Raw genomic sequence first — 113,497 nt, 5'->3', positions numbered from 1 at the left:
CCGGAGGAATCAATCTGGCCTCCGGTCATTACTCCTTGGTACAACTGCATTTCCATACGCCAAGTGAAGAAATGATCCAGGGGCGCATCTTCCCGATGGACGCACACCTGGTTCATCGCAATGCCGCAGGCGAACTGGCCGTGGTGGCCGTGGTGTTTGAAGAGGGTGCTCACAACCCGAACCTGGAGACTGTCCTGGCAGCCATGCCAAAAAATACAGGTGGCACTGCGAACCTGGAGGCGATTAACGTTGCGCAGTTATTACCTGCAAACCATAACGCCTATTCCTACATGGGCTCCCTCACAACACCTCCCTGTACCGAAGGCGTGCGCTGGAATGTGCTGACCACTCCATTGGAAATTTCCCGCGCGCAACTGGAGGCTTTCCAGGTGCTCTATCCGATGAATTCACGCCCAGTTCAACCCTTGAACGGTCGGAGTGTGCACGTCGGAGGCTAAACAGTCCTGACAGTCAATTCGGGCAGCGGTGCCCATACAGACAAGGTGCCACCCGCCTCGTACAATGCCCGCTGCCCCGCAGGAGACTTCAATGACCCGACTCGCCACCCCACGCAAACCCCGCGCCCGCAGCCAGGCCCGGATCGATTCGATACTCGATGCCGCCCGCACGCTGCTGGCCGCCGAGGGCGTGGCCAGTCTGTCGATCTACAGCGTTGCCGAACGCGCGGAAATCCCGCCCTCCTCGGTCTACCACTTTTTCGCCAGCGTCCCGGCCCTGCTCGAAGCGCTGACCGCCGACGTCCACGCGGCTTTTCGCGCCTGCCTGCAAGCGCCCATCGACCACGATGCGCTCAACGGCTGGCGCGACCTGTCGCGGTTGGTGGAACAACGCATGCTCGACATCTACGACGAAGACGCCGCCGCCCGCCAATTGATCCTCGCGCAGCATGGCCTGACCGAAGTCACCCAGGCCGATCGTCAGCACGACATTGAGCTGGGCGACCTGATGCACAAGCTGTTCGATCATCATTTCGAACTGCCTAAATTGCCGACTGACGTTGATGTGTTTGCGCTGGCCATGGAGCTGGGTGATCGGGTGTATGCGCGGTCGGTGCAGCAGCATGGGCAGATCACGCCGCGCATGGCCGAGGAAGGGATGCGGGTGTTTGATGCGTATTTGGGGCTGTATTTGCCGCCGTATTTGCCGAAGCGTGCTATTCCTGCCTGATTATTTTTCAGCTGCACCGGCCTCATCGCGAGCAGGCTCGCTCCCACAGGGGAATGCATTCCAAATGTGGGAGTGAGCCGGCTCCGGGCGGCGTTCCGACGATGGCCACACAGCTGAGTTCAAGACATGCACAAAAAACCCCGAAGGGCTCACGCCCTCCGGGGTCGGGTGCAGTGCACGCCCTTACAACTTGGCGATCGACACCTCGGTGGATTTCACAAACGCGATCACTTCGCTGCCGACCACCAGCTCCAGCTCTTTCACCGAGCGGGTGGTGATCACCGACGTGACGATGCCGGAAGCGGTTTGCACGTCGATTTCCGACAGCACGTCACCCAGTACGATTTCCTTGATCGAGCCTTTGAACTGGTTACGAACGTTGATGGCTTTGATAGTCATGATGTTGATTCCTGTCGTTGAATGAGGCTTGAGTTATTGAGCCCAGCGCAGTTGCGTAGGCAAGGGTGAAACAGGTTCCGGTTCCGGCGGCTGGCCGGGCAGCGCGAGGACGCGATTGAGGACTTCGGTCTCCAGCGCCGCCAGCCGATGCGAACCCCGAACCCGAGGGCGCGGCAGTTCCACGTGCAGGTCGAGGCCGACTTCGCCCTCTTCGATCAGGATCACCCGATCGGCAATCGCCACCGCTTCACTGACGTCGTGGGTCACCAGCAACACGGTGAAACCGTGCTTCTGCCAGAGCCGTTCGATCAGTTGCTGCATTTCGATCCGGGTCAGGGCATCCAGCGCGCCCAGCGGTTCGTCCAGCAACAGCAGGCGCGGTTGATGAATCAGCGCGCGGGCCAGGGCCACACGTTGCTTCTGCCCGCCGGACAAGGCCGCCGGCCATTCATTGGCGCGGTCCGCCAGACCGACCGACTCCAACGCTTCCAGCGCTTGTGGCCGCCAGTTGCCCGAGAGCCCGAGGCCGACGTTGTCGATGACCTTTTTCCACGGCAGCAGACGGGCTTCCTGGAACATCAGCCGGGTGTCTTCCCGCGCGTCACTCAGCGGAGCAGAACCGGCGAGCAACTCGCCGCCAGTCGGCTTATCGAGGCCGGCGAGCAATCGCAGCAAGGTACTTTTGCCGCAACCACTGCGCCCCACCACGGCGACGAATTGGCCGGCCGGAATGTGCAGATCGATCTCGCGCAGCACCTGCCGCGAACCGAAGGTTTTTTGCAGCTTGCGCACCACCAGCGGAATCCCGCGCAGCAGGCGTGGAGGTTGTTGAGCGGTCATGCGACACCTCCTTTGGCAACTTGATAAGCCGGATGCCAGCGCAGCCACACACGTTCAAGTCCACGGGCCGCGAGGTCGGCCAGTTTGCCCAGCACCGCGTACATCAGGATCGCGAGCACTACCACGTCGGTCTGCAAAAACTCCCGGGCGTTCATTGCCAGGTAGCCAATGCCGGAGCTCGCGGAGATGGTTTCAGCAACGATCAAGGTCAGCCACATGAAGCCCAGCGCAAAACGCACGCCGACCAGAATCGAAGGCAATGCACCCGGTAGAATCACCTGACGGAACAGACTGAAACCGGACAAGCCGTAGCTGCGCGCCATCTCCACCAGTGCCGGGTCGACGTTGCGGATACCGTGATAGGTGTTGAGGTAGATCGGGAACAAGGTGCCCAACGCCACCAGGAAAATCTTCGCCGACTCATCGATGCCGAACCACAGGATCACCAGCGGAATCAGCGCCAGGTGCGGCACGTTGCGGATCATCTGCACCGAACTGTCGAGCAGGCGCTCGCCCCATTTCGACAGGCCGGTAATGAAGCCCAGCGCCAGGCCGATGCCGCCACCGATGGTGAAGCCCAGCGCCGCACGCCAGCCGCTGATGGCCAGGTGCGTCCAGATTTCACCGCTGCGCACCAGGCTCACGCCGGCTTCGATCACGGCAATCGGCGCCGGCAGAATCCGTGTCGACAACCAGCCCGCCGACACCGACAACTGCCACACCGCCAACAGCAAAATCGGCAACGCCCAGGGCGCCAGGTTGTGGATGATTCTCTTCATGGCGCGCCTCAGCTCTGGGACGCTGCTTTGGGAAGAATGTCGTTGGCGACCATCTCGCCAAACGGGCTGACGTAACCGGCGCTTTTCGGCAATTCCGGACGCTCGATGTCCAGATGCGGGAACAGCAACTCGGCGACGCGGTACGACTCTTCCAGGTGTGGATAACCGGAGAAGATGAAGGTGTCGATGCCCAGGTCCGCGTATTCCTTCACGCGGGCGGCCACGGTCGGACCGTCGCCGACCAGTGCAGTACCGGCACCGCCACGCACCAGGCCGACGCCAGCCCACAGGTTAGGGCTGACTTCCAGGTTGTCGCGACTGCCGCCATGCAGCGCCGCCATACGTTGCTGGCCCACGGAATCGAAGCGCGCCAGGGAAGCCTGGGCACGGGCAATGGTGTCGTCGTCCAGGTGCGAGATCAGTCGATCCGCCGCTTGCCAGGCTTCGGCATTGGTTTCACGGACGATCACGTGCAAGCGAATACCGAAGCGCACCGTGCGGCCAAGCTTCGCGGCTTTGGCGCGAACCTGTTCGATCTTCTCGGCCACGGCGGCCGGCGGTTCGCCCCAGGTCAGGACCATTTCCACTTGCTCGGCGGCCAGGTCTTGCGCGGCTTCCGACGAGCCGCCGAAGTACAGCGGCGGACGCGGTTGCTGGATCGGCGGATAGAGCAATTTGGCGCCCTTCACGCTGATGTGCTGACCGTCGTAATCGACCGTTTCGCCTTCCAGCACGCGACGCCAGATGCGGGTGAATTCCACCGAGGCCTGATAGCGCTCTTCGTGGGTCAGGAACAAACCATCGCCGGCCAATTCTTCCGGATCACCGCCGGTCACCAGGTTGAACAGCGCACGACCGCCGGACAGGCGATCCAGTGTCGCGGCCTGACGCGCAGCCACCGTCGGGGAAATGATCCCGGGGCGCAGGGCGACAAGGAATTTCAGACGCTGGGTCACCGGGATCAGCGACGCAGCCACCAGCCACGAGTCTTCGCACGAACGTCCAGTGGGAATCAGCACCCCGCCGAAGCCCAGGCGATCCGCCGCTTGCGCGACTTGTTGCAGATAACCGTGGTCAACGGCGCGAGCGCCTTCGGCGGTGCCAAGGTAATGGCCGTCGCCGTGGGTAGGCAGGAACCAGAAGATATTGAGGCTCATGGAGTGGTCTCCTTGGGGAATCGAATTACTGCGCTTTGGCAACGGCTGCCGGCGGCGTCCAGATCACGTCTTTGATGCTGAGCGGCTTCGGAATCAGCTTGAGCTGGTAGAAGCTGTCGGCGATTTTCTGTTGCGCAGCGACCACTTCCGGGGTCAGGAACAACGCGCCGTAGCCCTGGCGTTTCACCGAGGTCAGGGTGATGTCTTCCGGCAAGCCGAGCAGTGGCGAGACCTGCTTGGTCACGTCTTCAGGATTGGCCTTGGACCATTCGCCGACGGCGCGCACTTCTTCCACGAGGGTCTTGATCACCTCAGGATTTTTCTGTGCGTAAGGCTTGGTCGCCAGGTAGAACTGATGGTTGTCGACGATGCCCTTGCCATCGCGCAGGGTGTGCGCTTGCAGCTGCTGCTCGGCGGCGGCCTGGTACGGGTCCCAGATGACCCAGGCATCGACACTGCCACGCTCGAACGCGGCGCGGGCATCGGCCGGAGGCAGGAAGACGGTCTGGATGTCGGTGTATTTGAGGCCGGCGTCTTCAAGCGCGCGGACCAGCAGGTAGTGAACGTTGGAGCCTTTGTTGAGCACGACTTTCTTGCCCTTGAGGTCCTTCACCGATTTGATCGGCGAGTCCTTCGGCACCAGGATCGCTTCGCTGTGCGGCGCAGGCGGTTCGTAGGCGACGTAGAGCAGATCGGCGCCCGCCGCTTGAGCAAATACCGGAGGCGTTTCGCCGGTGACACCGAAGTCGATGGAGCCTACGTTCAGGCCTTCAAGCAGCTGCGGGCCGCCGGGGAATTCAGTCCATTGCACATCGACGCCTTGGGCGGCGAGGCGTTTTTCCAGGGTGCCTTTGGCTTTGAGCAGCACCAGGGTGCCGTACTTTTGATAGCCGATCCGCAGGGTTTCAGCTTGTGCTTGAGTAATGGCGCCGAAGGTTACAGCCGCAGCAAACAGAGCGACCAGACCACGACGCAAAATGACAGTGCGCATAGCGCTCTCCTTTTTGCAGTTGGGTTTTGGCTGCACCTGCTTAACCGTTGACGGCTGAGTAAGGTGAGTACATCAAGTCAGGGTGAGGCTTAAATGCTCCAGCGAGCACTCAACAAACGATCATTCAGCAGGTTCGGATCGATCGGCTTGGGCCGTCGCGCCATGGCGCTGAAGAACAGCTCCAGCGATTCATTCAGTCGTTGTTCCAGCTCCGGCGCCAGCTGCGCCTGGACGCTGCCTTCGCCGTAAGCGATCTGGCTGTCCACAGCGAAAATCCCGTGGAGCATTTCCTGGGCTTTCAATGCCGACAGCACTGGCTTGAGTGCGTAGTCCACCGCCAGCATGTGAGCGATGCTGCCGCCGGTGGCCATGGGCAAAACCACTTTGTGCGCCAGGGCGCGTTCGGGCAGCAGGTCCAGCACGGTTTTCAGAGCGCCGGAAAACGACGCTTTGTACACCGGGGTGGCGATCAGCAGGCCATCGGCGTTTTCAATCTGTTGCAACAGGTCGATCACCTTGGGGCTGTCGAACCGTGCGTGCAGCAAGTCTTCGGCCGGGAAGTCCCGTACCTGATAACTCACCACTTCCACACCTTGCTCTTGCAACCAGCGTTGAGAGCGCTCCAGCAGCACCCCGGAACGGGAGCGTTGGCTGGGACTGCCACCGAGTGAGACGACCAGCATTCAGACGATTCCTTGAACGGTGCAGGCGATTCGCAGTGGGCGATCTCGCTTCGATGGAGAGACCTTAACAGGTGATTTATATATCTTTAAATCATATTTATTCATTTGGTTATGCATTTAAGAGATATGCAAAAACCTTTCTTCCGGGCAAAAAAACAGGCCGTGAAAACGGCCTGAAATTCCCCTGCTTTATGGATGCTGCTGAATCTGAATTCTGTGGCGCCTGATACTCCGTCATCGCGAGCAGGTCGAATCGTCGCACCGTCGCTCCCACATTGGATCGCGCTTTACCTGTGGGAGCGAGCCTGCTCGCGATGACGATTTCAGCAGCGCCCAAAATGCTGCGGGTTACTTGTTCGGCTGCGGCGTCAGGCGCAGGTACGGTTTCACCGCGCGATAACCCTTTGGAAAGCGCTTCTTGATTTCCTCTGGATCCTGAAGCGACGGCACGATCACCACTTCTTCACCGTCCTGCCAGTTGGCCGGGGTGGCCACCTTGTAGTTGTCGGTGAGTTGCAGCGAGTCGATCACCCGCAGGATTTCATGGAAGTTGCGGCCGGTGCTCGCCGGATAGGTGATGGTCAGGCGAACCTTTTTGTTCGGGTCGATCACGAACAGCGAACGCACGGTCAGGGTGTCGTTGGCGTTCGGGTGAATCAGGTCGTACAGGTCCGATACCTTGCGATCAGCGTCGGCCAGGATCGGGAAGTTGACGATCGTGTTCTGGGTTTCGTTGATGTCCTCGATCCACTTGTGGTGCGAGTCAACCGGGTCTACCGACAACGCGATGGCCTTGACCCCGCGCTGGGTGAATTCATCCTTGAGCTTGGCGGTGAAGCCCAGCTCGGTGGTGCACACCGGGGTGAAATCCGCCGGGTGGGAAAACAGCACGCCCCAGCTATCGCCCAGCCATTCATGGAAACGGATGGTGCCGGCGCTGGAATCCTGTTCGAAGTCGGGTGCGATGTCGCCGAGTCTGATGCTCATGGTGGGCTCCTGATGAGTAGGTGTAGAACTCAACTGTAGCTCGTGTTGGGGAGTTTAGAAAAAGAATAAATAAAGACATTCTTAGGCCTAAATAGAATATTAAAGATCTGTTCACTGGACCTGCAAAGTCATCGCGACGACTATCGCGTCCAAGGTTCGAGAAGGCCTTGAGTCGCTGCAAAAGAGGGAACGTTTCGGGACGGGATTACGGGGGTGACCCCGCCCCGAAAACGCAAAAGCCCCGCCCGGCGTAATGCCGGGCGGGGCTTTTTTTCAGCGGTTACGCGAGCGCTATTACAACAGCGGGATCGAGTAGCTGACGATCAGGCGGTTTTCGTCCTGCGAACGAGTGCTCGGCAGGTCGGTACGCCACATAGCGTTTTTCCACATCAAACCAAGGTTTTTCAGCGGGCCTTCTTGTACAACGTACGCCAGGGTGAAGTCGCGTTCCCACTCGGAACGACCCGAAGCGTTCTCGCGGCCATTGCTGCCCACGGTGTCGATATCGTCACCTTTGAGGTACACAGCGCCAGCGGTCAGGCCTGGTACACCCACTTTAGCGAAGTCATACGAGTAGCGTGCTTGCCAGGTTTTTTCGCCGGCACGGGCGAATTTCTGGATTTGCATGTCAGTGATGATGTAAGCCGACGAGCCGTCACCCTGGTTCAGCCAAGGGAAGTCGCTGCTGCCGTTGCTGACCTGGTAACCGCCACCGAAGGTGTGACCGGCAACGGTGTACAGGAACAGACCGCTGTACAGGTTGTTGTCGACTTTACCGCGACCACTTGGACTGGCGGTGTAGTTGCCGGTGCTGTAGTAGGTAGAGTCGTGACCGTTGGCACCGTCGTCGCTGCTATTGAAGTAGCGCAGGTCGGATTTCAGAACGCCCGGGCCGATTGCCCAGTTGTGAACCAGACCCAGGAAGTGCTGCTTGTAGAAATCTTCCAGGTTGCCGTAGTAGTACTGGGCAGTCAGGTCTTTGGTGATTTTGTAGTCACCGCCACCGTAATAGAATTTGTTGCTGTCGCGGCCAGCCGCAGTGCGACCGTTGGCACCAGCGATCGACAACTCTTCGTTGTTGCTGGAGTTACGACCTTTGGCGTGCTCGATCTGACCACCGACCAGTGTAAGGTCCTTGATATCGCCCGAAGTGATCTGGCCACCCTGGAAGGTTTGTGGCAACAGACGACCGTCGTTGGTCACGATCACTGGCAGTTTTGGCTGCAAGGTACCCAGCTTCAATTCTGTCTGGGAGATCTTGGCTTTGGCAGTCAGGCCCAGGCTGGAGAAGTTATCAACCGCTTCGCCGTTGGACTTGCTTGGGAAAACAGTGCCGCCGTAAGAACCATAGTTGGCCCCGGATGCAGCGGTCGCACCGTTAGTGCCGCCACCGGAATCCAGACGCACGCCCAGCAGGCCGATAGCATCGATACCGAAGCCGACGGTGCCTTGGGTGTAACCGGAGGTGAAACGCAGATCGAAGCCTTGGCCCCATTCTTCGTTTTTGTTCGCACCAGCGCCGTCACGGTTATCGGTGTTGATGTAGAAGTTACGCAGCCCCAAAGTAGCTTTGCTGTCTTCGATGAAACCGGCGGCGCCTGCCTGCTGCGCCAAAACCCCTACGGCCACAGCCAGGGCCAAGGTGGACTTGTTCATTGTTTCGCTCCTCTCGTTTCTAATTTTTTCGGTCCTGAGTCGAATGCCCTGGATCCTGAAATGTGCGGATACCGCCAACCGCAATCCGCGCGCCACTCAACTGATGTGTCTAAGTCAAGGGTCTAAGCGCGGCGAATGGGCCGGCATGGTAAACGTAAATACATTTATTTCATTCTTTTTCATGCCGTGCGGGAATAAAAAGCGGCATTTTAATCGCTACGGGACACTCGATATCGGCCCCGGCGGGATGCACTTTAGGGCTTTATTTTAAAAGCCAAAAAGAATAATAAATTCCTAAGTAATACCTAATTGGCATATGTGAAAAAAACACAAAAAAGCCCCGCCAAACGGCGAGGCTCTTTTGCGAAATCTCTTACAAGAAGCTGTAGGTGTAGTTGAAGATCAGACGGGTCTGGTCTTGGTCAGCGTTGGTGTTGCCACGATAAGCACCGTGACGCACCGTCGTGCCAAACCCTTTAAGTGGACCGGTTTGAATCACATAGTCTACGCGCAAGTCGGTTTCCCGCTCGTTCAGGTCTTCACCCGCGCCGCTGACGGTCTTGATATCCCGGCCATACAAGTAAGCAGCCGAAGCTTTCAAGCCTGGTACACCCAAAGACGCGAAGTCATAGGTGTACTGACCGTACGTGGTGTTTTCACCGGCACGGATAAAGCTGCCCACAGTGGCATCGGTGAACGAGTAGAAGCTGGCGCCGCCACCACCTTCGTTGCGACCGTTGCCATCGACAACGTTGCCCTGGTTCAAGAAGACGAAGCCGCCGTCATCGTTGACACGCTGATGCCCGAGCAGGAACGCGTTGCCGCCCAGGGTGTAGGTGAACGTGGCACTCCAGGTCTTGTTATCGACCTCGCCCTTGTTCTTGGCGAAACCACCGTTGTTGTTGAATTGGTAGCCAGCCTGACCGTTCTTGCCGTCGGAGCTGCTGTCGAAATAACGAAGGTCGGTCTTGAACGACTGGTTGGGTGCGATCGGGTAGACGTGCACCAGGCCGAGGAAGTCCTGCTTGTAGAAGTCTTCCAGGTTCGCGTGGTAGTACTGCAGCATCAGGTCTTTGGTGACTTTCCAGTCCGCACCGGCATAACGGAACTGATTGCTGTCCTGAGTAGCGCCAGCCACAGACAGGCCGGTGCTGTTGCTGGATGCGCGACCAGTCGCGTGCTCCAGCTGACCTACGTTGAAGGTCACGTTGTCGATTTCCTTCGAGGTGATGGTGCCACCTTCAAAGGTTTGCGGCAGTACGCGACTGTCGTTCGCGATCAGGATCGGCATGTTTGGCTGCAGGGCACCACCGTAGTGGGCCTCTGTCTTCGAGAAGCGTGCCTTGACGTTGCCCGCCACGCGGCTCCACGAACTCTCTGCCGAACCGTCGGTATCGCTAGGGCTGAAGGAGTTATTGTCCGGGTGATGGCCCTTGCCGCCGTCCAGATGGATACCGACCAATGCCTGGGCATCGATACCGAAACCTACGACACCTTGGGTGAAGCCCGACTGGTAATCAAATTTGAGGCCTTCAGCGGCTTCGCGCTGACGGTTAGCTGGGGTCTTGGCGCCTTCACGGACATCGGCGTCGAAATAATAGGTACGCGAACTGACGGAAGCCTTGCTGTCTTCGATGAAACCGGCGGCGCCTGCCTGCTGCGCCATAACCCCTAGGGCCACGGCCAGCGCCAAGGTGGACTTGTTCATTGTTAAACTCCTCTCGTCTCTAATTCTTGTATTCCTGGCCCGGAATCAATGTCCCAAGTCCTAAGATGCGCGATTAGCGCCAGAGCGTGACCCACAAGTCAATCGTAACCATGTGTGTCTACGACCATGGTCTAATCCCCGTTTTTTGGTCCGTGCAGGGTCATGATTTCGTCATAAACCTGAAAAGAATGAATGGATTCTTTTCTAATACCGTTTAGGAATTTTGCTCACCGTTTGCTGCCCCGCGGACTAGAGCGGCCAGCTCATAAGCTAATTCCTAAATGGTATTTATTAGGCGTTTTTTAGATCGATTAGGTTTGGAAGCAATTCCGCAACAATTCCTATCGATAAGGCCTACGCCATGACGACCAAGCGCGCACTATCCAACCCAATTGTTACAGTTTGTGTATCGGTATTATTTTCTTTTTCCGCCCATGCCGCGAACCTCACCGTCGGCTATCAAACCGGAATAGACCCCAGCAAAGTCCCCCAGGCGGATGGACTCTACGAGAAAACCATCGGCCAAAAAATTGACTGGCGTCGTTTCAACAGTGGACCGGAAGTAGTAACCGCCATCGCCTCGGGCGACGTACAGATTGGCAACCTCGGTTCAAGCCCACTGGCCGCGGCCGCCTCGCGCAATTTGCCGATCGTCGCGTTTATCGTTTCTGCCCAGATCAACGCCGCCGAAGCGTTGGTGGTACGCAACGGCAGCGGCATCGATAAACCGGAAGATCTGATCGGCAAGACCATCGCCACACCGTTCGTTTCAACCTCTCACTACAGCTTGCTCGGCGCCTTGAAGCACTGGGGCCTCGACGCCTCGAAAGTCAAAGTGGTGAACCTACAACCAGCGGAAATCGCTGCCGCCTGGAAGCGTGGGGACATCGACGGTGCGTTCGTCTGGTCGCCCGCCCTGGGGGAAATTCGCAAGACTGGCAAGACGTTGACTGACGCCGCACAGGTGGGTCAGTGGGGTGCGCCGACTTTTGAAGTGTGGGTAGCGCGCAAGGATTACGCCGAGAAACATCCAGACGTCGTCGCCAAGTTCGCCAAGGTGACGCTGGACTCGTTCGCCGACTATGCGGCACATAAAGACAGCTGGACTGCGGATTCGGTGCCGGTACAGAAAATCGCCAAACTGACCGGTGCCAATGCCGCCGATGTACCGGAACTGCTGGCCGGTTCTGCATTCCCGGACGCCAAGGCGCAACAAACCACCGCGCTGCTGGAGGGCGGCACGGCGAAGGCGATTGGTGAGACGGCGAAGTTCTTGAAGGAACAAGGCAAGGTTGAGACGGTGCTGCCGGACTATTCGCCGTATGTCAGTGCGAAATTCGTCACCGAGTAACACACCGTTCCCCGTAGGAGCGAGGCTTGCCCGCGAAGAGGCCATACCTGCCGACACATATGTTGAATTTGAGGCCGCCTTCGCGGGCAAGCCTCGCTCCCACAGGGTCCGGGTTACAAGGTTTTTTCGAAGATCTTCGAATTACGCTGATAGTTGTACAGCGACGCCCGCGCCGACGGCAGGCGCTCGACGCTGCTCGGCACAAACCCGCGCTCGCGGAACCAGTGAGCCGTACGGGTAGTCAGGACAAACAGCGTCTTCAATCCCTGAGCACGGGCACGGGTTTCAATGCGCTCCAGCAGCTCATCCCCGCGACCGCCATGACGGTATTCCGGGTTCACCGCCAGACACGCCAACTCCCCGGCATCCGAATCGGCAATCTGATACAGCGCCGCGCAAGCGATGATCATGCCTTCGCGCTCGACCACGCTGAACTGCTCGATCTCACGCTCCAGCACTTCGCGGGAACGCCGCACCAGAATCCCCTGCTCTTCCAGCGGGCTGATCAAGTCCAGCAAACCACCAACGTCTTCAATCGCGGCCTCGCGCACGACCTCGAATTGCTCCTGTGCCACCAGCGTACCGCCGCCGTCACGGGTGAACAGTTCGGTCAGCAGCGCGCCGTCTTCGGCGTAACTGACAATATGGCTGCGCGCCACGCCGCCACGGCAGGCTTCAGCCGCCGCATCCAGCAGTTCCGCCTGATAGTTGCTGCCCAGACGCTGCAAATGCGCCGGCACTTGTTGCGGGCGCAGTTCGCGCACCAGACGACCGTTTTCATCGATCAAGCCCAGGTCCGCGCCGAACAGCAACAGTTTATCGGCACCCAGGTCGATGGCCGCGCGGGTGGCGACGTCTTCGCAAGCGAGGTTGAAAATCTCACCGGTCGGCGAGTAGCCCAGCGGCGACAGCAGCACGATGGAGCGCTCGTCCAGCAGGCGATTGATGCCCTTGCGATCAACCCGGCGCACTTCGCCGGTGTGGTGATAGTCGACGCCTTCGAGCACGCCGATCGGCCGTGCGGTCACCAGGTTGCCGCTGGCCACTCGCAGGCGCGAGCCCTGCATCGGCGACGAAGCCATGTCCATGGACAGGCGCGCTTCGATGGCGATACGCAACTGGCCGACCGCATCGATCACACACTCAAGGGTCGCGGCATCGGTGATGCGCATGCCGTGGTGGTAATGCGGGGTCAGGCCGCGTGCCGCGAGACGGGTTTCAATTTGTGGACGGGAACCGTGAACCAGCACCAGTCGCACGCCAAGGCTGTGCAGCAGCACCAGGTCGTGGACGATGTTGCCGAAGTTCGGATGCTCCACGCCGTCGCCGGGCAGCATGACGACGAAGGTGCAATCGCGGTGGGCATTGATGTAAGGCGAAGCGTGACGAAGCCAATTAACGTATTCGGGCATGAACCTGGGCCTGTAATAAATAGCAGCCAAAAAATGGGCGAAACAGAAAACGCACAGCGGGCTGATGGTTATCGTCGGAACAGGCTTGGCGACACGCGCGCTCTCCTCATGAATACGGGTTTAAACATCGGTTATTTACCTGTAGGAGCCAGCTTGCTGGCGATCCATACGGCGCGGTCCATCAGGTGAACCGCGTCATCGTTCATCGCCAGCAAGCTGGCTCCTACAGGTTATGTGGCCTTCAGGCAGTAATGTTCAATCAACTGTCGTAATAGATGCACGGTAGGCTGCAAACGTGACATTTCGAGGTATTCCCCCGGTTGGTGCGCACACGCGATGTCACCCGGGCCCAGCACTAGTGTTTCGCAGCCAAGGCGTTGAAGATAAGGCGCTTCCGTCCCGAACGCCACTGCTTCGGCGCGATGACCGGTGAGCTGCTCCGCGATGCGGACCAATTCAGCGTCTTCGGCCTGCTCGAAGGGCGGCACTTCAGGGAACAGCGGCGCGTAATCGATCTTCACCTGATGGCGCTCGGCAACCGGCTGGAGTTTCTGCAGAATCTCCGCGCGCAGCACCTTGGGGTCCATGCCCGGCAACGGACGCAGGTCGAACTCCAGCGAACACTGACCGCAAATCCGGTTGGGGTTATCCCCGCCATGGATGCAGCCGAAGTTCATGGTCGGTGTTGGCACGCCGAACTGCGGATTGCGGAATTCACGTTGCCACAGCAGGCGCAGGCCGCGCAATTCGCCAATCGCATCATGCATGGCTTCGAGGGCGCTATGGCCCAGGCGCGGATCGGAGGAATGGCCGCTCTGACCGAGAATGTCGATGCGCTCCATCATGATGCCTTTGTGCATGCGGATCGGTTTGAGCCCGGTCGGCTCGCCGATCACTGCCGCTCGGCCCAACGGGCGTCCTGCTTCGGCCAAGGCACGCGCGCCGGACATCGAGCTTTCTTCGTCGCAAGTGGCGAGGATCAGCAACGGTTGTTTGAACGGCTGGTCGAGCAACGGCAGGACGGCTTCGATGGCGAGGGCAAAAAAGCCTTTCATGTCGCAACTGCCCAGCCCGACCCAGCGGCCATCGACTTCGGTCAGCTTCAGCGGATCGGTCTGCCACAACGCGCCATCGAACGGCACCGTGTCACTGTGCCCGGCGAGCACCAGACCGCCGGGGCCGGAACCAAAACTGGCCAGCAGGTTGAATTTGCCAGGGCTGACCTGCTGGATATCGCAGGCAAAACCCAGATCACCGAGCCACGTCGCCAGCAAATCGATCACCGGACGGTTGGTCTGATCGAGGCTGGCCTGAGTGCAACTGACCGATGGTGCGGCAATCAGCGCAGCGAACTGATCTTTCATCGACGGCAACGGCATCGCTGACTCCAACTCCCGAATTGAAGTCCATCATAGAACCATCCGGTGACAGGAATAAACCGTCGCGGCGCGTAGGCCTGAGCAGTGCTGTACACTGCACGACCTTGGCAGCCACACATTCCCCCGGCTGCGCTCCCGATCCTGGATTTTCCGGCCATGCAGAAAGAAACTGAAATCAAACTCCGCGTCAGCCGCGAAACCCTCGCCGCACTGCGCGAGCACCCGCTCCTGAAAAAACGCAACAAAAGTGGCTGGGAACGCCGTGAACTGATGAACCAGTACTTCGACACGCCTGAGCGCGACCTGGCCCGCGCCAAGGTTGCCCTGCGCCTGCGCAAGGACGGCGAAGAAGTCATTCAGACCCTCAAGACCCGTGGCCAGAGCGTCGCCGGTTTGTCCGAGCGTAACGAATACGACTGGAACCTGCCCAAAGCCAAGCTCGACGTGAAAAAACTCGACGGCGAATGCTGGCCTGAAGAGCTGGCCGAGCTGGACAAGAAAACCCTGAAGCCGATCTTCACCACCGATTTCGTCCGCGAACGCGCTGAAATCGCCTGGGGCCGTGGCAAGACCAAAGTGGTCATCGAAGCCGCGCTGGACCTGGGCCACGTGGTGGTCGGCAAGCAGAAAGAAGAAATCTGCGAGCTGGAACTGGAACTGCGCGAAGGTGAACCGGCTGCATTGCTGGAGTTGGCCGCCGAACTGGCCGCGACCCTCGCCCTGATGCCGTGTGACATCAGCAAGGCCGAACGCGGTTATCGCTTGTACGACGCCAACAGCTATTCGTTGAGCCTGCCGGCCCCGCAGATCAGCGCCGAAATGCCGCTGGACGACGCGTTCGCCGCGTTGAGCTGGCACTTGCTGAGCAGCAGCCAGCGTCTGGCCGAGCAATATCGCTTCAATGGCCACTGGCGTCTGTTGCAGGACTGGGTCGAAAATCTTGCTGAATTGCGCGCCCTGCTGAGCAGCCTTGGCCAGGCCGCGCCGCGTCAATCGACGCACGACCTGCGTCTCGCCCTGGATGCCTTGCTTGAAGACTGGCGTCCGCTGGTTCAAGCCGGTCTGGACGACGAAGACGTGCGCAAAGCCGCGCCGGAGCAGTTCCTCGAAGAACTCGAAGACCCACGCTGGGGCCTGTTCTCGCTGAACACCTCGCGCTGGCTGCTGGCCCGCACCTGGGCGGCCGATCGTAATGTTCGCGGCAATCGCCAGGGAGCTGCGCAACTGGGTAGCTGGTTGCCGCGCTTGCTCGGTGAAGAAGCGACGTCCCTGCAATTGCAGCGTTACCAGCAGCAGCCGGAAGATCTGGCCGAGCAACTGCCGCGCATCGAGCGCATCCAATCCTGGTTGCACCATGCGCGCAACGTGCTGGAGGTCCCGGAAATGGATCGACTGTACGGCGAGCTGAAACAGTTGGCGTTGCTGGCTAACGAGCCGATCACCGATGAATTGCTGGATGCGCGTAAGCAGCAGGCGATTGCCGTTTATCAGAATCGTGCCTGGAAAATGCTGCTGCGTATGTAAAACCGCCTTCGCGGGCAAGCCTCGCTCCTACAGGTACTGTGCAGATCCTGTAGGAGCGAGGCTTGCCCGCGAAGAGGCCCGTGCATTCACCGCTAAATCTCAGACCGGCAAACTCGTCGTCGACTTGATCTCCGACAACGCCACAATCGAGTTCACCTCCTGAATCCCCGGCACCATCGACAGCTTCTCAAAGAAAAACCGCTCATACGCCTCGATGTCCGCCGTGACAATACGCAACAAGAAATCCACCGATCCCATCAGCACATAACACTCCAGCACTTCGGGAAAACCGCGAATCGCCTCGGTGAACTCAGTGAAGTTCGAACGCCCGTGCGCGTTGAGTTTTACCTCGGCAAAGATCTGCGTGTTGAGCCCGATTTTCTTGCGGTCCAGCAGCGTCACTTGACCACGAATGATCCCCTCCTCCTTCATCCGCTGAATCCGCCGCCAGCACGGCGACTGCGAGAGCCCCACCTGCTCGGCGATCTGCGCGCTGGAGAGCGAAGCGTCCTCTTGCAGCAACGCGAGAATCTTGCGGTCATAGCCATCCAGTTCGCATTGCATAGAAAAACCTATAATCGATGTCTTGTTGAATCGTATGATTCGATAAATCGTTAATTAGCCCCATCATAGATAAGAAATGCCCGGCATCGAATGTAAAAATTCCTCCAGTGATTTTGGAGACCGACCATGCCGTATCTTGAAGCCGTGAACACCTCGCCTACCCGCGCCGATGTCTGGAACGCCAGCAACGCTCAGTGTCGCGTGCACTACCAACTGCTGGCCGAAGCCGAACCGGACTTGCTGTGTCGCGCGCTCAACCTGTTCGCGTTGCAGTTCCTGACGCCGCAACAGGTCAACGTGCAGCGCACGGACGATCTGCTGGCGATCGACATCGTCATGGATGGACTGAGCTGGCACCGCGCTCAAGTGATCGCGGAAAAACTGCGTAACCTGATCAGCGTCTGCTCGGTGGACCTGCAAACGTCTGATTCTGCGTGGGCTGAAGCCGCTCAGGCGACGGGCTGAAAAAACCCGATACGGATTCGTCGGGTAGTGGCCCAACGGTCGGTGGGTCCACGACTATCCTTTGCGAACTGTTGTTCACGAGGAGCCCGCATGTCCGTTCAACTTGCCTTTCAGGACCGCTGGCTGGATCTCAATGATTTGCTGCGCGAGTTGGTCGCCCAGGGCTTTATCAGCCAGGATTCGGCCGAGCACGCACTGAATGCCCGCCGCCGTCACGCCGCCAATGGCCAGATGCACCCGCTGGAGTTCATCGCCAGCCAACAGCTGGATGACCTCAGCCGTCCCGGCAAACACCTCGATCTGGAAAGCCTGACCCTGTGGCTGTCGCAGCAGGCCGGTCAGCCTTATCTGCGCATCGATCCGCTGAAAATCAACGTCGCGGCCGTTACGCCGCTGATGTCCTATGCCTTCGCCCAGCGCCACAAGATTCTCGCGGTGTCCATCGATCGCGACGCCGTGACCGTGGCCAGCGCCCAGCCATACGTCAAGGGTTGGGAAGCCGACCTGACCCATGTGTTGAAGCTGCCGATCAAACGGGTGGTGGCCAACCCGGTGGATATCCAGCGCTTCAGCGTGGAGTTCTTTCGCCTGGCCAAATCGGTCAGCGGCGCAACCAACAACGATCATCAAACCAGCACCCTGGGCAATTTCGAACAACTGCTCAACCTCGGTGCCAGCGATCAGGAGCCGGACGCCAACGATGCGCACATCGTCAATATCGTCGACTGGCTGTTCCAGTACGCTTTCCAGCAACGCGCCAGCGATATCCACATCGAGCCCCGACGCGAGCAAGGCACGGTGCGTTTTCGCATCGACGGCGTGTTGCACAACGTCTATCAATTCCCGCCGCAGGTGACCATGGCGATTGTCAGTCGCCTGAAGAGCCTGGGGCGGATGAACGTCGCGGAAAAACGCAAACCCCAGGACGGCCGGGTCAAAACCAAGACCCCGGATGGCGGCGAAGTCGAACTGCGGCTGTCGACGTTGCCGACGGCGTTCGGCGAAAAAATGGTCATGCGGATTTTCGACCCGGAAGTGCTGCTCAAGGATTTCGATCAGCTTGGGTTTTCCGCCGAAGACCTGCGCCGCTGGCAGGACATGACGAGCCAGCCCAACGGCATCATCCTCGTGACCGGCCCGACCGGTTCGGGCAAGACCACCACGCTTTACACCACGCTGAAAAAACTGGCGACGCCGGAGGTCAACCTCTGCACCATCGAAGACCCGATCGAGATGGTCGAGCCGGCCTTCAACCAGATGCAGGTCCAGCACAACATCGACCTGACCTTCGCTGCCGGCGTGCGCGCACTGATGCGGCAAGACCCGGACATCATCATGATCGGCGAGATCCGGGACCTGGAGACGGCCGAAATGGCGATTCAAGCCGCGCTCACCGGCCACCTGGTGCTATCGACGCTGCACACCAATGACGCGCCCAGCGCCATCAGCCGCCTGCTGGAACTGGGCGTGCCGCATTACCTGATCAAGGCCACGGTGCTCGGCGTCATGGCGCAGCGGCTGGTCCGTACGTTGTGCCCGCACTGCAAGGCCCCGCTGACCCTGAGTGAAGAAGACTGGCAAACCCTGACCAAACCCTGGCAAGCGCCGTTGCCCGGCAATGCGCAACGCGCCATCGGTTGCCTGGAATGCCGCGACACCGGCTATCGCGGCCGCGCCGGGGTGTACGAAATCATGCAACTGACGGATGGCCTCAAAGCGCTGATCAACCCCGACACCGACTTGCTGGCGATACGGCGCCAGGCGTTCAAGGAAGGCATGCGCAGCTTGCGACTGTCGGGCGCACAGAAGGTGGCGGCGGGTTTGACGACGATCGAGGAGGTGCTGCGGGTGACGCCGCAGAGTGAACAAAAGTAGCTGCGACCGTGATGGAACTCGGCAGGGTCATTGGCAATCCAACCCCGCGTAGTTAACCCAGTGGAGTCACCCATCATGCGTTTCAAACTTGCTGTTGCTACCCTCGCCGTGTTGTCCCTTCCAGTCGGTTCGGCGATGGCTGATGACAGCTTTTGGCGTAACGTCCTTACTTCCGGTGCCACCACCGGTTCGTCCTACCTGACCTCCAGGGATCAAAAGCTGATCGTCGCCGCCCAGGACGACGCCGGCAGCTTTGTCGCCAGTGACGGCGCTATTCGCGGCCCCTATCTGGAAGCCGCAATGCAGAAAGTCCGCGCCGACAACCCGGGCCTGCAGGCCACGGATATGGAACTGGCGAATGCGATCCTGGCGAAGAATGCCGTCGCGTCGAAGTAAGATTTACGGCTGAACAAAAATGCCGCTCACATGAGCGGCATTTTTTATGGGCAACACAAAACCCCTGTAGGAGCGAGGCTTGCCCGCGAAAGCGTCATGTCAGTCAACATAAATGTTGGATGTTAAGACGCTTTCGCGGGCAAGCCTCGCTCCTACAGGGCCGTGTGTGTTTCAGCGGTAGTCGTCCACCGGTACACACGCGCAAAACAGGTTCCGGTCGCCGTAGACGTTATCGACACGATTCACCACCGGCCAATATTTATGCGCCTTGGTGTGCGCGTCCGGCGTGACGCCCTGTTCGATGGTGTAGGGCCGCTCCCAAACCCCGGTGATGTCGGCCAAGGTGTGCGGCGCCCGTTTCAGCGGATTGTCTTCCGCCGGCCAATTGCCGTTTTGCACTTCGGTGATTTCCGCGCGGATACTCAGCATCGCCCCGATAAAGCGGTCCAGTTCCGCCTTCGATTCACTTTCGGTCGGCTCGACCATCAAGGTGCCCGGTACCGGAAAGGACATGGTCGGCGCATGAAAGCCGTAGTCCATCAGGCGCTTGGCGACGTCCTCTTCGCTGATGCCGGTCAGCACTTTGAGCGGCCGCAGATCAAGGATGCATTCGTGGGCCACACGCTCGTTACGCCCGGTGTAGAGCACCGGGAACGCCCCCGACAAATGCTGCGCGAGGTAATTCGCGGCGAGGATCGCCACTTCGCTGGCGTCCGCCAATTGCGGCCCCATCATCGCGATGTACATCCAGCTGATCGGCAAAATGCTCGCGCTGCCCCAGGGCGCTGCGCTGACTGCGCCGTTCTCCGGCAGCGGGCCGTCAATCGCCACTACCGGGTGGTTGGCCACGAACGGCGCCAGGTGCGCCCGCACGCCAATCGGCCCCATGCCGGGCCCGCCACCGCCGTGGGGAATGCAGAAGGTCTTGTGCAAATTCATATGGGAAACGTCGGCACCAATGTCCGCCGGCCGCGCCAACCCGACTTGCGCATTGAGGTTGGCGCCATCCATGTACACCTGACCGCCGTGACTGTGGATAACTTCACAGATCTCGCTGATGCCTTCCTCGTACACGCCGTGGGTCGAAGGGTACGTCGCCATCAGGCAGGCGAGTTTGTCGCCCGCCTCAGCAGCCTTGCCTTTCAGATCTTCCAGATCGACGTTGCCCGCCTCGTCACATTCGACGATCACCACGCGCATTCCGGCCATCTGCGCTGAAGCGGGGTTGGTGCCGTGGGCCGAGGACGGGATCAGACAGATATCCCGCCCGCCTTGATGCCGACTCTCGTGGTATTTGCGAATCGCCAGCAACCCGGCGTACTCGCCCTGGGCACCCGAGTTGGGCTGCATGCAGATCGCATCGAAACCGGTGATCGCGCAGAGCCAGCGCTCCAGCTCTTCGATCATCAGCGTATAACCGGCCGCCTGCTCTTTCGGCACAAAGGGGTGCAAGTTGGCGAATTGCGGCCAAGTGATGGGGATCATTTCGCTGGTGGCGTTGAGCTTCATGGTGCAAGAGCCGAGCGGAATCATCGATTGGTTGAGCGCCAGGTCCTTGTTCTCCAGTTGCTTGAGGTAACGCAGCATTTCGGTTTCGCTGTGATGGGCGCTGAACACTGGATGACGCAAGTAAGGCGAAGTGCGCAGCAGCCCGTCAGGAATGCCGGAAGGCAGGGTTTCAGCGTCCAGTTCGTCGACGTTGAGCCCATGATCGGCACCCAGAAAGACATCGAACAACTTCGCCACGGTGCTTTCGTCAGAGGTTTCGTCGAGGCTGAGGCCCAATTGCCCGCGCCCCAGAATCCGCAGGTTGATCTGCGCGGCCTGCGCGCTTTCGATGATTGCGGTTTGAGTGCCACCGACCTCCAGCGTCAACGTGTCGAAGAAGTGTTTGTTCAGGCGGCTAATGCCGCGACGCTCCAGACCCGCGGCGAGGATGCAGGTCAGCCGGTGAACACGCTGGGCAATCTGCTTCAGCCCCTCCGGACCGTGGTAGACCGCGTAGAAACTGGCGATATTGGCCAGCAGTACTTGGGCGGTGCAGATGTTCGAGTTGGCCTTCTCCCGGCGGATGTGTTGCTCACGGGTTTGCAGGGCCATGCGCAACGCAATGTTGCCGCGCGCGTCTTTCGAGACGCCGATGATTCGCCCCGGAATCGCTCGTTTGTATTCATCGCGACTGGCAAAAAACGCCGCGTGGGGGCCGCCGTAACCCATGGGCACGCCAAACCGCTGGGACGAACCGAACACCACGTCGGCGCCCAATTCTCCCGGCGGCGTCAGCAACAGCAGGCTCAGCAGATCGGTGGCGACGCAGGCCAGGGCTTGCTGGGCGTGCAGGTGATCAATCCACGGACGCAGATCACGAATCTCGCCGTGGGTGTCGGGATACTGCAGCAGCGCGCCGAATACCTGGTGCTGTTTCAGGTTATCCACAGCGTCGATGATCAGCTCGAAACCGAAACCTGCGGCCCGGGTCTGCACCACGGAGATGGTCTGCGGATGACAGTTTTCATCGACGAAGAACAGATTGCTCCTGGACTTGGCGACACGCTTGGCCAGAGCCATGGCTTCCGCCGCCGCCGTGGCCTCGTCCAACAGCGAGGCATTGGCCAGTTCCAGACCCGTGAGGTCGATGGTCAATTGCTGGAAGTTCAGCAGCGCTTCGAGCCGACCTTGGGCAATCTCGGGTTGATAAGGCGTGTAGGCGGTGTACCAACCGGGGTTTTCCAGGACATTGCGCAAAATGACGGTCGGCGTCAGCGTGCCGTGGTAGCCCATGCCGATCAGGCTGGTCCAGACCTGGTTCTGCTCGGCGTAGCCACGCAGCTTGGCCAACGCGGCCTGTTCGTCGAGGGCGGGGGGCAGGTCTAGCGCCCGGTTAAGTCGGATTCCCGGCGGCACCGTCTGCTCGATCAGCTCGACGCGGCTACCAACGCCGAGGCTGTCGAGCATCGCCTGCTGCTCGGCGGCATCGGGCCCGAGGTGACGGCGAAGGAAGGCATTGGGGTCGCGTAACTGACTCAAGGACGGCAACTGGGACATGACGGGCTCTCTCTTGACTGGCGCTCAACGTCGATGCAACACGGTCAAACCAGCATAGCTCCCCTGCGCGCGGCATGGCGCCTTTGGACGCGGCCCGTCCCTGATGCATTCAAAACACGCCAAGTCTCTTCAGACTCTTTCATTCCAGCGATATATGCATCGCCGATAGTTATATATAGTTATTCTTACTCGCCAAAAATAAAACTCTTCATAAGTACCCGCGCAACGGCGCTTGCAAATAGGTGAAAAGCCGACACTTATTAAAACAGTCAAATTCTTAAAAAACCAATCGCGATAGATAGAATCAAACCATAGCCAATAGATCTATAGCACAATAATCCGCATGCTATGTTTGTTGAGGACTGGGCAACGGAACCAAAAAGCCACTACCCAGTTACAAACAACCCAAGCTACGCTTTATTCGAAATGGAGTTCAAAAATGAGCAGCCAACAAATAATTTTGTATATTGAAGAACAGCAACTGATTGCACAAAAAGAAAACAACTACAGTCTTTACCTGGCCAAAAAGGTAAATAATGATTTTACTGTTATCTGGCAATCAAAAGGTGCTGTGGCCACCGTTCGTAATCCTAGCTATCAATACCGCAACACATTCGATATCACGACACCATCCTTCAATGTCAACTTCACGAACGATCCGGTTCAACAAGGCGATGTCACCTTCACTTCCGGCGGAAAAAACCTGCCCATCAGTACCGGCCAGATTACAACACTGGATCAAAACGGTGTTTTTTCACCGGCCCAAAACGGCGGCGTGAAGTCAGATATTCTTATCAACAATAAACTCCAAGGCAATCCCCACCAGATACTGCTGGATTCCGATGGCAATAATATCTGGGTAAATCGCCAGAGCGGCATGAACATCGGCACCGCAACGCTGACACCCAAAGACCAATACCAACTGTGGTTCGGAAACCTTCAAGAAACTGGCTCACTGATTGCCCAAAACCTATCCAATGCCTATGTGGCAACCTTGCAGAATGGAGGCAGCATCACCCTCACCTATAACGACAGTGGCGACTGGGTGACTGGCGAGCCGGCCAACCGCCTCAGCGACAAGGAAGTCGCGGCGCTGCATGCCCGGGTGGGGATCAAAGTAGCGGCATAGTATGGAGGGTGGATCGAGCACCGTTTGCACAATGGACTGAAAGCCTTTCGTTTTACCGTTGACAGTCTTGAACGCGCAGACATGTTCAAAAAACCCTGTAAATCCTGGATCTACAGGGTTTTTTATTGACACTAGCAACGCGGTAGAAATACCGGACCGAATGGAAAACAGCCATGAGCGAACAGCAAATTATTGTTTATATCGAAGAGGCACAACTGATCGCCCAGAAAACCAACAATTACAGCCTCTACCTTGCAAAAATGGTAAATAACAGCTTTACCGCCATATGGTTAGCAAAGCCCGCCAAAGCCACAACAGGCCAGCCCAGCTATCAATACAAAAACACATTCGACATATCCAGCAACTCTTTTATGGTCAATTTTACAAACTCCCCAATACAACAAGGCGATATTACATTTACCTCGGGAGGCAAAAACCTTCCTATCAATACGGGACAAAAAACGACACTCGATGAATATGGCGTATTTAGCCCTGCCACAAATGGCGGTGTCTCTGGAGATATTTTAATCAACAACCAACTACTGGCCAATCCAAGCGAAATATTGCTGGACTCCAAAGGTAACAGTATTTGGGTGAACTGTTCAGGCGGCATGAGCATCGGTGCAACCACCATGACACCAAAAAACCAGTTCCAACTATGGTTCGGCACAGCCCAGGCGGCGGGGTCTTTAATCGCCGGAAATGTATCTAACTCTTACGTCGTCACGGTCAATGACGGAGAGACCAAAACAATCACTTACAACGACAGCGGTGTTTGGGTTCCGGGCGAACCGGCAACACGTCTGACAGACGACCAGATAACGGCGCTTCATGCCAGGGTAAACAAAGCGGTAGCAATGGCGGCATGATTGGTCAGCAAACCGTCACAGCAAGACTTCATCGCACGGCATTGAACGAAAAACGCCGCGTTCTCCAGGCAAGGAAAACGCGGCGCTCTTGTAGCGGATCCGCTTTTGGCGATGTTTACTCGCCGATGGCGGCCTTGTAGCCAGCCGCATCAAGCAGCTTGTCCAGATCGGCGGTGTTGCTTGGCTTGAGCTTGAAGATCCAGGCACCGTACGGGTCGGAGTTGAGCAGTTCCGGATTGGCGCTCAGCTCTTCGTTGATCGCAATCACTTCACCGGCAACCGGGGAGTAGATGTCGGACGCAGCTTTGACCGACTCAACCACGCCGGATTGATCACCAGCTGCAAAGACGTTTCCTACTTCAGTCAGCTCAACGAACACCACATCGCCCAAGGCTTCCTGAGCGTGATCGCTGATGCCCACAGTGACGGTGCCATCGGCTTCCAGACGGGCCCATTCGTGACTTTCGGCAAAACGCAGGTCGGCAGGGATATCGCTCATATTCTGTGTCCTCAAGAAAATTGTCAGCGGTCGTTGCCCGCCAGAAAAGGTTAAATCAAGGTTTTGCCATGGCGTACGAAGGTCGGTTTGACCACTCGGACCGGGTACCACTTGCCACGGATTTCCACTTCTGCGCGGTCGGCAGTCGCCATTGGCACGCGCGCCAGTGCAATCGACTTGCTAAGCGTAGGAGAGAAACTACCACTGGTGATCTCTCCTTCGCCAACATTGGCGATGCGGACCACCTGATGAGCGCGCAAAACCCCACGCTCCTCAAGGACCAGCCCCACCAGTTTGTGTTGTACGCCCCCTGCCCGTTCAGCTTCCAGAGCGCCCCGGCCGATGAACTGGCGAGAGGCCGGCTCCCAGGCAATGCTCCAGGCCATGTTCGAGGCCAGCGGCGAAACATCTTGATGAATGTCCTGACCGTACAGGTTCATGCCGGCTTCGACACGCAGCGTATCCCGTGCGCCAAGGCCAATCGGCGAGATGCCCGCACCCACCAGATCGTTGAAGAAACCCGGTGCCTGACTGGCCGGCAAAATGATTTCCAGACCGTCTTCGCCGGTGTAGCCGGTACGTGCGATGAACCAGTCACCGTCAGGCTGGCCTTCGAACGGCTTGAGCAACTGGATCAGGTTGCCGCGAGACTGGGTGACCAGTTCGGAGATTTTGTGTCGGGCATGGGGGCCTTGAATGGCCAGCATCGCCAGCTCGGAGCGCTCGTTGAGCTGCACATCGAAGCCGTCGAGGTGCGCCTGCATCCACGCCAGGTCCTGATCGCGGGTGGAGGCGTTGACCACCAGGCGATAACCGTCCTCGAGGCGATAGACGATCATGTCGTCGACGATGCCGCCACGTTCATTGAGCATGGTGCTGTACAAGGCACGGCCGGGGCTGTGCAGGCGTTCGACGTCGTTGGCCAGCAAATGCTGGAGCCAGGCCTTGGCCTGCCCGCCGCTGACATCGATCACGGTCATGTGGGATACATCGAAAACCCCGCAATCGCGGCGCACCTGATGGTGTTCCTCGACCTGCGAGCCGTAATGCAGAGGCATATCCCAACCGCCAAAATCGACCATCTTCGCGCCGAGGGCGAGATGAAGGTCATACAGAGGCGTACGCTGTCCCATGGGTTTCTCCTTCCGGGCGTGGCGAAGGTGCGGGCCGGTGCTGCACGGAGTGAACGCCTTGAAATAGAAGGCTTTCAGCCGATTTCAGCAACCGGGTCTGTAGGACGGACCGCACCGAATGCCGCGCATTGTAGCCTCAAGGTGTAGGACTGACACCTAGGTGTTTCGATGCGCTGAACGTCGAATCAATCCGATGACCGGTAACAGCCCGACCAAAACCAGGGTCAGCGCCGGCAATGACGCCCTCGCCCACTCGCCCTCGCTGGTCATTTCGAAGATGCGTACCGCCAGCGTATCCCAGCCAAACGGGCGCATCAGCAGGGTCGCGGGCATTTCCTTGAGCACATCGACGAACACCAGCAACGCAGCGCTCAATGTGCCGGGCAGCAATAACGGCAGATACACTTTGAAAAACAGTCGCGGACCACCGACCCCAAGGCTACGTGCCGCTTCGGGCAAAGATGGCCGTATACGCGCCAGGCTGTTTTCCAGTGGCCCGTAAGCCACCGCGATGAATCGCACCAGATAGGCCAGCAGCAAGGCCGACAGGCTGCCCAAAAGCAATGGCTTGCCGGCACCTCCCAACCATCCCGACAGCGGTATCACCAGCTCGCGATCCAGATAACTGAACGCCAACATGATCGACACCGCCAACACCGAACCCGGCAACGCATAGCCGAGATTGGCCAGGCTGACACCGGAGCGGATCGCCCGGGTCGGCGCCAGGCGCCGGGCAAATGCCAGCACCAGCGCAACGCTGACAGTAATCAGCGCCGCCATGCCGCCCAGATACAAGGTGTGGACGATCAGGCCGGTGTAACGCTCATCCAGGTCGAAACGCCCGCGCTGCCAGAACCACACCACCAATTGCAGCACCGGGATCACGAAGGCGCAGGCAAACACCAGACCGCACCAGCTCATCGCTGCCAGCGCTTTGAAGCCGCGCAGGTGATACAGCGCTTTGACCCGCGGTCGTTCATTGCTCGCGCGGTTGGCCCCGCGCGCGCGGCGCTCGCCGTACAGCACGACCATCACCACCAACAGCAACAGGCTGGCCAGTTGTGCGGCAGTCGAAAGACTGAAGAAGCCGTACCAGGTTTTGTAGATCGCCGTCGTGAATGTGTCGAAGTTGAACACCGACACCGCACCGAAATCCGCCAGGGTTTCCATCAGCGCCAACGCCACGCCCGCACCGATGGCCGGGCGTGCCATCGGCAACGCGACGCGCCAGAACGCCTGCCACGGCGATTGCCCCAGGACTCGCGCCGCTTCCATCAGGCCTTTGCCTTGAGCGAGAAACGCTGTGCGCGCCAGCAGGTAAACGTAGGGATAGAAGACCAGTACCAGAACGAGGATGACGCCGCCGGTCGAGCGGACTCGCGGCAGTCGCAGGCCCGTGCCGAACCATTCGCGCATCAACGTTTGAACGGGACCGGCAAAATCCAGCAGCCCGACGAAGACGAACGCCAACACGTAGGCGGGAATCGCGAACGGCAGCATCAACGCCCAATCCAGCCAGCGCCGACCGGGGAATTCGCAGAGGCTGGTAAGCCAGGCGAGGCTGACACCCAGCAGCGTTACGCCGGCACCGACGCCAAGCACCAGGGTCAGCGTGTTGCCCAGCAGCCGCGGCATCTGCGTGTCCCAGAGGTGGGACCAGATTTGATGATCGATGGTTTGCCAGGAGAGCAACAGAACGCTGAGGGGCAGCAAGACCAGCGCAGCGATGGCGAAGACCAGGGGATACCAGCGGCGTTGGGCGGGGTGGGCCAAGGACAAGCTCTCAAGCGGATGGACGATACACAGAGGCCATTGTAGGAGCGAGCTTGCTCGCGATGAACGTCAAGGCCCCGCGGACCGTCAGGCACCCCGCGTTATCGTTAACATTCATCGCGAGCAGGCTCGCTCCTACAGGGTCAGCGGTGTCTGCACACAGGCGGGGCGCAGTATATCGACAGACTCAGTTCCAGCCAGCCCGATCCATCATGCGAATCGCTTCAGCCTGACGTTTGCCAGCGACTTCCACCGGCAAGGTATCGGCGACGAACTTGCCCCAGGCGGCGACTTCCGCGGACGGCGCCACCGTAGGGTTGGCCGGGAATTCCTGGTTCACATCAGCGAAGATCTTCTGCGCCTCAGGCGTGGTCATCCACTCCACCAGCGCCTTGGCCGCTTCCGGGTGCGGCGCGTGCTTGGTCAGGCCAATGCCCGAAAGATTGACGTGTACGCCTCGATCAGCCTGATTCGGCCAGAACAGCTTCACCGCCAGGTCAGGCTTCTGCTTGTGCAGACGGCCGTAGTAGTAAGTGTTGACGATGCCGACGTCGCACTGGCCAGCGTTGATTGCTTCCAATACCGCGACATCATCGGAGAACACGTCGGTGGACAGGTTGTTGACCCAGCCTTTGAGGATCTTCTCGGTTTTCTCGGCGCCATTCACTTCGATCATGGTGGCGGTCAGTGACTGGTTGTAGACCTTCTTCGCCGTACGCAGGCACAGGCGGCCTTCCCAGTTTTTGTCGGCCAGACCTTCGTAAGTGGTCAACTCCCCCGGTTTCACCCGGTCGGTGGAGTACGCGATGGTCCGCGCCCGCAGGCTCAGGCCGGTCCAGGCATGAGAAGCCGCACGGTATTGCGGCGGGATGTTGGCGTCGATGGTTTTCGAAGTGAAAGGTTGCAGGATGCCCATCTGCTCGGCTTGCCACAGGTTGCCGGCATCGACGGTCAGCAGCAGGTCGGCGGTGGCGTTTTCGCCCTCGGCCTTGATGCGCTGCATCAGCGGCGCTTCCTTGTCGGTGATGAACTTCACCTGTACGCCGGTTTTCGCGGTGTAGGCGTCGAACACCGGTTTGATCAGCTCGTCGATACGCGAGGAGTAAACCACCACCTCGTCAGCGGCCTGGGCGACGGTGCTGCCGATCAGGGTCAGGGCGAGTGCTGTCAGTAGACGCTTCGGTGCCAACATGGGAGCGATCTCTCGATTCGAAAAGTGAGACCAAATGATAAGGACTCACATTTACCTTCTCAATCGAACAGTTTGCGGAGGAGTTACCAGATGTTGCATGGCTAGGGATGTGTAGCGGAAGTGTCGACGCCTTCGCGGGCAAGCCTCGCTCCTACAGGTTTTGTGTTGTACGCCAATGTCGCGATCAACTCGAAACCTGTAGGAGCGAGGCTTGCCCGCGAAGGGGCCATCAGCTCCAGCGAAAGTCAGGCCTTGGCCAGAGCCGGCAAATCCCCGGTCAACCCCAACGCCTCACGCACAAACAACGCCTTGGCCTCCGGCATCTGCTCGACGATCTTCAAACCGGTATTACGCAACCAGCGCACCGGCAGCGGATCTGCCTGGAACAACCGCTCGAAGCCTTCCATCGCGGCCATCAACGCCAGGTTATGCGGCATGCGCCGACGCTCGTAACGGCTCAGCACTTTCGCATCCGCCAACCGCTCACCCCGTTCGGCCGCTTGCAGCAGCACTTCAGCCAGGACCGCGGCATCCAGGAAACCGAGGTTCACCCCCTGCCCGGCCAACGGGTGAATGGTGTGCGCCGCGTCGCCGATCAGCGCCAGACCTTCGGCCACATACCGCTTGGCATGACGTTGGCGCAGCGGCACGCACAGACGTGGGTCGGCGCTCAGCACCGTGCCGAGCCGGCCTTCAAAGGCGCGTTCCAGTTCGAGGCAAAACGCTGTGTCGTCCAGCGCCATCAGCCGTTCGGCTTCGCTCGGCGTGGTCGACCAGACGATCGAACACCAATCCTGCTGACCGTCGCGTTCCAGTGGCAGAAACGCCAAGGGACCGTTGTCGGTGAAGCGCTGCCAGGCCGTCATTTGATGAGGCCTGGTGCTGCGCACACTGGTGACGATCGCGTGGTGCAGATAATCCCACTCCCGCGTGGCCACCCCGGCCAGGCGCCGAACCGCCGAGTTGGCACCATCCGCCGCAATCACCAGCGGCGCACGCAAGGTGCGGCCATCGGCGAGCGTCAGCAGCCAGTCATCGCCGGAGCGGCGCATCTGCTCCAGGCGCGCATTGGCCAGCATCCCGAGGTCGCAGTCGTGCAAACGGTCGAGCAAGGCGTCCTGAACCACGCGGTTCTCAACGATATGCCCGAGCACCTCGGCATGCACGCTGGCGGCGGAAAAGTGGATCTGCCCGGTGCCGCTGCCGTCCCAGACGTGCATGTCTGTGTAGGGGCTGCTGCGCCGGCTGGCAATGCCGTCCCACACGCCGAGGCGTTCAAGAATCCGCTGGCTGGCCGCCGATAACGCGCTCACGCGCGGTTCGAACGGCGCTTGCCCGTCGAAGGGTTTGACGCTCATCGGGCTGCCGTCCAGCAGCAGGACTTCCAGCCCGCTGTCCTGTAACGCCAGCGCCAGGGCGCTGCCGACCATTCCGGCCCCGACAATCAGCAGATCTGCGCGCATGTCCATGCTTTAAGCCTGTCTCGCTTGCGGCTTGAGCCGCACGTAAAGGGTTTTCTGGACCCGCGCCACCAAGGTGCCGGCGCCGTCGTGGATATCGACCTGCAATTGCGGCAGGTATTTTTCGCCGTTCGCCGTTTGCCGGCGGACCTCGTCGAGCAAGGTCTCGTCGACCCTGAAGTTGGCGAACACCGGGCCTTTGCCCGGCGAGATGAAATCGATGTCTGCCGTTTTGTCCCAGACGATGTAATTGCGCCCGAGGTTTTCCATCAGCATCAGCATGTAGAACGGATCGACCATCGAATACAGGCTGCCACCGAACTGCGTGCCGACGTAATTGCGGTTGTACCTGCCCAGGCCCATGGACACCGTGATGTCCCGAAAGTCATCGCTGATGTGCCGCACGCGAACCCCGGCGCCCAGGTACGGCGGGTAGAAGGTCATGATCCAACGCATCAACCGCGCTTTGCCGAACCTGCTCGTCAGCCACTTACGCATCGGGACGCGTACCCAGGCCCATGGCCTGTCGGGCGAACCAGCGCTTGGCCGGCGGCAGCAGATCGAGGCCGAGCAGGCCGATGTTACGGCCCAGCGAAACCAGCGGTTGAGTGCTGCCGAACAACCGCGTGACCTGATCGGAGAAGCCCACGGTCAGGTTCTGATCCATCCGCTGGCGTTCGCGGTAAGCCTGCAAGGTCGCGAAATCGCCGAGCGAGGTCTCGCTCGCCAGCAGCGCATCCGCCAACGCTTGCGCATCACGCAGCGACAGGTTGAAACCCTGGCCGGCAATGGGGTGCAGGCTGTGAGCGGCATTGCCGAGGATCGCCAGATGCGGACGCACCTGCTCTTCGGCTTCGATCAGCGTCAACGGATAAAGATGCCGTGCGCCGACCTGTTTCAACGTGCCGAGGCGGTAACCGAACACGCCCTGCAATTCGCTTAGGAAGCTGCGTTCATCCAGGGCCGCAAGCCGTTGCGCGTCCATGCCCAGACGGGTCCAGACCAATGCGCAACGATTTTCCGGCAACGGCAACAACGCCATCGGACCGTCGTCGGTGAAACGCTCGAACGCCATGCCGTTGTGCGCTTCGCTCGGGGTGATGTTGGCGATCAGCGCGCTCTGGTTGTACGGGCGCTTTTTGATGCCGATCCCCAATTGCTCGCGCAGGCCGGAACGACCGCCATCAGCGAGCACTGCGAGGTCGCACTCCAGCATCGTTTCGTCGCTGAGGGTCAGGCGATAGCCGTCGGTCAGCGGTTCCATGCGCGTGACTTCCGCCGGGCAGCGCCAGGTGACCACGTCCTTGTCCAGACCTTGCCAGAGGCATTGGCCGAGCCAGGCGTTTTCCACCACATACCCCAGCGCCGGCACACCCTCTTCCATCGCCGACAAGCGCGCGGTGGAGAAACGGCCACGGTCGGAAACGTGAATCTGCTTGATCGGCTCGGCACGGCGGGAGATTTCCTGCCACACGCCCAACCGTTGATAAATCTGTTTGGCACCGTAGGACAACGCCGAAGAACGGGCGTCGTAGCTCGGTTGATAGGTGTGGCCGGGGGCAAACGGTTCGATCAGCACGATCTTCCAGCCGCGCGCCTTGGCTCCGGCCTGCAAGGCCAACGCCAGGCTGGCACCGACCAGGCCGCCACCGATAATTGCCAGATTGACTCGACTCATGCTGCTTTTGTCCGCGCTTGCGCCATCAAGGCTTCAATCTCGGCGACCGTTTTCGGTACGCCATTGGTCAGGATTTCACAGCCGGTTTTGGTGACCACGACGTCGTCCTCGATGCGCACGCCAATGCCGCGCCATTTCTTCGCTACGTTCTGGTTGTCCGGGGCGATGTAGATCCCCGGTTCCACGGTCAGCGCCATGCCGACTTCCAGCACGCGCCATTCGCCGCCGACCTTGTACTCGCCGACGTCATGCACATCCATGCCCAGCCAGTGGCCGGCGCGGTGCATGTAAAACGCTTTATAGGCTTCGCTGGCGATCAGTTCGTCGACGTTGCCCTGCAACAGGCCCAACTTCACAAGACCGGTGGTAATCACCCGGACCGTGGCTTCGTGTGCCTGATTCCAGTGTTTGTTCGGGGCGATTTCGGCAAAGGCTGCTTCCTGTGAAGCCAGCACCAACTCGTAGATCGCCTTCTGTTCCGCTGAATACTTGCCGTTGACCGGCCAGGTGCGCGTGATGTCGCTGGCGTAGCAGTCGATCTCGCAACCAGCGTCGATCAGTACCAGATCGCCGTCCTTGAGCACCGCGTCATTCTGCTGGTAATGCAGGATGCAGCTGTTGCGCCCCGCCGCGACGATCGAACCATACGCCGGCATCTTCGCCCCGCCCTTGCGGAACTCGTAATCAAGCTCGGCTTCAAGGCTGTACTCATGCAACCCGGCCCGGCTGGCCTGCATCGCACGAATATGCGCCTGGGCGGAAATCCGCGCGGCTTCGCGCATCACCTTCACTTCTGCCGCCGATTTATACAGGCGCATGTCGTGCAGCAGATGATCCAGCGCAACGTATTCGTTCGGCGGCTGCGCGCCGAGGTGCGCCTTGGAGCGGATCACGTTGATCCATTCCATCAGGTGGCGGTCGAATTCCGGGTTACTGCCCATGGCCGAATACACCCGGTCGCGTCCTTCGATCAGGCCCGGCAGGATGTCGTCGATGTCAGTGATGGGGAAAGCGTCATCGGCACCGAAGTCGCGGATCGCGCCTTCCTGACCGGCGCGCAGGCCGTCCCAGAGTTCTCGCTCGGCGTTGCGCTCACGGCAAAACAGCAGGTATTCGCCATGCTCACGACCCGGCATCAGCACGATAACGGCTTGAGGCTCGGGGAAACCGCTGAGGTACTGGAAGTCGCTGTCCTGGCGGTAAACATGCTCGACGTCGCGGTTGCGGATGGCGACCGCGGCGGCGGGCAGAATCGCGATGCTGTTGGGTTCCATCTGCGCCATCAAGGCCTTGCGGCGACGGCTGTATTCCGATTTCGGGATATGAATCATGGGCAGATGGCTTTTCCTGGCTCGCGATTAATGCAACGACGGTTTGGCGGCAGCCGGCGCGTCTGGCTTGCGGGTTTCGGAGAACAGCAGCAGCGGCGCGACACGCAGGTACTCCATGACTTCCATGTAGTCGCTTTCGCCGTCGTCGGACTCTTCCAGCGCGTCTTGCACCTGGGAAATCGCCGCCAGATCCTGCAACACTTCGGTGGCCTCGGTGCTGAGCATGCTGCTGTCGCGGCAGTTCAGGCCGAAACCGCTGAGGAAGCCCTGGCACCATTGACCCAGTGCAGCGGCACGGTCAGCCAGCGGCGCGTCATCGGTCGGCAGCAGCAGAACGACGGTCACGTCGTCGCCGGTGAGTTCGCCCTTGACCATCTCTTGCAGGCCGATCAAGGCATTGCGAACGTTGTCTTGCGGCTCGCCTTCGAGCAGCTCGGCGGCATCGATCAGCCACTCTTCTGCAGTGAAACCGGCGCCGGCGCAACTGCGGCCGAGCAACAGGCCATGCAGTTCGGCAGGCGAGACGTTGTGACCGCTGGAAGTCAGCAGGGTGGCGAAGGCTTGGTACGGAGAATTCTGAATGGGCATGGGCAGCTAGGCGCCAGACGGCGCTATGTCTAGAATGAAGGCCTTGTATCCTACATCGACTACCCCTGTAGGAGCGAGCTTGCTCGCGATGAACCCGAGAACGCCGCTGGGTGTCAGGGACCCAGCGTTATCGTTGGCGACCATCGCGAGCAAGCCCGCTCCTACGGTTCAACACCCATCAGACATTTCAGTGGACACAATGGAAGACACCGACCTGCAAGCGCTGATGGCCAGACTCGAACTGCTAATTGATCGAGTCGAGCAACTTAAGAGTCAAAATGGACTCCTACTAGCTCAGGAAAAAACCTGGCGCGAGGAACGCGCTCACCTCATTGAAAAGAACGAAATCGCCCGGCGTAAGGTCGAATCGATGATTTCGCGCCTCAAGGCCCTGGAGCAAGACTCATGAGTTCAAGCAATAGCGTCACCGTGCAGATCCTCGACAAAGAATATTCGATCATTTGCCCCCAGGAAGAGCGCAGCAACCTGGTGAGCGCCGCCCGTTACCTGGACGGCAAGATGCGCGAGATCCGCAGCAGCGGCAAAGTCATCGGCGCCGATCGCATCGCCGTGATGGCCGCGCTGAACATCACGCACGACCTTCTGCACAAGGAAGAACGGCCGGATGTACAGGTCAGCGGCTCGACCCGCGAGCAGGTGCGCGACCTGCTGGATCGCGTCGATCTGGTGCTCGCCACCGATCCAGACGTCACCAAGGGCTGATTCGTCCGACCGCTTGGGTTATACTCGCAACACTCCCTGGGGTGCTTGCCAGTTGACCACGTCCCTGAGCCGATTCGCACTACCCTGGAGGCTGCACGTTGGGCTGGTGTGCATGTCCGCTAGACGGAAAGCCTTAAAGCCTACTGCATCTTCCACCTTGAACTTTCGGGTTCAAGGGCTAAGTCAGCAGCGGTTCATCCGGGGAGCCTGATTCCAGTCCGATGCCGGTTTAAACACCGGCATCGGCTTTTTTACGGGTACGCTTTGTGTACCCGCACTGCCGAAGCCCGAATCCATGACCGAACCTGCGCTGCTGCCCCGCCCGCAACTTCGACGCATGCTGCGCAAGGCCCGCCGCGCACTGACAGCCAGTCAGCAGCGCCAGGCCGCTCGCGGGCTGTACAAGCAATTGGCCCAGCAGCCGTTGTTTCGCCGCGCCAAACATATCTCGCTCTATTTACCCACCGACGGTGAAATCGATCCGCGCCTGTTGCTGCGTGCCGCACAACGTCGGGGCAAGGCGACTTACCTGCCGGTGCTCAGCGCCTGGCCACGAACCAAAATGGTGTTCCAGCGGATTCGCCCCGGCGAAAAGCTCCAACCCAATCGCTTCCGTATTCTCGAACCCAGGCACAACCTCGCCCGACAACGCAAAGTCTGGGCGCTTGATCTGGTGTTGTTGCCGCTCGTGGGATTCGACGATGTCGGTGGCCGACTCGGCATGGGCGGTGGGTTCTACGACCGGAGCCTGGCGTATCTGGCGCGGCGGAAAAGCTGGCGCAAGCCGACGCTATTGGGGCTGGCCCATGAATGTCAGAAGGTCGGAAGACTGGCTCAGGCGAGCTGGGATGTGCCGTTGCAAGGAACGGTTACAGACAAGGCGTGGTATTTCGCAGACTAGACGCCACTCGAATCAGCGGCGTCGAAAAGACAGGTTCAGCGCTTGAAGGCTGACGGCTGTTGTTGCTGCGCGATTTCAATCGGCGCATCGGTCTTGTTGCTCCACAAGCTTTGGGCATAGCCAGTGGTCACGACGCCAAGGCCGAACAAAATAACCAAAATCCATAGTAAATCCGGTTTGCGTTTCATCGATTGCCCCCCAAAGGCACATCAATACGATGACAGCAGCGGTTTCCGTTGTAGGTGTAGGCCGTGCAGCAGCGTCAAGCTTAGAAGGCCGGCATTTTGCGACAACGTGAACCGACACGCAAACGCTGGCGTCAACCGACCGTCGGTTTGTCATAAAATCGCCCGACAACTTGTCCACCTGACTCGCAAGGAGCAAAAACCATGGCCTATTGGCTGATGAAATCCGAGCCCGACGAGCTCTCGATCAAAGGTCTGGAGAAGCTCGGCAAAGCGCGCTGGGATGGGGTTCGCAACTATCAGGCGCGTAACTTTTTGCGTGCGATGGCGGTCGGCGACGAGTTCTTCTTCTATCACTCCAGCTGCCCGGAGCCCGGGATTGCCGGGATCGGGAAGATTGTCGAAGCGGCGTATCCGGACCCAACGGCGCTGGAGCCGGAGAGTCATTATTACGACCCGAAGGCCAGCGCCGAGAAAAACGCCTGGAGCGCGATTGATGTCGCGCATGTGGAGACGTTTTCCAGGGTGTTGAAGCTGGATTATTTGAAGCAGCAGACGGCGTTGGCGGAGATGCCGCTGGTGCAGAAGGGTTCGCGGTTGTCGGTGATGCCTGTGACGGCCGAACAGTGGGCGGCGGTGATTGCACTGCGCTGAAATGTATCTGGTGCGCACGCTTTTGTAGGAGCCGGCTTGCCGGCGATGGCGGCTTCAGGGTGTGTACTTTGTAGGAGCCAGGCTTGCTGGCGATGGCGTTTTTTAGGGCGCTATCGCCAGCAAGCTGGCTCCTACAGGATCCAGCATTACTGGATAATCAGGTTGTTGAACAACAAATCCTCAACCACCGGTTTGCCGGTTTCATCGTTCATGATCTGTTGGGTCTGCTTCAACGCTTCCTGACGCAGCTTTTCCTTCCCCTCGATGCTGTTCATCGCCTCGGTGGTTTGCTGGGTGAACAACGCCACCAGTTGATTGCGAATCAACGGTTCATTCGCCTTCACCTGTTTGGCCGCCTCATCACCGGTGACCCGCAATGCTACGTCAGCCTTGAAGACCTTCAACTTCGCCGTGCCATCCAACCCATAGTTGCCCACGAATGGCGGGCTCAGGGTGAGGTAGCTGACTTTCGGGGCTTCACCTTCTTTGGCGGCTTCTTCAGCCACTGCTGCCACAGGCAGAGACAGGGCCAGCAACAACATGATCCACGCTTTCACAATTCGCTCCTTATCCGGTTTGCGGCCTAGCATAACGACCCGCCGCGCAAGCACAAGCTTATGGCTGACTATCAGGGCGGGGCATGCTCGTTGACCCGTCGACTCACACACCTACACTTATCGGCCATCACTCCCAAAGGAATAGCCCTGATGAAAGCCGTGCTGTGCAAAGCCTTCGGTCCTGCCGAATCGCTGGTGCTGGAAGACGTCGCCAGTCCTGTCGCGAAGAAGAATGAAATCCTGCTGGACGTGCACGCCGCCGGGGTGAATTTCCCGGACACGCTGATCATCGAGGGCAAATACCAGTTCAAGCCGCCCTTCCCGTTTTCGCCGGGCGGCGAAGCGGCTGGCGTGGTCAGCGCAGTGGGCGAAAAAGTCAGCCACCTGAAAGTCGGCGATCGGGTCATGGCCCTCACCGGTTGGGGCAGTTTCGCCGAACAGGTCGCGGTGCCAGGCTACAACGTGCTGCCGATCCCGACCTCCATGGACTTCAACACCGCTGCCGCATTCAGCATGACTTACGGCACTTCAATGCACGCGCTCAAGCAACGCGGCAACCTGCAACCGGGTGAAACCCTGCTGGTGCTCGGTGCTTCTGGCGGTGTCGGCCTGGCCGCCGTGGAAATCGGCAAAGCCATGGGCGCCCGCGTGATTGCTGCCGCCAGCAGTGCCGAAAAACTGGCCGTGGCCAAGGCTGCCGGTGCCGATGAACTGATCAACTACACCGAAACCAGCCTCAAGGACGAAATCAAACGCCTGACCGATGGCCAGGGTGCAGACGTGATCTACGACCCGGTGGGCGGCGACCTGTTCGACCAGGCCATCCGCGCCATCGCCTGGAACGGCCGATTGCTGGTGGTCGGTTTTGCCAGCGGCCGCATTCCGGAACTGCCGGTCAACCTCGCACTGCTCAAGGGTGCAGCAGTAGTCGGCGTGTTCTGGGGCTCCTTCGCCCAGCGCCAACCGCAGGACAACGCGGCGAACTTCCAGCAATTGTTTGGCTGGTTCGCCGAGGGCAAGTTGAAGCCGCTGGTGTCGCAGGTGTACCCGCTGAGCAACGCGGCGCAGGCGATCAATGATCTTGGCCAGCGCAAGGCGGTCGGGAAAGTGGTGGTGCAGGTTCGCTGAGTCGCCGCAGGATACAAAAAGGCCAGAACAACTGATGAGGTTGTTCTGGCCTTTTCGATTACATGACCAGCAGAAAGATAGCGATCCATACTTTTCGTCAAAGCAACTCGCGAATTTCCTTCGGAAGAAAATGCACGTACCGGGTCGCTTGATGCGTATTCATTTCCCAAAGTCCCGCCCTACGCCGGCCATCGCTGCGCCATAAAAGGTTGTGAGGTAACAATTCCCACAGCGCCCTTCACTTATACCTGAGCGACATGTTCGTAAAAGAACATGCAATCTCCAACATTTCCGCTGTTTGGTCGATGTGAACCAGTGCTATTTTCGGTAACGAAACTGTAACATTCGCATCCGCAGTCAAAACAAGAAATCTGGAGCTCTTGAATGTTTGCTTTCTTTCGTCCTGCCGCACATCAGGCTCCATTGCCTGAAGAAAAAATAGACAGCGCCTACCGACGGCATCGCTGGCAGATCTTCGCCGGCATATTCATCGGCTATGCGGGTTACTACCTGCTGCGCAAAAACTTCTCCCTGGCCATGCCCTATCTGATCGAAGAGGGCTATACCCGCGGTGAGCTGGGCCTGGCGTTGTCGGCGATTGCTATCGCCTACGGCTTGTCCAAGTTCCTGATGGGCATTGTTTCCGACCGTTCCAACCCACGCTTCTTCCTGCCGTTCGGCTTGCTGGTTTCGGCTGGCGTGATGTTCATTTTCGGTTTTGCGCCCTGGGCCACGTCCAGCGTGACCATCATGTTCATCCTGCTATTTATCAATGGATGGGCGCAGGGCATGGGTTGGCCGCCGAGTGGCCGGACCATGGTCCACTGGTGGTCGCAGAAGGAACGCGGGGGCGTGGTGTCCCTGTGGAACGTGGCGCACAACGTCGGTGGTGGTTTGATCGGCCCGCTGTTCCTGCTCGGCATGGGCCTGTTCAATGACTGGCACGCGGCGTTTTACGTGCCGGCGGCAGTGGCCATGGCCGTGGCGGTGTTTGCCTTCGCCACCATGCGCGACACGCCGCAATCGGTTGGCCTGCCGCCGATCGAGAAGTACAAGAACGACTACCCGGAAGGCTACGACGCCAGTCACGAAGAAGAATTCAGCGCCAAGGAAATCTTCGTCAAATACGTGCTGCGCAACAAAATGCTCTGGTACATCGCCATGGCTAACGTCTTTGTATACCTGCTGCGTTACGGCGTGCTGGACTGGGCACCGACCTACCTCAAGGAAGCCAAAGGTTTCAGCGTGGATAAAACCTCGTGGGCCTATTTCCTTTACGAGTGGGCAGGTATTCCCGGGACGCTTCTGTGCGGCTGGATGTCGGACAAGATCTTCCGTGGCAACCGTGGCCTGACCGGCATGGTGTTCATGGCGTTGGTGACCGTGGCGACGCTGGTTTACTGGCTCAACCCGGCCGGCAACCCGACGGTCGACATGATCGCGCTGATCTCGATTGGTTTCCTGATCTACGGCCCGGTGATGCTGATCGGTTTGCAAGCGCTGGAACTGGCGCCGAAGAAAGCCGCCGGCACGGCAGCGGGCTTCACGGGTCTGTTCGGTTACCTGGGTGGTTCAGTCGCGGCCAGTGCAGCCATGGGCTACACCGTGGACCATTTCGGCTGGGACGGCGGTTTCGTCTTGCTGATCGGCGCGTGCCTGCTGGCAATGGCCTTCCTTGCGCCAACCTTGTGGCACAAGCAGATCGCCAGTCAGACCCGCGAAGCCATCGCCTGATCGACCTTTGATTTGCAGCGCTTGAGCCGCGCCTCCAGATTCCGGTCTGGCATGGCGTGGCTACGCAGGGCGTTGGCGGTCTGCTCGACATAATCGCGAGTGGTGCCGTAACGCCCGCAAGCGTTTTCGAACACGTGGCTCAGCACATGATCCGGCAGGTTGCCGGCATAGCTGGGCAGGTGTCGCTCCAACACGAATCCCAATGCCTGAACCTGATTGCCATCTTCGAGACGGCAGTTCAACCAGTGTGGGCGATAAGAAGGGAATGGCATTTCGCGCTGCCACAAGGCATACAGCGACGCTTCGAGTTGTTCTTCCGGCAAGCGATAAGCGAAGCCGCTGCAAGAGCCGCCACGATCCAGGCCAAACACCAGCCCCGGTACTTCCGGCGTGCCGCGATGTTCGTGGGACCACAGGTACAAACCGCGATGGTAGCCATGCACCCGGCCGCGAACCCGTTCAACCGCCGCGCACTCAGGGCGCCAGATCAGCGAGCCGTAAGCGAACAGCCAGACCGGCCCACCCTTGTGGCGCGCCATGGTCGACTGCATCGAGCTGAGCAATTGTTCGTGCGTCAGCTGCGGCCCCAGATCGAGCCGCGGAGGGTAAGCCAGATTCATAAAAGCAGATTCAATGGCGCTCATGGCGAATAGCGTTCAGCTCCCCGCGGGTGATGAATTACTTAATAGAACGCACCGCTGTAACAATAAGGCACATATGTTTTAAGGCAATTTAAGTGCCACGGCACAGTTCTTAATTAATTGCCTGATTGAGTTATAACCTACCGGTATTTATATAAATTTATAAATACCGATCGGCTATATATGAAGTTATATGTAGGAGCGAGCCTGCTCGCGATGGAGGCAGGGACAACGCGTTCATGATGCTGCAGCGCGTTATCGTTGACCGCCATCGCGAGCAGGCTCGCTCCTACAGGGGAAGCGTCATCCTCTGGGTGCGTACGCAAACACATCGGCACGCATCTGATGAGCATCCATCCCGGCGTTGACCAACGCGTCCAGCGTCCCGTAGACCATCGCCGGTGAGCCGCTGGCGTATACATGCAGCGCTTTCAGATCCGGAAAATCCTCGCACACCGCCTCATGCAACATCCCACAGCGCCCCTTCCAGCCACATTGATCGCTGACGACTTTATGCAGGAACAGATTCGGCAGTTTCTGCCATTCGTCCCAATGCTCGATCTCATAAAAGTCTTCAGGGCGACGCACGCCCCAGTACAGGTGCACCGGATGCTTGAAACCCGACGCCCGGCAATGTTCGATCAGGCTATGGATCTGGCCCATGCCGGTGCCCGCAGCGATCAGCACCAGCGGACCGTCCGGCAACTCCGCCAGATGGGTATCGCCGAAGGGCATTTCGATCCGCACCATCGGATTGCGTTGCAGTTGCTCGATCAGGCTCAGCGCACTGCTTTCGCGCGCCAGTACGTGAATTTGCAGATCACGCCCCGCATGCGGTGCCGAGGCCAGGGAAAATGCGGATTTTTCGCCGTTCTCACGCTCGATCATCAAATACTGACCGGCGTGATAACGCGGTGGCTTGCCGGCCGGCGCGCGAAAACTCACACGCCAGGTATCGCCGCCGACATCCTTGCACTCAATGACCTGACACGAGACGCTGCGCACCGGCAATTCTCCCAGCGCGAGCACGCCATCCCACAGCACAATGCAGTCTTCCAGCGGCTCTGCTATGCAAGTGTAGAACTCGCCATGGTCGCGCACACCACCGGCCTGCTCGACTCGTCCTTCCACCAGCAGCGCGGCGCACACATGGCAATTGCCGTTGCGACAGCTTTGCGGGCATTCATAGCCCAGGCGGCGTGCGCCATCGAGAATCCGCTCGCCGGGCAGTATCTCTAGCACTGCTCCGGAGGGCTGCAAAGTTACACGCATCAATCTATTCCTAACTGATTCCAGATGGCATCGATCCGTTGGGTGACGGCTTCATCCTTGACGATTACCCGGCCCCACTCGCGTGTGGTTTCGCCGGGCCATTTATGCGTGGCATCGAGCCCCATTTTCGAACCCAGGCCGGACACCGGCGAGGCGAAATCGAGGTAGTCGATCGGCGTGTTGTCGATCATCACCGTATCGCGCTTGGGGTCCATGCGCGTGGTGATGGCCCAGATCACGTCGTTCCAGTCCCGTGCGTTGATATCGTCGTCAGTGACGATAACGAACTTGGTGTACATGAACTGTCGCAAAAACGACCAGACACCGAGCATTACCCGCTTGGCATGGCCGGGATACGACTTCTTCATGGTCACGATGGCCATGCGGTACGAGCAGCCTTCAGGCGGCAGGTAGAAGTCGGTGATCTCCGGGAACTGCTTCTGCAGGATCGGCACGAACACTTCGTTCAGCGCGACACCGAGAATCGCCGGCTCATCCGGCGGACGACCGGTGTAGGTGCTGTGGTAGATCGGTTTGATCCGGTGGGTAATGCGCTCGACGGTGAACACCGGGAAGCTGTCGACTTCGTTGTAGTAACCGGTGTGGTCGCCGTACGGACCTTCGTCGGCCATTTCGCCCGGATGGATCACGCCTTCAAGGATGATCTCGGCGGTGGCCGGCACTTGCAGATCGTTGCCGCGGCACTTCACCAGTTCGGTGCGATTACCACGCAGCAAACCGGCGAAAGCGTATTCGGAAAGGCTGTCCGGTACCGGCGTCACAGCGCCGAGGATGGTCGCCGGGTCAGCGCCGAGCGCCACGGACACCGGGAACGGCTGGCCCGGATGCTTCTCGCACCACTCGCGGTAATCCAGCGCGCCGCCACGGTGGCTGAGCCAGCGCATGATGACCTTGTTGCGGCCGATCACTTGCTGACGGTAGATGCCGAGGTTCTGCCGGTCCTTGTTCGGGCCTTTGGTGACGGTCAGGCCCCAGGTGATCAGCGGGCCGACGTCGCCCGGCCAGCAGGTCTGCACCGGCAGCATCGCGAGGTCGACGTCGTCGCCCTCGATGACCACTTCCTGGCACACCGCGTCTTTGACGACTTTGGGCGCCATGGCGATGATCTTGCGGAAGATCGGCAGCTTCGACCAGGCGTCCTTCAAGCCTTTCGGCGGCTCGGGTTCCTTGAGGAACGCCAGCAGCTTGCCGATCTCGCGCAGTTCGCTCACCGCTTCTGCGCCCATGCCCAGCGCAACACGCTCGGGGGTGCCGAACAGATTGCCGAGGACGGGAATGTCGTAGCCCGTCGGGTTCTCGAAAAGCAGGGCCGGACCTTTGGCACGCAAGGTGCGGTCACAGACCTCGGTCATTTCGAGCACCGGGGACACCGGAACCTGGATGCGCTTGAGTTCGCCGCGCTGTTCCAGGCCGCTGATAAAGTCGCGCAAGTCGCGATACTGCATGCGTGAGCCTCGTGTTGGCCGTGGCGTTCGGGGGCTGGCAGTTTAGCGCCGAACCCCTCTGTTCAGAACAACGAAACGCCGTTCATCAAAAATCAGATAGCAAAAAGCCGGGTTTCCCCGGCTTTTGCTGGTCTATCGACTTACTTGCGTTTCATCGACAGGAAGAACTCATCGTTGGTCTTGGTCGTTTTCAGCTTGTCGACCAGGAACTCGATGGCAGCGATCTCGTCCATCGGGTGCAGCAACTTGCGCAGGATCCACATGCGCTGCAACTCGTCGTCGGCTGTCAGCAACTCTTCGCGGCGGGTGCCGGAACGGTTGATGTTGATGGCCGGGAAGACGCGTTTTTCAGCGATACGGCGATCCAGCGGCAGTTCCATGTTGCCCGTGCCTTTGAATTCTTCGTAGATCACTTCGTCCATCTTCGAGCCGGTTTCAACCAGCGCGGTGGCGATGATGGTCAGCGAACCGCCTTCTTCGATGTTCCGCGCGGCACCGAAGAAACGTTTCGGTTTCTCCAGGGCGTGAGCATCGACACCACCGGTGAGTACTTTGCCGGAGCTCGGGATCACGGTGTTGTAGGCGCGAGCCAGACGGGTGATGGAGTCGAGCAGGATCACCACGTCTTTCTTGTGTTCGACCAGGCGCTTGGCCTTCTCGATCACCATTTCGGCAACCTGCACGTGGCGGGTTGGCGGCTCGTCGAACGTCGAGGCAACCACTTCGCCGCGCACGGTGCGCTGCATTTCGGTTACTTCTTCCGGACGTTCGTCGATCAGCAATACGATCAGATGAACTTCAGGGTTGTTACGTGCGATGTTCGCCGCGATGTTCTGCAGCATGATCGTTTTACCGGCTTTCGGCGGTGCAACGATCAGACCGCGCTGGCCTTTACCGATCGGGGCGCACAGGTCGATGACACGACCGGTCAAGTCTTCGGTGGAACCGTTGCCGGCTTCCATCTTCATGCGCACAGTCGGGAACAGCGGGGTCAGGTTCTCGAAGAGAATCTTGTTTTTCGCGTTCTCGGGACGATCGTAGTTGATCGTGTCGACCTTGAGCAGCGCGAAATAACGCTCGCCTTCCTTTGGAGGGCGGATCTTGCCAACGATGGTGTCACCGGTGCGCAAGTTGAAACGGCGGATCTGGCTCGGCGAGACGTAGATATCGTCCGGGCCGGCGAGATAGGAAGCGTCAGCGGAGCGCAGGAAGCCGAAGCCGTCCTGGAGAATCTCCAGCACGCCATCACCGGAGATTTCCTCGCCGCTTTTAGCGTGCTTCTTGAGCAGGGAGAAAATCACGTCCTGCTTGCGCGAACGGGCCATATTTTCTATGCCCATCTGTTCGGCCAATTCGAGCAGTTCGGTAATCGGCTTTTGCTTGAGTTCAGTCAGATTCATATAGGAATGACGTAATCATTTATGGAGGGGGGGAAATTAAGCTTTTGGCTTAATGAGGCCGCGCCGCGGAGAAGGCGACAGGATCGCGTACTTATTCGAAAAGGAGTGCGTCGGCGACGGCTAGCAGGGGGCAGTGGAGAAACCAGTGCGGGGCCGAATGTAACACCTGAGTTTCGGAGCGTCTAGCCCTCAATAACGAAAAAGCCCCGCAATATGCGGGGCCTTTTTTCGGACACTTTACAAACGACGCTTAGATGTTGGCGTCGAGGAAAGCAGCCAGTTGCGACTTCGACAGTGCGCCGACCTTGGTCGCTTCAACGTTGCCGTTCTTGAACAGCATCAGGGTCGGGATACCACGCACGCCATGCTTGGCCGGGGTTTCCTGGTTTTCGTCGATGTTCAGTTTGGCAACGGTCAGCTTGCCTTTGTAGGTTTCAGCAATCTCGTCCAGAACAGGAGCGATCATTTTGCAAGGGCCGCACCACTCAGCCCAGTAGTCGACCAGTACAGCGCCTTCGGCCTTGAGTACGTCGGCCTCGAAGCTAGCGTCGCTAACGTGTTTGATAAGATCGCTGCTCATGGAAGTCTCCAGGTTGTAAGCAAAAAAACGTGGCCCATCATAGCCGCCCTTCCCTCGTTCAGGAAGGTGCAGATGATTGAGTCTCACTATGGTGGTGCATGAGTTTGGGTATAGCTCAAGTCAGGATGTGGCGGGAGCGACGAAGGCAATTCCGGTGCGCAGGGCAGCGTTGCGCACATGTTCGTGCATGGCCTTCTGCGCCGCGCCGGACGAACGCCGGGCCAGTGCACGGAGGATTTTGCGGTGCTCGTGCCAGGTTTCCATGGCCCGTTCGGCCCGGATGAACGGTAGCTTCTGGCTCTCCAGGAAAATGTCCGCGCTGGCCGTCAGGATGCTCAGCATCGCCTGATTACCGCTGGCCAGCAGGATGCGCCGGTGAAACTCGAAGTCCAGGCGCGCCGCCGCCTCGAAGTCACCCACCTTCAGTTCATTGCGCATCGCGGCGACGTTGTCCTCCAAAGCATCGAGTTCATCGGTGCTCAACGTCACGGCGGCCAGCCCGGCGGCAAAACCTTCCAGGGCGTAGCGCAACTGGAAGATATCCAGCGGTGATGCCTGTGCCGCGAACGGCCAGCTCAGCGCCGCATCCTGGCGAGGCAAGTCCACCGGCGCCTGCACGAAAACGCCTTTGCCCGGCTGAATGCTGATCACGCCCAAGGCACTCAGCGACGACAACGCCTCGCGCAACGACGCCCGACTGACCCCCAATTGCACCGCCAGATCCCGCTGCGAAGGCAAGGCATCCCCCGGCCCGAAACCTTGTTCGGCGATCAGTTTGCGGATGGCTTGCAGCGCCACTTCAGGTACAGCTCGGGAAATCGAATTCATGGTTTTCGGACGAACCAGGCGAATGAGCGGCTAGTTTTAAAGCTATTCGCGGCGCCCGGCAAGTCGTGCCCCACCGGGGTTCGGTAATGACCGACGATGCGCTATCAGAGTGCGAAACACAGACCGACTGTTCAGACCAGTAAGACCGAACAACACCAGTAAAACCGTGGCTTGGCACGGCAAAAACCCAATGTTGGCATGGCCCGTGCTCTGTCGATCCGCAGAAATCATTCCTCGCCGATCCGGAGATTTGCCATGACCCTGCGTTACAGCGCCCTCCTCGCTTCCCTGTTCGCCAGCCTGCTGCTGAGCCAGGTGCCCGCCCACGCCGACGGTCTGGAGGATGTGGTCAAACGCGGCGTCCTCAAGGTTGCCGTGCCTCAGGACTTCCCGCCATTCGGCTCGGTCGGCCCGGACATGAAACCCCGCGGCCTCGATATCGACACCGCCAAACTGCTGGCCGACCAACTCAAGGTCAAGCTTGAACTGACGCCAGTCAACAGCACCAACCGTATCCCGTTCCTGACCACCGGCAAGGTCGACCTGGTGATCTCCAGCCTCGGAAAGAACCCCGAGCGCGAGAAAGTCATCGACTTCTCCAGCGCCTACGCGCCGTTCTACCTCGCGGTGTTCGGCCCGCCGGATGCCGCCATCAAAGGCCTGGACGACCTCAAGGGCAAAACCATCAGCGTCACCCGTGGCGCCATCGAAGACATCGAACTGACCAAAGTCGCCCCCGAAGGCGTCACCATCAAGCGCTTTGAAGACAACAACTCGACCATCGCAGCCTACCTCGCCGGGCAGGTTGACCTGATCGCCAGCGGCAACGTGGTGATGGTCGCGATCAGCGAGAAAAGCCCGAAACGCGTGCCCGCGCTGAAAGTGAAGCTCAAGGATTCGCCGGTCTACGTCGGCGTAAACAAGAACGAGCCGGCGTTGCTGGGCAAGGTCAACCAGATCCTCGCCACCGCCAAGACTGACGGCGCGCTGGAAAAAAACTCACAGACCTGGCTGAAAGAGCCGCTGCCGGCCGATCTCTGATCGTCCCTCGGGAGATTTGATATGGCCTATCAGTTCGACTTTCTGCCGGTGGTGCAAAACACCGACCTGCTCGTGCGCGGTGCGCTGTTCACCCTGGAACTGACGGCCATCGGTGCGGTGCTCGGCGTCGGTCTGGGCATTGTCGGCGCGCTGGTGCGGGCGTGGAATATCCGCCCGTTCTCGGCGATCTTCGGGGTTTACGTCGAGTTGATCCGCAACACGCCGTTCCTGGTGCAGTTGTTTTTCATCTTCTTCGGTTTGCCATCGCTGGGCGTGCAGATTTCCGAATGGCAGGCGGCGGTGCTGGCGATGGTGATCAACCTCGGCGCTTATTCGACCGAGATCATCCGCGCCGGCATTCAAGCGATCCCTCGCGGGCAACTGGAAGCCGCAGCGGCGTTGGCGATGACCCGGTTCGAAGCCTTCCGCCATGTGATCCTGCTACCAGCGCTGGGCAAGGTGTGGCCGGCGCTGAGCAGCCAGATCATCATCGTCATGCTCGGCTCGGCGGTCTGTTCGCAGATCGCCACCGAAGAGCTGAGCTTTGCCGCCAACTTCATTCAGTCGCGCAACTTCCGCGCTTTTGAAACCTACGCCCTGACCACGCTGCTTTATCTGTGCATGGCTTTATTGATCCGCCAATTGCTGAACTGGATCGGTCGTCGTTACATAGCAAGGAGCAGCCAATGAGCGATTTCACGTTCTGGGACATCGTGCGCAACTTGCTCACAGGCCTGCAATGGACGCTGGCGCTGTCGCTGGTGGCGTTTATCGGCGGCGGGTTGATCGGCTTGCTGATCATGGTCATGCGCATTTCGAAAAATGCCCTTCCGCGCAACGTTGCACGCACCTACATCGAGCTGTTCCAGGGCACGCCGCTGTTGATGCAGCTGTTCCTGGTGTTTTTCGGGGTGGCGCTGGCCGGGGTGGAAATTTCGGCGTGGATGGCGGCGGCGATTGCCCTGACCCTGTTTACCAGCGCTTACCTGGCGGAGATCTGGCGCGGCTGCGTGGATTCGATCCCCAACGGTCAGTGGGAAGCTTCGTCGAGCCTGGCGCTCAACCCGCTGGAGCAACTGCGCTACGTGATCCTGCCGCAAGCGTTGCGCATCGCCGTGGCGCCGACCGTGGGGTTTTCGGTGCAAGTGGTCAAAGGCACCGCCGTGACCTCGATCATCGGCTTCACCGAACTGACCAAGACCGGCGGGATGCTCGCCAACGCGACCTTCGAACCGTTCATGGTCTACGGCCTCGTCGCCCTCGGCTACTTCCTGCTCTGCTACCCCTTGTCCCTCAGTGCGCGCTACCTGGAAAGGAGACTGCATGCCTCTGCTTAGAATTTCCGCCCTGCATAAATATTACGGCGACCACCATGTACTCAAAGGCATCGACCTCAGCGTCGAGGAAGGCCAGGTGGTGGCGATCATCGGTCGCAGCGGCTCGGGCAAATCGACCTTGTTGCGCACGCTGAACGGCCTGGAGTCGATCAACGACGGCGTGATCGAAGTCGACGGCGAATACCTCGATGCCGCTCGCGCCGATTTACGCAGCCTGCGGCAGAAAGTCGGGATGGTGTTTCAGCAGTTCAACCTGTTCCCGCACCTGACGGTGGGCGAAAACGTGATGCTCGCGCCGCAAGTGGTGCAAAAAGTGCCCAAGGCCAGAGCGGTGGAGTTGGCGCGGGAGATGCTGGAACGGGTCGGGTTGGGCGAGAAGTTTGATGCGTTCCCGGATCGGCTGTCGGGCGGGCAGCAGCAGCGCGTGGCGATTGCCCGGGCGCTGGCGATGTCGCCGAAGGTGTTGCTGTGCGACGAGATCACTTCGGCGCTGGACCCGGAACTGGTCAATGAGGTGCTGAGCGTGGTTCGGCAACTGGCCAAGGAGGGCATGACGCTGATCATGGTCACCCATGAAATGCGCTTTGCCCGGGAGGTTGGGGACAAGTTGGTGTTCATGCATCAGGGGAAGGTGCATGAGGTGGGGGATCCGAAGATTCTGTTCGCGAACCCGCAGACGGCGGAGCTGGCGAATTTTATCGGGACGGTCGAGGCGACAGCCTGAAAGACCTTCAGTGGCTGTTATGTCGCCTTCGCGGGCAAGCCTCGCTCCTACAGATTCAGGCTGTTCGCGGAACATTCACACGCCGCCAACCTGTAGGAGCGAGGCTTGCCCGCGAAGGCGTCTGCGAGATCACTACTCTTTCCTGCTCAGGATCAAGGCTTTGAACGCTACGCGTTGGCGTCAGCGTTTGATCGTGGCACGATGTCGAGGTTATCGACCGAGACCCCCTGACCATGCCGCAATCCCAAGCCAAGAATCTGTCCCTGATCGCCGCAATCGACCTGGGCTCCAACAGCTTTCACATGGTCGTGGCCAAGGCCCAGAACGGCGAAATCCGTATTCTCGAGCGTCTCGGGGAGAAGGTTCAGCTGGCCGCCGGCATCGACGAAGAGCGCCACCTCAACGAAGAATCCATGCAGCGCGGGCTCGATTGCCTGAAGCGTTTTGCCCAACTGATCAGCGGTATGCCGCCGGGCGCCGTGCGGATCGTGGGCACCAACGCCTTGCGCGAAGCTCGAAACCGCGTCGAATTCATCCGCCGCGCCGAAGAAATTCTCGGCCACCCGGTGGAAGTCATCTCCGGTCGTGAAGAAGCGCGCCTGATCTACCTCGGCGTGTCGCACACCCTCGCCGATACGCCGGGCAAACGCCTGGTGGCCGACATTGGCGGCGGCAGTACCGAGTTCATCATCGGCCAGCGCTTCGAGCCGCTGCTGCGCGAAAGCCTGCAAATGGGCTGCGTCAGCTACACCCAGCGTTATTTCAAGGACGGCAAGATCACCCCGGCCCGCTACGCCCAGGCGTACACGGCGGCGCGGCTGGAGATCATGAGCATCGAACACGCCCTGCATCGCCTGACCTGGGATGAAGCCATCGGCTCCTCGGGCACCATCCGTGCGATCGGCCTGGCGCTGAAAGCCGGCGGTCACGGTACGGGCGAGGTCAACGCCCAAGGCCTGGCCTGGCTCAAGCGCAAGCTGATCAAACTCGGTGATGTCGAGAAAATCGACTTCGAAGGCATCAAGCCTGACCGTCGGGCGATTTTCCCGGCGGGCCTGGCGATTCTCGAAGCGATCTTCGACGCCCTCGAACTGCAACGCATGGACCACTGCGAAGGCGCACTGCGCGAAGGCGTGCTCTATGACCTGTTGGGCCGTCACCATCATGAAGACGTCCGTGAGCGCACGCTCAGCTCGCTGATGGAGCGTTACCACGTCGATCTGGAGCAAGCGGCACGGGTCGAGCGCAAGGCACTGCATGCGTTCGATCAGGTGGCGGAGGATTGGGAGCTGGACGACGGCGTCTGGCGCGAACTGCTCGGCTGGGCTGCCAAGGTCCATGAAGTGGGCCTGGACATCGCTCACTATCAGTATCACAAGCACGGCTCGTACCTGATCGAGCACTCGGACCTCGCCGGGTTCTCCCGCGAAGACCAACTGATGCTCGCGCTCCTGGTGCGTGGCCACCGCCGCAATATTCCCCGGGACCGGTTTGCCGATTTTGGCGATGAAGGCATCAAGCTGATTCGCCTGTGCGTGCTGCTGCGCTTTGCGATCCTGTTCCATCACATCCGCGGCACCCAGGAAATGCCTCAAGTGGCGCTGCACGCCAATGGTGACAGCCTGGAGGTGTTGTTCCCGGAAAACTGGCTGGACGACAACCAGCTGACTCAGGCTGACTTTGCGCTGGAAGCTGAATGGCTGACGCGTGTGGGTTTCGTGCTCAACGTCCGATAACCCCCCCGAAAAGCGCTCGCCGTACACGGTTCTGTAGGAGCACGGCTTGCCGGCGAAGGCGATTTCGAGGACGCCTTCGCGGGCAAGCCTCGCTCCTACGGGTCTGCGCGCTCAGGCGACACCTGTAGGAGCCAGCTTGCTGGCGATGGCGATTTCGAGGGCGCTATCGCCGGCAAGCCGGCTCCTACAGTAATAGTGTCAATGCAAACAAAAATGGCGATCCGCAGGGATCGCCATTTTTTTATGCCGCGTGAAGGTTAACGCACCGCCAGAATCGGGCTGCCCAACCGCTCCAGCAACGTGGCCTGGGCACTGCGCGGGTTCTGGTTGCCGGTCGGCGTGTTGCGGATGTAGCGACCGTCCGCCTGCAGGCTCCAGCTGTGAGTGTTATCGGTGAGATAAAGCTCCAGCTCTTTCTTGACCCGCATGATCAGCTTCTTGCCTTCCACCGGGAAGCAAGTCTCGACGCGCTTGTCGAGGTTGCGTTCCATCCAGTCGGCACTGGAGAGGAACATCTGCTCTTCACCGCCATTGAGGAAGTAGAAGACCCGGGTGTGTTCCAGGAAGCGGCCGATGATCGAGCGCACGTGGATGTTGTGCGAAACCCCGGCGATGCCCGGACGCAGGCAGCACATGCCGCGCACCACCAGATCGATGCGCACGCCGGACTGGCTGGCCTTGTACAGCGCGCGGATGATCTTCGGATCGGTCAGCGAGTTGAACTTGGCGATGATGTGCGCCGGTTTGCCGTCGAGGGCGAACTGCGTCTCCCGGGCAATCATGTCGAGCATGCCCTTCTTCAGGGTAAACGGCGCGTGCAACAGCTTCTTCATGCGCAGGGTTTTACCCATGCCGATCAGCTGGCTGAACAATTTGCCGACGTCTTCGCACAAGGCGTCGTCGGAGGTCAGCAGGCTGTAGTCGGTGTACAGACGGGCGTTGGCCGCGTGGTAGTTGCCGGTACCCAAGTGGGCGTAACGCACAATCTCGCCGGCTTCGCGACGCAGGATCAGCATCATCTTGGCGTGGGTCTTGAAGCCGACCACGCCGTAGATCACCACCGCACCGGCCGCTTGCAGACGGCTGGCCAGTTGCAGGTTGGACTCTTCGTCGAACCGCGCGCGCAATTCGATCACCGCGGTGACTTCCTTGCCGTTACGCGCCGCATCCACCAGCGCATCGACGATTTCCGAGTTGGCGCCGGAGCGGTACAACGTCTGACGGACCGCCAATACGTGCGGATCCTTCGCCGCCTGACGCAGCAAATCGACCACAGGCGTAAACGACTCGAACGGGTGCAGCAGCAGAATGTCCTGCTTGCTGATCACGCTGAAAATGTTCTCGCTGTTCTGCAGCAGTTTCGGGATCTGCGGCGTGAACGGCAGGTATTGCAGCTCGCGCTGACTGTCGAGGCCGGTGATGCTGAACAGGCGGGTCAGGTTGACCGGACCGTTGACCTGATACAGCTCGGTCTCGTGCAGGTTGAACTGCTTGAGCAGGTAGTCGGACAGGTGTTTCGGGCACGTGTCGGCCACTTCCAGACGCACCGCGTCACCGTAGCGACGGGAGAACAGCTCGCCGCGCAGGGCGCGGGCCAGGTCTTCCACGTCTTCGGTGTCGACGGCAAGGTCGGCGTTTCGGGTCAGGCGGAACTGGTAGCAGCCCTTGACCTTCATGCCCTGGAACAGGTCATCGGCGTGCGCGTGGATCATCGACGACAGGAAGACGTAGTTGTCACCAGGGCCGCCGACTTCTTCCGGCACCTTGATCACTCGCGGCAGCAGACGCGGGGCCGGGATGATCGCCAGACCGGAGTCGCGACCGAAGGCGTCGATACCTTCGAGCTCGACGATGAAGTTCAGGCTCTTGTTCACCAACAACGGGAACGGGTGCGTCGGGTCGAGGCCGATCGGGGTGATGATCGGCGCGATCTCGTCGCGGAAATAACGGCGGACCCAGGTTTTGAGCTTGGTGGTCCAGTAACGGCGACGGATGAAGCGGACCTGATGTTTCTCCAGTTCCGGCAACAGAATGTCGTTGAGGATGGCGTACTGGCGGTCAACGTAACCGTGCACCAGCTCACTGATCCGGGCCAGGGCCTGGTGCGGTTGCAGACCATCGGCGCCGGCCTGTTCACGGGCGAAGGTGATCTGCTTCTTGAGACCGGCCACACGAATTTCGAAGAACTCATCCAGGTTGCTGGAGAAAATCAGCAGGAACTTCAGCCGTTCCAGCAACGGATAGGACTCGTCCAGCGCCTGCTCCAGCACGCGGATGTTGAACTGCAGTTGCGAGAGCTCGCGATGGATGTACAGGCTGCTGTCATCCAGGCCCGGAATGACAATCGCTGGTGCCGCCGGCGCGGTTTCGACCACTACCGCAGGCGGAGCAGGCTCCAGCTCCGGCGGGGTTTCGGCGATCGGCTCCACCACGGGTTGAGCCTCTTGTACTGCAACTTCAGTGAGTCCTTCGGTATTCATCGAATGTTCCTGGGAGGGCTATTTTTGCTCTCGTAACAATTGAGCAGCACGTACGGCAAAGTAAGTCAGGATGCCATCAGCGCCTGCACGTTTAAAAGCGGTCAGGGATTCGAGGATAACCCCTTCGCTCAACCAGCCATTCTGGATCGCCGCCATGTGCATGGCGTATTCACCGCTGACCTGATAAACAAAAGTCGGCACTTTGAATTCTTCTTTGACCCGGTAAAGGATATCCAGATACGGCATGCCTGGCTTGACCATGACCATGTCTGCGCCTTCTGACAAGTCCGCCGCCACTTCGTGCAGGGCTTCGTTGCTGTTGGCCGGGTCCATCTGATAGGAGGCCTTGTTGGCTTTGCCCAGGTTCAGCGCCGACCCCACCGCATCACGGAACGGGCCGTAATAGGCGCTGGCGTACTTCGCCGAATAGGCCATGATCCGCACGTTGACGTGATCGGCCAGCTCGAGGGCTTCGCGGATCGCCTGAATGCGACCGTCCATCATGTCCGACGGAGCCACCACTTGAGCACCGGCTTCGGCGTGGGACAGGGCCTGCTTGACCAGTGCGTCGACAGTAATGTCGTTCTGCACGTAGCCTTCTTCGTCGAGGATACCGTCCTGACCGTGGGTGGTGAACGGGTCCAGCGCGACGTCGGTGATCACCCCCAGTTCAGGGAACTGCGCACGCAGGGCGCGAGTGGCGCGCTGGGCAATGCCGTTCGGGTTCCACGCTTCGGCGGCGTCCAGCGACTTGAGTTCCGGTGGTGTGACCGGGAACAGCGCTACGGCTGGAATCCCCAGTTCAACCCACTTGGCCGCTTCTTCCAGCAACAGGTCGATGGTCAGGCGTTCAACGCCGGGCATCGAGGCCACCGCTTCGCGACGGTTTTCACCGTCCAGCACAAACACCGGCAGGATCAGGTCATCAACGGTCAGGACGTTTTCACGAACCAGTCGACGCGAGAAATCATCACGGCGGTTACGGCGCAGGCGGGTGGCTGGAAACAAGCGATTGGCGGGGGTAAAACTCACGGCAGACTCCTGAGCCCGCGCTGGCGGGCGAGCGTGACAGTTATAAGCGGCCATTATGACCGTGGTATTACAGTTGTGTGCACCCCCGCGACACGTAGTCGCATTCCATTGTCCTTGTAGGAAATGTTCACGTCGAGACACATTTGGACACTTTCATGAATGTGCACGAAGGGTTAGGCTGCGCGTTCATTTCGCCAGCACCCAGACAATGCTCCAACAATTTCTGCATGACTTCGGCTACTTTGCCCTTTTTCTCGGCACGTTCTTCGAAGGCGAAACCATCCTGGTGCTCGCAGGCTTCCTCGCGTTCCGTGGATACATGGACATCAACATCGTGGTGGTCGTGGCGTTTTTCGGCAGTTATGCCGGCGACCAGCTGTGGTACTTCCTGGGACGCAAGCACGGCCGCAAGTTGCTGGCGCGCAAGCCTCGCTGGCAGATGATGGGCGACCGGGCACTGGAACACATTCGCAGGCACCCGGACATCTGGGTGCTGAGCTTCCGTTTTGTCTACGGTTTGCGCACGGTGATGCCGGTGGCGATCGGCCTGTCGGGTTATCCGCCGGGACGTTATTTGTTGCTGAACGGGATCGGCGCCGCGATCTGGGCGGCCGCACTGGCGGCTGCGGCCTATCACTTCGGCGCGGTGCTCGAAGGCATGCTGGGCAGCGTCAAGAAATATGAGCTGTGGGTGCTCGGCGCCCTGCTGGTGCTGGGCTTCGGCCTGTGGCTGCGTCGCCGCTTCAAGAATGCGCGCCTGGCCAAGCAGGTTTATGCCGAAGAGCAGGCCTTGAAAGCCGAACAGGCCAAGGCCGCCGAGGTCAAGACGCCAAGCGAGTGAAGCGGTTTCTGCAACAGTAGAGACCGATTCCGCTGAGCAGGCTGTAACTCAGCAGGCCGACCCAGCCCACCGCGCTGGCCGGCCACAGCCCGAGCAGCGGCGCCAGCCACACCAGCGGCACGTTCGACGCCAGCCGCAGCAGCTCCAGCTTCAACGCCCACGGGCGATTCTCCAGGGCCACGCCCAACGTAAACAACCCCAGCGCCACGGCGCTCCAGCCGAGCACCAGCGCGGCGGTCGGCAGGTGCGGCTCGAAGTTCATCAAGTAACTGCCCAGCGCGACGTAGACGCAGAACTGCAACAGCACATAAATCTGCTGACGCCCGTCCAGCGGCACTTCGAATTTGCGGAACTGGCTCAAGTCCGGCTTGCTCATCGGGTATTTCGCCGCCACATCCGCTGGCCGCCAACCGGTGCGCATGAACCAGATCCGCAGCTTGTCCCACGTGCTTTCAGCCCGTCGCGCGTCATCCCACAGCTGCGCGTAAAACTGCACGTTCGCCCACAACGGATTCCAGCTCGCCAGTGGCGTGGTCACGCCGAAAATCACCGGCTCGTTGTCGTCTTCTTCCTGGAACGATCCAAACAGACGGTCCCAGATAATGAACACCCCGCCGTAGTTGCGATCCATGTAGAGAGCGTTCTGTGCATGGTGGGCCCGATGGTTGGATGGCGTGACGAAGAACCACTCGAACCACCCGAGCTTGGGAATGTGCCGGGTGTGCACCCAGAATTGATACAGCAGGTTCAGCGCAGCGACGCTGACAAACACCAGCAGCGGCACGCCGAGTACCGCCATCGGCAGGTAGAAAATCCAACTCAACAGGAAACCGGTACTGGTCTGGCGCAACGCCGTGGAGAGGTTGTAGTCCTCGCTCTGGTGATGCACCGAATGTGCGGCCCAGAGGATGTTGCGCTCGTGGCCCATGCGATGCAGCCAGTAGTAGCAGAAGTCGTAGAGAACGAAGGCGAACACCCAGACCCAGACGCTGTCGGCAGAGAGTTCGAACAGCGCCAGATGCTTGAGCGCAAAGGCATAGGTCACCAGCCCCACGCCCTTGGTCAACAGGCCCGTGGTGGTCGACAGCACACCGGTGCTGATGCTGTTGATCGCGTCGGCCACCCGATAGTTGCTGACTCCGCGCCAACGGTCGGCCAGCAGCTCGACGGCAATCAGTACAAAGAAGAACGGCACCGCATACAGAATGAAGTCCATGACGCGCCCTGATCGGAATCTTGAGGACAGATGCTAGGTGTAGCCGCGAATTGAACCTATGGCAACGAGTGACAAATTAGTGGACATTTAACGCCATGAATCTGGAGAAAAGCCCATGAGCAAAAAAATTGCAGTGATCCTTTCCGGCTGTGGCGTCTACGACGGCGCCGAGATCCACGAAAGCGTGATTACCTTGCTGCGACTGGATCAGCGCGGCGCGCAGGTGCAGTGCTTCGCCCCCAACATCGCGCAGTTGCACGTGATCAACCACCTGACCGGCGAAGAAATGCCCGAGTCGCGCAATGTGCTGGTGGAGTCGGCGCGGATCGCCCGGGGCAACATCAAGGATATTCGCGAAGCTGACGTCGAAGAGTTCGATGCGCTGATCGTGCCGGGTGGTTTTGGCGCGGCGAAGAACCTGTCGAACTTCGCCATCGAAGGCGCTGGCTGCACCGTGCAACCCGATGTTCTCGCCCTGACCGAGGCGTTTGCCGAAGCGGGCAAACCGGTCGGGCTGATCTGCATCTCGCCGGCGCTGGCCGCGAAGATTTATGGACCGGGCGTGACCTGCACCATCGGCAATGACGCCGATACCGCCGCCGCGATGAACAAGATGGGCGCCACTCACAAGGATTGCGCAGTGACTGACATCGTTGAAGACAAAGCACGCAAGCTGGTGAGCACCCCGGCGTACATGCTGGCGCAATCGATCAGCGAAGCAGCGTCCGGCATCAACAAACTGGTCGACCGCGTGCTAGAACTGACCCACGAAAACGACGCCTGACACGGATTACTGTAGGAGCTGGCTTGCCAGCGATGAGGCCGTAACATTCAGCGCATCATTTGCTGACTGTTCGATTGCTATCGCTGCGGCGATCCGACAAGCCAGCTCCTACAGGGGTTAACGCAGGGTTCAGGATTTACGGGTCAGCCGCGTCAGGATCCGGTCCAGCGCATTGGCAAACGCCTGCTTCTCGCGCTCGCCAAACGGCGCCGGCCCGCCGCTCATCTGCCCCTGTTCACGCAAGTCGGTGAACAGGTTGCGCACCGCCAACCGATCACCCATGTTCTGCGCGTCGAACTCCTTGCCTCGCGGGTCCAGCGCCGCCACGCCTTTCTTCACCAAGCGGTCCGCCAGCGGCACATCGCTGCAGATCACCAGCTCACCAGGCACCGCGTGTTCCACCAGATAGTCGTCCGCCGCATCCGGCCCGCTCGGCACCACGATCAACTTCACCAGCGCCAGCCCCGGCTTGATCTGCGGCTGCCCGGCCACCAGCACCACCTCGAACTGACGCTTGAGGGCGAACTTCACTACCAGATCCTTCGCTGCCCGGGGGCAAGCGTCGGCATCGATCCACACACGCATAGAGTTTTTCCCCTTTAAAAGCTTCGCGGGCAAGCCTCGCTCCTACAGGTTATACGCGCCCACAAAAAACGCGCGAATCCTGTAGGAGCGAGCGGTGCGGCGACCCGACTTGCCCGCGAATGTGAGCGCAGCGAATGCTGTCAGGAAACCGGCACCCGCCGCTTCTCCGCCACCCTGCTACGCCCATACAGCACGATAATCGCAATGATCGCCACCGCCTGCGCACTCAACGAATACGCATCTGCGTGAATACCCAGCCAGTCGAAGTCAAAGAACGGCACCGGCCGTGTGCCGAAGATCCCGGCTTCCTGCAACGCCTTCACGCCATGACCGGCAAACACCACCGACAGCGCGCACAACAACCCGGCGTTGATACTGAAGAACAGCGACAGCGGCAGTTTCGCCGAGCCCCGCAGGATCACCCATGCCAGGCCAACCAACAACACCAGCGCCGTCGCCCCGCCCGCCAACACCGCGTTATGCCCCGCCGGCCCCGCCTGCAACCACAGGGTTTCGTAGAACAGAATCACTTCGAACAGTTCGCGGTACACCGAGAAAAACGCCAGTGTCGCAAAACCGAAACGGCCACCGCCGCCTACCAGGCTGCTCTTGATGTAATCCTGCCAGGCCGCCGCGTGGCGACGGTCGTGCATCCACACGCCGAGCCAGAGCACCATGACCGCGGCGAACAACGCCGTCGCACCTTCCAGCAATTCACGCTGCGAGCCGCTGACATCAATCACGTACGCCGCCAGTGCCCAGGTCGCCAGACCGGCCAGCAACGCCAGGCCCCAACCAACGTTGACGCTGCGCACCGCCGATTGCTGGCCGGTGTTGCGCAGGAAGGCAAGGATCGCCGCCAGCACCAAAATCGCTTCCAGACCTTCGCGCAGCAGAATCAGCAGCCCGGAGATGTAACTCAAGGACCAACTCAGGCCATCACTGCCCAACAGGCCGGCAGACTCTTTCAACTTGGCTTTGGCCGCCTCCAGACGCTCTTGGGCCTGGGCTATCGGCAAACCGTCCTGCAACGACTGACGGTACGCCATCAGCGATTTTTCGGTGTCCTTGCGCACGTTGGCGTCGACGTTGTCCAGCGAGCTTTCGACCAGTTCGAAACCTTCCAGGTACGCCGCCACCGACAGGTCATAGGCTTGGTCGTGATCGCCGGCACGATAGGCCGCGATACTTTTGTCCAGCGTTGCAGCGGTGTAATCGAGCAATTGCGCCGGGCCACGCTTGACCTGCGGCGGTTGCGCACGCTGCGCACGGAAAGTCGCTGCCGCTTGCGGGCCTTCGGCAGCCAGCACTTCGGCCGGAGTCTGACGGGCCAGGTCGGCGATGTTGTAGGTCTTTTCAGATGCGGCTGCGGCCGGATCGGCACTGAAACCGGCGATGTAGGTCGCCAGGTCCCAGCGCTGACGATCGTCCAGCTGGTCGGCGAAGGCCGGCATGTCAGTGCCTTCGACACCCATCCCCAAGGTGTTGTAGATCGCGTACAGGCTCAGGCGATCCAACCGCGCGGCATCGCGCAGATTGGCTGGCGGCGGCGTCAGGCCGACACCGGCTGGGCCATCACCGGCCCCCGCATCGCCATGACAGACCGAGCAATGCTGGGTGTACATCGACGCACCACGGGCTGGATCCGGTGTAATGATTGGCGCCTGACTGACCTCATAGGCCACCGCCAGCTTCGCACCGAGCTGCCGTGCCTGACGGGAAACGTCCGAGCCGTCCTGCCGCGCAGCAATGGATTTGCGCAGTGTGCTGACACCCTGCTCCAGCACCGCTTTTTCCGGCTTGGCCGGCAGGGCAGCGATCAGGCCTTGCAGCACCTTGCTGAATTCCAGCTGCTCGCGGTATTCAGACTCATTGATGACTTTGCCGGACTCGACCGACTCCGGGTAATCGGCGCCGATGTAATCAAGCAAATGCAGCGCTTGCGGCGCACCTTCTACGGTGTCGGCCAGCAGATTGGAACTGCACAAGGCAAACAGCGGCAATACCAGCCAGGCCAAGAAACGGGACGGGGCAGTCATGAATGAATCTCAATTGGAAATACGAAGTAACACATTGTTCACTTCGAATGAGTTTCGCTCAAGCTTTGTTGTCTGAAACGCCGTCGCAGACCTCGATTGGTGCTTTTTCCAGATGATGGCATCTTTATGTTTAGCAGCAATCAAAAAGCCATTACTGCGCCACCTTCCCTGTCTATAATGACGAGCCTTCAATTGATCGATATGGCACTCAAAGCTCCTCTGCTTATGAGGAATTGGCAGGACGCCCGTCTGCGCCGATAGGTCCAAAAAGCCCGACCAGCAAGCGCGGCTGATCACCATTCACGGAAGAAGTACCTATGGCCTCCCGCGCCCTTGCAGTGATTGCGGTCAGCGCTGTCACGCTCCTCTCCGGCTGTTCGGTGTTTCGCAACTACGACTCGGAGCTCGCACAAACCAACATGCAGCTGGCTTCCGGCAATATCGATGCGGCGCTGACCCTGCTGGAAAAGAACAACTTCGGTGCCGACAAGGACCTCCTCTACTACTTCGAGAAGGGTGAACTGCTGCGCGCCAAGGGCGATCTGTCTGGCAGCCAGAACGCCTGGAACAGCGCCGATGTCGTGGTCGGTCAATGGGAAGAGTCGGTCAAACTCGATGCCGGCAAGTACCTCGCTCAGTTCGGCAGCTTCCTGGTGAACGACAAGGTCCGCCGCTACGAAGGCTACGACTACGAAAAAGTCATGCTGACCACGCAAATGGCCCTGAATCTGCTGGCCGTCAACGACTTCGACGGCGCACGTATCGCGATCAAGAAAACCCACGAACGAGAAGCGGTGATCGCCGACCTGCGCGACAAGGAATACCTCAAGAGCGAAGAGGAAGCCGATAAGGTAGGCATCAAGACCGAGTTAAAAGACTTGTATGGCTATCCCGTCGCCAGCCTCGACGCACCTGAAGTGGTTGGGCTGAAAAACAGCTACCAGAGTGCCTTCAGCCATTACCTGGCCGGCTTCGTCTACGAAGCCCTGGGCGAAAAAGGCCTGGCCGCACCGGGTTACCGCACAGCAGCCGAACTGCGCCCGAACACTCCGCTGCTGGAGCAGGCATTGAAGGATCTGGACCAAAAAAGTGCCGAGGACGAAGACAGCGACATCCTGATCGTCGTGCAAAGCGGGCTGGCGCCGGCCCGGGGCTCGATCCGCTTGCCACTGACTCTGCCGATCAGCAACGGCGTGGTGATCGCTCCGCTGTCCTTCCCGGTCATCAAGCCAGATACCTCCACCGCCCCGCTCACCCAGATTGGCGTGGACGGTCAGCAACTCACCCTGACGCAACTCAACAGCATTACCACCATGTCCCGCCGCGCACTGCGTGACGACATGCCTGGCATCATTGTGCGCACCACTGTTCGTGCGGCTACCCGTGGCGTGGCGCAGGAAAAGATCCAACAAGTCAGCCAGTTGGCGGGCATGGCAGTCGGTTACAGTTCAACCGTGCTCGAAGGTGCCGATACCCGTACGTGGCGCACCCTGCCGGACAACACCCATGTCGTGCGCCTGCGCCTGAAGAAAGGCGAGCACCAGGTCGCGGTTGGAACGACAGTGCTCAAGATCACCGTTGACCAGCGCTATCAAGTCATCAGCCTGCGCGCCGTGGGCAACCAGGTCTTCGCCAGCGGCCTGGCCGTTCACGCGACCCCGAGCGCCAGCCCGACAGCCGTGGCCAGCTTCAAACAACTTTAATTACGGAGTCTTCCCATGCGCTTCAAACTCATCGCTGTCGTCATCCTGGCCTTGTTGGCCGGTTGCGCCACAACAGCCGCCAGCAAGGTCGTGGCCTTGGGCAAGCTAAGGGACATTGAGGTCGACGCCATGCGTGTCGCCCGGGAAAACGGCTTCATTACGGTCAATACACAGCTGAGCAACACCAGCTCCGACAACAAGACCTTCTACTACCGCTTTGCCTGGCTCGACCCTGATGGCTTCCCGGTTGCCGAAGAAGAAACCTGGAAGAGCCAGATGATGTACGGCGAGCAGACCCGCTACATTCAGGCCATAGCGCCCACCCCCAAGGCCGTGGATTTCCGCCTGGAAATCAATACGCCTTAACACCCTATTCGTTCAGCTTCAGAGAGCATTCCCATGTTTGTACGCTTTTCGATTATTGCCGCTATCGCCCTCCTGGCCAGTGGTTGCGCCAGCAACCACCCACCGACCCTGGGCAGCAAGAACACCAGCTATGGCGACACCAAGGCTGTGGAAACCATCACCAACGAGTTCAGCTCCACCGACCTGCAGATCATCGCCGAGTCCATGACCCGCTCTCTCGCCCAGTCCGGCATTCTGCGTGGACGCCCGGTGGTCCAGGTCTACGACGTGAAGAACAAGACCAGCGAATACATCGACACCCGTGAAATCACCACCACCATCAAGACCCAACTGATGAAATCGGGCACGGCACGCTTCTCCAGCGACAACGCCGACATGCAGAACCAGGTTGATCAGATCCAGCTGCAAAACCAGAGCGGTCTGTACAAGAAAGCCACCGTGTCCAAGATCGGCAACATGATCGCCGCCAAATACCGCCTTGAAGGTTCGATCAGCTCGATCGTCAAGCGCAGCAGCGAGTACAAGGACGTCTTCTACAAATTCAGCCTGCAATTGATCGACGTTGAAAGCGGTCTGGCCGAGTGGATGGACGAAAAAGAGATCCGAAAAACTACGGAGCATTAATCAATGCGCGCATGGATTGGGATGATGGCCCTGGCTTGCACGTTCAGCGTGCAGGCGGCCCCGAAAGTCGCAGTAACCGACCTGGCATACGAGGAGCGCGTGGAGCAGTACATCCACACCGTTTCGTCCAAGGACAATTACCGCGAGGGTGAGTACAGCTCCAGCGGTTCTTCGAGCTACGACTCGTTCGAATCCAAAACCAGTTACATCGAGCAAACCGAGCTGCGCAAATTCACCGGCGACATCAAGGGCCAGATGCTGCGCTCCGGAATGTTCCAGCTGGTGCAAGGCAAGCCGCACACCGCCGAATCCAAAGTCGATATCTATGACGTGATCGAGCGGATCAAGGCCGGCAACTTCGAGGGCGCCGACTATGTACTGTTCGGCACCTTGTCGGACGTAGACTTCAACAGTGATGTCAACGAGATACCCAACACCAACAGCTATTCCTCGGTGCTGGCACTGACCCTGGTGGCGGATTTCAGCCTGATCGACACCAAAACCTTCGAAATCACCTCGGCCTTCACGGCGATGGGCGAAGGCCAGGACACCAAGTTGACGAACCATCGGGACGCGAAGATCTCACAGAGTCGCCCACGGTTGGTACGTGAGGTGTCCAAGTCCCTGGGGGAAGATGTGGCTCGTCAGTTGAGCGAACAACTGGGTGGCAGCGGGAATGAGCAGCAAGAGCAGGCGCCGTTGAGCAATAACCTGCCAGAGGATACAGAGCCGGTCATTTTGCGCTGATCCCTTGAACGAAAAAGGCGACCTCAAGGGTCGCCTTTTTTGTGCCTGGCGGTTTTACACCGCCGCTTTGCGCAGCGTCGCCATAAACGCCGCAGCGCCAATGAACAGCCCGGCAAACGTGCGGTTCATGCGTCTTTGCTGCTTGGGCGTGCGCAACATGCGCAGCACTTTGGACGCCAGCCCGGTGTAGCCGGCCATGACGATCAGGTCAACGCAGACCATGGTTACGCCGATGATCAGGTATTGAACCAGTAATGGCGCATGCGGATCGATAAACTGCGGCAACACCGCCAGCATGAACACCAGGGCCTTGGGGTTGCTGATGTTGACCAGGAAACCGCGAAACACCAGGGCCATCGGCTTGCCGATCTGACGCACCGCCGCGTCATCGCTCATGTCGCTGGGCAGTGCGCGCCATTGCTTGATCGCGAGATAAACCAGGTACGCCACGCCAAACCATTTGATCGCATAAAAAGCGCTGGCCGACGCCGTGAGGATCGCGCCGACACCGGCGCCGACAATCGCGATCTGCACCGCCAGGCCCAGTTGCAGGCCCAGGGCATTCCAGTAACCACGCCAGAAACCGTATTGCAGGCCGCTGGACATCGACGCAATGGCGCCGGCACCGGGAGACAGGCTGATCACCCAGCAGGCGGCAAAAAACGCCAGCCATGTTTGAAGCTCCATCGCACACCTCGACTCAGACTCGTAAACAGATGTCTAAGCTAATGCGGCTTTGGGCCGATGACCATCGATTTTTTGCAGGATGTTGCGGTCGCCGACCAGCGTTTGCAGCTTTGAGGGCTTACTTTTCAAACCCGCTGGAAGGGAATACATCCGTACCGCGCCAGCGTCGAACCGAGCGCTGGAAGAACAGGCTGTTAGGCACCTGAACCATCGCACTGCCGGTCCCAAGCTCTTCAGCTTCGATCAACGTGGTGTAAAGCAGATTGATCGCCACCACCCGACCTTTGACGCCAGGCTTGTCAGTGGTGTCCACCAACTCGACCACATCGCCGAGGCGAAACGGGCCGACGGTGAAGATCAGGATCGCGCAGAGCAGATTGGAGAGCACGCTCCACATGGCGAAAAACGCCACCGCCGCTACCGCGACGAAACCGGACAGCGCGGTCCAGAGCACCGTCGCCGACACCCCGAGGCGTTCCAGCACGAAAATCAGCGCGCTGCCCATGATCAGCCAGCGCAGGCCGCCCCGCAGCGGCATCAGCAACTGCGGCGGAAACGGGTAGCGCTCGCCCAGGCGTGTCAGGCACTTCGCGACAAAGCGCTGGGTGAAGTAACCGGCCAACAGAATCAGCAGGATTTGCACGACGAGCCAGATCGGCTCGACCCACACCGCCGGCAGCGGCAGCTTGAACGCCTCCATCAGGACAGCGCCTCCAGCTCCGCCTGCATGCTTTCCAGCAATTCCAGGGCTTCCATCCAGGCTTCTTCCAGTTCGGCTTCACGCACTTTCAGCTTGGCTTGCTCGGCCAGCAGATCACGCAAGTCGTTCTTGCGCGCCGGCTCGTAAATGTCGCTGTCGCCGAGGCTGGTATCGATCTTCGCCAGCTTCTCGTGGAGCTTGCCCAGCTCGGCTTCGAGCTTGTCAGCCTCACGCTTGTGCGGTGCCAGTTGCTGACGCAACGCAGCGGCGGCCTGACGCTGGGCCTTCTTGTCAGTCTTGTCCGGATTGACCGGCGTGGAGCTGACCGGGGCGTTGCGCTGACGGTAGTCGACCAGCCAACGGGCGTAGTCTTCCAGGTCGCCGTCAAACTCCTCGACCTTGCCGTCCGCCACCAGATAGAAATTGTCGGTGGTGCTTTTGAGCAAATGACGATCGTGGGAGACCACCAGTACCGCACCGCTGAATTCCTGCAGGGCCATGGTCAGCGCCAGGCGCATTTCCAGGTCCAGGTGGTTGGTCGGTTCGTCGAGCAGCAACAGGTTCGGCCGTTCCCAGGCGATCAACGCCAGGGCCAGACGCGCCTTCTCGCCACCGGAGAAGTTCAGCACTGGCTCGTCGATGCGCGCGCCGCGGAAGTCGAAACCACCGAGGAAGTCGCGCAACGTCTGCTCACGCTCGGTTGGCGCCAGACGCTGCAAGTGCAGCAACGGGCTGGCCTTCGAGTCGAGGGAATCGAGCTGATGCTGGGCGAAGTAACCGACGACAGTGTTCTCGCCACGGGTCAGCCGACCGGCCAGCGGCGAAAGCTCACCGGCGAGGTTTTTGATCAGGGTCGATTTACCGGCGCCGTTGGGGCCGAGCAAACCGATGCGCGCGCCGGGGGTCAGTTGCAGCTTGACCTTCTCCAGCACGGTTTTGTCGCCGTAGCCCAGACGGGCATCGGACAGATCGATCAGCGGGCTGGAAATCTTCGTCGACTCGCGGAAGACGAAGTCGAACGGCGAATCGACGTGGGCGGCGGACAACTCTTCCATCCGCTCCAGCGCCTTGATCCGGCTCTGGGCCTGGCGGGCCTTGGTGGCCTGGGCCTTGAAGCGGGCGATATAGCTTTCCATGTGCGCACGTTGCGCCTGCTGCTTCTCGTAGGCCTGCTGTTGCTGGGCCAGACGTTCGGCGCGGGCACGTTCGAAAGCGCTGTAACCACCGCGATACAGGGTGATCTTGCGTTGGTCGACGTGGGCCACGTGATCGACCACGGCGTCGAGAAAATCCCGGTCGTGGGAAATCAGCAGCAAGGTGCCGGGATAACTTTTCAGCCATTCTTCGAGCCAGATGATGGCGTCGAGGTCCAAGTGGTTGGTCGGTTCGTCGAGCAGCAGCAAGTCCGAGGGGCACATCAATGCCTGCGCCAGGTTCAGGCGCATCCGCCAGCCACCGGAGAAATCGCCGACCTGGCGATCCATCTGCTCATTGGTGAACCCAAGCCCGGCCAGCAGCTTGCGGGCACGAGCGTCGGCGGTGTAACCGTCGGCGCTGTCGAGTTCCGAGTGCAGGCGGGCCAGAGCGGTGCCGTCATGGGCGGCTTCGGCCGCGGCGAGGTCACGTTGCACCTCGCGCAGGCGCAGGTCGCCATCGAGCACGTAGTCGACCGCCAGGCGTTCGAGCGTCTCGATCTCCTGGCGCATGTGGGCGATGCGCCAGTCGGCCGGCAGGAAGCAATCACCCGAGTCCGGGTGCAGTTCGCCCCGGATCAAGGCGAACAGGCTCGATTTGCCGGCGCCGTTGGCACCGATGAGGCCGGCTTTGTGGCCGGCGTGCAGGGTCAGCTCGGCGTCTTCTAGCAGACGTTGCGGGCCACGCTGTAAAGTCAGGTTCTGAAGTCGAATCATAATGGCGGCGGAGTCTACCAGCTTCGCTCGCAACTGGCGCGAGTAGCACTATGTCCTCTGACCTGTGGAGCTTTTCCCTTGGCACTTACGCCCGTCCCGGCGTTGAAGCCGCGTGCCTGACCCTGCAATCGGCGGGGGTGAATGTGTGCCTGTTGCTGTGCGGGTTGTGGCTGGGCCAGCGGGGAGTCGCCTGCAACGAGCATCGACTGCAGCAGCTTCGCAACGTGGCGCAGCCTTGGGACGCGGATGTTGTTCAACCGCTGCGCGCCTTGCGCATGCGATGGAAAGTCGTCGCGACTGAGGACGCCGAACTGAATGCGTTACGCGAACAAGTAAAAACGCTGGAGCTGGAAGCCGAGCGGCATTTGCTGATGCGGCTGGAGCGAGCGGCGTTGAATTGGCCGCAGTGTGAGGCGACCGATTTATCGGCCTGGCTGGAGGGTGTGGCGGCGGGCGCCGCCCACCTGGACCGCGACGCGCTGCATCAGCTGCGCGTCGCGGCAACCGGCACTTAGGAAGCGCTGGTTGGGGTGGAGCTGGTGCTCGACGGTGCGACAGGCGTTGGCGCCGTGGTGACTGTCGAGGTGGAGGCTGCTGGTGCAGGCGCGGCCGAAGCGGATGGCGCCGGAGTCGCTGGCTTGGCAGCAATTACCGGGGTCGGCTTGGCAACAGCGGCCGGTTTTTTCACGGCTGGTTTGGCTGCTGGCTTGGCAGCTGGTTTTGCAGCCGGCTTGGCAGCGGCAGGTTTGGCTGCTGGTTTCGCTGCGGCAGGTTTTGCCGCGGTGGCTGGCTTGGCAGCGGCGGCAGGTTTTGCAGTCGCAGGTTTTGCAGCAGCAGTCCTGGTAGCGGCCGGTTTGGCAGCAGGTTTCGCAGCAGCAGTTTTAGCCGCTGGTTTTGCAGCTGGCTTGGCAGCGGTTTTAGCGGCGACTGGCTTGGCAGCAGGCTTCGCAGCGGCAGGTTTGGCGGCTGGTTTTGCAGCCGTTTTAACTGCCGGTTTTGCGGCGGGTTTGGCCGCTGCAGTTTTCGCTACGGCCGGTTTTGCAGCAGTGGTTTTTGCAGCCGGTTTTGCGGCAGCTGTTTTGGCAGCGGCTGGCTTGGCAGCAGGTTTGGCAGCAGCAGTTTTAGCGGCTGGTTTTGCAGCCGGTTTAGCAGCGCTGGCAGCGACTGGTTTTTTCGCCGCAGGTTTAGCTGCAGGTTTAGCCGCCGCTTTCACAGGCGCCTTGGCGGCAGGTTTGGCCGGTGCTTTTGCAGCAGCCGGTTTGGCAGCGGCTTTCTTCGCAGGGGCCGCAGCAGGCTTGGCCGCACGCAAGGACAACGCCTTGGCGACAGCCTCTTGAACACGACCGACGCCCTGGGCCAGTTTCAGGCTTTCCTGGGCATCGCGCTTGAGTTGCAGAATGTAGGCGCGGGTGTCGGACTGACGATCCTTGAGGGCATCGAGCACGTCTTCGAGTTGCTGCACGCCGTCCTTCGCCTTGGCTTGTGCCTTGGCTTTGCCGGCCGCCGCAGCGTCCTGCAATTTGGTGCGGGATTTGTGCAATTTCTCTTGTGCTTTTCCGCGCTGTTTTTCCAGTTTGGCGAGCAGTTTTTCAGCATCAGCCAAGGCTTGGGAACAAGCGGTTTCCAAATGCTCGAGCAAGCTGCCCGACAGTTGTTGGAGTAAGTGCAACGGGGTATTTACAGGCTTCTTGGTGGCCGACATGGTTTACCTCCTGGCTGACGTGGGTGCGGCTCATACTAGACCTCTGCTGCTACCGCCGCTAGGGCATGTTGACAGTATCGAAAGCGTCGCGTTGCAACGGATCGAAAATCTTCTGCGCTTACGCAAAACAAGTTCACTGTCGAACGCATTCACACTGGCATAATCTGCCGCATCTCAGGTCGGAGAGTGCCCATGTCGCGCTACCTTTTTTTATCGCTGTGCGTGTTTTTTTCCATCGCCCAAGCCGCCGAAAAAACCAAGGAAAATGAAGCTCACGATCTCGCTTACAGCCTGGGCGCGAGCCTCGGCGAACGCTTGCGCCTGGAGGTTCCCGACCTGCAACTGCAGGCGCTGGTCGAAGGTTTGCAGCAGGCCTATCAAGGCAAACCCCTGGCCCTGAAAGATGAGCAGATCGAACAGATTCTGACCGAGCACGAAGCGCAGGCAGCCTTGCAGCCGACCCCGCCACAGAGCGAAGCCTCTCTCGAAAAAGAGCATCGATTTCTCGCCGAAGAAAAAACCAGACCCGGCGTTCGCGAACTGGCCGATGGAATATTACTGACGGAGCTGACACCCGGCACCGGCGCGAAAGCCGGTCCGAATGGCAAGGTTCAGGTGCTGTACGTCGGTCGTCTTCCCGACGGCACCGTGTTCGATCAGAACACTCAACCGCAATGGTTCAGTCTCGACAGCGTGATCAGCGGATGGCGCAGCGCGCTGCAAAACATGCCGGTCGGTGCGAAGTGGCGATTGGTGATTCCATCGGCCCAAGCCTATGGCGCCGACGGTGCCGGCGACTTGATCGAGCCGTTCACGCCGCTGGTATTCGAAGTCGAATTGCGCGGCGCCACCAGCTAAACAGCGGAAACGAAAAACGGCGCGCAAAGCGCACCGTTTTGAGGTGTGGCAGGAAGGGGTTCAGGCCTGAACCGAATCCTCTTCCTTGTGAGCGGTGTGCAGCACTTCGATCAGGCAGTCTTCCAGTTCGAAGCGTTCGTGCAACAGGCCACCCAGCTCCTTGAATTTCTCTGCTACGCACTTGCCTGCGTCACACAGGTCGTTGAACGCGAGCAGCTTCTCGGTGATGACGTCGATGCGCGGGTAGATGGTCTCGGCGAGTTCCAGACCACGCTTGTCGTTGAAAGCCTTGGCCTCCCCCGTCAGCTGTTCGTAGATCTCGAAGTGCCCGGCAGACACGTAATCGACCAGCACGCCGCAGAATTCCTGCAATGGCTTGCGGTTCTCACCCAGCGCCTCAGGCTTGGCGCCGAGATCATCATAGGCCCGAACCAGTTCGTGACGTTCCTGCAACCAGCGATCGATCAGCAGATGCACTCCACCCCAGCGTTCCTGAGCATTCTGACAACTTTCGAGCATGGCGGTCTCTCTTCCCTTGTGGGTCATGCTGCTCTACACCTGTCGCACACTTGAAGATCAAGAGTCGGCCAGGCAGAGCGTCATTCGAGCAACATAATTCCAATGACACGTGCGGGCCAGATTATGCCCGCGCGACTGTGGCTTCAAGGTACGCAGCAGATAAAGTTCATACAAGTGTTTAATCGCCGACCAGCGCCCGGTGCGACGACGTGCCGCTGAGCGGTCGCTGACAAGCGATCCAGACCACGCGCAGCAACTGGTAGACACTCAGGATCGTCATGGCGATGAAGAAGAGCAGACTCCACTCGGGAAGGCTCAGGTCAAACAGCGTCCAGGAAATCTGTGCGCATTCGGCCGCACCCTTGAACATCTGCTGCACCACATAAACCAAGGGGGTGCTTGCGAACGGGTCCGCCAGGCTGAGCGAGCACGCTGACAGCTGTTGCACCGGATCGCCTTGCAACAACACCTGACGCCACGCTGTCACCGTACCCGCCAGACTGCACAGCAAACCGAGCAGCCAGTACAGGAACGAACCGAAGCGACCGGGGCCATGAACCGAAGCCATCAGGCAGACACCCGTGAGCACCGCCAGGCAAATCCGCTGTAAAAGGCACAGCCCGCAGGGCTTGAGGCCGACTGCATATTCCAGGTAGTAGGAAACGCCCAACGCCAGCGCGCCGGCAATGAAAACCATGAAAAACAAGGAGCGTGAGCAGGCCAACGTCATGGCTTTTCCGTACCAGTAGAGACAAGTGGTTACGGTAGAGGAAAGCGCAGCAGCGTTTCAAGGCAAGCCAGCAAGGACACTTCAACAGAGGTGTAGGGAATTCCCGACAGAAGCGAGAGGATCAGGTGTAGTCCTCTGTAGGACTTTGCCGTCGAGGCTCTACGAATGTAAGAAAACGTCGCTGCAACACCTACTGCGTGGCGAGAGAGCTTGCCCCCCTCGCCACACAATCAGGCATGAACCGGCGCCGGTAGCGGCGCGGCCAGCAAGCGTTCGTCCAGCAAACCAAGGCCTTCCTGAAACAGCTGATTGCTGCGCTCGGTGTCGCCCAGTTGCGCCAGCAGCCGAGCCAGCTCGGCACAGGCTTCCGGGTTGCGCTGCACGCGCAGGCTGCTTTCCAGATAGTCCCGGGCCTTGCCCCACAAACTGTTTTGCAGACACAGACGACCAAGGGTCAGCAACAGGCTCGGGTCAGCCGGATGATCCTTGAGCCAGCCCTCGGCGGTCTGCAATTGACGCGCAGAGTCACTGCCGCGAACCAGCCCGTAAAGGCGTGCCAGATGGCTGTCGTAGTTGCGCTTGAGCGCCGTTCGCAGGACCTCTTCGGCCTCAACCTGCGCGCCCAGTTGCCGAAGTTGCTCGGCATACGCCAATACCAGTTGCGGTTCCTGGCGCTGAGCCGAGGTGAGTTGTTGCCAGGCGCGGTTGAGCGATTGCAAACCCACCGTCCCGTCTTCTTCCTGACGCGCAGCCAGGGACAGGTTTTCGCCCCAGGCCCGGCGCTCAAGTTCGGCCAGCTCGGCCGCCGGCAGGACCTTGTCCTTGCGCAGCTCCGGCAGCAGGCGAATCACCGCTGACCAGTCGCCGCGCTGCTGATGCAAGCGTTGCAACTGGCGCAAGGTCTGTACGTTGTGAGGGTGACGCTCATGCATCGCCTGCAACGTCGACAGGGCGCCGTCAGTGTCGCCACGGTCGGTCTGCAATTGGGCGTGACTCAGGGCAATCGCCAACTCGGCCTGAGGCTGTCGCTCCAGTGCGCGCTCCAGCAGGTTGTCGCTTTCTTCGTAATGACCTTGTTCGTTCGCCGCGCGGGCAGCGCCGAGGTAGTAAAGCAGCGGCTGGCGCTCGGCTTCGGCGGCGCGATGCAGATGACGCTGCGCGCTGGCCCAGCGACCCTCAGCCAAATCCAACTGACCGTGCTCGATCGCCACTTGCACCCGACGACTGCGATTGCGCCGCGACCATGGGTTGACCACGCCACTGGAGGTCGTCACCAATTCGATCAACGCCTTGATGCCCCAGAACACCAGCCACAGCACCGCCACCAGCGCCAGGGTGGCCCACAGGCTCGATTCGAAACGGAAGCTCTTGTAGGCGATCAGCACGTAGCCGGAATGCTCGGCAATCGCCAGCCCCAACGCGGCGGCAACGGCAATGGCCAGAAACACGATCACATAGAGGCGTTTCATGGCGTGGCCTCCTGCGCGGTGCTTGCGGCAGGTTTGGCCATGGGTTTGATCGAGTCCTCGGCGTTGACATTACGTCGCTCGAGATAGCCCTGAACCGCGCTCAGCGTACCGGTCAGGTCCGGCGTGACCACGGTGACCGGCTGCTTGCTCAGTTCGCCAACCTGTTCGAGCATCACTTTGCTCTGCGGGTTGTCCGGGTTGAAATTACCCTTGAGCACGTCCCGCGCCTCGGCCAGCGCCTGGGTGTAGACCGCAGCCTGACCATTGAGCGCCGCCCACTGCGCCTGCTCCAGCGCCAGGCTCAAGGCCAGGCGCACCTGGCTCAGGCTCTGCCCTGCCAGCAGCGGACGGACATTTTTATCGGCATTGAAATCGATACGGATGTAACGCGAGATCTGATCCCACCACTGCGCCCAACGACTGGCGCCGTCGCCATCGGCGGTCAGGCCCAGCAGCGAATCGCCCCGGTCCTTGTACTCGGGAGCCAGCTCGGTGAGGCTGACCACCTGATCGCGCAGCGCACCCAGTCGCAGGAACAGGCCGGTGCGATCCGGCTGTTCGGTACTGCGCAAGGCGACCAGGGTTTTCGCCACTTGCTCGCGAGCGGCAAAGGAACCTGGATCGTTCTGTTCGCGAAGAATTTCGTCGGCGCCCTGCACCAGGGCCTGAGCGCTGTTGATGTCCTGCAACGCCGAAAGACGCAGGCTGGCCAGGCGCAGCAAGTGTTCGGCCTCAGCCAGACGCCAGTCCTTGCGGCTGGCGCCGAGGACGGTTTCCAGGCGTTGATTCAAGCGCTGCTGATCGCCTTGCAGTTGAATCACCAGCCGGCTGCGGGCATCGAGTTCTTCGGCGGCAGGCATTTGCTCAAGGCGTGCGCTAAGGCGCTGTTCGTTGAGCTTCAGGCTTTGCGCCTGATCGTTCAACGCCTGCACCTGACTCAACTGCTCCTGTGTATTGGCTTGCAGGTGACGCACCTGCCAGACACCCCAACCGCCCACCGCCACACCGGCGGCGCCCAGCAACAGCGCGACGATTGCCAGCCCATTGCCTCGGCGCTGCTCTGCAGCAGGTGGCGCACTTTCTACCGGTGCATCTACCGGCGCATCGATCAATGGCCGGGAGTCATCTTTAGGCAAGGCTGTTTCGCTCACGTATCCATCCTTTGCATTAGAGAACGGGTTCGGGATGCTCCCGTAACACCGTCAGCAAAGCCGTGGCACTCGCGCCACGACAATCCACAACTGTTTGGGCCCCGGCGGCACGTGCCAGCTCGGCGACCCTGGGGCTTGGTACAAACAACGGCAACTGCGCCAACTGTGGCCAGGCATCGCCGGCCAATTGATACAGATGCTCAAAACCCTGTCCACTGCTGACCACCAGCCCGTTCAAGCGTTCCGCCTTGATCCGCTCAGGCAGTGTTGCCGGCGGATACTGTGGAAGCTTGCGGCGATACAACTCCAGATAGTCGACACTAGCACCAAGCTCGCGCAAACGCTCAGCGAGTAACTCGCGGCCACCCTCCCCACGCAGGATCAGCACCCGTGGATCAGGCTGCTCGACAGCCTCGCGCAACGACGCAAGCTCCAGCAAGGCTTCGCTGTCATCACCCTCGGCCGGGAAACTCACGTCCAACCCGTGTTCATCAAGGATCTGCGCCGTCGCCGCGCCTACGCTGAACCACTTCAGGCGCGGTGCTTGCGGCCAGTACTGGTCGACCAGGTCCACCGCGATTCTGGCGGCGGGCTTGCTGACCACAATCACGGCGCAATAACGATCCAGATCCTGAATCACCTGGCGCATTGTGGCAGAGGCCGGAATCGGTTCAATTTCCAAAAGCGGCAAACTGCTGCTGAAAATCCCCGCTTCGGCCAACACAGCGCTCAGCGCCGCCGACTCATCCGCCGGACGCGTCAGCAGCAGGCGCCAGCCCGTCACTCGTGACCTGCCTCACCGTAGACCGCTTTCAGAATGTCGTTGGCACCCTGGCTCAGAAGGTCTTCGGCCACTCGCACACCCAGTGCTTCGGCATCGGCGCGCGGTGCACGGGCTTCGGCGCTGAGCAGCAGACCGCCGCTCGGATCGCCCACCAGGCCACGCAACCAGATCTGCTCGCCTTCCAGCACGGCGTAGCAGGCGATCGGCACCTGGCAACCGCCATTCAGATGTTTGTTGAGGGCACGTTCGGCGGTGACACGGGTGGCGGTGTCCTGATGGTGCAGCGGCGCAAGCAAGGCGTGAATTTCGCGGTCGGCGGAGCGGCATTCGATGCCTACGGCACCCTGGCCCCCGGCCGGCAGGCTGTCATCGACGCTGATCGCCGAGGTGATGCGATCCTCGAAGCCCAGTCGAATCAGGCCGGCCGCCGCGAGGATGATGGCGTCGTATTCGCCGGCATCGAGCTTGGCCAGGCGCGTGTTGACGTTACCGCGCAGGAAGCGGATTTCCAGGTCCGGACGACGGGTCAGCAACTGAGCCTGACGGCGCAGGCTGGATGTGCCGACGATGCTGCCTGACGGCAATTCGTCCAGGCTGGCATAGGTATTGGAGACGAAGGCATCGCGCGGGTCTTCTCGCTCGCAGATGCAGAACAGACCGAGGCCTTCCGGGAAGTCCATCGGGACGTCTTTCATGGAATGCACGGCGATGTCGGCTTCATTTTCCAGCAGCGCGGTTTCCAGCTCTTTGACGAACAGGCCCTTGCCGCCGATTTTCGACAGCGGCGAGTCGAGCAGCTTGTCGCCACGACTGACCATGGGCACCAACGTCACGAGCAGCCCCGGATGGGCCTCTTCCAGACGGGCTTTGACGTATTCGGCCTGCCACAGGGCGAGAGCACTTTTGCGGGTGGCGATGCGGATTTCGCGAGAGGACATGGATCAATCCGTACTGAATAGATACGGCAGATAATAACAGCTCAACCAAATCCGCTTTGACTTGAATCAGGAATTGCCTGGCCTCCCTGGCCCCGGACGTCCGGCAATCGGGTGAGAAGTTCGCCTGCGGGTGGCGAATTAAAGCTGTTGCATCATTTTGCGCACACCGGCCACATGGCGTCGGCTGACGATCAGGGCGTCACCGTTCAGGCCTTTGAGGAACAGCTGAAAATGCCCCAGTGGCGTGCGTTGCAGGCGTTCGATGCGTTCGCGGGCGACCAGGGCGTTGCGGTGGATCCGCACGAAACGGTCACCGAATTCATCCTCAAGGGCCTTGAGCGGCTCATCCAGCAGCACTTCGCCGCCTTCATGGCGCAAGGTCACGTATTTGTGATCCGCAATGAAGTAGACCACCTGCCCCAACGGGATCAGTTCAATACCTTTACGGGTACGGGCGCTGATATGGCTGCGCGGGCCGCTGCCGGTTTCGGCGGCGGGACGGGTCAAAGCCGCGAGCTGGACGCGATTGGGGCGTTCGGCTTTTTTCAACGCGTCATGCAATTGTTCTGTACGCACAGGTTTCACCAGATAGCCTACGGCGCTGGCCTGTAAGGCTTCCACGGCAAATTCATCGGGACCTGTGCAAAACACCACGGCGGGCGGGGTTTCGCGTTCGCACAATCGTGCAGCCACTTGCAGGCCATCGAGGCCCGGCATGCGGATATCGAGCAGCACGATATCCGGTTTGTGGCTGTCGATCAGTGCCAACGCTTCTTCGCCGTTCGTGGCGCTCGGCTCCAGGACACTGTATCCCTCGAGTTCGCCGACCATTCGGCTCAGGCGCTCGCGGGCAAGGGGTTCGTCATCAACGATCAGGACATTCATATTGCGCTGGATTCCTGCGTGAGTCTCGCACAAGGATAGCGTAGACAGGTGAAGTGACGTCTGTCACCGCGATCCACGCTAAGACTAGCGCGAGGGCCAAAAAGTGCCGCCCGTCCGACTGCTAAATTTTTATTTGCCGGGCAATTGGCGGTTGGCGAGGCATCGCCGTAGGGTTTGCTGATACACAATATGAACACCCCCTCTTCTTATCGTCCGCTGCAGCGCCAGGAAGTGCGCTGATCCTACTGTCCAACTGTAGACGGTTGCCGGCACGTTATTGCTCAATTGAAAAATATCGTTGCGCAATTTCCACAATGCCTGCCTTGAGTATGGGTCGACGCATGAGAAAAAAACGTGTCGACCAGTGTCAGCGACAGGATTGGCAACCCTGTTATTATCCGCCGCAGCTTTCAACGCCATCTTTCTTCAGCCGATACGAGCGAATTCATGAGCACTGACAAGACCAATCAGTCCTGGGGCGGCCGCTTCAGTGAACCCGTCGACGCCTTCGTCGCCCGCTTCACCGCCTCCGTCACTTTCGACCAGCGCCTGTATCGCCACGACATCATGGGCTCGATCGCCCACGCCACCATGCTGGCCAAGGTCGGTGTGCTGACTGATGCCGAGCGCGACAGCATCACCGATGGCCTGAAGACCATCCAGGGTGAAATCGAGGCCGGCCAGTTCGACTGGCGCATCGACCTCGAAGACGTGCACATGAACATCGAGGCGCGTCTGACCGACCGCATCGGCGTGACCGGTAAAAAGCTGCACACCGGCCGCAGCCGTAACGACCAGGTCGCCACCGACATTCGCCTGTGGCTGCGTGACGAGATCGACCTGATCCTGGGCGAAATCACCCGCCTGCAAAAAGGCTTGCTGGAACAGGCCGAGCGCGAAGCCGGCAGCATCATGCCGGGCTTCACTCACCTGCAAACCGCGCAGCCAGTGACCTTTGGGCACCACATGCTGGCCTGGTTCGAAATGCTCAGCCGCGACTACGAGCGCCTGGTCGACTGCCGCAAGCGCACCAACCGCATGCCGCTGGGCAGTGCCGCGCTGGCGGGCACCACGTACCCGATCGACCGCGAATACACCGCGCAACTGCTGGGCTTCGACGCCGTGGGCGGCAACTCGCTGGACAACGTGTCCGATCGTGACTTCGCCATCGAGTTCTGCTCGGCCGCGAGCATCGCGATGATGCACTTGTCGCGGTTCTCCGAAGAGCTGGTGCTGTGGACCAGCGCCCAGTTCCAGTTCATCGATCTGCCGGACCGTTTCTGCACCGGCAGCTCGATCATGCCGCAAAAGAAAAACCCGGACGTGCCAGAGCTGGTTCGCGGCAAGACCGGTCGCGTATTCGGCGCACTGATGGGCCTGCTGACCCTGATGAAAGGCCAGCCATTGGCCTACAACAAGGACAACCAGGAAGACAAGGAACCGCTGTTCGACGCCGCCGACACCCTGCGCGACTCGCTGCGAGCCTTTGCCGACATGATCCCGGCGATCAAACCCAAGCACGCAATGATGCGCGAAGCGGCGCTGCGCGGTTTCTCCACCGCCACCGACCTGGCCGACTATCTGGTGCGTCGTGGCCTGCCATTCCGTGACTGCCACGAAATCGTTGGCCATGCCGTGAAGTACGGTGTGGAAAGCGGTAAAGACCTGGCGGAAATGAGCCTGGAAGAGCTGCGCAAGTTCAGCGACCAGATCGATCAGGACGTGTTCGCCGTGCTGACCCTCGAAGGTTCGGTGAACGCCCGTGACCACATCGGCGGGACCGCTCCGGCGCAGGTCAAGCAGGCGGTGGCTCGCGGCCAGGCGTTGCTCGCCAGCCGTTAAACGGTCTCTGTAACACCTGAGCTCGATGGCTGAAAGGCCATCGAGCTTTTTTATGCTCAGGCTGTCGCGCGCCCAACGGCTCCCACCCGCTGCAAAAAGGCAGGCGCCTCGGCCAGCCGGTCAGCGGCGACTTTTTGTACATTCGGGTTATCCGCCAGGCGCTCCAGCAACGCTTTGGCGCCGGGCATGTCGTCGAGGAAATCGACGTTGAACAAACGCTTTCCGACGTCAACAGCCAGATCGACGCTGTAAAGAAAGTACAAATCGGCCAGGGTGAACTGTTCGCCCGCCACGTACGGTGCAAACCGCGCCCGGTGTTTCAGGGCGGCAAATCCCTTGATCAGGTCTCGCTCGGATTTGGCCTTCAGCGCCTCGGGGGTCGGCCTGCCACCAAAGAACACCTCGACATAACAGACTCGCGCCGGCAGTTCGATATACAACTCGATCTCCTTGGCCAAGGCTCGAACGCCTGCTCTTTCAAACGGCGTTTGCGGCAGCAGTGAAATGCCCGGTTGAGTCTCTTCGATGAAATCGAGGATCGCGTCCGTTTCGCTCAAGAACCCTTGTTCGGTTTCCAGTACCGGCACTTTCCCGCGTGGGCTGACTGCCAGGATGTCCGGGTTCTGGCATCCATGAAACGGAACCGTTTCAAACGGCACGCCTTTCTCCAGGAGTGCCAGTTTGACCATGTTGAAATAATTGCTGGCCGCAAAGCCATACAGTTTGAGCATCGTCGGGTCTCCTTGACCGTGGAGGTTTCCTGATCGGAAACGATCGATGCTCAAAGTAACCAATACCCGGGGCCGTGGAAGAACCCGGTTATTACCGCGTAAGACGGAAATGCCTGAACGGTCCGTCGGACAAGGGCGACGGCCATATGGGACAAAAGATTGCGAATCTTCTGACACACAATGGCCGCCACTTCTTTATTTCTTGGACGCCACCATCGCCAGGAACGCTGGCATCGCCGCATCCTTGTCCGCCGCAACCCGCTGCACGTTCGGGTTCTGCTCCAGGCGCTCGAGCAATGCCTTGGCCGCTGGCATGTCTGCCAACAGGTCAACACCAAACAGCTTGTGGCCCACCGCACAGGCCAGCGGCACGCTGTACAGGAAGTACAAATCCGCAATGCTCAGGCTGTCGCCTGCAACATAAGGGGCAAACTTGCCGTGCCGTTCAAGCGAGGCAAAACCCAGCAGCAATTCGGTTTTGGTCTTGTCCTTGATGGCGTCGGGTAAAGGCGAGCCGAAAAATGCTTCGCCATAACAGGCACGAGCCGGCAGCTCGATGTACAGCTCGATTTCCTTGGCCAGCGCCAGGACCTGTGCGCGCTCGAAGGGATCGCTCGGCAGCAGCGGCGTGCCTTTCTGGCTCTGCTCGATGTACTCGAGAATCACCGAGGTTTCGTTGACAAACCCTTGCTCGTCGCGCAGCACCGGCACCTTGCCACGCGGGCTGATGGCCAGCGCCTCAGGGCTCTGCCCCGCATAAAACGGCACTTCCTCGAACGGCAGTCCTTTCTCCAGCAGCGCCAGTTTCACCATGTTGTAGTAGTTACTGACGGAAAATCCATAAAGCTTGAGCATCACGAAGCCTCCAGGCCGTGCGGGGGTTGGCAGTGCCTGTTTATAGAACGCCCGGGGGGTTTCTCGCCAGCAGCATCACAGCGCTGAATGCAGGTAAACTGCCCGCCTTACCTTGAGGAGCCTGCCATGAGCGAGCCAACCGACATCGATAGCGACGAAGAAGAATTCACCGAAAATACCCTGATCGAAGCGATCGAAAACCAGATCGAGAGCGACAACCCGCCAGCCGCCAAGGCGACCTTCAACAAGTTGACCCTGGTGGGTTACGAGCGTGAGGAAATCCTCAACCTGATGGCTCACGTTTTAGCGGTAGAAATCGACGCGATCCTCGAAGAAGACCGCGCGTTCAACACCGAATGGTACGAAGCGGCACTGCGTGCCTTGCCGGAATTGCCGCCGGAAAAGAAGTAAACATTGCTCCAATGTAGGAGCGAGGCTTGCCCGCGAAAGCTCCACCGCGGTCCCTCTGAAACACCGCGTTACCGTTCTTCGCGGGCAAGCCTCGCTCCTACAGGTAATCAATACATCGTTCTTTTGAACCCTGACTACACTGGTACGCACCCCGCTGCCGGGGAATGCTTCCCGAAGAGAAAAAACCCTGTCGTGAGCACTGGACATGCCGCGCGAGTGGGATCACCTTAGGGGCGCTGTCGTCCAATTCCTAGAAAGTCTGGAGTCCTTATGTCGCTTACCCCTGAGTTGGTTGCCGAACTGGAAATCCTCGCACTCTTCAACCTGGACAGTTCCCAGGAAGGTTTGAAAATTCATCAGACCGCTGCCCCGAAAGCCATAGCTGCCGCTCAACGCCTGTTCGAAAAAGAACTGATTGACCAACCCGATGGCGGTTATCTGACCAGCCTGGGTCGTGATGCCGCGCAAAGTGTGCAAACCGTTCTCACCATTCTGAGCGTCCAGGAAACAGCCTGACCCACCGTATCGCCCACGGAAACCCCCGCTACGGGATTTCCGCGGGCACTCTTCGATACGAACTGTCGCCCAACGATAGAAATCTGACGCCAAAAAAACAAAATCAGCCTGAATATCCCGGGGCCGAGGCGCTAAACTGCCCCTCATCCTGAGATCCTCCACGTCCGAACCCAGCGAGCCGGTTTGAGCTGACATGACCCGCACCCATGAAATCCGCCCCGATCTGGACGAGGGAATCGACCGCAAGGTTCTCGGTCAGTTGCGCGCACGTTTTCTGAAACTCAACGAGGGCCGCATGGCGCGGGCCATGGAAGGGCTGTCGACCCGTCAGCAAGGGGTGTTGACCCTGCTGCCGCTGTTTTTCCACGTCAATCATCCGCTGTTGCCGGGTTACGTTTCCGGAAGCACCCCCGCCGGGCTGTCGAACTTCGAGCCTGACGCCAACGCCCTGGCCGAAGCCCAGCGCCTGACCCGCTCGTTTTCATACAAGCCGCGCCACGGCAGCAATCCACCGCGACCGATTCACGGCCTGTTCCTGATGGGCAGCCTCGGCACCCTGGCGCAGGCCGATCAAAGCGACATGGACGTGTGGGTCTGTCACGCACCGGACTTGAGCGAAAGCGAACTCAACGAGCTGCGTAAAAAGTGCCAGTTGCTCGAGACCTGGGCTGCGAGCCAGGGTGCCGAGGCGCATTTTTTCCTGATCGACCCGGCCCGCTTCGTGCTCGGCGAGCGGGACAATCAACTGAGTTCGGAAGACTGCGGCACCACCCAGCATTACCTGCTGCTGGACGAGTTCTACCGCACGGCAATCTGGCTGGCCGGCCGCACGCCCATCTGGTGGCTGGTGCCGGTGTACGAAGAGGCCGCGTACGACCGCTACACCCACACGCTGCTGTCCAAACGCTTCATCCGTGCCGACGAAACCCTGGACCTTGGGCACCTGGCGTACATCCCGCCCGGCGAATTCATCGGCGCCGGGCTCTGGCAGTTGTTCAAAGGGATCGAGTCACCCTACAAGTCGGTGCTCAAGCTGTTGCTGACCGAGGTCTACGCCAGCGAACACCCCAGGGTTCAATGCCTGAGCCTGCGCTTCAAACAAGCGGTGTTCGCCAACCAGCTCGACCTCGATGAGCTGGACCCGTACGTCGTGGTTTACCGGCGAATCGAGGAATACCTCACCGCCCGTGGCGAATATGAGCGCCTGGAGTTGGTGCGGCGCGCGCTGTATCTGAAGGTCAATCGTAAACTCACTGGCAGCAGCCGCACCCAGAGCTGGCAGCGCTCGTTGCTTGAACGTCTGGCCCACGAATGGCATTGGGATCAGCGTCAACTGGCGCTGCTTGATAGCCGTAGCCAGTGGAAAGTCCGGCAGGTCAGCTCCGAACGCCGGGCGTTGGTCAACGAACTGAATTACAGCTACCGCTTCCTGACCGAGTTCGCCCGCAGCGAACAGACCGTCAGCCTGATCAACAAGCGCGACCTCAACGTGCTGGGCCGACGCCTGTACGCAGCGTTCGAGCGCAAGGCCGACAAAGTCGAGTTCATCAATCCGGGCATCGCCCCGGACTTGGCCGAGGACACCCTGACGCTGGTGCATGCGCCAGACAAGAAAGAATCGGGGCAAACCCAGTGGGGTTTGTACAACGGCAGCCTGACCGCCCTCGAGTGGGAGCATTTCGCACCGATCAAGCGCAGCCGCCAATTGCTGGAACTGCTGACCTGGTGCCACCGCAACGGCGTGATCGATAGCAGTACGCGTCTGGCGTTGCATCCCGGCGACAGTGACCTGAGCGAATTCGAACTGTTCAACCTGCTCGGCAGCCTGCAACAGAGCATCGCCCTGCCCCTGCCCACGGTCGCCGAAGAACCGCTGCTGCGCGCCAGTGTGCCGAGCGAGGTGCTGATTCTGGTGAACGTCGGCGTCGATCCGCTCAAGCATCACCGCGACCTGAACATTCTGATGACCACCGAGCGCACTGACTCGCTGAGTTACGCCGGAGTCCGCGAGAACCTGGTGCTGACCCTGGATCAGGTCACGCTCAACAGCTGGAACGAGGTGTCGGTCAATCGCTTCGATGGCCCTCACGCCCTGCTCGACTGCCTGCGCGATTACCTCAACAACCTGCCGAACGGCCCACAGCAACCCAAGTTGCGGGTGCGTTGTTTCTGCCACAACCGCGCGCAGTTCATTGCGCAACGGGTCGAGGAAGTGATCGACACCGCGCAGAACCTGCTGCTGAGCAAGCTCAATCACCGCTACCTGATTCAGGTCCAGCAGCATTACCACGTGTTGGAATTGGTGCCGGGGCAGGTCAATCACGTCGCCCTCGCCACCCTGCCGGCGCTGTTCGACTACCTCGGCGAGGAGCTGGCGAGCTACAGCCCGCTGCACCTGGACCCAATGGCGCTGGAAGATCAGGACCTCGCACTGATTCTGCCCATGGGTCAGCCCGAATGCATTCAGGTGTTCTACCGGATTCAGGATGACCAGGCCGATCTGTACGTGCTGGATGAGTTCAATGCCTTGTGGCAGCAGCGCTTGCCCTATCACGACGAACAAAGCCTGCTGGTGCCGTTGCAACGCTTCCTGCAATCGATCCAGTACCGGCGCGATGCCTTGCTGCCGATGGACGCCGCCCAGCCACTGAGCCTCGACACGCTGTATTACCAACTGCTGCCGTCGGGTCCCGGACGAGCGCGCCGGGTCGAAGCCCGACTCGCGCCGCAAACTCCGGTCAACAAGCCGTTCTACGATGTGCAGGCGATCGTCGGCAAGGCCGCACCGGGCAAGGTGCAAGTCACGTTGTATTGCAATCAGCGGGAATTTTCAGAGCTGGAGCATGGCGACCAACTGTTCAGTGTGGTCGCCCGGGAAATCGTCGAGCAGCGCCGTGAAACCGATCGCTATCGCTGCTACATCACCGACCTGGACCTGTCGGGCCTGCTCGGTGATGGTCAGAGCTCAAGCAATTTGTACCTGCGCTACAAGGCCGATCTGGAGCGCGCATTGAATGACGCGCTCGAGCTGGTCTGAGGCAAGTTATTCCGGGAAGGGGCCGCCATTGGCTGGCTGCGATTCGACTTCAAGCAGGGTCAGCTTGAGGGTTTTGCCGCCCGGAGCGGGCCAATCGATGTGCTGGCCAACCTTCAGGCCCAGCAGTGCGCTACCGACAGGCGCCAGAATGGAGATCTTGCCTTCGTCCGCGTTGGCATCCTTGGGGTACACCAACGTCAGGTGATAGTCCTTGCCGCTGCTTTCTTCGCGGCAATGCACTCTGGAATTCATGGTCACGACATCGGCGGGCACTTCATCGTGACCGACCACGGTATCGGCGCGATCCAGTTCGGTTTGCAGCGCGATAACGCCCGGCAGCGTGTCGTCCAGGCTGTCGATCAGGCGTTCCAGACGTTGAACGTCCAGACGAGTAAGGGTGATGGAAGGTGCGGTCATGATAGAGGCAGACTCCTTTCTTCTGCACAGAAAAAGCAAAACCCCGCCAGAAAAAGGCGGGGTTTTCACGAGCCTCGATGGGTTGAGGCGTTTCTGGACACTATCACAGCTCAAAAAATATACAAGCAGGGCGCGATGGACCCTATTTTTCGGTAACGCCGATGAAACCTGTAGGAGCAGAGCTTGCTCGCGAAGGCGGCGTGTCAGCCAACATGGGTATCGACTGATGCGCCGCCTTCGCGAGCAAGCTCTGCTCCTACAGGTCTGTGCATCAAGCCAAGGATTTGCGTTGTATAGCCTGCGCGCAGATGACCCGCCGGCGCTCATCATCGGCCGAGCGCCATTCGCGGATGTCTTCGACATGGCGAAAACACCCCAGGCAGACCTTCTGCTCATCCAGCCGACACACGCCGCTGCACGGCGAAGGCACCGCCGGGCTGACATTGCTGTAAAGCGGCTTGGGCGGTCGAACAGGGGCCGGCTGGGTCACGATCTCACAGACCTTCGAAATCGAATTCAGCGCCGGCCTGTTGCTGGACGATGCGCTCAAGCATCTCGCCGAGCTGCTCTTCGCTCTTGTCGCACATCCAGCGCTCGCTCTCTTCGTCGTAGTCGAAGTGGAAGCCACCCGACACCGCCGCCAGCCACAGCTGACGCAGGGGTTCCTGGCGGCTGAAGATCAACTGAGTGCCGTTTTCGAACTTGACGGTGAGCACACCGGCCGAGCTCTCCAGATCGATATCCAGGTCGCTGTCGTCAAAGATGTCCTCCAGGGTTTGCTGGGTGGCATCGACCAGATCGTGGAAACGCGCTTCGGACAAACTCATTACGGCAACCTCAAAAAGTGTCTGATCAGGCTCAAGCGCCGCAAGATACGGGCGAGCCCCGGTGATTGCAAAGGATAACGACCAAGGGCCGATTTAGGTACACCTGTGGGAGCGGGCTTGCCCGCGAAAGCGGTGGTCCAGTCAACAAAGATGCTGAATGTGCTGCCCCCTTCGCGAGCAAGCCCGCTCCCACAGGGGTTGCGTGATACCGACCGGCATCTGGCAAGCCCCGCCGGACGGGACCCTGGTCGCATAGGCAAGCTGCCGGGTGGCCGGTATACTCCGGCGCAATTAACGCATTTTCAAGGATTTCGCCATGAAGCGCCTGATCTCTTCCTTTGCTGCGCTCGTCGCGGTTGCTTGTTTATTGTCGGCCTGTGGTCAAAAAGGTCCGCTGTACCTGCCTGACGATTCCCAGGACCCTGCCGAGCAGGCCCAGTCCTCGCAAAAGCAGCCGTCGAAAGCACACAAGCACGACGTCTACCAATAAGGGAACGCCATGGACGCTTTTAACTACCGTGACGGCGAGCTGTTCGCGGAAGGGGTTGCCCTGTCCGCCATCGCCGAACGCTTTGGCACCCCGACTTACGTCTACTCCCGTGCCCACATCGAAGCCCAGTACCTGGCGTATGCCGATGCACTGGCCGGCATGCCGCACCTGGTCTGCTTCGCGGTCAAGGCCAACTCCAACCTGGGTGTGCTGAATGTCCTGGCGCGATTGGGCGCCGGTTTTGACATCGTCTCCCGTGGTGAGCTGGAACGCGTACTGGCCGCCGGCGGCAGCGCCGACAAGATCGTGTTCTCCGGTGTCGGCAAGACCCGTGACGACATGCGTCGCGCCCTGGAAGTCGGCGTGCACTGCTTCAACGTCGAGTCCACCGATGAGCTGGAACGCCTGCAAATCGTCGCCGCCGAGCTGGGCGTTCGCGCACCGATCTCGCTGCGTGTGAACCCGGACGTCGATGCCGGCACGCACCCGTACATTTCCACCGGTCTCAAAGAGAACAAGTTCGGCATCGCCATTGCCGACGCCGAAGACGTGTACGTGCGTGCCGCGCAGCTGCCGAACCTGGAAGTGGTCGGCGTCGATTGCCACATCGGTTCGCAACTGACCACCCTGCCGCCGTTCATCGATGCCCTCGACCGCCTGCTGGGCCTGGTCGACCGCCTCGGCGATTGCGGCATCTACCTGCGCCACATCGATCTCGGTGGTGGCTTGGGCGTGCGTTATCGCGATGAAGAGCCACCATTGGCTGCCGACTACATCAAAGCCGTGCGCGAGCGTCTCGACGGTCGTGACCTGGCGCTGGTGTTCGAGCCGGGCCGCTTCATTGTCGCCAACGCCGGCGTGCTGCTGACTCAGGTCGAATACCTCAAGCACACCGAACACAAAGACTTCGCCATCGTCGACGCGGCCATGAACGACCTGATCCGCCCGGCGCTGTACCAGGCCTGGATGGACGTCACCGCCGTGCGCCCTCGCGCCACCGCCGCTCGTGCCTACGACATCGTCGGGCCGATCTGCGAGACCGGCGACTTCCTGGCCAAGGATCGTCAGCTGGCCCTGGAAGAAGGCGACCTGCTGGCTGTGCATTCGGCCGGCGCCTACGGGTTTGTCATGAGTTCCAACTACAACACCCGCGGCCGCGCCGCCGAAGTGTTGGTGGACGGTGATCAGGCATTTGAAGTGCGTCGCCGTGAGACGGTAGCCGAGTTGTTTGCTGGCGAAAGCCTGCTGCCGGAGTAAAACCATGCTGCTGCGTTTTACCAAGATGCACGGCCTGGGCAATGACTTCATGGTCCTCGACCTGGTCAGCCAGCACGCGCACATCCTGCCCAAGCATGCCAAGCAATGGGGCGATCGGCACACCGGCATCGGTTTCGACCAGTTGCTGATCGTCGAAGCGCCGAGCAACCCGGACGTGGATTTCCGCTATCGGATTTTCAACTCCGACGGTTCCGAAGTGGAACAGTGCGGCAACGGTGCGCGCTGTTTCGCCCGCTTCGTACTCGACAAGCGCCTGACCGCAAAACGGCAGATTCGCGTCGAAACCAAAAGTGGCATTATCGAGCTGGATATCCGCAGTGACGGCCAGATCAGCGTCGACATGGGCGCACCGCGCCTGGTGCCGGCCGACATCCCGTTCGTTGCCGACACTCAGGCGCCGAGCTACTCGCTCGACGTCGACGGCACCACGGTGGAACTCGCCGCTGTGTCGATGGGCAATCCGCACGCCGTGCTGCGTGTCAGCGATATCAACAACGCACCGGTGCATGAACTGGGGCCGAAAATCGAACACCACCCGCGCTTCCCGGCGCGGGTCAATGTCGGTTTTCTCCAGGTCATCGACCGGAACCGCGCACAGCTGCGCGTCTGGGAACGTGGCGCCGGGGAAACCCAGGCCTGCGGCACCGGCGCCTGCGCTGCTGCAGTGGCCGCGATCAGCCAGGGGTGGATGGATTCGCCGCTATTGATCGACCTGCCCGGCGGGCGTCTGTCCATTGAATGGGCAGGCCCTGGCCAACCGGTGTTGATGACCGGCCCGGCAGTCCGTGTATATGAAGGACAAGTACGTCTTTGAGTGAGTCAAACCCATGACCGACAAGCCCCAGGTTCCCGCCCTACAGCCCGACGAATCCCCTTCCGAAAGCCTTGAGGCGGCGGCGATTGCCGCGTACCTGGAGGCTCATCCGGATTTCTTCGTCGAGCACGAAGAACTGCTCCCGGCCCTGCGCATTCCGCACCAGCGAGGCGACACCATTTCGCTGGTCGAGCGCCAGATGACCATCCTGCGCGACCGCAATATCGAACTGCGCCATCGCCTGTCGCACTTGATGGACGTGGCCCGCGACAACGACCGTCTCTTCGACAAGACCCGCCGCCTGATCCTCGCGCTGATGGACGCCACCAGCCTGGAAGATGTGGTGATCAGCGTCGAAGACAGTCTGCGTCAGGACTTTCAGGTGCCTTTTGTCAGCCTGATCCTGCTGGGCGACAACCCGATGCCGGTTGGCCGCTGGGTGACCCACGCCGACGCGCAAACGGCCATTGGCGGTTTGCTTTCGGAAGACAAAAGCGTCAGCGGCAGCCTGCGCGAGCATGAACTGGATTTCCTGTTCGGCGAAGAGCAGCGTAAGCAGATCGGCTCAACCGCCGTCGTCGCCATCAGCCATCAAGGCATTCTCGGCGTCCTGGCCATCGCCAGCCGTGATCCGCAGCACTACAAAAGCTCGGTCGGCACGCTGTTCCTTAGCTACATCGCCGAAGTCATGGGCCGCGTGCTGCCACGGGTCAACAGCTCTCTGCGCTCGGTACGCTGATCGTGGAACGGCAACTGGACGCTTACTGCGAACACCTGCGCAGTGAGCGGCAGGTGTCGCCCCACACGCTGTACGCCTACCGCCGCGACCTCGACAAAGTGCTGGGCTTTTGCGTCAAACAAAACATCGGCAGCTGGGCCGCGCTGGATATCCAGCGCCTGCGCAGCCTGATCGCCCGCCTGCATTCCCAGGGTCAATCGTCGCGCAGCCTGGCGCGCCTGCTCTCGGCCGTGCGCGGGCTCTATCATTATCTGAACCGCGAAGGTCTCTGCGATCACGATCCGGCCAATGGCCTGGCGCCGCCGAAAGGCGAGCGGCGATTGCCGAAAACCCTCGACACCGACCGAGCCCTGCAACTGCTTGAAGGTGCGGTAGAGGATGATTTTCTGGCGCGTCGGGATCAGGCGATCCTGGAGCTGTTCTATTCCTCGGGCTTGCGGCTTTCGGAGCTGACCGGGCTCAATCTCGATCAACTGGACCTGGCCGACGGCATGGTTCAGGTGCTCGGTAAAGGTAGCAAGACGCGCCTGTTGCCGGTCGGTAAAAAGGCCCGCGAAGCACTGGAGTTGTGGCTGCCATTGCGCGCCATGACCAACCCGGCGGATGACGCCGTGTTTGTCAGCCAGCAAGGCCGGCGCCTCGGCCCTCGGGCGATTCAGGTGCGGGTCAAGGCCGCCGGTGAGCGTGAACTGGGGCAAAACCTGCATCCGCACATGTTGCGACACTCCTTCGCCAGCCACCTGCTGGAGTCCTCGCAGGACCTGCGCGCGGTGCAGGAATTACTCGGCCACTCGGACATCAAGACCACCCAGATCTACACCCACCTGGACTTCCAGCATCTGGCGACGGTTTACGACAGCGCCCATCCACGGGCCAAACGCATTAAGGGCGATGATTCATGACGATCCAATTGATCACCTTCGACCTCGACGACACCTTGTGGGATACCGCCCCGGTCATTGTCAGCGCCGAAGCCGTATTGCGTGAATGGCTGACCGAACATGCACCGAATCTGGGCGCGGTGCCGGTGGAGCATTTGTGGGGGATTCGCGAGCGCATTCTGGGCAGCGAACCGAGCCTCAAGCATCGAATCAGTGCCTTGCGTCGCCGGGTGCTTTTCCATGCCCTGGAAGAGGCCGGTTACGGCCATGAACAGGCGTCAGACTTGGCCGATCAAAGTTTTGAAGTGTTTCTGCATGCCCGGCATCAGCTGGAAATCTTCCCGGAAGTCGAGCCGACACTGGAGACGCTGGCCAAACACTATGCACTCGGCGTCGTCACCAATGGCAATGCCGATGTACGCCGTTTAGGGCTGGCCGACTACTTCAAGTTTGCGCTGTGCGCCGAAGACATCGGCATCGCCAAACCGGACGCACGCCTGTTTCATGAGGCGCTGAAGCGTGGCGGCGCAACGGCCGCGACAGCGGTGCATATCGGCGACCATCCGGGTGATGACATTGCTGGGGCGCAGCAGGCGGGGTTGCGAGCGATCTGGTTTAACCCGCAGGGCAAATTGTGGGAGGCGCAGAAAGCGCCGGACGCCGAGATTCGCAGCCTGACCGAATTGCCGGCGTTGTTGGCTCGGTGGAATGTCCATCACTGACCTTGAATTCACCACCGACCCTGTGGGAGCGAGCCTGCTCGCGATGAGGCCTTAACATTCCCAATTGATGTTGACTGACACACCGTCATCGCGAGCAGGCTCGCTCCCACAGGGGATCTACACGGGTCTCCAGACTTTTTTACAGGCATGAAAAAGCCCGCAGCGACGGCGGGCTTTTTCAGCAAGCAAGGGCAGACGCTTAGATAGGCCGGCTGCCGTACTTGTTGTCAGGCTTCTTGGGAGGATCGGCGACCACATTGGCCTCCACTTCCTGCACCTTGCCGCCCTTGGCCAGGAACTCTTCCATGGCCTTGGCCAAGGCATCGCGTTCCTTGTTTTTTGCTTCGACGCTCGGCAGCTCATCGACCGATACCGCTGCCTTGGCTTTGCCTTTGGCGGTCGGAACGGGCGCATCACCGCCGTCGTCTTCAGCGACGTCTTCCGCCGCTGCTTCCAGACCTTCTTCGGTTTCGTCGTCGTCGCCTACTTCGAGGTCGTCGTTTTCCAGATCATCGTCGCTCATGTTCTACCTCATGACTTGCGAAAAGCAGATTAGTTATAGCCCAGCTTTGCCCTCTGTCGAAGGCTGCCGGAAAAATTCAATAACCGCTGGTGACCAGCGGCTCATGCCTCTTCACCGTGCACGGTGGCGAGGACTTTACGGGCACCGCCAAAATCACGGTGCTCGCCCAGATAAACGCCTTGCCAGGTCCCTAACGCCAGTCGGCCCGCCGAAATCGGCAAACTGAGCTGACAGCCAAGCACGCTGGCCTTGAAGTGCGCCGGGAGGTCGTCCAGGCCTTCGTCGTTATGCTCATAGCCGTCTGTTCCTTGTGGGATCAGACGATTGAAAAATCGTTCGAAGTCGCGACGTACCGCCGGATCGGCGTTCTCGTTGATGGTCAACGACGCCGAGGTATGCTGCAGCCACAAATGCAACAGACCGACCCGACACGCCTTGAGTTCAGGCAGGCCGGCGAGTAACTCGTCCGTTACCAGATGAAAGCCCCGGGGCCTCGCCCGCAGGGTAATCAGAGTCTGTTGCCACATACAGTTCTCCGCACGTTCGGGGCGCATTCTAGCGCGCTCTGGGAAAAAACAAAGGCCCTAATATTCCTTCAATCATGTAAGCCATTGGCCGCAGAAAAACGCCCGCCGTAAACACCACTAAACGTGTACGAAAAAACCTTTCAGCAGTCCTCACACTGACAAACTCCAGACAAAAAAATGCCCGGCAAGCCGGGCAAGTTTTTTATGCGCGTCTTACAAGTTGTAGCCGCGTTCGTTGTGAAGCGCCAGATCGATACCGACAGCCTCTTCTTCTTCGGTGATACGCAGACCCATGACAGCGTCCAGTACCTTGAGAATGATGTAGGTGACGATTGCGGTGTAGATCACCGTGAAGCCCACGCCTTTGCACTGAATCCAGACTTGTGCGGCGATGTCGGTGACGGTGCCGAAGCCACCCAGCGACGGAGCTGCGAACACACCGGTCAGGATCGCGCCGAGGATACCGCCGATACCGTGCACGCCGAAGGCGTCCAGGGAATCGTCATAACCGAGTTTGCGTTTCAGGGTGGTGGCGCAGAAGAAGCACACCACGCCCGCTGCCAGACCGATCACCAGCGCGCCCATCGGGCCCACGGTGCCAGCGGCCGGGGTGATTGCAACCAGACCGGCGACCACACCCGAGGCGATACCCAGTGCACTTGGCTTGCCGTGGGTGACCCACTCGGCAAACATCCAGCCCAGTGCGGCGGCGGCGGTTGCGATCTGGGTAACCAGCATCGCCATGCCGGCAGTGCCGTTGGCCGCTGCGGCGGAACCGGCGTTGAAGCCGAACCAGCCAACCCACAGCATGGCTGCGCCCATCAGGGTGTAACCGAGGTTGTGCGGGGCCATCGGTGTGGTCGGGAAGCCTTTACGCTTGCCGAGCACGATGCACGCCACCAGACCGGCCACACCGGCGTTGATGTGCACCACGGTGCCGCCAGCGAAGTCGAGCACGCCCCAGTCCCACATCAGGCCGCCGTTGCCGGACCAGACCATGTGCGCGATCGGTGCATAAACCAGAGTGAACCAGATGCCCATGAAGATCAGCATCGCGGAGAACTTCATCCGCTCAGCGAAGGCACCGACGATCAGCGCAGGGGTGATGATGGCGAAAGTCATCTGGAAGGTGATGAACACCGCCTCAGGGAACAACGCCGCAGGACCCGTCAGGCTGGCGGGGGTGACACCGGCGAGGAAAGCCTTGCCCATGCCGCCGAAGAAGGAGTTGAAGTTGACGACGCCCTGTTCCATGCCGGTGGTGTCGAACGCGATGCTGTAGCCATAAATGACCCACAGGACGCTGATCAGACCGGTAATGGCGAAGCACTGCATCATCACGGAAAGAATGTTTTTGGAGCGAACCATGCCGCCGTAGAACAGCGCGAGGCCGGGAATGGTCATGAACAGCACGAGGGCTGTCGAGGTCAGCATCCAGGCGGTATCGCCGGAATTGAGGACTGGGGCCGCCACTTCGTCTGCCGCCATGGCCAGGCTGGGCATTACGAGGGACAACAGGGCTCCTAGCCCTGCGAATTTACGCAGAGTCATATTGTTTTCTCCTGGGGCGTTGGGGTTTGTGGCGGCTTAAATCGCGTCGGTATCGGTTTCGCCGGTACGGATGCGAATCGCCTGTTCCAGATTGACCACGAAGATCTTGCCGTCACCGATCTTGCCGGTGTTGGCTGCCTTGGTTATCGCCTCGATAACCCGATCAAGATCCTTGTCGTCAATGGCGACATCGATCTTCACCTTGGGCAGGAAATCGACCACGTATTCCGCGCCGCGATACAGCTCGGTGTGACCCTTCTGCCGCCCGAAGCCTTTGACTTCGGTAACGGTAATGCCCTGCACGCCGATCTCGGACAGCGATTCGCGCACGTCGTCCAACTTGAACGGCTTGATGATGGCAGTGACTAGCTTCATGAAAACTCTCTCCCGAATTGGTGGACTTGCCCCAGGAAAACAAACCCGGCTCAAGTCTAAGCGCAGTGCCTGGCTTTGTAACGCATCGTCGGCCTTACCTGCCCGTCCGACGCCAGCTAACCGCTCCGCACGAAACTCTTCCCCCGTTTCGCTTGGCGCACTGCATTCGTCACATCGACTGCATCAGTGCATGGGTCACTACCGTCTAAGCAGAAAGCTTGCCATCTCCACAAAACCCTCAGTTTTCAAGCTCTTGGCCGTAGATGTCCACCACATCGCTGCAACACCGGACGCGTTACGCACAACAACGGTGCGGCACCGTCCGTCCGCATGCGCGAAAAGCGTGCATCCCTGCGGTCGGGATTGACTATAGACACTGCGTGATACACTGCCCGCCATTGTTTCCAGGACCTTTCCCATGCTCGCGCCCAAAGATTTCCTCGACGCCTTGACCGGCACAGCCTCCCGCCTCTTCAGCGGCGACACCCCACTGCCGAAAAGCGAAATCGAAAGCCAGTTCAAGGCGTTGCTGCAGAGCGGCTTCAGCAAACTGGACCTGGTGAGCCGGGAAGAGTTTGATAGTCAGATGGTCGTGCTGGCACGCACGCGGGCACGCTTGGAAAGCCTGGAAGCGAAGGTTGCCGAGCTGGAAGCGAAGCTCAATCCGCCAACCGAATAACACGCAAAACCCACTGTAAAAACCCAATCCCCTGTGGGAGCGAGCCTGCTCGCGATTGAAGGTCGGCACGACCTTCAGATTCATCTGTAGGAGCTGCCGCAGGCTGCGATCATTTGATCTTCAGCCCCGCAAAAATCCCGGCAACGTCCTACAACAAAACCACCGCCGTCCGATTGCGCCGCAATGCCCCGGTTCCTAAGCTCGCCCAATGCTGAATGTTCAGCACCGGGTTTGGCGACCTGGAAGCTTAAGGAGCATGACGACCATCGACACAAGTCATGGCGGTTGTGCGTGGGAGGCCTTCGGGTCTGCCGGGTTCCTTTTGCTCCGGTTCGCCAACCCGCGTACAACTGCCACCCAATTGTTTGGCGACGATTGCGGGCAGCCCTTTTAGCAAGAGGAGCTGTATCAATGAATAGCGATGATGCTTATCTGATCCCCCACGTCTTCACCCGCCACAAACTCCACCTCCACGCCCTCCTCCTCCAAAACCAACCTTGGTTCAGCGCCCGCGACCTCGGCCGCTTCCTGCGCCTCTACCTCGACGACCGCGCCGTCCGCAAACTCGATCCCGACCAACGCCAGTCCGCACAAATGCTCATCCACGGCAGAATCGAAAACACCCTGCTGATCAGCGAATCCGGCGTCTACGCACTACTGATCTACCACTACTGCCCCGAACACCGAGCCCTGCGCGAATGGCTGACCCACGACGTAGTGCCTGCCCTGAGAGACGCAGAACAACCCACCTCAACCGAACGCCCCATCCTGAGCCTGCTGAACTGGCCGGAAATGTCACTGAGCTTGCTGCACTGGAATAACCAGCCGTGGATTCGGTTGCAGGATGTTCCGCAACTGTTGCCAAGTAATGAGTCACCAAGACATCCGGCTAATCACCCGTGGTGGAAAAGAGCTTCAAGAATGCTTCACGCGTTTTGAATCCAACTTTCTTCACAAGATCCCGGGTACTCAGCTTCTCAAAGCGTCGAGTGCCGCCCAAGCAACCAAGGCGGCCTGCCATCCGACCTGATTGCCAAGTGTACGCATTCCCCCTGTAGGAGCCGGCTTGCTGGCGATGGCCGTTAACGATGACGCATGCTGTCTGGATCAACGCGGCGCACGTGCGTCCATCGCCAGCAAGCCGGCTCCTACAGGTTCGGCGTGATTTCACGGGATTGCGTGAAGAACCGAAAAAACCACGCTCTTGCGTGGGTTCAATCAATCCAGGTAATCATCAGGCGCAGTGCGGAGCCGCTCAACCTGATCCCGGATCGCAGCCCCACGCTCAATTTCAGCCTTGCGCAAATCGTAAGTTGATTGCAGGTTCAGCCAAAACTCGGGGGTCGTGTCCAGACAAATAGATAACCTCAGAGCCATATCAGCACTGACACCCCGACGTTGCAGCACGATATCGTTTACCGTAGGTGACGACATATTCAACGCTCTGGCCAAAGCGGTAGCCGTAAGGCTCAGAGGTTCAAGAAACTCCTTTTCAAGGACCTCACCGGGATGAATCGGCCGCATTCCATTAGTCCTCATTTCATCTCCCGACAGTTTGATCTGAAGAGATCATAAGCGGCGCCCTCCAGCGCACAACCACGTCCGCCCCTTTTCGCCGAGGTCCTTCATACATTTCGGCCCGGTCCTACAAAACAGCCCCTGCGGCACAGGTTCTTCGGCTAAGAAAAATCATGTAGGAGCGAGCTCGCTCGCGATGAACGCCAGAACGCCGCATTCATTTAGCTAACACGTGCCTTCGTTAACGACCATCGCGAGCAAGCTCGCTCCTACATTAAGCTCGCAACATCCTGCGAAAGTTTCTCTCCTTTCCAGCCAGGCTCAAATCGGCCTCCCCGACTAACCTTCAAAAACCCGCAGGAAGCGGCTTCCCGTAAAGCTCAAGGAACGACCATGTCCCTCTCCATCGTCCACAGTCGCGCCCAAATCGGCGTGGATGCGCCCGCCGTCACCGTCGAAGTCCACCTGGCCAACGGTCTGCCATCGCTGACCATGGTCGGTTTACCCGAAGCAGCGGTGAAGGAAAGCAAGGACCGGGTACGCAGTGCGATCATCAACTCAGGCCTGCAATTCCCGGCGCGGCGTATCACGCTGAATCTCGCCCCCGCTGATTTACCGAAGGACGGCGGACGATTCGATCTGGCGATTGCCCTGGGGATTCTGTCCGCCAGCGTGCAGGTGCCAACGCTGACACTGGATGATGTGGAATGTCTGGGAGAACTGGCGCTATCAGGCGCGGTGCGTGCCGTGCGGGGCGTGTTGCCGGCCGCACTGGCGGCGCGCAAGGCCGGGCGCTCGCTGATGGTGCCGCGAGCGAATGCCGAGGAGGCTTGCCTGGCGTCGGGGTTGAAGGTGATCGCGGTGGATCATTTGCTGGAAGCGGTCGCGCACTTCAATGGGCACACACCGGTCGAGCCTTACGTTTCCAACGGTTTGCTCTATGCCAGCAAACCCTATCCAGACTTGAACGAAGTACAGGGCCAACTTTCAGCCAAGCGCGCATTGCTGATTGCGGCGGCGGGCGCTCATAACCTGCTGTTCAGTGGACCACCGGGCACCGGAAAAACCCTTCTGGCGAGTCGCTTGCCGGGACTGCTTCCCCCCCTGGCCGAACATGAAGCGCTGGAAGTCGCCGCCATTCAATCCGTCACCAGTTGCGTGCCCTTGAGCCACTGGCCGCAAAGGCCCTTCCGCCAACCCCATCACTCCGCCTCCGGCCCGGCGTTGGTGGGCGGCGGTTCGAAGCCGCAACCCGGAGAAATCACCCTCGCCCATCATGGCGTTCTATTCCTCGATGAACTGCCGGAGTTCGACCGCAAGGTGCTGGAGGTTTTGCGAGAGCCGCTGGAGTCCGGCCATATCGTGATTTCCCGCGCCAAGGATCGCGTGAGGTTTCCGGCCCGCTTTCAATTGGTGGCCGCGATGAACCCGTGTCCCTGTGGATATCTTGGCGAACCCAGTGGTAAATGCAGCTGTACACCGGACATGGTCCAGCGCTACCGCAATAAATTGTCGGGACCATTGCTGGACCGTATCGACCTGCACCTGACCGTCGCCCGGGAAGCCACGGCGCTGAATCCTGCACTCAAACCCGGCGATGACACCGCCACCGCCGCGTTGCTGGTCGCCGACGCCAGAGAGCGGCAACACAAACGCCAGGGCTGCGCGAACGCTTTCCTTGATCTGCCGGGCCTGCGCAAACACTGCACGTTATCCACAATCGACGAAACCTGGCTGGAAACAGCGTGTGAACGCCTGACCCTGTCGTTGAGGTCTGCGCATCGACTGCTCAAGGTCGCACGAACCCTCGCAGACCTTGAGCAGGTCGATGGCATCACCCGTGGACATCTGGCTGAAGCGCTGCAATATCGGCCAGCCTCCAGCTGATGGCATCACTCCTTCGTCAGATCCACCAACGGCGTCTGCCGAACCTCGGATTCCCGCCCGTCCTGAATATCACTCACGCGCTTCAGCGCCTGGTCCACAGCGCCCTTGTCCGCCAACAAGCTGTAACTGATCTGAAACTGCTTGTGCTCCTTCGGCGCAATCGTCGGCACCAGCCCCAGCGGCCGCTGATAGCGCCGGTTATAGGAAAAGCTGGTCCCCGGCTCGAGACCGGTGACATAGCCCTGGCCTTGGGTATCGGTGTTTTTCCACAGCGAAAACACGGGCAGCGTTTTAGTGTTAAAGCCGACCGAAACGCCCAGGCTACCTGCCTTGTTATGCAACACCGTCAATGTGTCACCCTTGGCGTCGCCATACGGCACCACGTTGTAAACCGTCTCGTCGTAGTCCTTGGTCGGCGCGCGGTAAGTCTGCCAGTCCGGCAGATCGCCTTTGGCCTTGTCGTTGAACGGCGACACCTGTTTGACCGGCGCAACGAAACGGGCGCCCTGCTCCAGGAATGGCGTGCTGAAGTTACTGTGGTACAGCGCCTGATATTCCTTCGGATAGTCGCCGTTGTTGGTCAGGGTATCGTTGAGTGTGAACGCTGCGCTGCCGGGCTCAGTGACCAGCTCGGTGATCACCGAGAAGTCGACTTTCTTGAAGGCCTGTTCTTTCAGTTCGCCACGCAGGCTGATGGCATAAGGCGGTTTTTCGTCGATATGCAGCGTGACTGTGCTGGCCGGAATGTTGGCAGCACGGCCATGCAGGGTCAGCAGTTCGCCGTTGTCGACGCCGGGGTGGCCGACCCATTCGTAGCCGCAACGGGTGACCAGCTCATTGAAACCTTCGAGCCAGCCGAGTCCGCCGCGACCGTTGAGCTCAATGAAGGACGGATTGACCACGTCCTTGACCGGCGAATCCCAGCCCATGCGCACATTGCCGACCGATGCCTGCAGGACGTTCATGCCACGGGTCGGCACCACCGAGAGTTTCATCGTGCCGTTATCGATGTCGACGATGCTGACACCCTCCTGCCGACCACCGTGCAAGTTACGAAGGGTCACGGAGAAGGGTTTGTCGGTTTTCACACCGAGTTGCTGGCTGGTGATCTGCCAGTTTTGAGCAGCCTTGTCGCTGTCGAGCAGGACGTAATCCCAAGCCATGGCGTGGGAAGCGGACAGAGCGCCAAAGGCAACGACGAATTTGAGCGGAGTCATGGGGAGGCCTTTCTTGGAGTTGTGCATTTTTTATAGCGCTGATGAAACGATTCAGCAAGCTTCAAAAGCTTATACCCAAGCCTTCCCAAGCCAATTTAAATTGACCCCATGCAACCTCCGCACGCTTACGCTAGTCTCATACGGTTTTGGACCTCCGGATGATTGACGGCGACATCATTATGACATTAAGGTCGCCAGCTAATTGCAGGAGCAAGAACAGACACCTTTGTCTGTCATTTTTGCGCAACAGAACATATGGAGTTTGAATGCGCGGGGCACTATTACGCAGCGGTAAGAGCGGGTCATTCACAGCCTTGGGCGAAACAGGTCAACCGGTATACCGGGCGGCCTTGCAATTGCGCGAAGCCATTCGCCGCAAGAACCCCGAAATGGTCGATCATCTGGCCATCCCTCAAAGCGATGAGCTCGGTAACCAGATCGATTGGTACAGCGGCCTCGACGGCGATGTGATCCCGTGGAGCAGTGCGACCGAAGAAGAACGCGTCCCTGCCCGCCGCCAACTTGAAGCGCTGAAAACCGCGCTCGAGGAATTGAGCCAGCGTTTCCTGGGCACTGAATCCGGCGAACAGCAGCAAGGCGACAAAGCCGTGTTCGGCAAGCTGCTCAAGCGCGTGATTCATTTCCCCGATGAGAATTTCGTCTACCTGGTGCAAGGCAAGCCGGTGCTGACCTTTTGGGGTTTCGAGCATGCCGGTACCGGCAATCGCGATCCCCTGCACTGCCTCTATCAGGCTCCGCCCGCGTTTACGCTGCCCCCTGTGGTCGAAGCCGCGCCTGTCGTTGCGCCTGTAGCTGCGCCCGTCGTGCCGGTGGTTGCTCGTCCGTGGTGGCGTCGCTGGTGGTGGCTGTTGCTGCTGCCGTTCCTGCTACTGCTTTTGTGGCTGTTGCTTGGTCTGCGTGGTTGCGTGCCGATTCCGTTGGTGGCGGTAGACCTGCTGCCTGAGGGCATCGTGCCGGTGGAAAAACAGCTGGAAGAACCGCAACTGACCGGCAATGCCACGACGCTGAACGGCGTTCCGGTGACGGGCACCGTTGTAGGCTCTACCACTGGAACCGGCACCGGTACCGCCGTGACCGAAACCCAAGGAGTGGAAGCGCCGGCGGTCGAGGGCAACGAGGCAGATGCAGCGCCGGCCGACCTGGCCAAAGACCCAGCGAAAGACCCGGCAGCCGAATCACCCGCCACCCCGCCCGAAAACAAAACCGCGCCGCCGGATATCACATCGCCCGAGGCCGAAAAATCCGCCGCCGCAAAACCCGGCCCTCCCCTGAGCATTCCACCGGACGCCGCCGACGGTGCCGCCAAGTTCCTCGACGGTCAGTTCCGCGCCGGCGCCGGTATTCAGGACCGCCGGACCGGCAAACCGCTGCGTCTGGAATACCAGCTCAAGGACGGTAAGGGCGAAGTCACCGTACACCAGGCCGACGGCACGAAATGCACCGGGCCGGTGAGCGCTACTATGAAGGGTGGCAGCTTGGCCATCGACAGTCAGGGCCAGGCCGTGTGTGGCGATGGCAGCACTTACGACATGCCCAAGGTCAACTGCCGCAAAGGGGCGACCACAGTCGCAGACTGCACCGGCGGTTACGGCAAAGAACAATTCCCCATGTCCATGCGGCACGTGGCCGAATAAAAACGGAATAACCCGACATGTTGCCTGAAGTCACCCAATTCGAAGACACCGTCACGCTGGTCAGCGACACCGGCATCCAGTTCATGGATTTCGCCCTGCGCCTGGACCCTCGCAAAGAACCGGCGGGCGAGTTCGCGCCGATGATCAGCGGGTTGATCTGCCGCCTGTCATACAACGAAGAGAAAGACTTCTTTTTCTACGAGCCGGAGCCGGAAAAGGTCGAAAAGGCCAAACCGGCGTTCAGCGTCGACATGAAAAGCAGCCTCGAGCTGCTCGACGGTGTCTGGCTGCCGACCCCGTTTTTCCGCTTCATGCCGCCGCACCGCTTCGACGAAGGCCCGACCAACTGGTCGCGCATGCGCCTGGTCAAACTGGCGACGCCCGACATCGACGGCAACACCCACCGCCTGACGATGGCCTTCGACAGCCGCGTGATGCCCAAGCGTGACGGCACCGCTTACCTGGCGCCGAACGAAGAAGACATCAGCTCCGGCGTGTCCTTCAAATTGGCGACCAAGGCCAGCGAAACCCGCTGGTTCCTGGCCCAGCCGTGGGTCAACGAATGGCTGCTGGAAGTATTCAACGAGGGCAATGCCCACCGCTCGCGCGCAGAGCTGGACACCGACATCCGCGCCAACTATCACTTGGCGCACTACCTCAACTTGCTAAGCCTTCTGAGCAAGCCATCGGCGGCGGAGCAGTCGACTGCCCGGCCGAAAGTTGAAATCCCTGAATTGAAGGTGGTTGCCAACGACAGCAATGGCCTGGTCAAACCGATTCCGGTGGACCTGGTGCTGGACGTCGGCAACTCGCGCACCTGCGGCATTCTGATCGAGAACCACGGTCAGGCCGGTTCCGGGTTGAAACAGAACTACGTGCTGGAACTGCGCGACCTGATCACCCCCGAACACACTTACAACCTGCCGTTCGAAAGCCGTGTGGAATTCGCCCAGGCATACTTCGGCAAGGACCACTGCTCGGTCAAAAGCGGCCGGCATGATGCGTTCCAGTGGGCGACGATTGCCCGTGTCGGCAACGAGGCCAGTCGTCTGGCCAGCCGTCGTCGCGGCACCGAAGGCTCGACCGGGCTGTCCAGCCCGAAACGCTACCTGTGGGACGAAAACGCCTACGGCCACGGCTGGCGCTTCAACTGCTCGTACATCAAGACCGACAGCGAGCCGTACGCCACTGCAGCGCCGTTCTCGCACCTGATCAACGAAACCGGCGAAGCGCTTTACAGTCTCGAAGAAGACGATCGTCTGCCGGTGTTCATGCCGCGTTATTCGCGCAGCTCGCTGATGACGTTCATGCTCGCCGAAGTCCTGGCCCAGGCGCTGTCGCAAATCAACAGCCCGGCCCAGCGCTCTCGCCAGGGTCACACCCGTGTGCCGCGCCAGCTCAATAGCATCACCCTGACCGTGCCGCCGGGTATGCCGCAGGCCGAGCGCAGCATCCTCAACGAACGCATGCAGCAAGCCATCGGCCTGGTGTGGAAAAGCCTCGGCTGGCATGCCGGCGAGGAAGATCCGCATCAGGACCAGGCCGTCAGCCCGCGCACGCCGATCCCGAGCATCCGCGTCGAATGGGACGAAGCCTCCTGCGGCCAGTTGGTGTACCTGTACACCGAGGTCAACGAGAACTTCGCCGGTCACCCGGAAGAGTTTTTCGACACCCTCGCCCGGCCGGACAAAACCGACCGTGAACGCATCACCCTGGCGACCATCGACATTGGCGGTGGCACCACCGACCTGGTGATCACCGACTATCGCCTCGACCGCGCCGGCAACACCGGCAGCGGCAGCAACGTGCACATCGTGCCCGAGCAGCGTTTTCGCGATGGCTTCAAAGTGGCCGGCGACGACATTCTGCTGGACGTGATTCAAGACTTCGTCCTGCCGAGCTTCGAAAAAGCCTTGCAGATCTCCGGCGTCAAATCGCCCGTCTCGCTGATGTCGCGGCTGTGTGGCGATGAATCGGTCAGCGCCCAGGACATGATCCTGCGCCAGCAACTGAACCTGCAGGTTTTTGCCCCACTGGGCCTGGCGCTGCTCAAGGCCTACGAGCATTACGACCCGCAAGACCAGCAGGAAGTGAGCACCCAGACGTACCGCCAATTGCTGGGCGACAACGCAATCAGCCAGACCGTGCTCGATTACGTCAATGCCGCCGTGCGTCGTGATGTCGGCAGCCAAAGCGCCTTTGACCTCTACGATTCGTTGATCAGCTTCGACCTGCAAAAGCTCCATGCCGCATTCCTCAACGATCAGATCAACATCACCAAGATCCTCGGTGCGCTGTGTGAAGTGGTCGCGCATTACCCGTGCGACGTCCTGCTGCTGACCGGCCGCCCTTCGCGCCTGCCCGGCATTCAGGCGTTCATCCGCAAGGTGTTGCCGCTGCCACCGGGGCGCATCCTGGCGTTGCAGAACTACCGCACTGGCGGCTGGTACCCGTTCCACAAGAACGGCCTGATCGACGACCCGAAAAGCACCGCTTCGGTCGGCGCGATGCTGTGCCTGTTGTGCGCCAACCACAGTGTGCCGAACTTCTACTTCCGCGCTTCGGCACTCAAACCGTATTCGACGGTCAAAAACATCGGCGTTATCGACCTGAACAACGTGATCAAGGATGCCGACGTGCTGTACCGCGACATTCAGTCCGAAGACTACAAAATCAAGCTGCCGGAAATCGGCACGGGCGACGCCGCCGACACGCCTCAGCTGGAAATGCGCGGCGATCTGCGCCTCGGTTTCCGTCAGTTGGCCGCCGACCGCTGGGCCGCTTCGCCGCTGTACACCTTGCGCTTCACCAAGGCCGGTCGGGAGAAGTTCTCCCGTGCGATCGGTGAAAACGGCAGCGCGCCGCTGCTCAAGGTGCGCTTCGAGGTCAAACCGGCGGACAAGTACACACGCAAGCAGGATCTGGTCAGCGACCGCCTCTCGGTACGCAACATCGAATCCAACTGCAGCAACGTCAACTTCAACCCGCGCAGCGACCTCGAGCTGGAACTCAACACCATGCTCGACGCCGGCCTGAGCGAGACCAAGTACTGGCTCGACAGTGGAAGTGTGAAACGCAAATGAATGACCTGACCCCCGATCAACATCAGCTCTCTACCCGCTGGGCCGCTGTTTATGAAGGTGCCGGTCAGGCGCTGGAATGGATTGGCCAGACCCGTGTCAACGCGCCACGTCTGGACAGCGAAGCCGACAACCTGAACATCCGCCTGCATCGCGCCCGCAACCTGGCTCACAGCCTCGGTCGCGTGGCCTGCACGCCGATGACCATCGGCTTTTTCGGTTTGTCCCAGGCGGGCAAGTCCTACCTGATCTCGGCCCTCGCGGCCGGGCAGAACGGCAAACTGGAAACCGATTTCGGCGGCCAGCGCCTGGACTTCATCAAGCACATCAACCCGGTGGGTGGCGGCAAGGAAGCCACCGGCCTGGTGACGCGCTTCAGCCGGCGGGCCACACCGAGCCAGGACCCGGATTTCCCGGTGGAGCTGACGCTGTTCAAGGAAATCGAGCTGGCGAAGATTCTCGCCAACTCCTGGTTCAAGGATTTCGACCTTGAACGGATTTCCTACGAGATTGACGAAGAACGCATCCAGCGAGTCCTCAAGCCGTTCGAAGGTCGCGAGACCGGGCCGATGCAGCCGGGTGTCAGCGCCGACGATCTGGTGTCGTTGTGGGATTACCTGCGGGACAACTTCCGTAACTCGGTGAAAAAACTCGAGCACCTGTATTGGCCGAAAGCCTTGCAGCTCGCGCCACGCCTGAATTTCCAGGAACGTGCCGAGCTGTTCGCCATTCTTTGGGGTGAGCAAAGCGAGCTGACGCGCGTGTATCAGCAACTGGCCGGCGCGCTGCACAAGCTGGGCCTGCCCGAAACTGTATTCGCGCCGTTGAAGGCTTTGGTGAGTTTCGAAAACGACACTTACAGCCAGCGCGACAGCATCATGAACGTCGACATCCTCGAGCGCTTCGGCAGCCCGCGGGACTTGCCGATCGACGTGCGGCCACGCATCGACGGTCGCCTGCAAAACAGCCAGGGCATTCCTGTCGCGCAACTGGCGGCACTCACGGCGGAAATGACGTTCGGCCTGATCGAAGCCCCGGCCGATGACATCGTCAACCAGGTCGATCTGCTCGACTTCCCCGGCTATCGCGGACGCAAGAAGCTGCACGAGATCGCCAACTCCAACGACCCGGAATCCGCCACCAAGGACAACTCCGTCTCGCAGCTGATTCTGCGCGGCAAGGTCGCGTACCTGTTTGAGCGCTACACCGACAACCAGGAAATGAACGCGCTGGTGGTGTGCACCGGCTCGACCAAACAAAGCGACGTCAACGACGTTGGCCCGGTGCTGACGCGCTGGATCGAAAAAACCCAGGGCGCCGACGCGGCCGCTCGCAGCAAACGCGACACCGGTCTGATCTGGGCATTGACCATGCTCGACCTGCGCATCACCAACTCCCTGAGCCTGACGCCCGATCAGTACGACGAGAGCTGGAACGGCATGGTCAAGCTGACCATGCTGGAGCGCTTCGGCAGCCTGAGCTGGATGAACGACTGGGCCGGCACGCCGTTCCAGAACACCTTCCTGGTGCGTAAACCGCGCATGGACGCGGCATTCATCGTCCAGGACGCCAGCGGCGCCGAAACCGGGATCAACGCCAGTTACCAGGAACGCGTCGATGCGCTGGGCGAAAGCTTTGCGAGCAACGCGCTGGTGTGCAAACACGTCAGCAATCCCGCCAATACCTGGAAAGAAATGCTGCGCAACGATGACGGTGGCATCAGTCACTTCAGCGGCAGTTTCAAGGGCGTGGCCAATATCGAATTCAAACTGCAGCGCATCCGCGAGCAGCTGGACGAATGCCTTGAAGGCCTGACCACGCATGGTCTGAGCACCTGGTATCACGCCGACGGTGACGGCGCCGCCGCTGCCAAGAAAGCCCAGGCGCAGATGATTCTGTCGACCCTGGGCCGTCGTCCGGCGGTACTGGGCGAACTCATCGATCAACTCGACATGCCGAGCGAAGAGGTGCGCGACCTGTACCTCAGCGGCGTGTACGAAACCGATGACGAGCCAGCGGTCAGCGATGAGCCGGTCGCCCTGACACCGAGCCAGAGCCTGTACGGCAACGACGCCGGTTTCGATTTCGATTTCGGCGATGACGCCAGCCCTGACAGCCCACCGGCCAGCAGCAAGCCCCACACGCCGGTCCCGGAACTGCAAAGCAACGAACACCGTTTTGCCAAAGCGGCCTTCAAGGCCTGGGTCGCGCACTTGCGCGAACTGACCACCCGGCAAAGCCTGCTCAACCTGCTGGGGCTGGAAAAGGCCTTGCTCGAAGCGGTGGTCGACGAGCTGATCACTGCCGGTTATCGCCAGGATTTGCCGGGGCAACTGAGCCGCGCCGTCCTCAAGCGTGCCCAGAGCGGTGCGCGTCGCGATCAACTGGTCGAGCGCCAGGTACTGGAAGTACAACGCGTGCTGCGCGATTTCGTGTCCTGGTTCGGCTACCTCCAGAAACCCGTGAGCGAGCGCCCACCTAGCCGGACCGGTGCCAAAGCGCCCTTGTTCTCGTTCTATACCGACATCGGTCCGGGACAAGTACCGGAGCTGCCGCCGCAACCGGCGAACCAAGCGCAACGGTATCTCGGCGACTGGCTTTCGGGCCTGGCCTGTATCACGCAGGACAACGCCGGCCATGGTGCCGGTCGCGAAATCACCCCTGAACAGAACGAACGGCTGGGCCAAGTGCTCACAGCCTTCGCAGCGAGATAAGCAATGCCAATTCGTGTCGACCTGCTCGCCTTAGAGCCCAATGTGCCTGGCCGGGCCTGCCTTACTGTGAAGAAATGGCAGGGTGGCGAAGAACAGCTGGAATTCTCCATTCAGCGTAACCAGGACGGTTTCTACCTCCAGGACCAACAGGCCTGGAGCAACAACCCGTTCTGGTTCAAGGTTTCGCGCTTCACTGTCGCCGCCAGTGGCGAAGCTCTTGAAGCCCAGGTCGGCCCGGAAGTGGTCGACCCGCTGCTGGAAGGCAGCGCCAACTCGCAATTCCAGATCGAACTGCGCGAGCAGAGCCTGGGGCATGCCGACAAAGGCGTGGTCCGGCCAGGCGTCGGGCTGTTGCCATCCACGGCGGGTGGCCAGACGCGCTCGACGTATGGCGGCGCAGATTTGACCGCGCCGGCGGCACCGGCACCTGAGATCCCGGAAATCCCGGAACTGCCGGAATTGATCTTGCCCACCGCCGAGCCAGAAATCGAACTGGAATCGGTGCCCAACGAACGCGAATACACGCCTGCTCCGCCACCGGTGAAGAAGAGCAACAAAGGCCTGCTCGGCCTCGCGCTTGTGCTGGTATTGCTGCTGGCGGCAGCGGCCGGGTTCTGGTTCTACAAACGCACGCCGGCGCCTGCCCCGACGGTCGCGGCCGCCGCACCGGCCGGTGCCGACGCACAAGCCTGCACGCTGGAAAGCATGAACAGCCTGCCCGAGCTGACCTTCGTCCAGACCTGCATCAAGGCGGCACCCGACAGCGCCAAGCTGCTGGAAATCATCAACGAAGCCAAGGCCGGCAAACACTGCGGTGTCGCCCAGCGCCTGTACGCCAACCGCGCCCAGGCCGGTGACGCGCTGATCGCCAACGCCTATGCCCGCGAATACGACCCGAAATACCTGAAGGCCAGCGAGTGCTTCCCGGTAGCGGATAACGCCACCGCGGCCTACTGGTACGAAACGATCCTCACCCAGGACCCGAACAACGCCGAAGCCAAGCAGCGTTTCGAGGAGTTGCAGAAGTGATGCGTTCACCCGTGAGTCGTTTCCTGCTGAGCAGTGCCGCCTTGTTGGCGCTGTGCATCAGCCCGTTGTCCCAGGCTGATGACAAACCGCTGATCCAGGCCGGTAAAAAGACCTTGTTCCAACGCGTGCTGACCACCCCGGGCTGCAAAGTCAGCCCGACGGCGGGCGGTGCGGCAGGCGAGGCGCAACCGGTGTTCAGCCGTTTCTACGTGTACGAACGCGCCCAGGCGGCAAACGCCGAGTGGCTGAAAGTCGGCCCCGACAGTTATGGCAAAACCATTGGCTGGCTGCCTGCAAGCTGCACCACCGACTGGAAAATGCAGCTGACCCTGGCCTTCACCAACCCGGCCAACCGCGACCGGCTGCTGTTCTTCAAGGAACGCACCACGGTCGAAGGCATTCTCAATGCACCGGACCCGGTGAGCAAAGTCGCCCCGCTGCGCGCCACGTTGAAAAAGGGCAAGCAAGCACCCGGCGTGCTGGCCGAAGAACCTGAATACTTCGTCGACCTGCAAAAGCAGTTCTACCTGTTGCCCGTGCTCAGCGGCGAAGAAGTCATGACCGAAGCGGGCTTTCGCACGCGCCTGCTCAATGTCGCATCGGTCAGCAAGCCCGACGAAAAAGACACCAAGGGCGCGGCTGGCAAAAATGCGTCCGGTGGCAAAGAGGCAGAAGACATGGCCGCCAGCCAACTGAAGGAATTCAGCGCGGCGGTGGTGTTTGTCATCGACTCGACGATTTCGATGGACCCGTACATCGACCGTACCCGCGAAGCGATTCGCAAGGTTTATCAGCAGATCGAATCGCAGAACCTCGGCAAGCAGGTCAAGTTCGGCATGGTGGCTTTCCGTTCCAATACCCAGGCGGTGCCGGGGCTGGAATACACCACCAAGATGTACGCCGACCCTACCAAGGTGAAAGACAGCGCCGACTTTTTCGCCAAGATCGCCGACCTCAAACAGGCCAAAGTGTCGAGCAGCAGCTTCGATGAGGATGCCTTTGCCGGCGTCATGGAGAGTATCGACAAGGTCGACTGGAGCCAATTCGGTGCGCGCTACGTGGTGTTGATCACCGACGCGGGCGCCATCGAAGGTGACGACAAACTGTCGAAGACCGGTTTGAGCGCTGCACAGGTGCGCATTGAAGCGGCCAACCCGGGCGTGGCGATTTACACCTTGCACTTGAAAACCCCGGCCGGGGTCAAGGATCACGCCAAGGCCGAGGCGCAGTACCAGAACCTGTCGACTTACCCAGGCACCAACACCTCGCTGTACTACCCGGTGAATGCGGGTGATGTGCAGGAGTTCGGGCGCAAGGTCGACGCACTGGCCACCGCGATCACTACACAGGTGAAAGCCGCCTACATGGGCGAAGACGCCATCGGCAGCGCGGCGAACGCCAAGCAGGACCCGGCCGAGAAGAAAATGCTCGAGGACGCCGCACTGATCGGCCACGCCATGCAACTGGCCTATCTGGGCGAGAAGAACAACAGCAAGTCCCCGCCGGTGTTCAAGGCCTGGATCACCGACCGTGACCTGATCAAGCAGAACATCCCGACCACCGACGTGCGGGTGTTGCTGACCAAGTCCCAGCTCAGCGACTTGAGCGACGTGATGAAGAAAATTCTCGACGCTGCCAACGAAGGCTTGATTTCGCCGACAGAAATGTTCGACCGCCTGCGCTCGGTGGCCGCGACCATGGGCGCCGATCCGAACCAGCTCAAGCAGAACAACAACGCCAAACTGGCGGACATGGGCGTGCTCGGCGAATACATCGAAGACCTGCCGTACCAGAGCGAAGTGCTGAACCTGGATGAAGAGACCTGGAAAAGCTGGGACGGTCTGGCGCAGGAGAAATTCATCCGTACGCTCAACACCAAACTGCGGCACTACCAGCGTTACAACGCTGACGTCGACCGTTGGGTGGCGCTGGCCAAGGACAGCGATGCGCGGGACAACGTGTACCCGGTGCCTCTGGAAATGATGCCTTAACGAGACGCCCATGCTCGATATCAGGAACTTGCTGGTGCGCCGTGGTGAAGGCGCGCTGGCCCATCATGTGCGCCTGCCGCACTTGCAGATCGGCGGCGGGGAAATCCTCGCCATCACCGGCGAGAGCGGCAGCGGCAAAAGCACATTGCTTGAGGCCATCGGCCTGCTGCTGGCACCGGTCGAGCTTGAGCGCTTTCGCTTGGGCGCAAAACAGGATCAGGACATCGCCCGACTGCTTGCCACGGATGATCAACCGGCTTTGGCGGCGGTACGTTCGCGGCATCTGGGGTTCATTTTGCAAAGTGGCGGCCTGCTGCCGTTTCTGAGCGTGCGCGACAACATCAGCCTGCCGCGCCGTTTGCTCGGCATGTCGGCACACAGCGCGCACATCGACCACGCGGTTGAGGTATTGCGTCTGCAAGGACTGCTGGATAAAAAGCCGCAGGCACTGTCGATCGGCGAACGCCAGCGCGTGGCCTGCGTTCGCGCCATTGCCCATGAACCGCTGCTGCTGTTGGCGGACGAACCGACCGCCGCGCTCGACCCGCACAGCGCCCGGCGCCTGTTTGAATTGCTGCTGAGCCTGGTGTCGAGCATGGGCCTGAGTGCGCTCGTGGTATCCCATGACTGGGCCTTGTTGAAGGATTTCGGCTTGCCGCGACTCGGCGCTATCAGCCGCCAGGGAGAGACTCTGTTTGAACCGATGGACTGACCGACTGCGCCTGCTGGGCACCCTGGCCCTGCAAGACCTGTGGCACGACCGCAAGGTGTCGCTGTGCATCGCCGCGTCATTGGTGGCGGTGATCGCGCCGTTGCTGTTGCTGTTCGGCCTCAAGCACGGGGTGGTCAGCCAGTTGCAGGACGAACTGCTGCGCGACCCGCGTAACCTCGAAGTGAAGATGCTCAGCAACGGCAACTACGACAGTGCCTGGATCGAGCGTCTGCGCCAGCGTCCCGAGACCGGTTTTGCCCTCGGCCAGACACGCTCGCTCAACACCCAGGCGGATTTGCTGATGGGCATGCAACGCTTCGTCGAAGGTGCAGAAATCATCGCCACCGAACCCGGCGACCCGCAACTGAACCTGCCGCAACTCAACCCCACCGGCGATCAAGTGATCCTCAGCGCCCGCGCCGCGCAACGCTTGCAGGCCAAGGTCGGCGATCGCGTGCAACTGCGCGTGCTGCGTCGTCTGGAAGGCGTGAATGAGCGCGGCGAAATGACGCTGAGCGTGCTGGCGATTCTCGATGGCGCCCGTTTCGGCCGCGCTGCCGGGTTTGTCGCCCCGCCGTTGCTGCTGGACCTGGAGCGCTTTCGCGATGGCTATCAGGTCAGTGCGTTCGGCATCACCACCGGCAAGCCTCTGGGTGATCTGCAACCGCTGTATGCCCGCGCTCGCGTGTATGCACACGACATCGACCAAGTGGCGCCGCTGGAGCGCTGGCTCAACGAACAACACATCGAAACCTCGAGCCGACTGGCCGACATCGACAACGTCAAAGCCATCAACCATGTGCTGGGGCTGATCTTCGGTGTTATTGCCCTGGCGGCATTGATTGGCTGTGTGGCGTCGATGGTCGGCGCGTTCCTGGCCAACATCGACCGCAAGCGTAAAAGCCTCGCGGTCCTGCGCCTGTTGGGGTTCAATCGCACGGCGGTCGCCGGTTTCGTGGTCGTGCAAGCGCTGTTGCTGAGCCTGGCCGGCTACCTCGGCGGATTGGGGTTTTACGCTGTCGGCAGTCATCTGTTCGACTACTTGCTCGGCAGCAGCCAGGCCACCGGCACCTTTGTCTGCCACATCACACTCTGGCATGGCCTCGCCGCCCTGCTTCTGACCTTTCTGGTCGCTACACTGGTGGCCGTGATCGGCGCCGTGCGCGCCATCAGCATCCAACCTGCGGAGAGTCTGCGTGAGCTATAAACGTTTTGGCTTGCTGTTGCCCCTGAGCCTGGGCTACTTGCTCGACGCTTCGGCGGCGGGCTGGGAAGAGAAGTATTACAACCCGATGCCCGAAGCCAGCGACGTCGTTTTGCCGATGCCGTGCGAAGGCTCGATGGTGTTTCGCAAGGTGTTCATTCCGGTCACCGGACCGCTCGACGACTACCCGATCAACATCGGTCAGGACGGCGCGGAATACGGCTATGTCGAACAGACTCGACCGACGTTTATCGCCGGCAGTTTCACCGGCGCCAAGAACGACAAATCCCGCTACTACCTGATGGCCAAGTACGAGATGAGTCAGTTGCAGTACGCCGCCCTGACCGATGAAACCTGCCCCACCGCAGCAACCAAGATGCGCCTGCCGCAAGTGGCCGTGAGCTGGGTGCAAGCCGTCGAAGCGGCTGACAAGTACAACCTGTGGCTGCGCAAGAACGCCGCCGGCAAGCTGCCGAAAGAAGACGGCGCCTTGGGCTTCCTGCGTTTGCCGACGGAAGTCGAGTGGGAGTTCGCCGCGCGCGGTGGCCTGGAAGTCGGTGCGGCGGAATTCCGCGATACACGCTACCCGATGCCCGACGGCATCAACGCTTACGAGTGGTTTGCCGGGGCGCAATCGTCCAACGGCAAATTGCAGTTGTCCGGCCTGCAAAAGCCCAATCCGCTGGGCCTTCACGACATGCTCGGCAACGTTGACGAAATGATGTTCGAGCCGTTTCGCCTGAACAAACTCGACCGCCAGCATGGCCAGGCCGGTGGTTACGTCGTGCGGGGCGGCAATTACCTGACCGCCCAGGCCGACCTGCGCACCGCGTTGCGCAAGGAAGAGCCGTACTACAACGCCGAAGGCCAGGTAAAAAACAAAACCACCGGCCTGCGCCTGGTATTGGTCTCGCCGACCCTGACCTCTCGCGAACGCGTGGCCAGCATCGAAAACAGCTGGAAGAAACTCGGCACCGGCAGCAAGGAAACCGAATCCGCCGACAAAGGCACGGTTCAGTCGCTGAATACACTGGCCTCGGGTGTTGAAGATAAAGCGCTCAAGGAAAAGCTCCAGGCCCTGGAAAACCAGCTGCGCGCCAGCAACCAGCAGCAGGAAGAAACCCGCGACCAGGCGATTCGCGCCAGCCTCAATCTGGGTGCGTTCCTGTGCACCAAGATGCTCGACGACGGCCAGTACGTGGATTTCCTGCAGAAAAACTACAAGCTCAATTGCGAAGCCGCCGAAAAAGACGCCAGTTGCGACATGCGCAAGGGCAAGCTCGACGAGCAGAAGGATCGCCTGCACAAACTCAGCCGTTACTACGCCAGCAGCCTGGTGGAGTCGGCGACGTTGTACGGTCAGCCGCTGCTCGAGGCACAGGTTCCGGTGATGGAAGAAATCATTACTCGCAACAAACAGCTTCAGGACCTCAAACCCTACTTGCGCACGCACTGGGCGAATCAGAAGACCTTCCTGCAAAAACAGAAGATCGACACTGACGCCTGGCTGACCAGCTGCAAGACCGTCACTCAATAACAACACGTCAACACCGTCATCGAGGAGTTTCACCATGTCGCGCAGCCTTTGGACTCGCTTCAAACTACAGATCGCATTCGTCGTTGCCGGCAGCCTGTTGCTGACTGGTTGCGCCAACACCGGCAGTTCGATGCTCGGCGGCAGCGACGGCGCAGACCCGCGCCTGACCCAGGGCAATGACGCGGAGTTCTTCAGCAAGTCCGGTTACCAGGCCTGCGCCGTCGGCGCCGGTGTCGGCATCCTCGGTTGCGCGCTGTCCAACAGCAGCAACAAGGCGGTCTGCGCCATCGCCGCCGGTATTACCGCGTGTGGCGTGGCCATGGGCGCGAACTATTATCTGGATCAACGTCGCAGCGAATACGCCGACACCTCCACCCGTCTGGCGAAGATGAACAGCGAAGTCGAGCAAGACACGCGCAATGTGATTGCCCGCACCGAGACCGCTCAGCAAGTGATCAAGGATGACCAGGCGCGTATCGCCAAGATCAAACAGGACATCGCCAGCAAAAAGGTCGACAAGACCAAAGCCCAGACGCAAATCGCCGAGATCGACAACAACATCGCAATCTTGCGCAAAGACCTCAGCAACATGCGCAAAAAAGTCACCGAGTACAGCAAAGTGGCCGATGCCGAACGCGCCCAAGGCTCCAGCGCCGAGATGAAGCAGGTGGATGTGAGCATTCTGAAAATGAACGAGAAAGTCGCTGCCTTGCAGAAGGAAGTCGACGGTCTCTACAGCCAGCGCTCCGCAATCACTCTGGGTTAAGCACATGACGTTACGACAACTGGCGGTCCTGACCGCCGTCCTCGCCTTGAGCGGTTGCGCGACTCAGCCGGGCGAATGCGATGCGACCAATCGCGACAGCAGCATGCTGACCAAGATGAACTGCGACTACTCTGGTGGTTACAGCGATCAGGTCAAACAAAAGGAACAGGCCCTGGCCGAGTCCCGCCAGCAAAACGCGATGTTCCGTCAGGTGTACGAGAACATTCAGGCCCAGCAGCTCAGCACCAAAACCGATTTGGCCAGCCAGCAGAAATCCCAGGCTGAACTGAACCAGTCGCTGGGCAAGTTGCTGACCTCACTGAAGGCGCGCCATGGCAATGAAAGCCAGGTGCAAAAGCAGATCGCCGGGCTCGAACAGCAGCTCAAGGACTCGCAGACTGCACCGGTGGCCAAGCCTTCAAAGGCGGCCCTGGCCGCCAAGCAGGAACAACTGAAGGCGCTGCAGAAAAAGGTCAATCAACTGCAATTCAGCCTCGGTTACGAAGAGTAACTTTTCACCCGCAGGCCTCCCGCCGGAGGCCTGCAGCCTTTTCAGGAATCGACGTCATGCAGCGGGTCATCAGGGATGCGCAAGCCACACCAGAGGGGATGAGTGCGCTGCAAGCCAAAGTCGCCCTCATCCAGAAACACTTTCCGCCGACCGTCTCCAGCCTCTTCGCCATCCCGCGAATGGGCAGCGGCGAGGTGCTGGAATGGTGGACCGAACTGGGTGGCCAACCCACGCCCTATGCCGACCTCAACGAGGACGCTCAACGGCGATTGCTGGAAACCTATGAAGTGCGTCAGACGTCCCTTGGACAGTTGGCGGACGAACTGCAAAAACGCGGTCAGCCCACGGAAGCGGATGACCTGCGCAGCCTGCTCGGCGCTCCCGAGCTGGACAAACTCTACAGCCTCAACGGTGAGCCTTTGGTGGTGCGCTGGAACCAGCGCCCGCCAAAACCGGTGGTGCCGCCGGTGGTTCCGCTGGCTCCGGTGGCCGCCGTGGCGCCTTCGCGCCGTGGATGGTGGATCGCCGCGGCATTGCTGGCACTGCTGTTGTTGCTCCTGGCGCTCTGGGCTTACTGGTGGTTTATGCACCGGGAAAAAGTTGTCCCAGTCGAACCGGTTGCCCCGGTGGTGACACCGATCGAGAAACCGGTTGAGCCTGTTCCCGAGCCGGTAGTGGAGCCGGAGCCTGTAGTGGAACCAAAACCGGAACCCGTACCGGTTCCAGAGCCAGAACCAGTGCCCGCCCCCAAAC

107 protein-coding genes, 1 other RNA gene and 3 pseudogenes (1 of these 111 cut by a window edge) are annotated in these 113,497 nt (G+C 60.1%); 53 read left to right on the top strand and 58 right to left on the bottom strand.

Features of this window, described 5'->3' with window-relative positions:
* Both KGB25_RS00550 and KGB25_RS00545 read left to right on the top strand, forming a co-directional pair.
* Positions 1-458 carry the 3' portion of a carbonic anhydrase gene (locus tag KGB25_RS00550; protein WP_223434024.1) on the top strand. Its footprint begins 268 nt before the window's first position, so 458 of the gene's 726 nt are visible here — the last part of the coding sequence; the start codon falls outside the window, past its left edge; it ends in the stop codon at positions 456-458.
* 91 nt (positions 459-549) lie between these two features.
* A complete protein-coding gene (locus tag KGB25_RS00545; RefSeq protein ID WP_008040751.1) occupies positions 550-1,188 on the top strand; it encodes a TetR/AcrR family transcriptional regulator in 639 nt (212 codons plus the stop codon).
* A gap of 183 nt (positions 1,189-1,371) precedes the next feature.
* Here the strand turns inward: KGB25_RS00545 and KGB25_RS00540 are convergent, their stop codons facing one another.
* The 9 genes from KGB25_RS00540 to KGB25_RS00500 form a co-directional block, all read right to left on the bottom strand.
* Positions 1,372-1,587 carry a molybdopterin-binding protein gene (locus KGB25_RS00540; protein ID WP_003229256.1) on the bottom strand — a complete coding sequence of 72 codons (216 nt, stop codon included), beginning with the start codon at positions 1,585-1,587 and terminating at the stop codon, positions 1,372-1,374.
* Between the two features lie 33 nt (positions 1,588-1,620).
* Complete coding sequence (gene ssuB / locus KGB25_RS00535; RefSeq protein WP_008040746.1) at positions 1,621-2,427, bottom strand: aliphatic sulfonates ABC transporter ATP-binding protein; 807 nt, start codon at positions 2,425-2,427, stop codon at positions 1,621-1,623.
* A complete protein-coding gene (gene ssuC / locus KGB25_RS00530; protein WP_223434023.1) occupies positions 2,424-3,206 on the bottom strand; it encodes an aliphatic sulfonate ABC transporter permease SsuC in 783 nt (260 codons plus the stop codon). The genes ssuB and ssuC overlap by 4 nt, the downstream gene beginning before the upstream one ends.
* Before the next feature lie 8 nt (positions 3,207-3,214).
* Complete coding sequence (gene ssuD, locus KGB25_RS00525; protein ID WP_008026018.1) at positions 3,215-4,363, bottom strand: FMNH2-dependent alkanesulfonate monooxygenase; 1,149 nt, start codon at positions 4,361-4,363, stop codon at positions 3,215-3,217.
* Between the two features lie 25 nt (positions 4,364-4,388).
* Positions 4,389-5,354, bottom strand: coding sequence for a sulfonate ABC transporter substrate-binding protein (locus tag KGB25_RS00520; protein WP_223434022.1), 966 nt, complete (start codon positions 5,352-5,354; stop codon positions 4,389-4,391).
* An 89-nt stretch (positions 5,355-5,443) separates the two neighbouring features.
* Positions 5,444-6,037: an NADPH-dependent FMN reductase gene (gene ssuE, locus KGB25_RS00515; RefSeq protein WP_008040741.1), complete on the bottom strand. Its 594-nt coding sequence runs from the start codon at positions 6,035-6,037 to the stop codon at positions 5,444-5,446.
* Between the two features lie 348 nt (positions 6,038-6,385).
* Positions 6,386-7,024, bottom strand: coding sequence for a peroxiredoxin (locus tag KGB25_RS00510; protein WP_223434021.1), 639 nt, complete (start codon positions 7,022-7,024; stop codon positions 6,386-6,388).
* Positions 7,025-7,318: 294 nt separating this feature from the next.
* On the bottom strand, positions 7,319-8,680 hold the full coding sequence (locus KGB25_RS00505) for an OprD family porin (RefSeq protein ID WP_223434020.1): 1,362 nt from the start codon (positions 8,678-8,680) through the stop codon (positions 7,319-7,321).
* Between the two features lie 373 nt (positions 8,681-9,053).
* The gene (locus KGB25_RS00500; protein WP_008040737.1) at positions 9,054-10,388 is read right to left on the bottom strand and encodes an OprD family outer membrane porin; all 1,335 of its coding nucleotides are present in this window, start codon (positions 10,386-10,388) and stop codon (positions 9,054-9,056) included.
* Positions 10,389-10,749: 361 nt separating this feature from the next.
* Here KGB25_RS00500 and tauA point away from each other — a divergent pair, with 361 nt between their 5' ends.
* Positions 10,750-11,739: a taurine ABC transporter substrate-binding protein gene (gene tauA / locus KGB25_RS00495; RefSeq protein ID WP_008026005.1), complete on the top strand. Its 990-nt coding sequence runs from the start codon at positions 10,750-10,752 to the stop codon at positions 11,737-11,739.
* Positions 11,740-11,852: 113 nt separating this feature from the next.
* Here the strand turns inward: tauA and argA are convergent, their stop codons facing one another.
* Both argA and argE read right to left on the bottom strand, forming a co-directional pair.
* On the bottom strand, positions 11,853-13,151 hold the full coding sequence (gene argA, locus KGB25_RS00490; protein WP_008026003.1) for an amino-acid N-acetyltransferase: 1,299 nt from the start codon (positions 13,149-13,151) through the stop codon (positions 11,853-11,855).
* A 230-nt stretch (positions 13,152-13,381) separates the two neighbouring features.
* On the bottom strand, positions 13,382-14,530 hold the full coding sequence (gene argE / locus KGB25_RS00485; protein ID WP_207284907.1) for an acetylornithine deacetylase: 1,149 nt from the start codon (positions 14,528-14,530) through the stop codon (positions 13,382-13,384).
* Between the two features lie 156 nt (positions 14,531-14,686).
* On the opposite strand from argE, the gene KGB25_RS00480 reads away from it, so the two are divergent.
* On the top strand, positions 14,687-16,054 hold the full coding sequence (locus tag KGB25_RS00480) for an inorganic triphosphatase (protein WP_008026000.1): 1,368 nt from the start codon (positions 14,687-14,689) through the stop codon (positions 16,052-16,054).
* A gap of 99 nt (positions 16,055-16,153) precedes the next feature.
* Here KGB25_RS00480 and KGB25_RS00475 read toward each other — a convergent pair whose 3' ends face one another.
* A complete protein-coding gene (locus tag KGB25_RS00475) occupies positions 16,154-16,618 on the bottom strand; it encodes an Lrp/AsnC family transcriptional regulator (RefSeq protein WP_223434019.1) in 465 nt (154 codons plus the stop codon).
* Positions 16,619-16,744: 126 nt separating this feature from the next.
* Between KGB25_RS00475 and KGB25_RS00470 the strand changes: the two genes are divergently transcribed.
* The 3 genes from KGB25_RS00470 (at position 16,745) to KGB25_RS00460 (ending at position 19,354) form a co-directional block, all read left to right on the top strand.
* Positions 16,745-17,083, top strand: coding sequence for a hypothetical protein (locus KGB25_RS00470; protein WP_008040720.1), 339 nt, complete (start codon positions 16,745-16,747; stop codon positions 17,081-17,083).
* A 90-nt stretch (positions 17,084-17,173) separates the two neighbouring features.
* Positions 17,174-18,958 (top strand): GspE/PulE family protein, encoded by a 1,785-nt coding sequence (locus tag KGB25_RS00465; RefSeq protein WP_008040718.1) that lies wholly within the window; start codon positions 17,174-17,176, stop codon positions 18,956-18,958.
* Between the two features lie 75 nt (positions 18,959-19,033).
* A complete protein-coding gene (locus tag KGB25_RS00460) occupies positions 19,034-19,354 on the top strand; it encodes a DUF2388 domain-containing protein (RefSeq protein WP_008024239.1) in 321 nt (106 codons plus the stop codon).
* A gap of 171 nt (positions 19,355-19,525) precedes the next feature.
* Here the strand turns inward: KGB25_RS00460 and gcvP are convergent, their stop codons facing one another.
* Positions 19,526-22,399, bottom strand: a complete 2,874-nt coding sequence (gene gcvP, locus KGB25_RS00455) for an aminomethyl-transferring glycine dehydrogenase (RefSeq protein WP_207284908.1) — start codon at positions 22,397-22,399, stop codon at positions 19,526-19,528.
* 439 nt (positions 22,400-22,838) lie between these two features.
* On the opposite strand from gcvP, the gene KGB25_RS00450 reads away from it, so the two are divergent.
* Together KGB25_RS00450 and KGB25_RS00445 are read left to right on the top strand one after the other, a co-directional pair.
* A complete protein-coding gene (locus KGB25_RS00450) occupies positions 22,839-23,528 on the top strand; it encodes a hypothetical protein (RefSeq protein WP_008040706.1) in 690 nt (229 codons plus the stop codon).
* A 173-nt stretch (positions 23,529-23,701) separates the two neighbouring features.
* A complete protein-coding gene (locus KGB25_RS00445) occupies positions 23,702-24,397 on the top strand; it encodes a hypothetical protein (RefSeq protein WP_008040705.1) in 696 nt (231 codons plus the stop codon).
* Positions 24,398-24,512: 115 nt separating this feature from the next.
* On the opposite strand, the gene gcvH is transcribed toward KGB25_RS00445, so the two are convergent.
* The 9 genes from gcvH to KGB25_RS00400 form a co-directional block, all read right to left on the bottom strand.
* Positions 24,513-24,896, bottom strand: a complete 384-nt coding sequence (gene gcvH / locus KGB25_RS00440) for a glycine cleavage system protein GcvH (RefSeq protein ID WP_008040704.1) — start codon at positions 24,894-24,896, stop codon at positions 24,513-24,515.
* A gap of 50 nt (positions 24,897-24,946) precedes the next feature.
* Positions 24,947-26,029, bottom strand: a complete 1,083-nt coding sequence (gene gcvT, locus KGB25_RS00435) for a glycine cleavage system aminomethyltransferase GcvT (RefSeq protein ID WP_008040703.1) — start codon at positions 26,027-26,029, stop codon at positions 24,947-24,949.
* 156 nt (positions 26,030-26,185) lie between these two features.
* On the bottom strand, positions 26,186-27,802 hold the full coding sequence (locus KGB25_RS00430) for an ABC transporter permease (RefSeq protein WP_008024249.1): 1,617 nt from the start codon (positions 27,800-27,802) through the stop codon (positions 26,186-26,188).
* A 187-nt stretch (positions 27,803-27,989) separates the two neighbouring features.
* Complete coding sequence (locus tag KGB25_RS00425) at positions 27,990-28,994, bottom strand: extracellular solute-binding protein (protein ID WP_008024251.1); 1,005 nt, start codon at positions 28,992-28,994, stop codon at positions 27,990-27,992.
* Positions 28,995-29,239: 245 nt separating this feature from the next.
* Complete coding sequence (locus KGB25_RS00420) at positions 29,240-30,457, bottom strand: 2-octaprenyl-3-methyl-6-methoxy-1,4-benzoquinol hydroxylase (protein ID WP_177318868.1); 1,218 nt, start codon at positions 30,455-30,457, stop codon at positions 29,240-29,242.
* 9 nt (positions 30,458-30,466) lie between these two features.
* Entirely contained in the window at positions 30,467-30,952 is a 486-nt protein-coding gene (locus KGB25_RS00415) for a DUF4442 domain-containing protein (RefSeq protein WP_008040698.1), read from the bottom strand.
* A complete protein-coding gene (ubiH, locus tag KGB25_RS00410) occupies positions 30,945-32,132 on the bottom strand; it encodes a 2-octaprenyl-6-methoxyphenyl hydroxylase (protein WP_008024259.1) in 1,188 nt (395 codons plus the stop codon). Before ubiH ends, KGB25_RS00415 begins: the two co-directional genes overlap by 8 nt.
* Positions 32,129-33,463: a Xaa-Pro aminopeptidase gene (pepP, locus tag KGB25_RS00405; protein WP_008040694.1), complete on the bottom strand. Its 1,335-nt coding sequence runs from the start codon at positions 33,461-33,463 to the stop codon at positions 32,129-32,131. Before pepP ends, ubiH begins: the two co-directional genes overlap by 4 nt.
* A gap of 27 nt (positions 33,464-33,490) precedes the next feature.
* The gene (locus KGB25_RS00400) at positions 33,491-34,051 is read right to left on the bottom strand and encodes a YecA family protein (RefSeq protein ID WP_192416659.1); all 561 of its coding nucleotides are present in this window, start codon (positions 34,049-34,051) and stop codon (positions 33,491-33,493) included.
* 199 nt (positions 34,052-34,250) lie between these two features.
* Between KGB25_RS00400 and KGB25_RS00395 the strand changes: the two genes are divergently transcribed.
* The 4 genes from KGB25_RS00395 to KGB25_RS00380 all read left to right on the top strand — a co-directional run bounded on the left by KGB25_RS00395 (position 34,251) and on the right by KGB25_RS00380 (position 35,675).
* Entirely contained in the window at positions 34,251-34,460 is a 210-nt protein-coding gene (locus tag KGB25_RS00395) for a TIGR02449 family protein (protein ID WP_003177365.1), read from the top strand.
* The gene (locus tag KGB25_RS00390; protein WP_008024266.1) at positions 34,457-34,774 is read left to right on the top strand and encodes a cell division protein ZapA; all 318 of its coding nucleotides are present in this window, start codon (positions 34,457-34,459) and stop codon (positions 34,772-34,774) included. The genes KGB25_RS00395 and KGB25_RS00390 overlap by 4 nt, the downstream gene beginning before the upstream one ends.
* 30 nt (positions 34,775-34,804) lie before the next feature.
* Positions 34,805-34,983: non-coding RNA, 6S RNA (ssrS, locus tag KGB25_RS00385), on the top strand.
* Positions 34,984-35,069: 86 nt separating this feature from the next.
* Entirely contained in the window at positions 35,070-35,675 is a 606-nt protein-coding gene (locus tag KGB25_RS00380; protein WP_223434018.1) for a 5-formyltetrahydrofolate cyclo-ligase, read from the top strand.
* Between the two features lie 35 nt (positions 35,676-35,710).
* On the opposite strand, the gene KGB25_RS00375 is transcribed toward KGB25_RS00380, so the two are convergent.
* A complete protein-coding gene (locus KGB25_RS00375) occupies positions 35,711-35,863 on the bottom strand; it encodes a hypothetical protein (protein WP_008024268.1) in 153 nt (50 codons plus the stop codon).
* Between the two features lie 201 nt (positions 35,864-36,064).
* Here KGB25_RS00375 and KGB25_RS00370 point away from each other — a divergent pair, with 201 nt between their 5' ends.
* Positions 36,065-36,514, top strand: coding sequence for an EVE domain-containing protein (locus KGB25_RS00370; protein ID WP_008024269.1), 450 nt, complete (start codon positions 36,065-36,067; stop codon positions 36,512-36,514).
* A gap of 146 nt (positions 36,515-36,660) precedes the next feature.
* Here KGB25_RS00370 and KGB25_RS00365 read toward each other — a convergent pair whose 3' ends face one another.
* Positions 36,661-37,071: a flagellar basal body-associated protein FliL gene (locus KGB25_RS00365; RefSeq protein WP_032832554.1), complete on the bottom strand. Its 411-nt coding sequence runs from the start codon at positions 37,069-37,071 to the stop codon at positions 36,661-36,663.
* 150 nt (positions 37,072-37,221) lie between these two features.
* On the opposite strand from KGB25_RS00365, the gene KGB25_RS00360 reads away from it, so the two are divergent.
* Positions 37,222-38,199 carry an NADPH:quinone oxidoreductase family protein gene (locus KGB25_RS00360; RefSeq protein WP_008024273.1) on the top strand — a complete coding sequence of 326 codons (978 nt, stop codon included), beginning with the start codon at positions 37,222-37,224 and terminating at the stop codon, positions 38,197-38,199.
* Between the two features lie 384 nt (positions 38,200-38,583).
* Complete coding sequence (gene glpT / locus KGB25_RS00355) at positions 38,584-39,933, top strand: glycerol-3-phosphate transporter (protein WP_017341398.1); 1,350 nt, start codon at positions 38,584-38,586, stop codon at positions 39,931-39,933.
* Here the strand turns inward: glpT and KGB25_RS00350 are convergent.
* The 6 genes from KGB25_RS00350 to KGB25_RS00325 all read right to left on the bottom strand — a co-directional run bounded on the left by KGB25_RS00350 (position 39,909) and on the right by KGB25_RS00325 (position 46,120).
* Entirely contained in the window at positions 39,909-40,577 is a 669-nt protein-coding gene (locus tag KGB25_RS00350; protein ID WP_192227496.1) for a gamma-glutamylcyclotransferase, read from the bottom strand. The two genes, glpT and KGB25_RS00350, sit on opposite strands and share 25 nt — an antisense overlap.
* Before the next feature lie 300 nt (positions 40,578-40,877).
* Positions 40,878-41,846 carry a CDP-6-deoxy-delta-3,4-glucoseen reductase gene (locus KGB25_RS00345; protein ID WP_008040685.1) on the bottom strand — a complete coding sequence of 323 codons (969 nt, stop codon included), beginning with the start codon at positions 41,844-41,846 and terminating at the stop codon, positions 40,878-40,880.
* Positions 41,846-43,312 (bottom strand): 4-hydroxy-3-polyprenylbenzoate decarboxylase, encoded by a 1,467-nt coding sequence (ubiD, locus tag KGB25_RS00340; protein ID WP_008024285.1) that lies wholly within the window; start codon positions 43,310-43,312, stop codon positions 41,846-41,848. The genes KGB25_RS00345 and ubiD overlap by 1 nt, the downstream gene beginning before the upstream one ends.
* Before the next feature lie 140 nt (positions 43,313-43,452).
* Positions 43,453-44,712, bottom strand: a complete 1,260-nt coding sequence (gene rho / locus KGB25_RS00335; RefSeq protein ID WP_007942421.1) for a transcription termination factor Rho — start codon at positions 44,710-44,712, stop codon at positions 43,453-43,455.
* A gap of 250 nt (positions 44,713-44,962) precedes the next feature.
* Positions 44,963-45,292, bottom strand: a complete 330-nt coding sequence (gene trxA, locus KGB25_RS00330; RefSeq protein WP_003206727.1) for a thioredoxin TrxA — start codon at positions 45,290-45,292, stop codon at positions 44,963-44,965.
* Between the two features lie 120 nt (positions 45,293-45,412).
* Positions 45,413-46,120, bottom strand: a complete 708-nt coding sequence (locus KGB25_RS00325; RefSeq protein WP_008024287.1) for a FadR/GntR family transcriptional regulator — start codon at positions 46,118-46,120, stop codon at positions 45,413-45,415.
* Between the two features lie 255 nt (positions 46,121-46,375).
* Between KGB25_RS00325 and KGB25_RS00320 the strand changes: the two genes are divergently transcribed.
* The 5 genes from KGB25_RS00320 to ppx all read left to right on the top strand — a co-directional run bounded on the left by KGB25_RS00320 (position 46,376) and on the right by ppx (position 50,958).
* A complete protein-coding gene (locus KGB25_RS00320) occupies positions 46,376-47,161 on the top strand; it encodes a transporter substrate-binding domain-containing protein (RefSeq protein WP_008024289.1) in 786 nt (261 codons plus the stop codon).
* Between the two features lie 21 nt (positions 47,162-47,182).
* Entirely contained in the window at positions 47,183-47,851 is a 669-nt protein-coding gene (locus KGB25_RS00315) for an amino acid ABC transporter permease (protein ID WP_223434017.1), read from the top strand.
* Positions 47,848-48,498, top strand: coding sequence for an amino acid ABC transporter permease (locus KGB25_RS00310; RefSeq protein ID WP_008024293.1), 651 nt, complete (start codon positions 47,848-47,850; stop codon positions 48,496-48,498). Before KGB25_RS00315 ends, KGB25_RS00310 begins: the two co-directional genes overlap by 4 nt.
* Entirely contained in the window at positions 48,485-49,222 is a 738-nt protein-coding gene (locus tag KGB25_RS00305) for an amino acid ABC transporter ATP-binding protein (protein WP_008040676.1), read from the top strand. The genes KGB25_RS00310 and KGB25_RS00305 overlap by 14 nt, the downstream gene beginning before the upstream one ends.
* Before the next feature lie 233 nt (positions 49,223-49,455).
* Complete coding sequence (ppx, locus tag KGB25_RS00300) at positions 49,456-50,958, top strand: exopolyphosphatase (protein WP_008024297.1); 1,503 nt, start codon at positions 49,456-49,458, stop codon at positions 50,956-50,958.
* A 257-nt stretch (positions 50,959-51,215) separates the two neighbouring features.
* On the opposite strand, the gene ppk1 is transcribed toward ppx, so the two are convergent.
* Positions 51,216-53,438: a polyphosphate kinase 1 gene (gene ppk1 / locus KGB25_RS00295; protein WP_192227494.1), complete on the bottom strand. Its 2,223-nt coding sequence runs from the start codon at positions 53,436-53,438 to the stop codon at positions 51,216-51,218.
* An 18-nt stretch (positions 53,439-53,456) separates the two neighbouring features.
* Entirely contained in the window at positions 53,457-54,470 is a 1,014-nt protein-coding gene (hemB, locus tag KGB25_RS00290; protein WP_010465043.1) for a porphobilinogen synthase, read from the bottom strand.
* A gap of 208 nt (positions 54,471-54,678) precedes the next feature.
* Here hemB and KGB25_RS00285 point away from each other — a divergent pair, with 208 nt between their 5' ends.
* The gene (locus KGB25_RS00285; RefSeq protein ID WP_192416652.1) at positions 54,679-55,311 is read left to right on the top strand and encodes a DedA family protein; all 633 of its coding nucleotides are present in this window, start codon (positions 54,679-54,681) and stop codon (positions 55,309-55,311) included.
* Here the strand turns inward: KGB25_RS00285 and KGB25_RS00280 are convergent.
* Positions 55,292-56,527: a sterol desaturase family protein gene (locus KGB25_RS00280; protein ID WP_192416651.1), complete on the bottom strand. Its 1,236-nt coding sequence runs from the start codon at positions 56,525-56,527 to the stop codon at positions 55,292-55,294. The two genes, KGB25_RS00285 and KGB25_RS00280, sit on opposite strands and share 20 nt — an antisense overlap.
* A gap of 115 nt (positions 56,528-56,642) precedes the next feature.
* Here KGB25_RS00280 and elbB point away from each other — a divergent pair, with 115 nt between their 5' ends.
* Entirely contained in the window at positions 56,643-57,311 is a 669-nt protein-coding gene (gene elbB, locus KGB25_RS00275; protein WP_008024305.1) for an isoprenoid biosynthesis glyoxalase ElbB, read from the top strand.
* Positions 57,312-57,440: 129 nt separating this feature from the next.
* Here the strand turns inward: elbB and KGB25_RS00270 are convergent, their stop codons facing one another.
* Together KGB25_RS00270 and KGB25_RS00265 are read right to left on the bottom strand one after the other, a co-directional pair.
* On the bottom strand, positions 57,441-57,896 hold the full coding sequence (locus tag KGB25_RS00270) for a YaiI/YqxD family protein (RefSeq protein ID WP_192227491.1): 456 nt from the start codon (positions 57,894-57,896) through the stop codon (positions 57,441-57,443).
* A 140-nt stretch (positions 57,897-58,036) separates the two neighbouring features.
* Positions 58,037-59,935, bottom strand: coding sequence for a cytochrome c/FTR1 family iron permease (locus KGB25_RS00265; protein ID WP_223434016.1), 1,899 nt, complete (start codon positions 59,933-59,935; stop codon positions 58,037-58,039).
* A gap of 317 nt (positions 59,936-60,252) precedes the next feature.
* Here KGB25_RS00265 and KGB25_RS00260 point away from each other — a divergent pair, with 317 nt between their 5' ends.
* The 4 genes from KGB25_RS00260 to KGB25_RS00245 are packed head-to-tail and all read left to right on the top strand — an operon-like array spanning position 60,253 to position 63,375.
* Positions 60,253-61,638: a COG3014 family protein gene (locus tag KGB25_RS00260; protein WP_223434015.1), complete on the top strand. Its 1,386-nt coding sequence runs from the start codon at positions 60,253-60,255 to the stop codon at positions 61,636-61,638.
* 15 nt (positions 61,639-61,653) lie between these two features.
* On the top strand, positions 61,654-62,004 hold the full coding sequence (locus tag KGB25_RS00255) for a YcfL family protein (protein ID WP_008040661.1): 351 nt from the start codon (positions 61,654-61,656) through the stop codon (positions 62,002-62,004).
* A 33-nt stretch (positions 62,005-62,037) separates the two neighbouring features.
* Positions 62,038-62,628: a penicillin-binding protein activator LpoB gene (gene lpoB, locus KGB25_RS00250; protein ID WP_207284919.1), complete on the top strand. Its 591-nt coding sequence runs from the start codon at positions 62,038-62,040 to the stop codon at positions 62,626-62,628.
* Positions 62,629-62,631: 3 nt separating this feature from the next.
* Positions 62,632-63,375, top strand: a complete 744-nt coding sequence (locus tag KGB25_RS00245) for a hypothetical protein (protein WP_008040655.1) — start codon at positions 62,632-62,634, stop codon at positions 63,373-63,375.
* Between the two features lie 54 nt (positions 63,376-63,429).
* Here KGB25_RS00245 and KGB25_RS00240 read toward each other — a convergent pair whose 3' ends face one another.
* From KGB25_RS00240 to KGB25_RS00230, 3 genes are all read right to left on the bottom strand, one after another.
* Positions 63,430-64,062 carry a LysE family transporter gene (locus KGB25_RS00240; protein ID WP_008024319.1) on the bottom strand — a complete coding sequence of 211 codons (633 nt, stop codon included), beginning with the start codon at positions 64,060-64,062 and terminating at the stop codon, positions 63,430-63,432.
* Between the two features lie 118 nt (positions 64,063-64,180).
* Positions 64,181-64,762, bottom strand: coding sequence for a mechanosensitive ion channel family protein (locus KGB25_RS00235; protein WP_192227486.1), 582 nt, complete (start codon positions 64,760-64,762; stop codon positions 64,181-64,183).
* The gene (locus tag KGB25_RS00230) at positions 64,762-66,672 is read right to left on the bottom strand and encodes an ATP-binding cassette domain-containing protein (protein ID WP_223434014.1); all 1,911 of its coding nucleotides are present in this window, start codon (positions 66,670-66,672) and stop codon (positions 64,762-64,764) included. Before KGB25_RS00230 ends, KGB25_RS00235 begins: the two co-directional genes overlap by 1 nt.
* 50 nt (positions 66,673-66,722) lie before the next feature.
* Here KGB25_RS00230 and KGB25_RS00225 point away from each other — a divergent pair, with 50 nt between their 5' ends.
* Positions 66,723-67,187, top strand: a complete 465-nt coding sequence (locus tag KGB25_RS00225) for a TIGR02444 family protein (RefSeq protein ID WP_223434013.1) — start codon at positions 66,723-66,725, stop codon at positions 67,185-67,187.
* On the opposite strand, the gene KGB25_RS00220 is transcribed toward KGB25_RS00225, so the two are convergent.
* Positions 67,184-68,374, bottom strand: a complete 1,191-nt coding sequence (locus KGB25_RS00220; RefSeq protein ID WP_223434012.1) for an AlgP family protein — start codon at positions 68,372-68,374, stop codon at positions 67,184-67,186. The two genes, KGB25_RS00225 and KGB25_RS00220, sit on opposite strands and share 4 nt — an antisense overlap.
* A 192-nt stretch (positions 68,375-68,566) precedes the next feature.
* On the opposite strand from KGB25_RS00220, the gene KGB25_RS00215 reads away from it, so the two are divergent.
* Positions 68,567-69,232 carry an FKBP-type peptidyl-prolyl cis-trans isomerase gene (locus tag KGB25_RS00215; protein WP_008040643.1) on the top strand — a complete coding sequence of 222 codons (666 nt, stop codon included), beginning with the start codon at positions 68,567-68,569 and terminating at the stop codon, positions 69,230-69,232.
* A gap of 60 nt (positions 69,233-69,292) precedes the next feature.
* Here KGB25_RS00215 and rsd read toward each other — a convergent pair whose 3' ends face one another.
* From rsd to KGB25_RS30485, 8 genes and pseudogenes are all read right to left on the bottom strand, one after another.
* Positions 69,293-69,751, bottom strand: coding sequence for a sigma D regulator (gene rsd, locus KGB25_RS00210; protein WP_150631439.1), 459 nt, complete (start codon positions 69,749-69,751; stop codon positions 69,293-69,295).
* A 178-nt stretch (positions 69,752-69,929) separates the two neighbouring features.
* Positions 69,930-70,481, bottom strand: a complete 552-nt coding sequence (locus KGB25_RS00205) for a disulfide bond formation protein B (protein ID WP_223434011.1) — start codon at positions 70,479-70,481, stop codon at positions 69,930-69,932.
* A gap of 230 nt (positions 70,482-70,711) precedes the next feature.
* Positions 70,712-71,950 (bottom strand): heme biosynthesis protein HemY, encoded by a 1,239-nt coding sequence (locus KGB25_RS00200; RefSeq protein ID WP_192416641.1) that lies wholly within the window; start codon positions 71,948-71,950, stop codon positions 70,712-70,714.
* On the bottom strand, positions 71,947-73,101 hold the full coding sequence (locus KGB25_RS00195; RefSeq protein WP_192227479.1) for a uroporphyrinogen-III C-methyltransferase: 1,155 nt from the start codon (positions 73,099-73,101) through the stop codon (positions 71,947-71,949). Before KGB25_RS00195 ends, KGB25_RS00200 begins: the two co-directional genes overlap by 4 nt.
* Before the next feature lie 16 nt (positions 73,102-73,117).
* Complete coding sequence (locus KGB25_RS00190; RefSeq protein WP_008040639.1) at positions 73,118-73,885, bottom strand: uroporphyrinogen-III synthase; 768 nt, start codon at positions 73,883-73,885, stop codon at positions 73,118-73,120.
* Positions 73,882-74,823 carry a hydroxymethylbilane synthase gene (gene hemC / locus KGB25_RS00185; protein WP_008040638.1) on the bottom strand — a complete coding sequence of 314 codons (942 nt, stop codon included), beginning with the start codon at positions 74,821-74,823 and terminating at the stop codon, positions 73,882-73,884. Before hemC ends, KGB25_RS00190 begins: the two co-directional genes overlap by 4 nt.
* Positions 74,824-74,961: 138 nt before the next feature.
* The gene (locus tag KGB25_RS00180) at positions 74,962-75,708 is read right to left on the bottom strand and encodes a LytR/AlgR family response regulator transcription factor (RefSeq protein WP_008024350.1); all 747 of its coding nucleotides are present in this window, start codon (positions 75,706-75,708) and stop codon (positions 74,962-74,964) included.
* Positions 75,705-75,914 (bottom strand): annotated as a pseudogene (locus KGB25_RS30485) (sensor histidine kinase); the annotation flags it as partial. The pseudogene KGB25_RS30485 and the gene KGB25_RS00180, both read right to left, overlap by 4 nt.
* Before the next feature lie 241 nt (positions 75,915-76,155).
* Here KGB25_RS30485 and argH point away from each other — a divergent pair.
* Positions 76,156-77,550, top strand: coding sequence for an argininosuccinate lyase (gene argH / locus KGB25_RS00175; protein WP_008040637.1), 1,395 nt, complete (start codon positions 76,156-76,158; stop codon positions 77,548-77,550).
* Between the two features lie 56 nt (positions 77,551-77,606).
* Here argH and KGB25_RS00170 read toward each other — a convergent pair whose 3' ends face one another.
* Both KGB25_RS00170 and KGB25_RS00165 read right to left on the bottom strand, forming a co-directional pair.
* Positions 77,607-78,281 (bottom strand): glutathione S-transferase family protein, encoded by a 675-nt coding sequence (locus tag KGB25_RS00170; RefSeq protein WP_032832560.1) that lies wholly within the window; start codon positions 78,279-78,281, stop codon positions 77,607-77,609.
* A 195-nt stretch (positions 78,282-78,476) separates the two neighbouring features.
* A complete protein-coding gene (locus KGB25_RS00165) occupies positions 78,477-79,136 on the bottom strand; it encodes a glutathione S-transferase family protein (protein WP_223434010.1) in 660 nt (219 codons plus the stop codon).
* 126 nt (positions 79,137-79,262) lie between these two features.
* Here KGB25_RS00165 and KGB25_RS00160 point away from each other — a divergent pair, with 126 nt between their 5' ends.
* From KGB25_RS00160 to KGB25_RS00150, 3 genes are all read left to right on the top strand, one after another.
* Positions 79,263-79,547 carry a hypothetical protein gene (locus KGB25_RS00160; RefSeq protein ID WP_008024357.1) on the top strand — a complete coding sequence of 95 codons (285 nt, stop codon included), beginning with the start codon at positions 79,263-79,265 and terminating at the stop codon, positions 79,545-79,547.
* Positions 79,548-79,817: 270 nt separating this feature from the next.
* Positions 79,818-80,063: a TIGR02647 family protein gene (locus KGB25_RS00155; RefSeq protein WP_008024358.1), complete on the top strand. Its 246-nt coding sequence runs from the start codon at positions 79,818-79,820 to the stop codon at positions 80,061-80,063.
* 193 nt (positions 80,064-80,256) lie between these two features.
* Entirely contained in the window at positions 80,257-83,100 is a 2,844-nt protein-coding gene (locus tag KGB25_RS00150; RefSeq protein ID WP_223434009.1) for a class I adenylate cyclase, read from the top strand.
* Between the two features lie 6 nt (positions 83,101-83,106).
* On the opposite strand, the gene rnk is transcribed toward KGB25_RS00150, so the two are convergent.
* The 3 genes from rnk to cyaY all read right to left on the bottom strand — a co-directional run bounded on the left by rnk (position 83,107) and on the right by cyaY (position 84,344).
* On the bottom strand, positions 83,107-83,517 hold the full coding sequence (gene rnk, locus KGB25_RS00145) for a nucleoside diphosphate kinase regulator (RefSeq protein ID WP_008024364.1): 411 nt from the start codon (positions 83,515-83,517) through the stop codon (positions 83,107-83,109).
* 271 nt (positions 83,518-83,788) lie between these two features.
* Positions 83,789-84,007 carry a DUF1289 domain-containing protein gene (locus tag KGB25_RS00140; RefSeq protein WP_081500210.1) on the bottom strand — a complete coding sequence of 73 codons (219 nt, stop codon included), beginning with the start codon at positions 84,005-84,007 and terminating at the stop codon, positions 83,789-83,791.
* A 4-nt stretch (positions 84,008-84,011) separates the two neighbouring features.
* Positions 84,012-84,344 (bottom strand): iron donor protein CyaY, encoded by a 333-nt coding sequence (gene cyaY, locus KGB25_RS00135; protein WP_008024366.1) that lies wholly within the window; start codon positions 84,342-84,344, stop codon positions 84,012-84,014.
* A 316-nt stretch (positions 84,345-84,660) separates the two neighbouring features.
* Here cyaY and lptM point away from each other — a divergent pair, with 316 nt between their 5' ends.
* Genes lptM through KGB25_RS00105 form a run of 6 tightly spaced genes read left to right on the top strand, consistent with a single transcriptional unit; the run spans position 84,661 to position 89,268 of the window.
* Positions 84,661-84,834 (top strand): LPS translocon maturation chaperone LptM, encoded by a 174-nt coding sequence (gene lptM / locus KGB25_RS00130; RefSeq protein WP_008040632.1) that lies wholly within the window; start codon positions 84,661-84,663, stop codon positions 84,832-84,834.
* A 9-nt stretch (positions 84,835-84,843) separates the two neighbouring features.
* Complete coding sequence (gene lysA, locus KGB25_RS00125) at positions 84,844-86,091, top strand: diaminopimelate decarboxylase (protein WP_008040631.1); 1,248 nt, start codon at positions 84,844-84,846, stop codon at positions 86,089-86,091.
* Positions 86,092-86,095: 4 nt separating this feature from the next.
* Positions 86,096-86,926: a diaminopimelate epimerase gene (dapF, locus tag KGB25_RS00120; RefSeq protein ID WP_008040630.1), complete on the top strand. Its 831-nt coding sequence runs from the start codon at positions 86,096-86,098 to the stop codon at positions 86,924-86,926.
* A gap of 13 nt (positions 86,927-86,939) precedes the next feature.
* On the top strand, positions 86,940-87,665 hold the full coding sequence (locus tag KGB25_RS00115; RefSeq protein ID WP_008024376.1) for a DUF484 family protein: 726 nt from the start codon (positions 86,940-86,942) through the stop codon (positions 87,663-87,665).
* Positions 87,666-87,667: 2 nt separating this feature from the next.
* The gene (gene xerC, locus KGB25_RS00110; RefSeq protein ID WP_008040629.1) at positions 87,668-88,567 is read left to right on the top strand and encodes a tyrosine recombinase XerC; all 900 of its coding nucleotides are present in this window, start codon (positions 87,668-87,670) and stop codon (positions 88,565-88,567) included.
* Positions 88,564-89,268 carry an HAD family hydrolase gene (locus KGB25_RS00105; RefSeq protein ID WP_223434008.1) on the top strand — a complete coding sequence of 235 codons (705 nt, stop codon included), beginning with the start codon at positions 88,564-88,566 and terminating at the stop codon, positions 89,266-89,268. Before xerC ends, KGB25_RS00105 begins: the two co-directional genes overlap by 4 nt.
* A 199-nt stretch (positions 89,269-89,467) precedes the next feature.
* Here KGB25_RS00105 and sutA read toward each other — a convergent pair whose 3' ends face one another.
* From sutA to glnK, 4 genes are all read right to left on the bottom strand, one after another.
* The gene (gene sutA, locus KGB25_RS00100) at positions 89,468-89,791 is read right to left on the bottom strand and encodes a transcriptional regulator SutA (protein ID WP_008030496.1); all 324 of its coding nucleotides are present in this window, start codon (positions 89,789-89,791) and stop codon (positions 89,468-89,470) included.
* A 101-nt stretch (positions 89,792-89,892) separates the two neighbouring features.
* Positions 89,893-90,318 (bottom strand): secondary thiamine-phosphate synthase enzyme YjbQ, encoded by a 426-nt coding sequence (locus KGB25_RS00095; RefSeq protein WP_008030499.1) that lies wholly within the window; start codon positions 90,316-90,318, stop codon positions 89,893-89,895.
* A gap of 213 nt (positions 90,319-90,531) precedes the next feature.
* Positions 90,532-91,869 carry an ammonium transporter gene (locus KGB25_RS00090; protein WP_008030500.1) on the bottom strand — a complete coding sequence of 446 codons (1,338 nt, stop codon included), beginning with the start codon at positions 91,867-91,869 and terminating at the stop codon, positions 90,532-90,534.
* Positions 91,870-91,905: 36 nt separating this feature from the next.
* Complete coding sequence (gene glnK, locus KGB25_RS00085; RefSeq protein ID WP_002555808.1) at positions 91,906-92,244, bottom strand: P-II family nitrogen regulator; 339 nt, start codon at positions 92,242-92,244, stop codon at positions 91,906-91,908.
* 418 nt (positions 92,245-92,662) lie between these two features.
* Between glnK and KGB25_RS00080 the strand changes: the two genes are divergently transcribed.
* Positions 92,663-92,923: an accessory factor UbiK family protein gene (locus KGB25_RS00080; RefSeq protein WP_008030504.1), complete on the top strand. Its 261-nt coding sequence runs from the start codon at positions 92,663-92,665 to the stop codon at positions 92,921-92,923.
* A gap of 411 nt (positions 92,924-93,334) precedes the next feature.
* A complete protein-coding gene (locus tag KGB25_RS00075) occupies positions 93,335-93,862 on the top strand; it encodes a Bro-N domain-containing protein (RefSeq protein WP_223434007.1) in 528 nt (175 codons plus the stop codon).
* A 295-nt stretch (positions 93,863-94,157) separates the two neighbouring features.
* Here the strand turns inward: KGB25_RS00075 and KGB25_RS00070 are convergent.
* Positions 94,158-94,462 (bottom strand): annotated as a pseudogene (locus KGB25_RS00070) (HigA family addiction module antitoxin).
* Between the two features lie 372 nt (positions 94,463-94,834).
* Between KGB25_RS00070 and KGB25_RS00065 the strand changes: the two are divergent.
* Positions 94,835-96,328, top strand: a complete 1,494-nt coding sequence (locus tag KGB25_RS00065) for a YifB family Mg chelatase-like AAA ATPase (protein WP_223434005.1) — start codon at positions 94,835-94,837, stop codon at positions 96,326-96,328.
* Positions 96,329-96,333: 5 nt separating this feature from the next.
* Here the strand turns inward: KGB25_RS00065 and KGB25_RS00060 are convergent, their stop codons facing one another.
* The gene (locus tag KGB25_RS00060) at positions 96,334-97,545 is read right to left on the bottom strand and encodes an aldose 1-epimerase family protein (RefSeq protein WP_223434004.1); all 1,212 of its coding nucleotides are present in this window, start codon (positions 97,543-97,545) and stop codon (positions 96,334-96,336) included.
* Positions 97,546-97,811: 266 nt separating this feature from the next.
* On the opposite strand from KGB25_RS00060, the gene KGB25_RS00055 reads away from it, so the two are divergent.
* The 11 genes and pseudogenes from KGB25_RS00055 to KGB25_RS00005 form a co-directional block, all read left to right on the top strand.
* The gene (locus tag KGB25_RS00055) at positions 97,812-99,200 is read left to right on the top strand and encodes an SrfA family protein (protein ID WP_223434003.1); all 1,389 of its coding nucleotides are present in this window, start codon (positions 97,812-97,814) and stop codon (positions 99,198-99,200) included.
* A 17-nt stretch (positions 99,201-99,217) separates the two neighbouring features.
* Entirely contained in the window at positions 99,218-102,283 is a 3,066-nt protein-coding gene (locus KGB25_RS00050; protein WP_008037957.1) for a virulence factor SrfB, read from the top strand.
* Complete coding sequence (locus KGB25_RS00045) at positions 102,280-104,994, top strand: putative virulence factor (RefSeq protein ID WP_223434002.1); 2,715 nt, start codon at positions 102,280-102,282, stop codon at positions 104,992-104,994. The genes KGB25_RS00050 and KGB25_RS00045 overlap by 4 nt, the downstream gene beginning before the upstream one ends.
* 3 nt (positions 104,995-104,997) lie before the next feature.
* On the top strand, positions 104,998-106,023 hold the full coding sequence (locus KGB25_RS00040; protein WP_223434001.1) for a hypothetical protein: 1,026 nt from the start codon (positions 104,998-105,000) through the stop codon (positions 106,021-106,023).
* Entirely contained in the window at positions 106,023-108,014 is a 1,992-nt protein-coding gene (locus KGB25_RS00035; protein ID WP_223434086.1) for a vWA domain-containing protein, read from the top strand. Before KGB25_RS00040 ends, KGB25_RS00035 begins: the two co-directional genes overlap by 1 nt.
* A 10-nt stretch (positions 108,015-108,024) precedes the next feature.
* Positions 108,025-108,726: an ABC transporter ATP-binding protein gene (locus KGB25_RS00030; protein ID WP_207284936.1), complete on the top strand. Its 702-nt coding sequence runs from the start codon at positions 108,025-108,027 to the stop codon at positions 108,724-108,726.
* Positions 108,710-109,933 (top strand): ABC transporter permease, encoded by a 1,224-nt coding sequence (locus KGB25_RS00025; protein ID WP_223434000.1) that lies wholly within the window; start codon positions 108,710-108,712, stop codon positions 109,931-109,933. The genes KGB25_RS00030 and KGB25_RS00025 overlap by 17 nt, the downstream gene beginning before the upstream one ends.
* Positions 109,923-111,467: an SUMF1/EgtB/PvdO family nonheme iron enzyme gene (locus tag KGB25_RS00020; RefSeq protein WP_008037965.1), complete on the top strand. Its 1,545-nt coding sequence runs from the start codon at positions 109,923-109,925 to the stop codon at positions 111,465-111,467. The genes KGB25_RS00025 and KGB25_RS00020 overlap by 11 nt, the downstream gene beginning before the upstream one ends.
* Positions 111,468-111,501: 34 nt before the next feature.
* Positions 111,502-112,233 carry a hypothetical protein gene (locus KGB25_RS00015; protein ID WP_008037967.1) on the top strand — a complete coding sequence of 244 codons (732 nt, stop codon included), beginning with the start codon at positions 111,502-111,504 and terminating at the stop codon, positions 112,231-112,233.
* A 4-nt stretch (positions 112,234-112,237) separates the two neighbouring features.
* Complete coding sequence (locus tag KGB25_RS00010; RefSeq protein ID WP_008030533.1) at positions 112,238-112,744, top strand: hypothetical protein; 507 nt, start codon at positions 112,238-112,240, stop codon at positions 112,742-112,744.
* 56 nt (positions 112,745-112,800) lie between these two features.
* A pseudogene (locus KGB25_RS00005) lies at positions 112,801-113,497 on the top strand (hypothetical protein); the annotation flags it as partial.

Source organism: Pseudomonas sp. BF-RE-21, assembly GCF_019947305.1.
GTDB lineage: Bacteria > Pseudomonadota > Gammaproteobacteria > Pseudomonadales > Pseudomonadaceae > Aquipseudomonas > Aquipseudomonas migulae.
The sequence above is the reverse complement of the archived record's forward strand: the minus strand, read 5'-3'. Positions and strand labels throughout refer to the sequence as shown.

Coding starts and splice junctions, on each gene's coding strand:
- KGB25_RS00105 (WP_223434008.1), top strand. CDS start 88,564: ATGACGATCCAATTGATCACCTTCGACCTCGACGACACCTTGTGGGAT.
- KGB25_RS00380 (WP_223434018.1), top strand. CDS start 35,070: ATGACCGAACCTGCGCTGCTGCCCCGCCCGCAACTTCGACGCATGCTG.
- KGB25_RS00445 (WP_008040705.1), top strand. CDS start 23,702: ATGAGCGAACAGCAAATTATTGTTTATATCGAAGAGGCACAACTGATC.
- KGB25_RS00540 (WP_003229256.1), bottom strand. CDS start 1,587: ATGACTATCAAAGCCATCAACGTTCGTAACCAGTTCAAAGGCTCGATC.
- KGB25_RS00280 (WP_192416651.1), bottom strand. CDS start 56,527: ATGGACTTCATTCTGTATGCGGTGCCGTTCTTCTTTGTACTGATTGCC.
- KGB25_RS00505 (WP_223434020.1), bottom strand. CDS start 8,680: ATGAACAAGTCCACCTTGGCCCTGGCTGTGGCCGTAGGGGTTTTGGCG.
- KGB25_RS00450 (WP_008040706.1), top strand. CDS start 22,839: ATGAGCAGCCAACAAATAATTTTGTATATTGAAGAACAGCAACTGATT.
- KGB25_RS00420 (WP_177318868.1), bottom strand. CDS start 30,457: ATGCGCGCAGATCTGCTGATTGTCGGGGCCGGAATGGTCGGCAGCGCC.
- argE (WP_207284907.1), bottom strand. CDS start 14,530: ATGCCGTTGCCGTCGATGAAAGATCAGTTCGCTGCGCTGATTGCCGCA.
- glpT (WP_017341398.1), top strand. CDS start 38,584: ATGTTTGCTTTCTTTCGTCCTGCCGCACATCAGGCTCCATTGCCTGAA.
- KGB25_RS00235 (WP_192227486.1), bottom strand. CDS start 64,762: ATGGAGGCGTTCAAGCTGCCGCTGCCGGCGGTGTGGGTCGAGCCGATC.
- KGB25_RS00040 (WP_223434001.1), top strand. CDS start 104,998: ATGCCAATTCGTGTCGACCTGCTCGCCTTAGAGCCCAATGTGCCTGGC.
- KGB25_RS00160 (WP_008024357.1), top strand. CDS start 79,263: ATGAGCGAGCCAACCGACATCGATAGCGACGAAGAAGAATTCACCGAA.
- KGB25_RS00345 (WP_008040685.1), bottom strand. CDS start 41,846: ATGCGTGTAACTTTGCAGCCCTCCGGAGCAGTGCTAGAGATACTGCCC.
- gcvT (WP_008040703.1), bottom strand. CDS start 26,029: ATGGGACAGCGTACGCCTCTGTATGACCTTCATCTCGCCCTCGGCGCG.
- trxA (WP_003206727.1), bottom strand. CDS start 45,292: ATGAGCAGCGATCTTATCAAACACGTTAGCGACGCTAGCTTCGAGGCC.
- lptM (WP_008040632.1), top strand. CDS start 84,661: ATGAAGCGCCTGATCTCTTCCTTTGCTGCGCTCGTCGCGGTTGCTTGT.
- dapF (WP_008040630.1), top strand. CDS start 86,096: ATGCTGCTGCGTTTTACCAAGATGCACGGCCTGGGCAATGACTTCATG.
- KGB25_RS00545 (WP_008040751.1), top strand. CDS start 550: ATGACCCGACTCGCCACCCCACGCAAACCCCGCGCCCGCAGCCAGGCC.
- KGB25_RS00390 (WP_008024266.1), top strand. CDS start 34,457: ATGAGTTCAAGCAATAGCGTCACCGTGCAGATCCTCGACAAAGAATAT.
- hemC (WP_008040638.1), bottom strand. CDS start 74,823: ATGTCCTCTCGCGAAATCCGCATCGCCACCCGCAAAAGTGCTCTCGCC.
- ssuD (WP_008026018.1), bottom strand. CDS start 4,363: ATGAGCCTCAATATCTTCTGGTTCCTGCCTACCCACGGCGACGGCCAT.
- KGB25_RS00055 (WP_223434003.1), top strand. CDS start 97,812: ATGCGCGGGGCACTATTACGCAGCGGTAAGAGCGGGTCATTCACAGCC.
- KGB25_RS00520 (WP_223434022.1), bottom strand. CDS start 5,354: ATGCGCACTGTCATTTTGCGTCGTGGTCTGGTCGCTCTGTTTGCTGCG.
- tauA (WP_008026005.1), top strand. CDS start 10,750: ATGACGACCAAGCGCGCACTATCCAACCCAATTGTTACAGTTTGTGTA.
- KGB25_RS00150 (WP_223434009.1), top strand. CDS start 80,257: ATGACCCGCACCCATGAAATCCGCCCCGATCTGGACGAGGGAATCGAC.
- KGB25_RS00270 (WP_192227491.1), bottom strand. CDS start 57,896: ATGCGTGTGTGGATCGATGCCGACGCTTGCCCCCGGGCAGCGAAGGAT.
- KGB25_RS00155 (WP_008024358.1), top strand. CDS start 79,818: ATGTCGCTTACCCCTGAGTTGGTTGCCGAACTGGAAATCCTCGCACTC.
- KGB25_RS00075 (WP_223434007.1), top strand. CDS start 93,335: ATGAATAGCGATGATGCTTATCTGATCCCCCACGTCTTCACCCGCCAC.
- KGB25_RS00060 (WP_223434004.1), bottom strand. CDS start 97,545: ATGACTCCGCTCAAATTCGTCGTTGCCTTTGGCGCTCTGTCCGCTTCC.
- KGB25_RS00320 (WP_008024289.1), top strand. CDS start 46,376: ATGACCCTGCGTTACAGCGCCCTCCTCGCTTCCCTGTTCGCCAGCCTG.
- KGB25_RS00415 (WP_008040698.1), bottom strand. CDS start 30,952: ATGCGTAAGTGGCTGACGAGCAGGTTCGGCAAAGCGCGGTTGATGCGT.
- KGB25_RS00240 (WP_008024319.1), bottom strand. CDS start 64,062: ATGGAGCTTCAAACATGGCTGGCGTTTTTTGCCGCCTGCTGGGTGATC.
- KGB25_RS00360 (WP_008024273.1), top strand. CDS start 37,222: ATGAAAGCCGTGCTGTGCAAAGCCTTCGGTCCTGCCGAATCGCTGGTG.
- KGB25_RS00400 (WP_192416659.1), bottom strand. CDS start 34,051: ATGCCCATTCAGAATTCTCCGTACCAAGCCTTCGCCACCCTGCTGACT.
- lysA (WP_008040631.1), top strand. CDS start 84,844: ATGGACGCTTTTAACTACCGTGACGGCGAGCTGTTCGCGGAAGGGGTT.
- KGB25_RS00170 (WP_032832560.1), bottom strand. CDS start 78,281: ATGCTCAAACTGTATGGCTTTGCGGCCAGCAATTATTTCAACATGGTC.
- KGB25_RS00115 (WP_008024376.1), top strand. CDS start 86,940: ATGACCGACAAGCCCCAGGTTCCCGCCCTACAGCCCGACGAATCCCCT.
- KGB25_RS00225 (WP_223434013.1), top strand. CDS start 66,723: ATGTCCTCTGACCTGTGGAGCTTTTCCCTTGGCACTTACGCCCGTCCC.
- KGB25_RS00310 (WP_008024293.1), top strand. CDS start 47,848: ATGAGCGATTTCACGTTCTGGGACATCGTGCGCAACTTGCTCACAGGC.
- KGB25_RS00090 (WP_008030500.1), bottom strand. CDS start 91,869: ATGACTCTGCGTAAATTCGCAGGGCTAGGAGCCCTGTTGTCCCTCGTA.
- KGB25_RS00465 (WP_008040718.1), top strand. CDS start 17,174: ATGTCCGTTCAACTTGCCTTTCAGGACCGCTGGCTGGATCTCAATGAT.
- gcvP (WP_207284908.1), bottom strand. CDS start 22,399: ATGTCCCAGTTGCCGTCCTTGAGTCAGTTACGCGACCCCAATGCCTTC.
- KGB25_RS00370 (WP_008024269.1), top strand. CDS start 36,065: ATGGCCTATTGGCTGATGAAATCCGAGCCCGACGAGCTCTCGATCAAA.
- ssuB (WP_008040746.1), bottom strand. CDS start 2,427: ATGACCGCTCAACAACCTCCACGCCTGCTGCGCGGGATTCCGCTGGTG.
- KGB25_RS00265 (WP_223434016.1), bottom strand. CDS start 59,935: ATGACTGCCCCGTCCCGTTTCTTGGCCTGGCTGGTATTGCCGCTGTTT.
- glnK (WP_002555808.1), bottom strand. CDS start 92,244: ATGAAGCTAGTCACTGCCATCATCAAGCCGTTCAAGTTGGACGACGTG.
- KGB25_RS00200 (WP_192416641.1), bottom strand. CDS start 71,950: ATGAAACGCCTCTATGTGATCGTGTTTCTGGCCATTGCCGTTGCCGCC.
- cyaY (WP_008024366.1), bottom strand. CDS start 84,344: ATGAGTTTGTCCGAAGCGCGTTTCCACGATCTGGTCGATGCCACCCAG.
- ssuC (WP_223434023.1), bottom strand. CDS start 3,206: ATGAAGAGAATCATCCACAACCTGGCGCCCTGGGCGTTGCCGATTTTG.
- gcvH (WP_008040704.1), bottom strand. CDS start 24,896: ATGAGCGATATCCCTGCCGACCTGCGTTTTGCCGAAAGTCACGAATGG.
- KGB25_RS00470 (WP_008040720.1), top strand. CDS start 16,745: ATGCCGTATCTTGAAGCCGTGAACACCTCGCCTACCCGCGCCGATGTC.
- KGB25_RS00255 (WP_008040661.1), top strand. CDS start 61,654: ATGCGCTTCAAACTCATCGCTGTCGTCATCCTGGCCTTGTTGGCCGGT.
- KGB25_RS00500 (WP_008040737.1), bottom strand. CDS start 10,388: ATGAACAAGTCCACCTTGGCGCTGGCCGTGGCCCTAGGGGTTATGGCG.
- KGB25_RS00510 (WP_223434021.1), bottom strand. CDS start 7,024: ATGAGCATCAGACTCGGCGACATCGCACCCGACTTCGAACAGGATTCC.
- pepP (WP_008040694.1), bottom strand. CDS start 33,463: ATGATTCATATCCCGAAATCGGAATACAGCCGTCGCCGCAAGGCCTTG.
- KGB25_RS00460 (WP_008024239.1), top strand. CDS start 19,034: ATGCGTTTCAAACTTGCTGTTGCTACCCTCGCCGTGTTGTCCCTTCCA.
- KGB25_RS00325 (WP_008024287.1), bottom strand. CDS start 46,120: ATGAATTCGATTTCCCGAGCTGTACCTGAAGTGGCGCTGCAAGCCATC.
- KGB25_RS00220 (WP_223434012.1), bottom strand. CDS start 68,374: ATGTCGGCCACCAAGAAGCCTGTAAATACCCCGTTGCACTTACTCCAA.
- KGB25_RS00010 (WP_008030533.1), top strand. CDS start 112,238: ATGACGTTACGACAACTGGCGGTCCTGACCGCCGTCCTCGCCTTGAGC.
- KGB25_RS00065 (WP_223434005.1), top strand. CDS start 94,835: ATGTCCCTCTCCATCGTCCACAGTCGCGCCCAAATCGGCGTGGATGCG.
- KGB25_RS00080 (WP_008030504.1), top strand. CDS start 92,663: ATGCTCGCGCCCAAAGATTTCCTCGACGCCTTGACCGGCACAGCCTCC.
- rnk (WP_008024364.1), bottom strand. CDS start 83,517: ATGACCGCACCTTCCATCACCCTTACTCGTCTGGACGTTCAACGTCTG.
- KGB25_RS00305 (WP_008040676.1), top strand. CDS start 48,485: ATGCCTCTGCTTAGAATTTCCGCCCTGCATAAATATTACGGCGACCAC.
- KGB25_RS00035 (WP_223434086.1), top strand. CDS start 106,023: ATGCGTTCACCCGTGAGTCGTTTCCTGCTGAGCAGTGCCGCCTTGTTG.
- KGB25_RS00315 (WP_223434017.1), top strand. CDS start 47,183: ATGGCCTATCAGTTCGACTTTCTGCCGGTGGTGCAAAACACCGACCTG.
- ppk1 (WP_192227494.1), bottom strand. CDS start 53,438: ATGAATACCGAAGGACTCACTGAAGTTGCAGTACAAGAGGCTCAACCC.
- KGB25_RS00285 (WP_192416652.1), top strand. CDS start 54,679: ATGCTCCAACAATTTCTGCATGACTTCGGCTACTTTGCCCTTTTTCTC.
- KGB25_RS00015 (WP_008037967.1), top strand. CDS start 111,502: ATGTCGCGCAGCCTTTGGACTCGCTTCAAACTACAGATCGCATTCGTC.
- KGB25_RS00480 (WP_008026000.1), top strand. CDS start 14,687: ATGCAGAAAGAAACTGAAATCAAACTCCGCGTCAGCCGCGAAACCCTC.
- KGB25_RS00215 (WP_008040643.1), top strand. CDS start 68,567: ATGTCGCGCTACCTTTTTTTATCGCTGTGCGTGTTTTTTTCCATCGCC.
- KGB25_RS00050 (WP_008037957.1), top strand. CDS start 99,218: ATGTTGCCTGAAGTCACCCAATTCGAAGACACCGTCACGCTGGTCAGC.
- KGB25_RS00045 (WP_223434002.1), top strand. CDS start 102,280: ATGAATGACCTGACCCCCGATCAACATCAGCTCTCTACCCGCTGGGCC.
- KGB25_RS00030 (WP_207284936.1), top strand. CDS start 108,025: ATGCTCGATATCAGGAACTTGCTGGTGCGCCGTGGTGAAGGCGCGCTG.
- KGB25_RS00180 (WP_008024350.1), bottom strand. CDS start 75,708: ATGAATGTCCTGATCGTTGATGACGAACCCCTTGCCCGCGAGCGCCTG.
- argA (WP_008026003.1), bottom strand. CDS start 13,151: ATGCCCGAATACGTTAATTGGCTTCGTCACGCTTCGCCTTACATCAAT.
- elbB (WP_008024305.1), top strand. CDS start 56,643: ATGAGCAAAAAAATTGCAGTGATCCTTTCCGGCTGTGGCGTCTACGAC.
- argH (WP_008040637.1), top strand. CDS start 76,156: ATGAGCACTGACAAGACCAATCAGTCCTGGGGCGGCCGCTTCAGTGAA.
- KGB25_RS00350 (WP_192227496.1), bottom strand. CDS start 40,577: ATGAGCGCCATTGAATCTGCTTTTATGAATCTGGCTTACCCTCCGCGG.
- KGB25_RS00230 (WP_223434014.1), bottom strand. CDS start 66,672: ATGATTCGACTTCAGAACCTGACTTTACAGCGTGGCCCGCAACGTCTG.
- ppx (WP_008024297.1), top strand. CDS start 49,456: ATGCCGCAATCCCAAGCCAAGAATCTGTCCCTGATCGCCGCAATCGAC.
- KGB25_RS00205 (WP_223434011.1), bottom strand. CDS start 70,481: ATGACGTTGGCCTGCTCACGCTCCTTGTTTTTCATGGTTTTCATTGCC.
- sutA (WP_008030496.1), bottom strand. CDS start 89,791: ATGAGCGACGATGATCTGGAAAACGACGACCTCGAAGTAGGCGACGAC.
- KGB25_RS00095 (WP_008030499.1), bottom strand. CDS start 90,318: ATGTGGCAACAGACTCTGATTACCCTGCGGGCGAGGCCCCGGGGCTTT.
- KGB25_RS00425 (WP_008024251.1), bottom strand. CDS start 28,994: ATGTTGGCACCGAAGCGTCTACTGACAGCACTCGCCCTGACCCTGATC.
- KGB25_RS00165 (WP_223434010.1), bottom strand. CDS start 79,136: ATGCTCAAGCTTTATGGATTTTCCGTCAGTAACTACTACAACATGGTG.
- KGB25_RS00245 (WP_008040655.1), top strand. CDS start 62,632: ATGCGCGCATGGATTGGGATGATGGCCCTGGCTTGCACGTTCAGCGTG.
- ssuE (WP_008040741.1), bottom strand. CDS start 6,037: ATGCTGGTCGTCTCACTCGGTGGCAGTCCCAGCCAACGCTCCCGTTCC.
- rho (WP_007942421.1), bottom strand. CDS start 44,712: ATGAATCTGACTGAACTCAAGCAAAAGCCGATTACCGAACTGCTCGAA.
- lpoB (WP_207284919.1), top strand. CDS start 62,038: ATGTTTGTACGCTTTTCGATTATTGCCGCTATCGCCCTCCTGGCCAGT.
- ubiD (WP_008024285.1), bottom strand. CDS start 43,312: ATGCAGTATCGCGACTTGCGCGACTTTATCAGCGGCCTGGAACAGCGC.
- ubiH (WP_008024259.1), bottom strand. CDS start 32,132: ATGAGTCGAGTCAATCTGGCAATTATCGGTGGCGGCCTGGTCGGTGCC.
- KGB25_RS00375 (WP_008024268.1), bottom strand. CDS start 35,863: ATGAAACGCAAACCGGATTTACTATGGATTTTGGTTATTTTGTTCGGC.
- rsd (WP_150631439.1), bottom strand. CDS start 69,751: ATGCTCGAAAGTTGTCAGAATGCTCAGGAACGCTGGGGTGGAGTGCAT.
- KGB25_RS00260 (WP_223434015.1), top strand. CDS start 60,253: ATGGCCTCCCGCGCCCTTGCAGTGATTGCGGTCAGCGCTGTCACGCTC.
- KGB25_RS00475 (WP_223434019.1), bottom strand. CDS start 16,618: ATGCAATGCGAACTGGATGGCTATGACCGCAAGATTCTCGCGTTGCTG.
- KGB25_RS00395 (WP_003177365.1), top strand. CDS start 34,251: ATGGAAGACACCGACCTGCAAGCGCTGATGGCCAGACTCGAACTGCTA.